Source organism: Erwinia sp. BNK-24-b (assembly GCF_047456155.1).
In the GTDB taxonomy this organism is placed as follows: Bacteria; Pseudomonadota; Gammaproteobacteria; order Enterobacterales; family Enterobacteriaceae; genus Erwinia; species Erwinia phyllosphaerae.
Map to the genome: position 1 here is coordinate 1895964 of NZ_CP179901.1, position 115066 is coordinate 2011029.

107 protein-coding genes, 2 tRNA genes and 1 pseudogene (1 of these 110 running past the window's edge) are annotated in these 115066 nt (G+C 52.5%); 56 read left to right on the forward strand and 54 right to left on the reverse strand.

The window, feature by feature from the left end; genetic code table 11:
• Both fadD and rnd read left to right on the forward strand, forming a co-directional pair.
• Window positions 1–180, forward strand: partial view of a long-chain-fatty-acid--CoA ligase FadD gene (fadD, locus tag ACMGGR_RS08435; RefSeq protein WP_414148645.1) — the final stretch only. It extends 1488 nt beyond the left edge of the window; 180 of the gene's 1668 nt are visible here — the last part of the coding sequence; its start codon lies beyond the left edge, outside the window; its stop codon occupies window positions 178–180.
• A gap of 104 nt (window positions 181–284) precedes the next feature.
• A complete protein-coding gene (gene rnd, locus ACMGGR_RS08440) occupies window positions 285–1406 on the forward strand; it encodes a ribonuclease D (protein WP_414148932.1) in 1122 nt (373 codons plus the stop codon).
• Window positions 1407–1478: 72 nt separating this feature from the next.
• Here rnd and minE read toward each other — a convergent pair whose 3' ends face one another.
• From minE to minC, 3 genes are read right to left on the reverse strand one after another with little or no spacing between them, the layout of a single operon-like run.
• A complete protein-coding gene (gene minE / locus ACMGGR_RS08445; protein ID WP_246757490.1) occupies window positions 1479–1748 on the reverse strand; it encodes a cell division topological specificity factor MinE in 270 nt (89 codons plus the stop codon).
• A gap of 3 nt (window positions 1749–1751) precedes the next feature.
• Window positions 1752–2564, reverse strand: a complete 813-nt coding sequence (gene minD, locus ACMGGR_RS08450; RefSeq protein WP_246757489.1) for a septum site-determining protein MinD — start codon at window positions 2562–2564, stop codon at window positions 1752–1754.
• A gap of 42 nt (window positions 2565–2606) precedes the next feature.
• Window positions 2607–3299, reverse strand: a complete 693-nt coding sequence (gene minC, locus ACMGGR_RS08455) for a septum site-determining protein MinC (RefSeq protein WP_246757488.1) — start codon at window positions 3297–3299, stop codon at window positions 2607–2609.
• Window positions 3300–3457: 158 nt separating this feature from the next.
• On the opposite strand from minC, the gene ACMGGR_RS08460 reads away from it, so the two are divergent.
• The 5 genes from ACMGGR_RS08460 to ACMGGR_RS08480 all read left to right on the forward strand — a co-directional run bounded on the left by ACMGGR_RS08460 (window position 3458) and on the right by ACMGGR_RS08480 (window position 6377).
• The gene (locus tag ACMGGR_RS08460) at window positions 3458–3733 is read left to right on the forward strand and encodes a YcgL domain-containing protein (RefSeq protein WP_246757487.1); all 276 of its coding nucleotides are present in this window, start codon (window positions 3458–3460) and stop codon (window positions 3731–3733) included.
• Between the two features lie 90 nt (window positions 3734–3823).
• Complete coding sequence (locus ACMGGR_RS08465) at window positions 3824–4882, forward strand: lytic murein transglycosylase (RefSeq protein WP_414148646.1); 1059 nt, start codon at window positions 3824–3826, stop codon at window positions 4880–4882.
• Window positions 4883–4909: 27 nt separating this feature from the next.
• Window positions 4910–5569, forward strand: a complete 660-nt coding sequence (locus ACMGGR_RS08470; protein ID WP_246757485.1) for a fumarylacetoacetate hydrolase family protein — start codon at window positions 4910–4912, stop codon at window positions 5567–5569.
• 63 nt (window positions 5570–5632) lie between these two features.
• Window positions 5633–6082 (forward strand): YcgN family cysteine cluster protein, encoded by a 450-nt coding sequence (locus ACMGGR_RS08475; protein ID WP_246757484.1) that lies wholly within the window; start codon window positions 5633–5635, stop codon window positions 6080–6082.
• A 169-nt stretch (window positions 6083–6251) separates the two neighbouring features.
• Window positions 6252–6377 (forward strand): DUF2256 domain-containing protein, encoded by a 126-nt coding sequence (locus ACMGGR_RS08480; protein ID WP_246757483.1) that lies wholly within the window; start codon window positions 6252–6254, stop codon window positions 6375–6377.
• Between the two features lie 170 nt (window positions 6378–6547).
• Here the strand turns inward: ACMGGR_RS08480 and ACMGGR_RS08485 are convergent, their stop codons facing one another.
• Both ACMGGR_RS08485 and ACMGGR_RS08490 read right to left on the reverse strand, forming a co-directional pair.
• On the reverse strand, window positions 6548–6907 hold the full coding sequence (locus ACMGGR_RS08485; RefSeq protein WP_414148647.1) for a hypothetical protein: 360 nt from the start codon (window positions 6905–6907) through the stop codon (window positions 6548–6550).
• The gene (locus tag ACMGGR_RS08490; protein WP_246757481.1) at window positions 6852–7280 is read right to left on the reverse strand and encodes a hypothetical protein; all 429 of its coding nucleotides are present in this window, start codon (window positions 7278–7280) and stop codon (window positions 6852–6854) included. The genes ACMGGR_RS08485 and ACMGGR_RS08490 overlap by 56 nt, the downstream gene beginning before the upstream one ends.
• A 504-nt stretch (window positions 7281–7784) precedes the next feature.
• Here ACMGGR_RS08490 and ACMGGR_RS08495 point away from each other — a divergent pair.
• Window positions 7785–8135 (forward strand): hypothetical protein, encoded by a 351-nt coding sequence (locus ACMGGR_RS08495; RefSeq protein ID WP_246757480.1) that lies wholly within the window; start codon window positions 7785–7787, stop codon window positions 8133–8135.
• Window positions 8136–8247: 112 nt separating this feature from the next.
• A complete protein-coding gene (aroD, locus tag ACMGGR_RS08500) occupies window positions 8248–9138 on the forward strand; it encodes a type I 3-dehydroquinate dehydratase (RefSeq protein ID WP_246757479.1) in 891 nt (296 codons plus the stop codon).
• Between the two features lie 104 nt (window positions 9139–9242).
• Here the strand turns inward: aroD and ACMGGR_RS08505 are convergent, their stop codons facing one another.
• Both ACMGGR_RS08505 and dsbB read right to left on the reverse strand, forming a co-directional pair.
• Complete coding sequence (locus ACMGGR_RS08505) at window positions 9243–9413, reverse strand: hypothetical protein (protein WP_246757478.1); 171 nt, start codon at window positions 9411–9413, stop codon at window positions 9243–9245.
• A 63-nt stretch (window positions 9414–9476) separates the two neighbouring features.
• Window positions 9477–10007: a disulfide bond formation protein DsbB gene (dsbB, locus tag ACMGGR_RS08510; RefSeq protein ID WP_246757477.1), complete on the reverse strand. Its 531-nt coding sequence runs from the start codon at window positions 10005–10007 to the stop codon at window positions 9477–9479.
• A gap of 311 nt (window positions 10008–10318) precedes the next feature.
• Here dsbB and fadR point away from each other — a divergent pair, with 311 nt between their 5' ends.
• Window positions 10319–11035, forward strand: coding sequence for a fatty acid metabolism transcriptional regulator FadR (gene fadR, locus ACMGGR_RS08515; protein ID WP_246757476.1), 717 nt, complete (start codon window positions 10319–10321; stop codon window positions 11033–11035).
• Window positions 11036–11086: 51 nt separating this feature from the next.
• On the opposite strand, the gene ACMGGR_RS08520 is transcribed toward fadR, so the two are convergent.
• On the reverse strand, window positions 11087–12622 hold the full coding sequence (locus ACMGGR_RS08520) for a SpoVR family protein (RefSeq protein ID WP_246757475.1): 1536 nt from the start codon (window positions 12620–12622) through the stop codon (window positions 11087–11089).
• Window positions 12623–13124: 502 nt separating this feature from the next.
• Between ACMGGR_RS08520 and ACMGGR_RS08525 the strand changes: the two genes are divergently transcribed.
• Together ACMGGR_RS08525 and dadX are read left to right on the forward strand one after the other, a co-directional pair.
• The gene (locus tag ACMGGR_RS08525; RefSeq protein ID WP_246757474.1) at window positions 13125–14420 is read left to right on the forward strand and encodes a D-amino acid dehydrogenase; all 1296 of its coding nucleotides are present in this window, start codon (window positions 13125–13127) and stop codon (window positions 14418–14420) included.
• Between the two features lie 23 nt (window positions 14421–14443).
• Window positions 14444–15514, forward strand: a complete 1071-nt coding sequence (gene dadX, locus ACMGGR_RS08530; RefSeq protein ID WP_246757473.1) for a catabolic alanine racemase DadX — start codon at window positions 14444–14446, stop codon at window positions 15512–15514.
• Window positions 15515–15516: 2 nt separating this feature from the next.
• Here the strand turns inward: dadX and ACMGGR_RS08535 are convergent, their stop codons facing one another.
• From ACMGGR_RS08535 to yeaG, 7 genes are all read right to left on the reverse strand, one after another.
• The gene (locus tag ACMGGR_RS08535; RefSeq protein WP_414148648.1) at window positions 15517–16707 is read right to left on the reverse strand and encodes a multidrug effflux MFS transporter; all 1191 of its coding nucleotides are present in this window, start codon (window positions 16705–16707) and stop codon (window positions 15517–15519) included.
• Between the two features lie 108 nt (window positions 16708–16815).
• Window positions 16816–18282 (reverse strand): undecaprenyl-phosphate galactose phosphotransferase WbaP, encoded by a 1467-nt coding sequence (wbaP, locus tag ACMGGR_RS08540; protein WP_246757471.1) that lies wholly within the window; start codon window positions 18280–18282, stop codon window positions 16816–16818.
• A gap of 382 nt (window positions 18283–18664) precedes the next feature.
• A complete protein-coding gene (locus ACMGGR_RS08545; RefSeq protein WP_246757470.1) occupies window positions 18665–18898 on the reverse strand; it encodes a DUF1480 family protein in 234 nt (77 codons plus the stop codon).
• A 78-nt stretch (window positions 18899–18976) separates the two neighbouring features.
• Window positions 18977–20704 (reverse strand): potassium/proton antiporter, encoded by a 1728-nt coding sequence (locus ACMGGR_RS08550; RefSeq protein ID WP_414148649.1) that lies wholly within the window; start codon window positions 20702–20704, stop codon window positions 18977–18979.
• Between the two features lie 292 nt (window positions 20705–20996).
• Complete coding sequence (locus ACMGGR_RS08555; protein WP_414148650.1) at window positions 20997–21890, reverse strand: hypothetical protein; 894 nt, start codon at window positions 21888–21890, stop codon at window positions 20997–20999.
• 211 nt (window positions 21891–22101) lie between these two features.
• Window positions 22102–23379, reverse strand: coding sequence for a YeaH/YhbH family protein (locus tag ACMGGR_RS08560; RefSeq protein WP_246757467.1), 1278 nt, complete (start codon window positions 23377–23379; stop codon window positions 22102–22104).
• Window positions 23380–23447: 68 nt separating this feature from the next.
• Window positions 23448–25382: a protein kinase YeaG gene (gene yeaG, locus ACMGGR_RS08565; protein WP_246757466.1), complete on the reverse strand. Its 1935-nt coding sequence runs from the start codon at window positions 25380–25382 to the stop codon at window positions 23448–23450.
• Between the two features lie 426 nt (window positions 25383–25808).
• Between yeaG and ACMGGR_RS08570 the strand changes: the two genes are divergently transcribed.
• Together ACMGGR_RS08570 and ACMGGR_RS08575 are read left to right on the forward strand one after the other, a co-directional pair.
• Window positions 25809–26558: a MipA/OmpV family protein gene (locus tag ACMGGR_RS08570; protein WP_414148651.1), complete on the forward strand. Its 750-nt coding sequence runs from the start codon at window positions 25809–25811 to the stop codon at window positions 26556–26558.
• Between the two features lie 81 nt (window positions 26559–26639).
• Window positions 26640–27491, forward strand: coding sequence for an aldo/keto reductase (locus tag ACMGGR_RS08575; protein WP_281434421.1), 852 nt, complete (start codon window positions 26640–26642; stop codon window positions 27489–27491).
• Between the two features lie 37 nt (window positions 27492–27528).
• Here the strand turns inward: ACMGGR_RS08575 and ACMGGR_RS08580 are convergent, their stop codons facing one another.
• Both ACMGGR_RS08580 and gapA read right to left on the reverse strand, forming a co-directional pair.
• Window positions 27529–28404 (reverse strand): D-hexose-6-phosphate mutarotase, encoded by an 876-nt coding sequence (locus ACMGGR_RS08580; protein WP_414148652.1) that lies wholly within the window; start codon window positions 28402–28404, stop codon window positions 27529–27531.
• 67 nt (window positions 28405–28471) lie between these two features.
• Window positions 28472–29467: a glyceraldehyde-3-phosphate dehydrogenase gene (gapA, locus tag ACMGGR_RS08585; RefSeq protein WP_246757462.1), complete on the reverse strand. Its 996-nt coding sequence runs from the start codon at window positions 29465–29467 to the stop codon at window positions 28472–28474.
• 340 nt (window positions 29468–29807) lie between these two features.
• Between gapA and msrB the strand changes: the two genes are divergently transcribed.
• On the forward strand, window positions 29808–30212 hold the full coding sequence (msrB, locus tag ACMGGR_RS08590) for a peptide-methionine (R)-S-oxide reductase MsrB (RefSeq protein WP_246757461.1): 405 nt from the start codon (window positions 29808–29810) through the stop codon (window positions 30210–30212).
• Between the two features lie 5 nt (window positions 30213–30217).
• On the forward strand, window positions 30218–30493 hold the full coding sequence (locus ACMGGR_RS08595) for a YeaC family protein (RefSeq protein ID WP_246757460.1): 276 nt from the start codon (window positions 30218–30220) through the stop codon (window positions 30491–30493).
• Between the two features lie 67 nt (window positions 30494–30560).
• Here the strand turns inward: ACMGGR_RS08595 and pncA are convergent, their stop codons facing one another.
• From pncA to sppA, 3 genes are all read right to left on the reverse strand, one after another.
• Entirely contained in the window at window positions 30561–31172 is a 612-nt protein-coding gene (pncA, locus tag ACMGGR_RS08600; RefSeq protein WP_414148653.1) for a bifunctional nicotinamidase/pyrazinamidase, read from the reverse strand.
• Window positions 31173–31180: 8 nt separating this feature from the next.
• Window positions 31181–32200: an asparaginase gene (gene ansA, locus ACMGGR_RS08605; RefSeq protein ID WP_414148654.1), complete on the reverse strand. Its 1020-nt coding sequence runs from the start codon at window positions 32198–32200 to the stop codon at window positions 31181–31183.
• Between the two features lie 79 nt (window positions 32201–32279).
• A complete protein-coding gene (gene sppA, locus ACMGGR_RS08610; protein ID WP_414148655.1) occupies window positions 32280–34136 on the reverse strand; it encodes a signal peptide peptidase SppA in 1857 nt (618 codons plus the stop codon).
• A gap of 169 nt (window positions 34137–34305) precedes the next feature.
• Here sppA and ACMGGR_RS08615 point away from each other — a divergent pair, with 169 nt between their 5' ends.
• The 3 genes from ACMGGR_RS08615 (at window position 34306) to ACMGGR_RS08625 (ending at window position 37251) form a co-directional block, all read left to right on the forward strand.
• Window positions 34306–34857, forward strand: coding sequence for an NAD(P)H nitroreductase (locus ACMGGR_RS08615; RefSeq protein ID WP_414148656.1), 552 nt, complete (start codon window positions 34306–34308; stop codon window positions 34855–34857).
• Between the two features lie 147 nt (window positions 34858–35004).
• Window positions 35005–36921 carry a DNA topoisomerase III gene (locus tag ACMGGR_RS08620; RefSeq protein WP_246757455.1) on the forward strand — a complete coding sequence of 639 codons (1917 nt, stop codon included), beginning with the start codon at window positions 35005–35007 and terminating at the stop codon, window positions 36919–36921.
• 66 nt (window positions 36922–36987) lie between these two features.
• Window positions 36988–37251 (forward strand): DUF1496 domain-containing protein, encoded by a 264-nt coding sequence (locus tag ACMGGR_RS08625; RefSeq protein ID WP_414148933.1) that lies wholly within the window; start codon window positions 36988–36990, stop codon window positions 37249–37251.
• Here ACMGGR_RS08625 and ACMGGR_RS08630 read toward each other — a convergent pair.
• The 6 genes from ACMGGR_RS08630 to ACMGGR_RS08655 form a co-directional block, all read right to left on the reverse strand.
• The gene (locus ACMGGR_RS08630) at window positions 37244–37639 is read right to left on the reverse strand and encodes a pyrimidine (deoxy)nucleoside triphosphate diphosphatase (protein ID WP_414148657.1); all 396 of its coding nucleotides are present in this window, start codon (window positions 37637–37639) and stop codon (window positions 37244–37246) included. The genes ACMGGR_RS08625 and ACMGGR_RS08630 overlap by 8 nt on opposite strands.
• Complete coding sequence (gene xthA, locus ACMGGR_RS08635) at window positions 37639–38445, reverse strand: exodeoxyribonuclease III (protein WP_414148934.1); 807 nt, start codon at window positions 38443–38445, stop codon at window positions 37639–37641. Before xthA ends, ACMGGR_RS08630 begins: the two co-directional genes overlap by 1 nt.
• A gap of 645 nt (window positions 38446–39090) precedes the next feature.
• Window positions 39091–39175: transfer RNA gene (locus ACMGGR_RS08640), tRNA-Tyr, on the reverse strand.
• A gap of 356 nt (window positions 39176–39531) precedes the next feature.
• Window positions 39532–39616, reverse strand: a tRNA-Tyr gene (locus ACMGGR_RS08645).
• Between the two features lie 145 nt (window positions 39617–39761).
• Window positions 39762–40610, reverse strand: coding sequence for a formyltetrahydrofolate deformylase (gene purU / locus ACMGGR_RS08650; protein WP_246759732.1), 849 nt, complete (start codon window positions 40608–40610; stop codon window positions 39762–39764).
• A gap of 48 nt (window positions 40611–40658) precedes the next feature.
• Entirely contained in the window at window positions 40659–41117 is a 459-nt protein-coding gene (locus ACMGGR_RS08655; protein WP_414148658.1) for a YchJ family protein, read from the reverse strand.
• Window positions 41118–41220: 103 nt separating this feature from the next.
• On the opposite strand from ACMGGR_RS08655, the gene rssA reads away from it, so the two are divergent.
• The 5 genes from rssA to ACMGGR_RS08680 all read left to right on the forward strand — a co-directional run bounded on the left by rssA (window position 41221) and on the right by ACMGGR_RS08680 (window position 46727).
• Complete coding sequence (rssA, locus tag ACMGGR_RS08660) at window positions 41221–42120, forward strand: patatin-like phospholipase RssA (RefSeq protein WP_246759729.1); 900 nt, start codon at window positions 41221–41223, stop codon at window positions 42118–42120.
• Between the two features lie 99 nt (window positions 42121–42219).
• Window positions 42220–43233, forward strand: coding sequence for a two-component system response regulator RssB (rssB, locus tag ACMGGR_RS08665; protein WP_246759728.1), 1014 nt, complete (start codon window positions 42220–42222; stop codon window positions 43231–43233).
• Window positions 43234–43428: 195 nt separating this feature from the next.
• Entirely contained in the window at window positions 43429–44337 is a 909-nt protein-coding gene (galU, locus tag ACMGGR_RS08670) for a UTP--glucose-1-phosphate uridylyltransferase GalU (RefSeq protein ID WP_246759727.1), read from the forward strand.
• 27 nt (window positions 44338–44364) lie between these two features.
• Complete coding sequence (locus ACMGGR_RS08675; RefSeq protein ID WP_246759726.1) at window positions 44365–45705, forward strand: UDP-glucose dehydrogenase family protein; 1341 nt, start codon at window positions 44365–44367, stop codon at window positions 45703–45705.
• 14 nt (window positions 45706–45719) lie between these two features.
• Window positions 45720–46727 (forward strand): NAD-dependent epimerase, encoded by a 1008-nt coding sequence (locus tag ACMGGR_RS08680; RefSeq protein ID WP_246759725.1) that lies wholly within the window; start codon window positions 45720–45722, stop codon window positions 46725–46727.
• Window positions 46728–46815: 88 nt separating this feature from the next.
• Here ACMGGR_RS08680 and hns read toward each other — a convergent pair whose 3' ends face one another.
• Window positions 46816–47223 carry a histone-like nucleoid-structuring protein H-NS gene (gene hns, locus ACMGGR_RS08685; protein WP_246759724.1) on the reverse strand — a complete coding sequence of 136 codons (408 nt, stop codon included), beginning with the start codon at window positions 47221–47223 and terminating at the stop codon, window positions 46816–46818.
• Between the two features lie 520 nt (window positions 47224–47743).
• On the opposite strand from hns, the gene tdk reads away from it, so the two are divergent.
• Window positions 47744–48367 (forward strand): thymidine kinase, encoded by a 624-nt coding sequence (gene tdk, locus ACMGGR_RS08690; protein WP_246759723.1) that lies wholly within the window; start codon window positions 47744–47746, stop codon window positions 48365–48367.
• A 150-nt stretch (window positions 48368–48517) separates the two neighbouring features.
• On the opposite strand, the gene adhE is transcribed toward tdk, so the two are convergent.
• Complete coding sequence (gene adhE, locus ACMGGR_RS08695) at window positions 48518–51193, reverse strand: bifunctional acetaldehyde-CoA/alcohol dehydrogenase (protein ID WP_414148659.1); 2676 nt, start codon at window positions 51191–51193, stop codon at window positions 48518–48520.
• A 459-nt stretch (window positions 51194–51652) separates the two neighbouring features.
• On the opposite strand from adhE, the gene ACMGGR_RS08700 reads away from it, so the two are divergent.
• The 7 genes from ACMGGR_RS08700 (at window position 51653) to oppF (ending at window position 60229) form a co-directional block, all read left to right on the forward strand.
• A complete protein-coding gene (locus tag ACMGGR_RS08700; protein ID WP_246759720.1) occupies window positions 51653–52300 on the forward strand; it encodes a YchE family NAAT transporter in 648 nt (215 codons plus the stop codon).
• A gap of 606 nt (window positions 52301–52906) precedes the next feature.
• Window positions 52907–54517, forward strand: coding sequence for an ABC transporter substrate-binding protein (locus ACMGGR_RS08705; protein ID WP_414148660.1), 1611 nt, complete (start codon window positions 52907–52909; stop codon window positions 54515–54517).
• A gap of 150 nt (window positions 54518–54667) precedes the next feature.
• A complete protein-coding gene (oppA, locus tag ACMGGR_RS08710) occupies window positions 54668–56296 on the forward strand; it encodes an oligopeptide ABC transporter substrate-binding protein OppA (RefSeq protein ID WP_414148661.1) in 1629 nt (542 codons plus the stop codon).
• Window positions 56297–56373: 77 nt separating this feature from the next.
• The gene (gene oppB / locus ACMGGR_RS08715) at window positions 56374–57294 is read left to right on the forward strand and encodes an oligopeptide ABC transporter permease OppB (protein WP_246759716.1); all 921 of its coding nucleotides are present in this window, start codon (window positions 56374–56376) and stop codon (window positions 57292–57294) included.
• A gap of 6 nt (window positions 57295–57300) precedes the next feature.
• Window positions 57301–58209: an oligopeptide ABC transporter permease OppC gene (oppC, locus tag ACMGGR_RS08720; protein WP_246759715.1), complete on the forward strand. Its 909-nt coding sequence runs from the start codon at window positions 57301–57303 to the stop codon at window positions 58207–58209.
• An 11-nt stretch (window positions 58210–58220) separates the two neighbouring features.
• Window positions 58221–59231 (forward strand): ABC transporter ATP-binding protein, encoded by a 1011-nt coding sequence (locus tag ACMGGR_RS08725; RefSeq protein ID WP_246759713.1) that lies wholly within the window; start codon window positions 58221–58223, stop codon window positions 59229–59231.
• Entirely contained in the window at window positions 59228–60229 is a 1002-nt protein-coding gene (gene oppF, locus ACMGGR_RS08730) for a murein tripeptide/oligopeptide ABC transporter ATP binding protein OppF (RefSeq protein WP_246759712.1), read from the forward strand. Before ACMGGR_RS08725 ends, oppF begins: the two co-directional genes overlap by 4 nt.
• Before the next feature lie 36 nt (window positions 60230–60265).
• Here the strand turns inward: oppF and ACMGGR_RS08735 are convergent, their stop codons facing one another.
• Both ACMGGR_RS08735 and cls read right to left on the reverse strand, forming a co-directional pair.
• Window positions 60266–60589: an HI1450 family dsDNA-mimic protein gene (locus ACMGGR_RS08735; protein ID WP_246759711.1), complete on the reverse strand. Its 324-nt coding sequence runs from the start codon at window positions 60587–60589 to the stop codon at window positions 60266–60268.
• A 46-nt stretch (window positions 60590–60635) separates the two neighbouring features.
• Window positions 60636–62096, reverse strand: a complete 1461-nt coding sequence (gene cls, locus ACMGGR_RS08740; protein WP_246759710.1) for a cardiolipin synthase — start codon at window positions 62094–62096, stop codon at window positions 60636–60638.
• Between the two features lie 146 nt (window positions 62097–62242).
• Between cls and ACMGGR_RS08745 the strand changes: the two genes are divergently transcribed.
• Window positions 62243–62416, forward strand: coding sequence for a YciY family protein (locus tag ACMGGR_RS08745; RefSeq protein ID WP_125287735.1), 174 nt, complete (start codon window positions 62243–62245; stop codon window positions 62414–62416).
• Between the two features lie 125 nt (window positions 62417–62541).
• Here the strand turns inward: ACMGGR_RS08745 and ACMGGR_RS08750 are convergent, their stop codons facing one another.
• A complete protein-coding gene (locus ACMGGR_RS08750) occupies window positions 62542–62640 on the reverse strand; it encodes a YoaK family small membrane protein (protein WP_246759709.1) in 99 nt (32 codons plus the stop codon).
• A 21-nt stretch (window positions 62641–62661) separates the two neighbouring features.
• Window positions 62662–62958, reverse strand: coding sequence for a YciI family protein (locus ACMGGR_RS08755; protein WP_246759708.1), 297 nt, complete (start codon window positions 62956–62958; stop codon window positions 62662–62664).
• A gap of 202 nt (window positions 62959–63160) precedes the next feature.
• Between ACMGGR_RS08755 and tonB the strand changes: the two genes are divergently transcribed.
• Window positions 63161–63916, forward strand: a complete 756-nt coding sequence (tonB, locus tag ACMGGR_RS08760) for a TonB system transport protein TonB (RefSeq protein ID WP_414148662.1) — start codon at window positions 63161–63163, stop codon at window positions 63914–63916.
• Between the two features lie 49 nt (window positions 63917–63965).
• Here tonB and yciA read toward each other — a convergent pair whose 3' ends face one another.
• Together yciA and ACMGGR_RS08770 are read right to left on the reverse strand one after the other, a co-directional pair.
• Window positions 63966–64385, reverse strand: coding sequence for an acyl-CoA thioester hydrolase YciA (gene yciA, locus ACMGGR_RS08765; protein WP_246759705.1), 420 nt, complete (start codon window positions 64383–64385; stop codon window positions 63966–63968).
• A 445-nt stretch (window positions 64386–64830) separates the two neighbouring features.
• A complete protein-coding gene (locus tag ACMGGR_RS08770; protein ID WP_246759704.1) occupies window positions 64831–65091 on the reverse strand; it encodes a hypothetical protein in 261 nt (86 codons plus the stop codon).
• A 261-nt stretch (window positions 65092–65352) separates the two neighbouring features.
• Here ACMGGR_RS08770 and ACMGGR_RS08775 point away from each other — a divergent pair, with 261 nt between their 5' ends.
• Window positions 65353–65556 (forward strand): hypothetical protein, encoded by a 204-nt coding sequence (locus ACMGGR_RS08775; protein WP_246759703.1) that lies wholly within the window; start codon window positions 65353–65355, stop codon window positions 65554–65556.
• A gap of 41 nt (window positions 65557–65597) precedes the next feature.
• On the opposite strand, the gene ACMGGR_RS08780 is transcribed toward ACMGGR_RS08775, so the two are convergent.
• From ACMGGR_RS08780 to ACMGGR_RS08800, 5 genes are all read right to left on the reverse strand, one after another.
• Entirely contained in the window at window positions 65598–65855 is a 258-nt protein-coding gene (locus tag ACMGGR_RS08780; RefSeq protein ID WP_246759702.1) for a biofilm development regulator YmgB/AriR family protein, read from the reverse strand.
• A 74-nt stretch (window positions 65856–65929) separates the two neighbouring features.
• Complete coding sequence (locus ACMGGR_RS08785; protein ID WP_246759700.1) at window positions 65930–66199, reverse strand: hypothetical protein; 270 nt, start codon at window positions 66197–66199, stop codon at window positions 65930–65932.
• Between the two features lie 76 nt (window positions 66200–66275).
• Window positions 66276–66515 carry a regulatory protein YcgZ gene (ycgZ, locus tag ACMGGR_RS08790; protein ID WP_246759699.1) on the reverse strand — a complete coding sequence of 80 codons (240 nt, stop codon included), beginning with the start codon at window positions 66513–66515 and terminating at the stop codon, window positions 66276–66278.
• Between the two features lie 379 nt (window positions 66516–66894).
• A complete protein-coding gene (locus tag ACMGGR_RS08795) occupies window positions 66895–67431 on the reverse strand; it encodes a septation protein A (protein ID WP_246759698.1) in 537 nt (178 codons plus the stop codon).
• A gap of 59 nt (window positions 67432–67490) precedes the next feature.
• Window positions 67491–68216 (reverse strand): YciC family protein, encoded by a 726-nt coding sequence (locus tag ACMGGR_RS08800; protein WP_246759697.1) that lies wholly within the window; start codon window positions 68214–68216, stop codon window positions 67491–67493.
• A 400-nt stretch (window positions 68217–68616) separates the two neighbouring features.
• Here ACMGGR_RS08800 and ompW point away from each other — a divergent pair, with 400 nt between their 5' ends.
• The 5 genes from ompW (at window position 68617) to ACMGGR_RS08825 (ending at window position 80414) form a co-directional block, all read left to right on the forward strand.
• On the forward strand, window positions 68617–69252 hold the full coding sequence (ompW, locus tag ACMGGR_RS08805) for an outer membrane protein OmpW (protein WP_414148663.1): 636 nt from the start codon (window positions 68617–68619) through the stop codon (window positions 69250–69252).
• Window positions 69253–69682: 430 nt separating this feature from the next.
• Window positions 69683–71833 (forward strand): type I secretion system permease/ATPase, encoded by a 2151-nt coding sequence (locus ACMGGR_RS08810; RefSeq protein ID WP_414148664.1) that lies wholly within the window; start codon window positions 69683–69685, stop codon window positions 71831–71833.
• Window positions 71834–71920: 87 nt separating this feature from the next.
• Entirely contained in the window at window positions 71921–73336 is a 1416-nt protein-coding gene (locus tag ACMGGR_RS08815) for an HlyD family type I secretion periplasmic adaptor subunit (protein ID WP_414148665.1), read from the forward strand.
• Window positions 73337–73364: 28 nt separating this feature from the next.
• Complete coding sequence (locus ACMGGR_RS08820; protein ID WP_414148666.1) at window positions 73365–74465, forward strand: DUF5625 family protein; 1101 nt, start codon at window positions 73365–73367, stop codon at window positions 74463–74465.
• Window positions 74466–74480: 15 nt separating this feature from the next.
• Complete coding sequence (locus tag ACMGGR_RS08825; protein WP_414148667.1) at window positions 74481–80414, forward strand: S8 family serine peptidase; 5934 nt, start codon at window positions 74481–74483, stop codon at window positions 80412–80414.
• A 64-nt stretch (window positions 80415–80478) separates the two neighbouring features.
• On the opposite strand, the gene ACMGGR_RS08830 is transcribed toward ACMGGR_RS08825, so the two are convergent.
• The 6 genes and pseudogenes from ACMGGR_RS08830 to ACMGGR_RS08855 all read right to left on the reverse strand — a co-directional run bounded on the left by ACMGGR_RS08830 (window position 80479) and on the right by ACMGGR_RS08855 (window position 87653).
• Entirely contained in the window at window positions 80479–80793 is a 315-nt protein-coding gene (locus ACMGGR_RS08830; RefSeq protein ID WP_246759691.1) for a BON domain-containing protein, read from the reverse strand.
• Window positions 80794–81100: 307 nt separating this feature from the next.
• Complete coding sequence (gene trpA, locus ACMGGR_RS08835; RefSeq protein WP_246759690.1) at window positions 81101–81907, reverse strand: tryptophan synthase subunit alpha; 807 nt, start codon at window positions 81905–81907, stop codon at window positions 81101–81103.
• A complete protein-coding gene (gene trpB / locus ACMGGR_RS08840; protein ID WP_414148668.1) occupies window positions 81907–83097 on the reverse strand; it encodes a tryptophan synthase subunit beta in 1191 nt (396 codons plus the stop codon). The genes trpA and trpB overlap by 1 nt, the downstream gene beginning before the upstream one ends.
• A gap of 43 nt (window positions 83098–83140) precedes the next feature.
• Window positions 83141–84499 (reverse strand): bifunctional indole-3-glycerol-phosphate synthase TrpC/phosphoribosylanthranilate isomerase TrpF, encoded by a 1359-nt coding sequence (trpCF, locus tag ACMGGR_RS08845; protein WP_414148669.1) that lies wholly within the window; start codon window positions 84497–84499, stop codon window positions 83141–83143.
• Window position 84500: 1 nt separating this feature from the next.
• A pseudogene (gene trpD, locus ACMGGR_RS08850) lies at window positions 84501–86091 on the reverse strand (bifunctional anthranilate synthase glutamate amidotransferase component TrpG/anthranilate phosphoribosyltransferase TrpD).
• A complete protein-coding gene (locus ACMGGR_RS08855) occupies window positions 86091–87653 on the reverse strand; it encodes an anthranilate synthase component 1 (protein ID WP_414148670.1) in 1563 nt (520 codons plus the stop codon). The pseudogene trpD and the gene ACMGGR_RS08855 overlap by 1 nt, the downstream one beginning before the upstream one ends.
• A 270-nt stretch (window positions 87654–87923) precedes the next feature.
• Here ACMGGR_RS08855 and rnm point away from each other — a divergent pair, with 270 nt between their 5' ends.
• Together rnm and ACMGGR_RS08865 are read left to right on the forward strand one after the other, a co-directional pair.
• Window positions 87924–88787: an RNase RNM gene (rnm, locus tag ACMGGR_RS08860; protein ID WP_246759685.1), complete on the forward strand. Its 864-nt coding sequence runs from the start codon at window positions 87924–87926 to the stop codon at window positions 88785–88787.
• Between the two features lie 38 nt (window positions 88788–88825).
• Window positions 88826–89446, forward strand: a complete 621-nt coding sequence (locus ACMGGR_RS08865) for an L-threonylcarbamoyladenylate synthase (protein WP_246759684.1) — start codon at window positions 88826–88828, stop codon at window positions 89444–89446.
• 164 nt (window positions 89447–89610) lie between these two features.
• On the opposite strand, the gene ACMGGR_RS08870 is transcribed toward ACMGGR_RS08865, so the two are convergent.
• A complete protein-coding gene (locus tag ACMGGR_RS08870) occupies window positions 89611–90237 on the reverse strand; it encodes a serine protease (protein ID WP_246759758.1) in 627 nt (208 codons plus the stop codon).
• 855 nt (window positions 90238–91092) lie between these two features.
• Between ACMGGR_RS08870 and rluB the strand changes: the two genes are divergently transcribed.
• The gene (gene rluB / locus ACMGGR_RS08875; RefSeq protein ID WP_246759683.1) at window positions 91093–91959 is read left to right on the forward strand and encodes a 23S rRNA pseudouridine(2605) synthase RluB; all 867 of its coding nucleotides are present in this window, start codon (window positions 91093–91095) and stop codon (window positions 91957–91959) included.
• A gap of 152 nt (window positions 91960–92111) precedes the next feature.
• On the opposite strand, the gene cobO is transcribed toward rluB, so the two are convergent.
• Together cobO and ACMGGR_RS08885 are read right to left on the reverse strand one after the other, a co-directional pair.
• On the reverse strand, window positions 92112–92699 hold the full coding sequence (cobO, locus tag ACMGGR_RS08880; protein ID WP_246759682.1) for a cob(I)yrinic acid a,c-diamide adenosyltransferase: 588 nt from the start codon (window positions 92697–92699) through the stop codon (window positions 92112–92114).
• On the reverse strand, window positions 92699–93454 hold the full coding sequence (locus tag ACMGGR_RS08885) for a YciK family oxidoreductase (RefSeq protein ID WP_414148671.1): 756 nt from the start codon (window positions 93452–93454) through the stop codon (window positions 92699–92701). The genes cobO and ACMGGR_RS08885 overlap by 1 nt, the downstream gene beginning before the upstream one ends.
• 208 nt (window positions 93455–93662) lie before the next feature.
• Between ACMGGR_RS08885 and sohB the strand changes: the two genes are divergently transcribed.
• Entirely contained in the window at window positions 93663–94712 is a 1050-nt protein-coding gene (gene sohB / locus ACMGGR_RS08890) for a protease SohB (RefSeq protein ID WP_414148672.1), read from the forward strand.
• 26 nt (window positions 94713–94738) lie between these two features.
• Here sohB and ACMGGR_RS08895 read toward each other — a convergent pair whose 3' ends face one another.
• The gene (locus tag ACMGGR_RS08895) at window positions 94739–94984 is read right to left on the reverse strand and encodes a DUF2498 family protein (protein WP_343215883.1); all 246 of its coding nucleotides are present in this window, start codon (window positions 94982–94984) and stop codon (window positions 94739–94741) included.
• A gap of 398 nt (window positions 94985–95382) precedes the next feature.
• Between ACMGGR_RS08895 and topA the strand changes: the two genes are divergently transcribed.
• The 5 genes from topA to ACMGGR_RS08920 all read left to right on the forward strand — a co-directional run bounded on the left by topA (window position 95383) and on the right by ACMGGR_RS08920 (window position 103577).
• A complete protein-coding gene (gene topA, locus ACMGGR_RS08900) occupies window positions 95383–98001 on the forward strand; it encodes a type I DNA topoisomerase (RefSeq protein ID WP_246759680.1) in 2619 nt (872 codons plus the stop codon).
• A 177-nt stretch (window positions 98002–98178) separates the two neighbouring features.
• Window positions 98179–99153: an HTH-type transcriptional regulator CysB gene (gene cysB, locus ACMGGR_RS08905; protein WP_246759678.1), complete on the forward strand. Its 975-nt coding sequence runs from the start codon at window positions 98179–98181 to the stop codon at window positions 99151–99153.
• A 499-nt stretch (window positions 99154–99652) separates the two neighbouring features.
• Window positions 99653–99811: a YmiA family putative membrane protein gene (locus ACMGGR_RS08910; protein ID WP_246759676.1), complete on the forward strand. Its 159-nt coding sequence runs from the start codon at window positions 99653–99655 to the stop codon at window positions 99809–99811.
• A gap of 638 nt (window positions 99812–100449) precedes the next feature.
• On the forward strand, window positions 100450–103131 hold the full coding sequence (gene acnA / locus ACMGGR_RS08915; RefSeq protein WP_414148673.1) for an aconitate hydratase AcnA: 2682 nt from the start codon (window positions 100450–100452) through the stop codon (window positions 103129–103131).
• A 95-nt stretch (window positions 103132–103226) separates the two neighbouring features.
• A complete protein-coding gene (locus ACMGGR_RS08920; protein WP_246759673.1) occupies window positions 103227–103577 on the forward strand; it encodes a DUF3147 family protein in 351 nt (116 codons plus the stop codon).
• 90 nt (window positions 103578–103667) lie between these two features.
• On the opposite strand, the gene ribA is transcribed toward ACMGGR_RS08920, so the two are convergent.
• Window positions 103668–104261: a GTP cyclohydrolase II gene (gene ribA / locus ACMGGR_RS08925; protein ID WP_246759671.1), complete on the reverse strand. Its 594-nt coding sequence runs from the start codon at window positions 104259–104261 to the stop codon at window positions 103668–103670.
• Window positions 104262–104481: 220 nt separating this feature from the next.
• Here ribA and pgpB point away from each other — a divergent pair, with 220 nt between their 5' ends.
• From pgpB to yciH, 5 genes are all read left to right on the forward strand, one after another.
• Window positions 104482–105243, forward strand: a complete 762-nt coding sequence (gene pgpB, locus ACMGGR_RS08930) for a phosphatidylglycerophosphatase B (RefSeq protein ID WP_414148674.1) — start codon at window positions 104482–104484, stop codon at window positions 105241–105243.
• A 133-nt stretch (window positions 105244–105376) separates the two neighbouring features.
• Window positions 105377–105685, forward strand: a complete 309-nt coding sequence (locus ACMGGR_RS08935; RefSeq protein WP_246759668.1) for a LapA family protein — start codon at window positions 105377–105379, stop codon at window positions 105683–105685.
• Between the two features lie 6 nt (window positions 105686–105691).
• Window positions 105692–106861: a lipopolysaccharide assembly protein LapB gene (gene lapB / locus ACMGGR_RS08940; protein WP_246759667.1), complete on the forward strand. Its 1170-nt coding sequence runs from the start codon at window positions 105692–105694 to the stop codon at window positions 106859–106861.
• Window positions 106862–107041: 180 nt separating this feature from the next.
• On the forward strand, window positions 107042–107803 hold the full coding sequence (gene pyrF / locus ACMGGR_RS08945) for an orotidine-5'-phosphate decarboxylase (protein WP_414148935.1): 762 nt from the start codon (window positions 107042–107044) through the stop codon (window positions 107801–107803).
• On the forward strand, window positions 107803–108180 hold the full coding sequence (yciH, locus tag ACMGGR_RS08950) for a stress response translation initiation inhibitor YciH (RefSeq protein WP_414148675.1): 378 nt from the start codon (window positions 107803–107805) through the stop codon (window positions 108178–108180). The genes pyrF and yciH overlap by 1 nt, the downstream gene beginning before the upstream one ends.
• Here the strand turns inward: yciH and osmB are convergent.
• Complete coding sequence (gene osmB / locus ACMGGR_RS08955) at window positions 108170–108388, reverse strand: osmotically-inducible lipoprotein OsmB (RefSeq protein ID WP_246759664.1); 219 nt, start codon at window positions 108386–108388, stop codon at window positions 108170–108172. The genes yciH and osmB overlap by 11 nt on opposite strands.
• A gap of 385 nt (window positions 108389–108773) precedes the next feature.
• Here osmB and ACMGGR_RS08960 point away from each other — a divergent pair, with 385 nt between their 5' ends.
• Both ACMGGR_RS08960 and ACMGGR_RS08965 read left to right on the forward strand, forming a co-directional pair.
• Window positions 108774–109475, forward strand: coding sequence for an L-ribulose-5-phosphate 4-epimerase (locus ACMGGR_RS08960; RefSeq protein WP_246759663.1), 702 nt, complete (start codon window positions 108774–108776; stop codon window positions 109473–109475).
• A 196-nt stretch (window positions 109476–109671) separates the two neighbouring features.
• Window positions 109672–110541, forward strand: a complete 870-nt coding sequence (locus ACMGGR_RS08965) for a crotonase/enoyl-CoA hydratase family protein (protein ID WP_246759661.1) — start codon at window positions 109672–109674, stop codon at window positions 110539–110541.
• On the opposite strand, the gene pdeR is transcribed toward ACMGGR_RS08965, so the two are convergent.
• From pdeR to ACMGGR_RS08980, 3 genes are all read right to left on the reverse strand, one after another.
• Window positions 110538–112517, reverse strand: a complete 1980-nt coding sequence (pdeR, locus tag ACMGGR_RS08970) for a cyclic di-GMP phosphodiesterase (RefSeq protein WP_414148676.1) — start codon at window positions 112515–112517, stop codon at window positions 110538–110540. The two genes, ACMGGR_RS08965 and pdeR, sit on opposite strands and share 4 nt — an antisense overlap.
• A 159-nt stretch (window positions 112518–112676) precedes the next feature.
• A complete protein-coding gene (locus tag ACMGGR_RS08975) occupies window positions 112677–112967 on the reverse strand; it encodes a YbdD/YjiX family protein (RefSeq protein ID WP_414148677.1) in 291 nt (96 codons plus the stop codon).
• The gene (locus tag ACMGGR_RS08980; protein WP_414148678.1) at window positions 112960–115026 is read right to left on the reverse strand and encodes a carbon starvation CstA family protein; all 2067 of its coding nucleotides are present in this window, start codon (window positions 115024–115026) and stop codon (window positions 112960–112962) included. The genes ACMGGR_RS08975 and ACMGGR_RS08980 overlap by 8 nt, the downstream gene beginning before the upstream one ends.
• Window positions 115027–115066 lie beyond the last annotated feature (40 nt).

Below are 115066 nucleotides of genomic sequence, written 5' to 3' on the forward strand. Positions count from 1 at the left end.
AAAATCTGCGTGGTGAAGAAAGATGCTTCACTGACCAAAGAAGAGTTAATTGCCCACTGTAAGAAACATCTGACCGGATATAAAATTCCTAAGATCGTTGAATTTCGTGATGAACTACCGAAAACCAACGTCGGTAAAATTTTACGCCGGGAACTGCGTGACGAAAAAAGCACGCACTAGCCTGGCGCGTTATACGTAACCTCTAAGCCGGTTAAGCCGGCTTTTTTAATGAACTACACTGGGGCATAAAAAGCCCCAGCGAGAGGATCACTTTGAATTACACCATGATAACCACCAACGAGGCGCTGGCGGACGTTTGCCATGCAGCCCGTCAGGTTCCCGCCGTGGCGCTGGATACTGAGTTTGTCCGCACCCGCACCTATTATCCCGGTCTTGGACTGATTCAGCTGTTTGACGGTGAAAATATTGCGCTGATCGATCCCCTGCCTGTTACCGACTGGACGCCGTTTCGCGAGCTAATCCTTGACAAGGCTGTGATCAAATTCCTGCATGCCGGTAGCGAAGATCTGGAAGTTTTCCTGCACAAATATGGCGTCTTGCCGGAACCCATGATCGATACCCAGATTCTGGCCGCCTTTACCGGCCGGCCGCTGTCCTGCGGTTTTGCTACTATCGTGGAATCTTTTACCGGCATCGCGCTGGATAAAAGCGAATCACGTACCGACTGGCTGGCGCGTCCGCTGACCGAGAAGCAGTGCCAGTATGCGGCTGCGGATGTTTATTACCTGCTGCCGATTGCGCAGAAGCTGATGGCGGAAGCCGAAGCGGCCGGAAAACTGAAAGCGGCGTTGAATGAGTGCTCGCTACTGTGTCAGCGACGTCAGGCCGTGGTTGCGCCAGAAGAAGCGTACCGTGATATCACCAATGCCTGGCAGCTGCGTCCCCGTCAGCTGGCCGCGCTGCGCCTGATGGCCGCCTGGCGGCTGGAGCTGGCGCGCGAAAAAGACATGGCCGTTAACTTCGTCGTGCGCGAAGAAAACCTGTGGAAAGTGGCGCGCTTTATGCCGGGTTCGCTGGCCGAACTGGACCATCTTGGACTGGCCGGGCAGGAAATTCGTTTTCATGGCAAAACGCTGGTGGCGCTGGTGGCGCAGGCGAATGAACTGCCGGAAAGCGAGTTGCCGGAACCGCTGGCTAACCTGGTCGATAATCCTGCCTATAAAAAAGTCTTTAAGGCGCTGAAAGCGCTGATGGCGGAAGCGGCGGAAAAGCATGGCGTTAGCCAGGAGCTACTGGCTTCACGTCGGCAAATCAACCAGCTGCTGAACTGGCACTGGAAGTTAAAGCCGGTGAAAAAGCCTGAGCTGCTCGACGGCTGGCGAGGCGAACTGCTGCACGACGATATTATGTCGCTGCTGGCGGAATACGAGGCGCTGGCCGGATAAAACAGCGAGACTGCCTGGCCGTAACCCTTTTTCCCCTGCAAAACAGCAGGGGAAAATCAGGCACGGGAAAGGTCATTTCGTGGTTTCTTCTGCCTCTGGCAGCGTCACGTTGAGTTCCAGAATAGAGATGTCATCATCTTTCTGATCCAGCTTGACGCTGAGCATCTCCGGGTCAATCTTCACATATCTACAGATGACTTCCAGCAGATCCTTCTTCAACTGTGGCAGATAGTGGGGCTCGGCGTCGCCCCTCCTGCGCTCTGCCACGATGATTTGCAGCCGTTCCTTGGCTATATTGGCTGTGCTCTTTTTTCGGGATAAAAAGAAGTCAAGTAAGGCCATGGTTTATCCCCCAAACAGGCGTTTCAGGAAACCCTTCTTCTCTTCTTCAATGAAGCGGAAGGGACGTTCTTCGCCAAGAATACGGTCGACGGTGTCAGCATAGGCTTTGCCCGCGTCAGAATCGGTGTCCAGTATCACAGGCTCGCCCTGATTCGAGGCGCGCAGCACGGACTGATCTTCCGGAATAACGCCCGCCAGCGGAATGCGCAGGATTTCCAGCACGTCTTCCATACTTAGCATGTCGCCACGGCTAACGCGGCCCGGATTGTAACGGGTCAGCAGCAGATGCTCTTTGATCGGGTCCTGACCGTTTTCAGCACGGCGGGATTTGGAAGAAAGAATGCCGAGGATACGGTCAGAGTCGCGTACGGATGAGACTTCCGGATTGGTGGTGATGATGGCTTCATCAGCGAAATAGAGCGCCATCAGCGCGCCGGTTTCGATACCGGCCGGTGAATCGCAGACGATAAAGTCAAAATCCATCGCGGTTAAATCATTCAGCACTTTTTCAACGCCTTCGCGCGTTAATGCGTCTTTATCACGCGTTTGCGAAGCGGGCAGAATATAAAGATGTTCAGTACGCTTGTCTTTGATTAGCGCCTGGTTCAGCGACGCGTCGCCCTGAATAACGTTAACAAAGTCGTAGACTACCCGACGCTCACAGCCCATGATCAGATCCAGATTACGCAGACCGATATCAAAATCGATCACGACGGTTTTTTTACCTTTCTGGGCTAAACCGGTAGCGATGGCCGCGCTGGACGTGGTCTTGCCCACGCCTCCTTTACCCGATGTAACAACAATAATGCGTGCCATATAGTAATTTCCTTAAGAAAAGAAAGGGCTCGTGAGCCTGGCTCAGTTCAGTGTCTGTATAGTCAAAACGCCGTCTTTTAAGCAAAGACGTGACGCTTTTCCAAAAAATTCAGCAGGGATTTCATCCATAATCCAGTATTCACCGGCAATGGAAACCAGCTCTGCTGACAAATTCGTACAAAAAATCTGGCAGTCGCGATCGCCGCCAGCACCCGCCAGCGCACGGCCACGCATCATGCCGTAGATATGAATATTGCCGTCGGCAATGAGTTCGGCACCGGCGCTGACGCTGCTGGTGACGATCAGATCGCTGTTTTTAGCGTAAATCTGCTGGCCGGAACGAATAGGCGTGTTAACGACCCGCGTTCTGGCTGCGGGAAGTTCAACAGGCTTCGCAGGCTCGGCGACTTCCGGCGCGGGCCTTTGCCCTTTGCCTTCTGACAACAGCGGCAGGCCGGCCCGGCTGATAACGCGCTTTAGGGATTCATCTTTGCAGCCGCTAACGCCGACAATATGCAGTCCGGTAGACACGATGGCCTGCTGCATCTGCCGCCAGTTAACGTCGCTGGTCAGCGAGGAGACGTTCAGAACGACCGGGGCGTTTTGCAGGAAAGCGGGCGCCTGATTGACCTTATCCTGAAGCGCCTGGCGCACCACATCCGCATCATGGTGGTGTAAGTGGACAACAGACAGAGTAAAACTGCTGCCCTTTAACTCAATTGGCGTTTGTGACATCTGTCGCGCTCAGTCCTGTTATTTCATATCCCAGCGAAAATATGCCCTTCAGACTGACATTTAAACGCATTAGGACAATATTCCGAAGTTCTGCAAGCATGTTATAGTTACTGCTATATTCAGGCAAGCCACCATCCAGGTTAATTCGAGTAAAAAATATGTTTTGTGTGATCTACAGAAGCCCTAAACGCGACCAGACTTATCTTTATGTTGAAAAAAAAGACGATTTTTCGCGCGTTCCGGAAGAGTTGCTTAAGGGTTTCGGGAAACCGCAGCTGGCAATGCTGTTGCCGCTTGACGGCAGCAAACGCCTGGCCAATGCGGACCAGGCTAAAGTAAAAGCCGCGCTTGTTGAGCAAGGTTACTATTTACAGGTGCCACCGCCGCTGGAAAGTCTGCTTAAGATTCACCTTGAAAAAGGTAAAAAAGATTAATTAGGAATCATCTGCACAAAAATATATCCCCGCCGTTGTTCTTCCCAGCGGATTTATTTAGCGGCGGGCGAGAAAGTAAAAGGACGTCGCATGAAGCATACCTTTCTTACCACGTTTATTTTCTCCCTGCTGCTGGCTGGCTGCGCCACTCAAAGCAGCAAGGCCCTTGAAAAAAAACCGGGCGCAACTGCCCAGCCGACAAAAACGACGCTGGCCGCCTCCGGACGCGATCCGGCAGAATTTCCCGCCTATGTCGAACAGCTGAAAAATCAGGCGCGCGCAAAAGGTATCGACCAGGCCACCCTTGACGCTGCCTTCAATAATATTCACTTTGTCGATCGTGCTATCTCTTCCGATCGTAACCAGCTGGAAAAGAAAATTACGCTGGATGACTATCTTGCACGCGTGTTGCCAGAAGCGAAAAAACAGCGCGCTCGCGAAAATTTCCAGCAGTATCAGGCAAGCTTACTGCCGGTAAGCCAGCGCTACGGCGTTCAGCCGCAGTATATCGTGGCGCTCTGGGCCATGGAGAGCAACTTCGGCAAAATTCAGGGGCGGGAAGAGGTGATTTCCGCGCTGGCGACGCTGGCGTTTGAAGGCCGTCGCGAGGCTTTCTTCACTAAAGAGCTGCTCTCCGCGCTGCAAATTATTCAACAGCAACATATCGACGCCGGGGAAATGAAAGGCTCCTGGGCAGGCGCAATGGGGCAGAATCAGTTTATGCCGTCATCTTTCCTGCGCTATGGCGCGGACGGAGATGGCGATGGCCGCATCGATATCTGGAATGACACCGATGATGTGTTTGCTTCGACAGCTAACTACCTGGCGACCGAAGGCTGGAAACCGGGCCAGAGCTGGGGGCAAGAGGTGACGCTTCCCGCAGGCTTTGCGCCAGAGCTGGGCGGGCTGAAAACCAGCCAGGCTAAAACGGTAGCGGAGTGGCAAAGCATGGGCGTACAGATAAACGGAACCGCCTTACCGGACGCTACGCAGCGTGCATGGATTATCATGCCTGACGACGCGGCCGGGCGCGCATTTATGGTTTATGACAATTTCCGTGTCATTATGCACTGGAATCGCTCTTATTATTTCGCTATCAGTATCGGCATGATGGCCGACGCCATTGCTCAACAGGATGGGGTCCGCTGACCACAACGCTAAAAGCAGGAGAACAGTATGTATCAGCATCATAACTGGCAGGGCGCTTTGTTGGATTATCCGGTGAGCAAAGTGGTTTGCGTAGGCAGCAACTATGCTAAGCATATTAAAGAAATGGGCAGCGCAACGCCGTCTGACCCGGTGCTGTTTATCAAGCCGGAAACGGCGCTTTGCGATATCCGCCAGCCGCTGTCGATTCCCAAAGATCTGGGCGCGGTTCATCACGAAGTCGAGCTGGCGGTACTGATTGGCTCTACGCTCAAGCACGCTTCAGAAGAGCATGTGGCAAAAGCTATTGCCGGTTACGGTGTTGCGCTCGATTTGACCTTGCGTGACGTGCAGGCGGGCTGTAAAAAAGCCGGACAGCCATGGGAAAAAGCCAAAGGGTTTGATAACTCTTGTCCGGTTTCCGGTTTTATTCCGGCCAGCGAGCTGGGTGCAGATCCGCAAAATATCGAGCTAAAGCTGGTGGTAAACGGCGAAGTACGTCAGCAGGGCTCAACGGAAGATATGATCCATAAAATTCTGCCGCTGATCGCCTACATGAGCCAGTTTTTTACGCTGCGCGCGGGCGATATCATACTGACCGGCACGCCAGAAGGCGTGGGGCCGATGTTCTCTGGCGACACGCTTGAAGTCTCGCTCGGCGGACGCGGCGTGGCAACTCGCGTACTGTAGAGCTTGCAACCAGGGCCCGAACTGTTTATAAGGTGCGGGCTTTTACTCAAACAGGACAGCAAAATGAACGATACCCCTTTCTGGCAGCAAAAAACGCTGGAACAAATGAGCGACGAGGAATGGGAATCCCTGTGCGACGGCTGTGGCCAGTGCTGTCTTAACAAACTGCAGGATGCCGACACGGATGAGATCTATTTCACCAACGTCGCCTGTAACCAGCTGAACATTAAAACCTGCCAGTGCCGTAACTATGAGCGCCGCTTCGAACTGGAAGAGGACTGCATCAAGTTAACGCGTGACAATCTGCCCACCTTTTCCTGGCTGCCGCCCAGCTGCGCCTACCGCGTGCTGGCCGAAGGCAAGAACCTGCCGGTCTGGCATCCGCTGCGCAGCGGCGGCAAAGCCGCAATGCATGCAGCACGCATTTCCGTTCGCCATATCGCCGTACGGGAAAGCGAAGTGCAGGACTGGGAAGATCACATTATCAATAAGCCGCGCTGGTACGGTAAGTAGATTGATCTGGAAGGATTAATTGCTTAGCTGGCGTTACTCTGGGGCTTGGGTGGGGCATACCTGATAAATCTGGCGTATAAAAGCCAATCGAAGCGGTGTGCCTCTCTGTCCCGATACTAAAAGTTATCTAAAATTATATGTGTCCCGTTCTGACTGCAGGAGACTCTTGATGAAGAAAAGTGAACTCCCAACAAAAATCTGTACGGTTTGCGGTCGGCCCTTTACCTGGCGTAAGAAGTGGGAAAAGTGCTGGGATGACGTGCGGAAATGCTCAGAGCGTTGCCGGCGTAAGTGATCGGGAGCCTCAACAAAAAGCGCAACGAGGCTGCGAGCAAAATAGTAACGGATATCTATGGCATGGAGTTACAGGGCTAACGTGCTGCCCAATAAATTGATAGCAATCAAGCGGCGGAATGGGCTGTCGCGAACGCAATAACCCGGCGGGTTACCGCTTCGCAGGCAAAGTTACCTGATAAAGTACTTAGAAAGAACGGCAATCAAAACGGTAATGACCAGAGCTAAGACTATTTTCCATGTCTGAGAATTTAGCTCTTTGTGTAAAGATTCTTTTGTTGCAACTGTTTCTTTTAACACAGCAACATCAACAGCCAGGGCTGATGTTTTTTCTTCAAGTACTTTAATTCTGTCAAGCATATCATTCCCTCCACCGTTACCGCTGCCATATTCAGGATTATGATCTTCACTGTCTGTTCGTGCAACCGGTTTATGGGTGGGGGCTAAGTATTGCAATATGTTGTCTGGCATCCTTTTAAGCCCTATAAGAGACATAGAAAAAGCATTCATTTTCAGCAGCGGGAAGCTCATTTCTTATCCCGTCTTTGCTCCTGTAAGCTTTCACTGAAATCCTGTAAATTCCTTCAACAGACAGGTCTACTCCAGATGCAATCATTGAGTAAATCGTCAGTAGTCTTGATGTTTGAGTTTGCTCATAAAATTTAGTCTCGATTAAGCCAGAGCGAGAAGGACTAGCAATAACCGACTCATCATGCCTGTAAACTCCAACCTCCATGTAATACATGCCTACTTGTTGCAGTATAAAAGCAGCTGTTACTGCCAAAGTATGTGTTCCATCTTTTGTGTCAGGAGTGATAGACAGTTGAGGCGGGTACGTTTCACTGGCTGACATTCCCTCTCTCAAAAGAGTGGGGTAAACATAAGAAATAATTTCTTCCATCATGCTGTTTTCCCTCACCCAAACGTCTCTTAAGATTATTAACCTGCTGTCAGGCCAGTCACAGCATTAACGAAACCCTGGATTAACAGTGCGAATCCAGAGAGCAAAAAAATTTTTTTATGGGCCAGGTGAAAAATGGTCATTGTCACGCACAGCACAAATATTGAAATTTCAGGTAAACAGACACGATTTCTCCTTCATTAAACGTCTTTTCCAGTTGCTAAATCGCTCTCAATGATAATCTGGGGTAACATAATGTAGATCCTGGAAATTTGAACAGACTATATGGACGCATACCTGAGCATATCTTCATACGCAGTGATACTCTGTGATGTGGTTAGCATACTGATCAGGGTGATAAGTCAGTTCGCGATCGCATATTGCAAAATACAGATCCCCCTCACATCAACTAATCTTATTAAAGATGCTATCCATCTAATCAACAGGCTACGCTGTTACGCCAGGTAGCCTGGGTGAACGCCTTTTTGCTATCAAGACAGGATAAAAATGAAGCTTATTTCCCGCACCGTCGTAGCCATTACTTTTTCTCTGCCGCTGTTTGCCTTTGCCGACGTGCAGTGTGGCCCCTTTCATCTGGCTGGTCAGACGGCAGATGGCGGTTGGGCCACCGTTGACGGCATGAAAACACGTCATCAAAAGGTTGTGTTTTTGCAGCAGAAAGGAGATAGCAATAACGTAAAAATGCACTGGACGGTTGCCGCCACTAAATTTCAGGGTGATTACGGCATGGCCTATCAGAATAAAAAGGGCGAGGCGACGCTGGATGTTGAAGTAATGCGCAGCAGCCGCAGCCAGATAAAAATCTCCGGCTCGTACGATTGCCATAACATCCGTTAACTTTGTACCGTCGCGCCGCGCTGGCGACGCATCTGCCAAACCTGGCCGTGGGCTATCCGCCTGATTTGTTTTGCTATGCTTAAATCTTTTTCCTTATCAGGAGGTAGCTCTTATGCATCGCAGAGAATTTATCGGTTCCGGAGGCGCGCTTGTCGCACTGTCGCTCATGTCTTCAACCGCAACCAGCGCGACGCTGCCTGCCAGCCCCTCAACAAAGCCCTCACGGTCCAGTCAACCGGTCTTAAAGCTTAAAAATATCGCGATTGGCGAAGGGCAACCGAAGGTAATTATCCCCACCACGGCCAGTAGCGAAAAAGAAGTTTTAAAATTCGTTGATAAGGTAGCGGGGCGCGAGGATTTTCATCTGCTGGAGCTGCGTATCGATCCGCTGGATAACGCCAGCGATGCTGGTGCAATAGCAAGGTTAACGCGCGAAGTCTCGTCCCGTCTTGATAACAAGCTGCTGCTGGTAACGTTTCGCACCAAAGCAGAGGGTGGCAAAAAGGCTATCGGCGATAAAGAGTATGCTGCGCTATACCGTACTCTGTTAACTGACGGGCAGTTCGATCTGCTGGATATTGAAATGTATCGCGACAGGGCGTTAACCGACCCCCTGATCGAACTGGCGCATCAGAACGGTAAACACGTAGTTCTCTCAAATCACGAACTGCATAGTACACCTTCTGCTCAGGAAATTGTTTCGCGCCTGCGTGAACAGCAGCAGCGCGGTGCCGACGTGCTGAAGCTGGCAGCGATGCCTGAGGATGCGGCGGATGTGCTGACGCTGTTGAACGCCACGCTGGAGATGTATCAGCACCATGCGCAAAAACCACTGCTGACGATGGCAATGGGCGATTTGGGCGTGCTGTCACGGATAAGCGGAGAACTGTCTGGTTCCGCGCTGACGTTTGGCATGGTTGGCGATGCTTCGGCTTCCGGGCAGATTGAGGTCGCCGATCTGGGACACGTGCTGGAGGTAGTGCATAACGGCATGCATTCCTGAATGATGACCGCAGCGTGCTGCGAAATCAGGATGCAGCATCGCTGCCGCATCCCTGGGGCCAGTAATAATGTCTTCTGCCCCGAGCGGAGGAAATAAGGTAAGCCCTATCCCTGAGGTTGACCAACCGGACCGCTTCCGCCAGGCGCGCCTGGCGGTTGCTGGCCGCTCGGTGGGGCTGGCGGTGGACTGTGTGTGTCATTGGCGCCCCAGTGGGCGCAGCCGGAAAGCAGCGTAACGGAAAGGGTAAATGAGAGTGCCAACATAATGTTTTTCATAGGATCCCTGTTTTTAAGCCGATGGTGCTTAAAGCGTAGCCGCTACCCTGACCTGTCGCACCTTTAGCGTGAGAAAAGATCGCGTCTTTTTTGCGGGAAAAATTGCGCCACCAGCACCGCCAGCGCCACGATAAGATAAGCGGCAAAAATCACTATCAGCCACTGCGGCATGCCCAGAGAAAATAACGACCACTGCTTTTCTGCACAGTCGCCGGTAGCCACAAATACCGAAGGCAGCCATTTATCCAGCGGCAGCCACTGAGGGAAGCGGGCAGCAAAATCACAGGTTACAAACGGATTAGGGTGAAGCTGAATCATGGTGTGCTCCCATGCAAGGCGTAAACCTTCCACAGCGCTATAGATCCAAATCAGGATGGCCACCCAGCGTAGCGGCGTTTTTGGCGCAACGGCGCCGACTAAAGAAGCCCCCAGTACCCCAAATAGCGCACAGCGTTCATAGATGCACATGACACAAGGCTTAAGCAACATAACGTGCTGGAAGTAAAGGGCAACCATTTCCAGAATAAAAGCCGTCAGGGCCATTAACAGCCAGGCACCGCGACCTTGAGAACAGCTATTTAAATATCGCAACATAATCTATCCATGTGGTTAGCGTTGAATCGGCAGTGTAAACTAAAAGGCCTGCCGTGCCAGCCAGTCTGAATCAAATTTAACTGACTGAAAACCGTGGCGGGTGCGGCGTGGTGTAAAAAAATGTTTTTAACCGGAAGGGAAAAGAGCACTGACAGAACAAAAGATTAAACAGCGCTTCACAATAAACAATTATTTTGAGCAAATGGGCGATCTTAAGCCGTTTAACGTGCCGCACAGTCTAGGTGACGGCGAAACCATCTGCTATGATGGCCGAAATTTTGCCGCCCCGAACGCAACGGAAACAATACGCTATGGTCATTAAGGCGCAAAGCCCTGCGGGTTTCGCTGAAGAATATATTATTGAGAGCATCTGGAATAATCGTTTTCCGCCCGGCTCAATTCTCCCTGCCGAACGCGAGCTGTCAGAGCTGATTGGCGTCACCCGCACAACCTTGCGTGAAGTCCTCCAGCGGCTGGCGCGGGATGGCTGGTTAACTATCCAGCATGGCAAACCGACCAAAGTGAATAACTTCTGGGAAACCTCGGGTCTGAATATTCTGGAAACGCTGGCTCGCCTTGACCATGACAGCGTGCCGCAGTTGATTGACAGCCTGCTTTCTGTCCGTACCGACATCTCTTCAGTCTTTATCCGCCGCGCAATACGTATCCATCCCGAAAAGGCCACGGAAGTCCTGCTTACCGCTCTTAACGTTGCCGATAAGGCAGAAACCTATACCGAACTGGATTACAACGTATTCCGCGGCCTGGCTTTCGCCTCCGGTAATCCTGTTTATGGTCTGATTCTGAACGGCCTGAAAGGGCTTTATACTCGCGTTGGTCGCCACTATTTCTCTAATCCGGAAGCGCGCAGCCTGGCGCGAGAATTTTATCAGCAGCTGCTGACCATTTGTCAGAATCAGCAGTTAGATAAAATTGTGGAAACCGTACGTGATTACGGCCATCGCAGCGGTGAGATCTGGCATAACATGCAAAACAGTATGCCGACAGAGCTGAACAGCCACCGCTAGCCGGCTAACTAAGCTTTGAGATAAACCGGTTCCGCAGAACCGGTTAAAGGATTAAAGCGAGGAAGGGCGAGGTGGACAGCGATCGAGGATTTCCGTACTGCCATCCTCATTTTGCTGCTCCAGATATACATCAAAACCCCACAGGCGATGCACGTGCTTCAGCACCTCGCGGCGGCTTTTATCCAGCGGTGCGCGGCTGTGTGGGACGTAGCGCAGCTTCAGCGAACGGTCACCGCGCAAGTCCACATCGTAAACCTGAATGTTCGGTTCCAGGTTACTCAGGTTATACTGCGCGGAAAGCTGTTGGCGAATGGCCCGATAGCCCGCCTCGTCGTGAATAGCGGCAATTTCCAGGAAGTTATTACGGTCGTCGTCCATCACCGTAAACAACCGGAAATCGCGCATCACTTTGGGCGAAAGGAACTGGCTGATAAAGCTTTCGTCCTTAAATTCACGCATGGCAAAATGCAGCGTCTCTAGCCAGTCGGACCCGGCAATATCCGGGAACCAGTAGCGATCTTCCTCCGTTGGCTCCTGACAGATCCGCTTAATATCCTGGAACATAGCGAAACCCAGCGCATAAGGGTTAATGCCGTTATACCACTGGCTGTTGTAAGGCGGCTGGAAGACCACGTTGGTATGGCTGTGCAGAAACTCCAGCATAAAGCGTTCGCTGACCTTACCCTCATCATACAAATGGTTCAGGATGGTGTAGTGCCAGAAGGTCGCCCAGCCTTCGTTCATCACCTGCGTTTGCTTCTGCGGATAAAAATACTGGCTGACCTTACGCACGATACGCAAAATTTCGCGCTGCCACGACTCCAGCAGCGGGGCGTTTTTTTCCATAAAGTAGAGCAGGTTTTCCTGTGGCTCGCTCGGATAGCGCGCGGCCTGGGCCTGGGTAAATTCCGCCTCGCGCCTTGGCAGCGTGCGCCACAGCATATTCACCTGGCTTTGCAGATACTCTTCGCGGCTGCGCTGGCGGGCTTTCTCTTCCTGTAACGAAATTTTTTGCGGTCTTTTATAACGATCCACGCCGTAGTTCATCAGCGCATGGCAGGAGTCCAGCAGCTTTTCTACTTCTTCCACGCCGTAACGCTCTTCACATTCGCTGATATAGTTACGGGCAAAAATCAGGTAGTCGACAATAGAGCTGGCATCCGTCCAGCTACGGAACAGATAGTTATTTTTGAAAAAGGAATTGTGCCCGTAACAGGCGTGCGCCATCACCAGCGCCTGCATGGTAATGGTGTTTTCTTCCATCAGATAGGCGATACAGGGATTGGAATTAATCACGATCTCATAAGCAAGGCCCTGCTGCCCGTGCTTATAGCGCTGCTCGGTTTCGATAAACTTTTTACCGAAAGACCAGTGCGCGTAGTTAATCGGCATGCCCACGCTGGAATAAGCATCCATCATCTGCTCTGAAGTAATGACTTCAATCTGATGGGGATAGGTATCCAGCCGGTAAAGTTTGGCAACGCGGTCAATTTCTGCCAGGTAAACATCCAGCAGATCGAACGTCCAGTCTGGCCCGTCACTGAGTCGCTGGCTTTTGGTCATGGACTCATCAAAGATAGTCGTCATAGCGCACCCCTTTTTTAAAACCGGTTTCCGATATAGCAAACGGTCCGTTTTCATGCTGGCCTGCCGTGACCTCCGACAAGCCTGGAATTGAAGCCATTAACTCAATGATAGTTCACTCTCTCCGATAGCTCCGACGAATACAATCGAAATCTTCAACAGAAAATAGAGCCGAAAGCCGAAATTCCTTTTAACGTCAGGCAAAGGCGAAAAAATAATAACTGGCGCAGGATAATATCCTGTATATAAGGGAAAAATATGGCGTAATAATATTCTGCTGCCGAAAGAGAAAAATTATTCATTTGCAATTATTTGCTGCTCTTGAAGACATTAATGCAATATTTAACTCTAAATTAACCAGCGCATCTTGTTTTTATTCCCCTCCAGGGTAAAAAAGAGAAGCAAAATCTTCGCATGTCGCTAGCTGCCTCCTTATAGCTTTTTTCACCGCAGCAGCCGCATGCATCCAGTGTATTCATCTTTTGTAAACGGCGATGGGGTAGCGATGCGAATTGTCATTCTGGGAAGTGGCGTGGTGGGCGTGGCCAGCGCCTGGTATCTGGCGCAAAGCGGGCATGAAGTGACGGTTATCGATCGTCAGCCCGACGTGGCCCTGGAAACCAGCGCGGGCAATGCCGGACAGATTTCACCGGGTTACGCCGCGCCCTGGGCCGCGCCTGGCGTGCCGCTAAAGGCGGTTAAATGGATGTTTCAGCGTCATGCGCCTCTGGCCATCCGTCCCGATGGCAGCCGTTTTCAGCTGGCGTGGATGTGGCAAATGTTACGTAACTGCGATATCGACCATTACCAGCAAAATAAAAGCCGGATGGTGCGTATTGCTGAATACAGCCGCGACTGTCTTAAAGCGCTGCGCCAGGAAACCGGTATTGCTTATGAAGGACGACAGGGCGGCACGCTACAGCTTTTTCGTACCGCACAACAGTTTGAAAGCGCCACTAAAGATATTGCCGTGCTGAAAGAGGCGGGCGTGCCTTATGAACTGCTGGAAGCCAGCCAGCTGGCCGATGTCGAACCTGCCCTGGCCACGACAAAGCATTTATTGACCGGCGGGCTGCGTTTGCCAAATGACGAAACGGGCGACTGCCAGCTATTTACCCGACAGCTGGCGGAAATGGCGAAAGCAGCGGGCGTTACCTTCCGTTTTAACACGCCGGTCGATGCGCTATTGCAGGAACATAACCAAATTGCAGGTGTAAAATGCGGTGCCGAAATCATTAAGGCTGACGCTTACGTCGTAGCCTTTGGTTCTTATTCCCGGGCGCTGATGGACGGTATTGTAGATATCCCGGTTTACCCGTTAAAAGGTTATTCGCTGACTATTCCGATCGGGGATGCCGCGGCCGCACCGGTCTCCACCGTACTGGACGAGACGTACAAAGTTGCCATTACGCGTTTTGATAATCGTATACGCGTCGGCGGCATGGCGGAAATCGTGGGCTTTAACACAAAGCTGCTTCCGGCCAGGCGCGAAACGCTGGAGATGGTGGTACGGGATCTCTATCCGCAGGGCGGTGACATTGCGCAGGCAACGTTCTGGACCGGGCTGCGGCCGATGACGCCGGACGGTACGCCGATCGTTGGCCGCACGCCGTTTAAAAATCTTTATCTCAATACTGGTCACGGAACGCTCGGTTGGACGATGGCCTGCGGCTCCGGCCAGCTGCTTTCTGATATTATCTCCGGACGTACCCCCGCCATCGCGGCGGACGATCTGTCAGTTATGCGTTATCTGCCCGGGTTCTCCCCGGCGGCGGGCCACATTCTGCACGGCGCCCGTTAGTTTGCACAAAAACAGGAGAAGTTATGTCTCGTCCTATTGTCGCAACCATTGATACCGGCGCGCTGCGGCATAATCTGGCCGTTGCCCGCCAGGCTGCGCCGCATTCACGCATCTGGTCAGTGGTAAAAGCCAACGCTTACGGTCACGGCATTGCGCGCGTCTGGCAAAGTTTATCTGCTACAGACGGTTTTGCGCTGCTTAATCTTGAAGAGGCTATTTTGCTGCGCGACAGCGGCTGGAGTAAGCCCATTCTGCTGCTGGAAGGCTTTTTCCATGCCGACGAGCTGCCGCTTCTCGATCGCTATCGCCTGACCACCAGCGTGCACAGTAACTGGCAAATTCAGGCGCTGGCGAAGGCAAAGCTCTCGGCACCGCTGGATATTTATTTAAAAATGAACAGCGGCATGAACCGGCTCGGTTTTCAGCCGGAGCAGGTTCACCAGGCGTGGCAGAAGCTTAAAACCTTGCCCAACGTCGGTGAAATCACGCTGATGGCGCATTTTGCTGAGGCAGAGAGCAGCGAAGGTATCGCAGCACCGATGATGCGCATCAACCATGCGGCAGAAGGGCTGGACTGTCCGCGCTCGCTGGCGAACTCGGCGGCCACGCTGTGGCACAGCGAAACGCATTACGACTGGGTACGGCCCGGCATTATTCTGTATGGTGCCTCGCCGAGCGGCGACTGGCAGGATATTGCCAGCAGCGGGTTGCGGTCGGCCATGACGCTGAACAGCGAAATCATCGGTATCCAGTTGCTCAAGCGTGGCGACGGGGTGGGCTACGGCGCGCGCTATCGCGCCAGCGGCGAGCAGCGCATTGGCGTCATTGCCTGTGGCTATGCCGATGGCTATCCGCGCCATGCGCCAACCGGCACGCCGGTTTGGGTAGATGGCGTCCGTACCCGGGTTGTTGGCGCGGTCTCGATGGATATGATCACGGTGGATCTGACGCCTTGTCACCAGGCGGGCATTGGTAGCCAGGTTGAACTGTGGGGCAATAACATCAGGATTGACGAAGTGGCGAAAGCTGCCGGTACCGTAGGTTATGAGCTGATGTGCGCTCTGGCACCTCGTGTACCGGTAAAAGTCGTTTAAGCCTATAGCGCGGTCAGCGTACCGCGCACTTTTTTACTGTAGTACCACGCCGTTCCGGTCAGCAATGCGCCCACGACCATCATCAATGCCAGCGCGGATTTCTCCGCCATCGGCAACGCCATCACCAGCAGGCCGCCGGAAGCGCCGCCAGCCATCTGGATAAACCCAGCCAGCGCAGAAGCCACGCCCGCCTGCTGCTGATAAGGTTCCAGCGCATAGCTGGTGGCGGGGCCAACGGTAAAGGCCAGACCGGCTACGGAAATAGCGACAGGCAACATGTATAGCGCCCAGCTGGTCTGCCAGTCGGCCGGGAATAGCGTGACGCCGCCTATCAGGGTGAGCGCGCCCAGCGCCATGGCCAGGCTGCCAACCGCCAGACAAATCGGACGGCCCACTTTGCGGATCATTTTATTCACCAGCACGCTAACCAACATAATCCAGAAGCCGTTAGCACCAAAAGCAATGGAAAACTGTAGCGCCGAGAGCTTACCTTCCGTCATCAGCACCTGGGGTGCCAGCGAAACGTAGGTCAGCACCATGCCCAGCGCACCGGCGTTGGCAAAGGCGAACGCCAGAAAGCGCGGCTGCCGCAGGATCTGCCAGTACTGGCGTAGTGGAATACCTTTAACCGCAAGCGTGCCGGCGGGGCGAGTTTCCGGTAAGAAGAAGATAACCAGCAGGGCGATAACCAAGGCGTAAGCGGTTAAAAACCAGAAGGGCGCCCGCCAGCCAAATGCTTCGGCAAGAAAGCCGCCCAGCATCGGAGCCAGCGCCGGAACAATATTCAGCGCGCCGTTCAGAAAACCATAGGCGCGAGCAGCATCGTCGCCGTCCAGGCGATCGCGCACGCCGCTAAAGGCGACCACGGCCGTACAGCAAACGGCGCAGCCCTGTACAACGCGGGCGCACAGGAACTGCGGCCATTCCGCTGCCGTAGCGGCCAGAATGCTGCCCAGCAGATAAAGGCACAGGCCAGCCAGCGCAATCGGCTTTCTGCCCAGATTATCCACCAGCGGCCCGGCGACGATTTGCCCCAGTCCCATCACCAGCAGAAACAGCGGAATAGTCGTTTGCACCGTGCTGACCGGCGTATTCAGCCCCAGCGCGATATCCGGTAGCGTCGGCAGATAAAGATCGATACCCAGCGGTGCCAGCAGCACCAGGCTAAGAAGAAGTAACGTGAATTTTTGCATCGGGCAGGCGACGTCCAGTAAAAAGCAAGCCGCACAGAGTAGTGACTGGAAGGGAAAAAGAAAAGAAAAACTTAAGGGGCGACGCTTCCGCCTTCGCCCCTTACTGGCTTAGTATGCGCCGTCGCGACGCAGCACGACGCCAGCCGTTTTAAACAGAATAGCGATATCGGTCCACAGCGCCCAGTTTTTAACATACCAGGAGTCAAAGTAAACGCGGGTATCGTAGTCGATATCGTTACGGCCGCTAACCTGCCACAGGCCGGTCATGCCGGGTTTGGCCATCAGATAATAATCGACATCGCCCGCATAACGCTCCAGCTCGGCTTCGATAACCGGACGCGGCCCAACCAGGCTCATCTCACCGCGGATAACGTTCCACAGCTGCGGCAGCTCGTCCAGACTGGTTTTACGCAGGAAAGCACCGATTTTAGTGACGCGTGGATCGTTCTTCAGCTTGAAGTCTTTATCCCATTCTTCACGCGCTTCTGCGCTGGTTGCCAGCAGCTCTTCCAGCACCTCTTTCGAGTTGGTGACCATTGAGCGGAACTTCAGGCATTTAAACTTCTTGCCGTCCTGGCCTACGCGTTCATGGCCATAGATTTTATTGCCGCCGTCACGGCCAACCAGCCAACAAATAAGACCAAACGCGGGGGCAAGAAACAGCAGCAGCAGCGAGGCCACCACCACATCAAATACGCGCTTGAGGAAGCGGGAAGAGCGTTTCGCCAGGTTATTGCTCACGCGCAGGATCATCACTTCATGGCTGAAGATAAATGACATATCGGTGCCGTACAGCGGCACGCCGCGCAGTGTAGGAACAACGGAGACGGAACGGCATTTCTTTTTCGACAGCAGCTTGAGCCACTTATCGCGCATCGCCTGCTGCTCGTACTCCATCGCCACGATGAACTGGGTGTTTTCCAGATCGACCGTGTCCCAGATAATATCTTTTGCCGTAATGACCGGTACGCCGTTAAGGCTTTGCGCGCCGGTATGGCCGTTAGAAGCCACAAAAGCTTTGACCTCGTAGCCAAGGATCTCTTCGCTTTGCAGCGCGGCATAGGCCTCACGGGCGTTTTTACCGGAGCCGATAATGATAGTTTGTTTCTGCCACTGACCCGCTTTCAAAATGGCATGCTTGACGCTGGAACGCAGGAGCGGCACCAGGATTAACGCATAGGCCCAGGTAAAGCTCCATAACAGACGGGAAAAGTCCCATTTTGAAAAGGCAATGAGTGCCAGATCGAGTAAAGAAAAAATAACCAGCGTTTTGATGATTTCTTTCAGCTCGAACCAGAAAGGTTTGCGGTAGGTGTAATGGCGCAGCCGCATCCAGAACCAGGCGGTGCAAACGATCGACATAACGAACTGCGCGGTAAAGCGAATCTGCACTTCCTGCGGCGGGAGGAAAACGTCTAAATTCCCCCAAATAGCCCTTACGGTCACCGCGGATAAAAACAGGGCCAGATTAATTGAGATTAAATCGCTAAGACTTAACGTTACTTTGGCAATAATATTTTTTCGGGTGCCGCTAAATGCGCGGCGACGGTCATTGAGTACCAGAGTACTTGCCATATGCCTGCTCTCTTTTCATAAGGGATTGCTGACCTGACGAGGATCAAGCACGCGTTCAGGGGTAAACCTGCTGAAATTAAGCCTTTAATTTCAACGGGCTGTCTATTTAAATCGTTAGTGTGTTTCGTAAGAAATAAATGAAACACAACCAGGCTGTTTCATCTTGAATCAGTAAATCGAGTATGCAGGAGATAGCGCGGTTAGTTAATACGGGATATTCCGAAAAACGCAGAAGTGCTTTTTAAAAAAGAAGGGGAAATATGAAAGGCTGAATTAAATTTCAGGGCGAAATTTATGAATTTTGAATAACAGTTATATGACGAATATAATAGCTCGCCGCCGCGAGTGAACGCAGCGGCGAGGAATTGAGTAGAAACGCGATTCAGGCAGGTTTTTTTAGTACCCATTGATCCTGTTGCGTATCGTAATGGCCAATAGCCAGATCGACAGGTTCGCCATCAATCCAGGCAGGTACGCTGGTCTCATTATCCCACCCGTCGAGCTGATAGCTCAGGCCCGGGTTGGTCTTGCAGGGAATAGTGACCGTATCGACGTTCTGTGCATCCAGCTCTGCGTCGATAATTTCATAGCGACCAATCTTTACGACATGACCCATGATATTCTCCCTTGTGGACTGACACGAACTTTAAGGGTAGTCGCTATTTCGCAGAGATCGAGCGAAATAAGGCCAGGATTATTCTCGCTCTTCAGCCATGCGCACGCCGATTTTCAGAATTTCGTTATCCTGCTTCTCCGCTACGGTCCAGATCATCTCTTTCCATTCCACCTGATCGCCCACTACCGGCGCGCCACCAATCATCCCGGCAACCAGCTGGCCAAGCGTTTGCTGCATATTAACCTCTTCATCCAGCTCAATGCCGTAAATTTCAGAGATATCGTGCAGACGGGCGTCGGCCTGCAGAATAAAGTCACCAAAAAAGCGCTGATCGAGCGAAACCGGCGGCGACTGGCTAAACAGCTTGCCAAGCTCCGGCAGATCTTTCTCGCGTCCGATAACGCAAAGCACATCACCTTCACGCAGGCGCGTATTTCCTGTTGGATGCAGCAGCAGGTTGTCGCGAAAAAGTGCAGCGATACGCGTCTCTCTCGGCATTTTTAATTCACGCAGCGCGGCACCAATGCACCATTTATCTCCGCCCAGCTGGTAAACAAACTGCTCCCAGGGATTTTCAGGATGAATATCCAGGCCAACGCGTGAAATGGGCGAGGCGGTTGGCGGAACGATAACCCTGGCTTTGCGCGCGGCGTAGCCCAGCGAGGTTCCCTGCACCATCAGTGAAACCAGCACCACGAAAAAAGCGATATTAAAAAACAGCGAAGCGTGCGGCAAGCCTGCCATCATGGGGAATACGGCCAAAATAATCGGCACGGCGCCGCGCAAACCGACCCAGCTGATAAAGAAGCGTTCGCGCGTAGTGAAACCGCGAAACGGCAGCAGGCCAACAAACACCGAAAGCGGGCGAGCAAATAATATCAGCCAGAGCGACAGCAGCATGGCGGGCAGCGCGATATGCCAGAGATCGGCGGGGTTGACCAGTAGCCCCAGCACCAGGAACATGCCTATCTGGCTCAGCCAGGCCATGCCGTCAAAGGTTTGCAGAATGCCGTGCCGGTTGCGGATAGGGCGATTGCCCAACACAAAACCACACAGGTAAACCGCCAGAATGCCGCTGCCTTCTAATACGGTCGTCAGAGCAAAAACCAGAATGCCGCCGCTAACGGCGAGCAGCGGATACAGCCCGCTGGCCAGCGAAACGCGGTTTATCAGCTGTAACAAAGCCCAGCCGCCGCCCAGGCCCAGCGCTATTCCCAGACCAAACTGCTGGATCAGGTGCACCACAAACATCCAGCTCAGGCCGGTTTGCCCCTGCTGGATCATCTCAATCAGAGTAATAGTTAAAAATACCGCCATCGGATCGTTGCTGCCGGATTCAATTTCCAGCGTGGCGCTCACGCGCTCGTTCAGCCCTTTACCGCCAAGCAGTGAGAAAACGGCAGCCGCATCGGTTGAGCCTATGATGGCACCCACCAGAAAACCTTCGATCATATTGAGGTTAAACAGCCAGGCGGCGGCCATGCCGGTCAGCCCTGCGGTAATCAGTACGCCAACGGTGGCGAGCGAAAGCGCGGGGCCGAGCGCTACTTTAAAGGAGCTTGCCTGGGTACGCATGCCGCCATCCAGCAGGATAACCGCCAGCGCCAGGTTACTGATCAGATAGGCGGCAGGGTAGTTATCAAAAGCGATGCCGCCGATGCCGTCTACGCCGGCCAGCATGCCCAGCGCAAGGAAGATAACCAGAATAGGGATGCCAAGCTTAGAAGAGAACGAACTGAGCAAAATGCTTGCCGCTACCAGCACTGAACCGATGATAAACAGACTATAGATAGCACTGGCTTCCAATGGGGCAATCTCCTGTATCAGATAAAAAAGTGTCTCAACCAACCTGCTGTAAGAATACCCTGAATGTCAGAATTTGGGCAATTTTGTTTCGCCGGGGCTGTTTCGCGGTGTTTTCTATAGAAGTCGTGAACAAGTCTATGATAAAACAGAAGTTAAAAGGGCGATCGGGTAAACAATAGTAACAAATAGCCTCTGCTTTTGACATCAGAATGCAAAGAATGTAGTCGAAAGCAGAGGACAGGATGGAAAAAAGAGGAATGAAGCGACGGAAAGCAGAAAAATTACGTGTGCGTCAGCCGCCGTATAACCCGAAATGAGAGCCATCCGCGCCCCCGGGCTCGCCAAACTCGCTGACAAGATATTGATGAAGATAATTGATGCTGTCGAACCGTCGCCTGAGCCTGGCCAGACCAAAAGTAAAATGGTAAATATTGTTCAGGAGCATAAGCCTCCTGAGCATATGGGCATGGTCGCTGAACTCATTCTCAAGCCGGGTGCATCGCTGCCAGCCTGTTAAATTAGTGGGGAAATAGTGGATAGCCTTGACCTTTACCGTACTGGTCGCGGGCATCTCAGGATAAATCAGCACATGAGGTTTGGTGGCGATAAGGATGCTGGACCAGCGGTAGGCGGGCGCTTGCCTTTTAAACTTATCAAAGTGAATAAGCTCATTAAACGCTTTTCCATCTTCTGAATCGCTGCTTTTATTCAGCAAAAGGTCGGCCAGCAGATAATTTTGCTCACGGCCATCCACGAGCTGCATCTCACGGTGTAATCTGGTGTGAAATTGGCTGTCTTCAGTATGGGTGCCCAAAATATTTTGTACGGGTACGTTGAGCTCCAGATTGATATGGGAATTTTTCATCAAAATATCAAAGCCTGGATTACATCTGGCCTGATAGTTATTTACCAGGCTGGCGGAGATAATATCCGGCCCGGCAATAATTTTAGCCGAAGGCTCTTTCACAAATGACATCACCAAAGGCCGCAGCTGTCTGGCATGTCTTCCGCCGATAACCAGCGGCAAAGCCAGCGAATCTTGTCGTTCAAGTGCCATTTTCCAGGAGTGTAAAATCAATCTTTTTTGCATAGCCGCAAAGTTTTTCTCGGCGGATTCAGCAAAATAACGTGGGGCGTTCTGACGCAGTTGCCTTCTGCATGTGCGCCCTAAAGATATTTTAAACATCTGTCGTGCTCCTTTTTGACTAAAAAAAGCCTTGCGTAAAACACAGGAAGCTAGTCAGAAAAAAGAAGGGACACAATGAAATACGGCTTAAGCCAGGCGGGATTAAAAGCATGAAGCCAGAATAATTAAAACATAAAACCAGTGTAGAAGAAGGTAGGCGGATCGGGAAGAAAATCAGCCAGCGGGTATGCTGACTGATTATTGAGGTTTTTCAGGCATTTTCAGCCTGTCTGTGAAACAGCTCGCGGAATACAGGGTAAATATCTTCCGGCTCGCGAATATGCTGAATGGCAAAGTTATCAAACATGGCCTGTAAATGTTCATACTCGCGCCACAGCGTTTGATGGGCACGGCGGGTAATTTCGATATAGCTGTAGTAACGCACGACGGGTAAGATATTTTTCGCCAGAATCTCGTGGCAAAGCGGCGAATCGTCGGCCCAGTTATCGCCATCGGAAGCCTGGGCGGCGTAGATATTCCATTGGGCCGGATCGTATCGCTCTTTCACCACTTCATCCATCAGCTTCAGGGCGCTGGACACGATAGTCCCACCGGTTTCCTGCGAGTAGAAGAACTCCTGTTCATCGACCTCTTTCGCCTGCGTATGGTGACGAATATAGACGACATCAACGTTTTTATACGTTCTGCTCAGGAACAGATAAAGCAAAATATAAAAGCGCTTGGCCATATCTTTGGTGGCCTGATCCATGGAGCCTGAAACGTCCATCAGGCAGAACATCACCGCCTGGCTTGAAGGTTCCGGCCGCTTTTCAAAGTTTTTATAGCGTAAATCGAAGGTATCGATAAAAGGCACGCGCTTGATGCGCGCCCGGAGTTCGGCAATTTCTTTACGCAAACGCTCTTCTTCCAGCAGCTGCGCAGGCTCTGCCTTTTGTACCGCTTCCAGCGTCTCTTCAAGCTCGGCCAGCATTCTGCGTTTTCCAGCGGTCATTGCCGTACGACGCGCCAGAGAGTTTTGCAGGGAACGAACCACGCTGATATTTGCCGGTACGCCGTTGGACGTGAATCCGGCACGATGAACCTTATACTCATTCAGCTGGCGATGCTGATTCTTCTTCAGGTTAGGCAGGGCGAGATCTTCAAACAGCAGATCCAGATACTCATCTTTAGAGATGTTAAAGACAAACTCGTCCTGGCCTTCACCATCCTGGCTGGCGTTGCCCTGACCACTGCCACCACCGCCACCGCCACCTTGTGGACGTTCAACCCGATCGTTTTGCACGAAGTGGTCGTTACCAGGGTGGACACGATGGCGCTGGCCGCCGCGTCCCTGATGAAATACCGGCTCGTTGATATCATCAACGGGAATGGAAACAGATTCGCCGCTCTCAATGTCGGTTACCGAACGCTTATTAATGGCCTCGGAAATCGACTGTTTGATTTGCGACTTATAACGGCGCAAAAAGCGCTGGCGATTAACCGCGCTCTTATTTTTACCGTTAAGACGCCGATCGATAAAATAGGCCATAGCTCCCCCAAACAACGTTGCCGTCGGGCCAGGTTTTCCTGACCCACGGGAATGGACTTACGAGGTTATCAGGATGATTTTCTCACGCGCAGATACCACTCGCACAGCAGACGAACCTGCTTACGGGTATAGCCTTTTTCCATCATACGGTCGACAAAATCGTCATGCTTTTTCTGTTCGTCGGTGGACGTTTTGGCATTAAACGAAATAACCGGCAGCAGCTCTTCGGTATTAGAGAACATTTTCTTCTCAATGACCGTGCGCAGTTTTTCGTAACTGGTCCAGTTCGGATTACGACCGTTATTGTGGGCACGGGCGCGCAGCACAAAGTTGACGATTTCGTTACGGAAGTCCTTCGGATTACTGATCCCGGCAGGCTTCTCAATTTTTTCCAGCTCCGCGTTCAGCGATTCGCGGTCAAACAGCTGACCGGTATCGGGATCGCGGTACTCCTGATCCTGAATCCAGAAGTCAGCATAGGTCACGTAACGATCAAAGATGTTCTGACCATATTCTGAATAGGATTCCAGGTAAGCCGTCTGAATCTCTTTGCCGATAAACTCGGCGTATTTCGGAATCAGGTAGCCTTTCAGGTGTTCCAGGTATTTCTCTGCCTGATCCTGTGGGAACTGCTCGCGCTCAATCTGCTGTTCCAGCACGTAGAAAAGATGCACCGGGTTAGCCGCTACTTCGACATGGTCGAAGTTAAAGACGCGGGAAAGGATTTTAAAGGCGAAACGTGTAGAGAGACCGTTCATTCCTTCGTCCACGCCAGCGTAATCACGATACTCCTGATAGGACTTGGCTTTTGGATCGGTATCCTTCAGGCTTTCGCCGTCGTAAACGCGCATTTTTGAATACGTACTGGAGTTCTCCGGCTCTTTCAGACGAGAAAGAATCGAGAAGCGCGCCAGCGTTTCTAGTGTTCCCGGCGCGCACGGCGCGTGGGTCAGCTCACTGTGGTTCAACAGCTTGTCGTAGATTTTGATCTCTTCCGACACGCGCAAGCAATAAGGCACCTTAACGATATAAACACGGTCAAGGAACGCCTCGTTGTTTTTGTTATTACGGAAAGTCACCCACTCTGATTCGTTGGAGTGCGCCAGGATGATACCGTTAAACGGCAGCGCGGAAATACCTTCCGTACCGTTATAGTTACCTTCCTGAGTGGCAGTCAGCAGGGGATGCAGCACCTTGATAGGGGCTTTAAACATCTCTACGAACTCCATAATCCCCTGGTTAGCACGGCACAGCGCGCCGGAATAGCCGTAGGCATCCGGATCGTTTTGCGCGTGGTTTTCCAGCTTACGGATATCCACTTTACCTACCAGCGCGGAAATGTCCTGATTGTTTTCATCACCAGGCTCGGTTTTAGCGATAGCGAGCTGTTCCAGAATAGAAGGCCAGACTTTCACAACCTTAAAGCGGGAGATATCGCCGCCGAAGTCGTGCAGACGTTTTGCTGCCCACGGCGACATAATCGTGCCGAGGTAGCGCCGCGGCACGCCATACTCTTTTTCCAGAATATTGGCATCTTCCTGCGGATTAAACAGGCAAAGCGGATGGTCATTAACCGGGCTACGTTCGCCATCGGCGCTGAGTACATAGATAGGCACGCGCTGCATCAGAGATTTCAGACGTTCTGCCAGCGAAGATTTACCGCCACCTACCGGCCCCAGCAGATAGAGGATCTGTTTTTTCTCCTCTAAACCCTGAGCGGCATGCTTTAAGTAAGAAACGATTTGCTCGATCGCTTCCTCCATGCCGTAAAACTCCTCAAAGGCAGGATAGCGAGCAACAACACGGTTGGAGAACAGGCGGGAAAGACGTGGCTCCAGAGCGGTATCGACCATTACTGGCTCACCGATAGCCATTAATAGCCTTTCTGCCGCGTTAGCGTAGGCACTACGATCTTGCCGACAAACGGTAAGAAATTCCTGCAGTGTGAACTCTTCGTCCTTGGCAGCTTCATAACGCTGACGATAGTGATCGAATATATTCATAGCGATGCCCGTCCTTTCATTTTTAGCACAGGTACCAGGAGCCTAATGCGGACCCCTGAAGGAACTTATAATGAGTACAGCAACCCTTATGCCAACCTGACTTCTAATCGGGGTACACAAAATTTACGGTTACTCTGCTCTACAAACTTAGCGTCTTCATTTAAAGCTTAGTTGGCATTTAAGAAATTTCCTGAACCTCCTTGCTTTTCTAATGCAATTTCAATAACAAAGTTATAATTGATCTAAGCGCTTGCCCTTGTCTGATGCGGGCTGGCGGGATTTTGTAAATAAGCCGCCGCGGTGATATCACGCCTGAAGGCAAGACAAATTGATTCTGCGTGCTGCAAGATTTTTAAAATTTAAAGAAATGACGCAGGGCTGATAAACTCTCTGAGCTGATTGTTATATTTATGGAAATAATTAATTGTGAACTATTTCAAAATTAGCGCGCTGGCCGCGTTTTTACCTTTGTGTTTTTCCGCTGCTGTAGCACAAGCTAATCCTCTGACCCTGGGCGCCTCGGTTGTCTACAGCCAGAGCCCTTACAAAGGCGGAGACGATCGTTACTACCCGGTTCCGGTCATTAACTACGAAGGCGATAATTTCTACGTGCGCAGCCTGTCGGCAGGGTATTACCTGTGGAAAGACCAGCAGGACCAGCTGTCGCTGACGGTGCTTGGCTCACCGCAAAACTTCGATCCGGATCGGACTAACGATAAGCAGCTAAAAGCGCTGGATAAGCGTCACATGACGCTAATGGGCGGATTGGCCTATCGCCACACGGCTGCCTGGGGAACGGTCAGAACGGTGCTGGCAGGTGATATGCTGGACAACAGTGACGGCTTTATCTGGGATCTGACCTGGCTGTATCCTTTCCAGTTTGGCGACTTTAGCCTGACGCCGGGCATTGGCGCGCTCTACAGCAGCGCTAACCAGAACGATTACTACTATGGCGTTTCTAAAAGAGAATCACGCCGCAGCGGCCTGGGCAGCTATGACGCTGACGACAGCTGGAATCCCTACCTGGAGCTGACCGCCGCGTGGAAAATCAGTCAAAACTGGAATGCTACCGTTGCCGGACGCTATACGCGCCTGGGCGACGAGATCAAAGACAGCCCAATGGTGGATAAAAATTCCCAGGTTTCGCTGTGGACCGGCATTGGCTACACATTCTAAGCAGCCATAGTTGCACTAAATAAGGGCGCTCTGCGCCCTTTTGTCTGATTATGGTGACCTGAAACGGTGCAGGAGAACATGATGACAAAAACGGTAAACTTTTCTGGTAATAGCCTGCTTCCCGCCATTGGGCAGGGCAGCTGGTATATGGGCGAGGATCGCACCCGGCGCAAAGAAGAAGTGGCGGCTTTGCAGGCTGGCCTTGAATACGGCCTTAAGGTAATCGACACGGCAGAAATGTATGCCGACGGCGGCGCGGAAGAGGTAGTAGGCGAAGCGCTACAGGGGCGTCGGGACAGTGCCTGGCTGGTCTCTAAAGTTTATCCATGGAACGCGGGCAGAGTGGATGCAGTAGAAGCATGCGAGCGCAGCCTGCGCCGTTTAAAAACGGATTATCTTGACCTCTATCTGCTGCACTGGCGCGGCAATGTACCGCTTGAAGAAACCATCGCAGCGATGGAAAGTCTGGTACAGGCCGGGAAAATCCGGCGCTGGGGCGTTTCTAATTTTGACAGTAGCGATTTAAAGGAGCTGCTGGCGGAAGAGGGCGGAACAGCGTGCGCGGCTAACCAGGTGCTTTATCATCTGGCCTCACGGGGAATTGAGTACGATTTGCTGCCTGAATGCCAACAGCTGGCGATGCCGGTGATGGCTTATTGTCCGCTGGCACAGGCCGGGCGTTTGCGGCATGATTTGATGACCCATCCGACGCTGGTACAAATTGCACAAAAAAAGAGCATTACGGTAGCGCAGCTGCTGCTCGCCTGGGTTATCCGTAAGGAAGGCGTTATCGCTATTCCTAAAGCCGGTTCGCTGACGCACGTCGCGGAAAACGCTGCGGCGCTGGAGATCGTGTTAAACAGTGAAGAGCTGGCCTTAATCAATCAGGCCTTTCCACCGCCAACGGGGAAAACGCCGCTGGATGTTGTTTAGCCTCGTTACAGGCGGGCGCGATGCCCGCCTCGGCTGGTTAGCGGCTGCCCAGTCGAATAGTGGTTGCCAGGCGTGCAGGTGATTCTCCGGCACTGTGCATTGGTTTAGTAACGTGTGCAGTTTCGACACAGACCATACTCTTATAGCCCTCGTTGGCCATATCGCCCATGCTGCAGGAAAGTTCAGGCCCCGGATTCCAGGTGACAACGTCACTGTGATAATGGTGATGAACTTCAATCGTTCTGTTACCGACCTTATCCTTAACCACGCTGCAATCTTCAGGCTGCGTATAAATGCGGTCAACGCGATCCGGATAAGTTTGTTTGCCGTCTGCTGACTCGCCTGGCGCATTGTCTTTTACTTTATCGATATAGTGTCGACCCAGTCCGCTCACTTCAACGCCAGCGATATCTTCTACAGCAAAATAGCTGTGCAGTGCCGCAGTGGCGGTAAAGTCACCGTGTGCTTCCAGCTCGATCTCACAGCGGTCACTGAAGCGGAAGCGGGCAAACAGGGTGAAATCGTGCGGCCACAGTTTCTTCGTCTGCTCGCTGCTTGCCAGCTCCAGCGTAAGCATCACGCCTGACTCGTTTTCATCATGCGCGGACAGCGTCCAGGGCAGCGTGCGGGCAAAACCGTGAGCCGGTTCGCCTGCCGGGCCGAACCACGGCCAGCAGATCGGCACGCCGCCGCGAATCGCTTTGCCGGTGGTCCATGCCGTTTTTTCACTGAGCCAGATAACCGGTTTTTCACCGCTGGGCTGCCAGGCTATCAGCTGCGCGCCTTGCAGCGTTACCGCTGCGCGAACCTGCGGATGGACGATAACAACCACGGGCAGATCGCCGACCTTACGCAGGGAGATATAAGGCGTGATCTGGTCAATCACGGGCAGCGAAAAAAGTTTTTCGTTCATCGGAGCTCCTGTGTGTTCAGCAAAAAAAAGGGCGACCGCAGTCGCCCTCTGGATTAGCTTATCGCTATTACTTCGCGATATGAGCAATCAGATCCAGTACCTTGTTAGAGTAACCGGTTTCGTTGTCATACCAGGAAACCAGCTTAACAAAGGTGTCGCTCAGGGCGATACCGGCTTTCGCATCGAATACGGAAGTCAGTTTTTCGCCGTTGAAATCGGTAGAAACCACTTCGTCTTCGGTGTAGCCCAGAATACCTTTCAGTTCACCTTCTGCTGCGGCTTTGATTGCTTCACAAATTTCTTTGTAAGAAGCAGGCTTAGCCAGGCGAGCAGTCAGGTCAACCACGGAAACGTTAGGCGTAGGCACGCGGAACGCCATACCGGTCAGTTTACCGTTCAGCTCAGGAATAACTTTACCTACTGCTTTCGCTGCGCCGGTTGAAGATGGGATGATGTTCTGAGATGCGCCGCGGCCGCCGCGCCAGTCTTTGTGAGACGGGCCATCAACGGTTTTCTGCGTAGCGGTAGTCGCATGCACGGTGGTCATCAGCGCTTCAACGATACCGAATTTGTCGTTGATGACTTTAGCCAGCGGTGCCAGGCAGTTAGTGGTACAGGAAGCGTTAGAAACGATTTCCTGACCTGCGTAGGCCTTGTGGTTCACGCCCATAACGAACATTGGGGTGTCATCTTTAGAAGGACCGGTCAGAACGACTTTTTTCGCGCCAGCCTGAATGTGTTTACGAGCGGTTTCGTCAGTCAGGAAGATGCCGGTCGCTTCTGCAACCACGTCAACACCTGCTTCGTTCCACTTCAGGTTAGCTGGATCTCTTTCAGCGGTAACACGGATGGTTTTGCCGTTAACAACCAGATGGCCATCTTTTACTTCTACGGTGCCGTCGAAACGACCGTGCGTAGAGTCATATTTCAGCATGTATGCCATGTACTCGGCGTCCAGCAGATCGTTGATAGCTACGATTTCGACGTCGGAACGCTGCTGAGCAGCACGGAATACGATGCGACCGATGCGGCCAAAACCGTTGATACCTACTTTGATAGTCATATATTCCACCAGCTGTTGTTAGTGAATAAAAGGTTGGCTGTAAAATTACAAAAACCTTATCAGGCGTCAAGCGGAATCGCTTCAATAGTTGCGACAAATCAAACCCTGGAGCTGGAATAATTGCCATAAAGCGCCTTCCGCGACGGGAGCCTTATCCCTAGTTTGGGGCATCCGACCCGAATATAAAGGGGTCGAAATTTCAAAGAGTGACCTGAGTCACAATTTTGCCCGCGTAGCACTTTCAGACTACACCTCAACGGAAAAAATCCCCTGAGGTTGTTATGTATTTGTTAGAATGTTAGCTGAAAACTTCAGAATCACTTTGCCAGAGACGCTTAAAATGGCCGAACGCCCACTGAAACCCGAAACCGATCTTAACGAAATGCAGCATTACGTTACCCAGCAGCGCGGCACGGAACCGCCTTATTCCGGCAAGCTGTTGCATAACAAAAACGAGGGGCTTTATCACTGCCTCGTTTGTAACGCTCCGCTGTTTCTCTCTGAAACCAAATATGATTCCGGCTGTGGCTGGCCAAGCTTCTATCAGCCCTACAGCGACGAGGCTATTCGCTATCTGGAAGATGACTCGCACGGCATGCAGCGCATTGAAATCCGCTGCGGAACCTGTGACGCGCATCTGGGCCACGTTTTCCCTGACGGCCCACAGCCTACGGGCGAGCGCTACTGCGTTAACTCGGCTTCATTAAGCTTCACCGATGAAGATGGCACCCAGATTAAAGGATAGTCGCTATGGAGCTTGATGAGGTTATTGCTGCCATGACGCCAGATATTTACCAGCGTCTGGCTACGGCAGTCGAAACGGGGAAATGGGCCGATGGCGTCGCCCTGACGCCGGAACAGAAGGAAAACAGCCTGCAGCTGGTTTTGCTCTGGCAGGCGCGTCACAACGACGAGCCGCAGCACATGAGCGTAGGCAAGGGCGGCACAATGGTGATGAAAAGCAAAAAGCAGCTCAAGGAAGAGTTCGGCATTGATGACGACGTCACGCAAATCAGGCTGCAATAAATTATTCCTGCAGGAATAATTCGCCCGTTATGCCGTATGGCCTGCCTGATGAAGGCAGGCCATTATTTCAGCGTATTGTTGCGCCCTGCGCGGCCATTTCCGCCAGCGCCTTGTCACCATCGTCTGGCGAGAGATTCACGCTGCGACAGCCTGCGCTCACTACCTCGACCCTGTAGCCCAGGGCAAGTGCATCCAGTACGCTGTACTTTACGCAGTAATCCGTTGCCAGGCCCATGACCGTTAGCTCATTGATACCGCAGCTTTGTAGCCAGCTGTGCAGTTCCGTTTCACTGCGGCGGCCGTTATCAAAAAAGGCGCTATAGCTGTCCACGTTTGGCTGCTGGCCTTTATACACTCGCTTCGTCACGTATTGCTGCTCCAGCGCCGGGTGCAGTTCCGCCCCGTGGCTATGCTGCACGCAGTGATCCGGCCACCAGACCTGCGCCAGACCGTCCAGATCGCCGACCGTTCCCTGTGGCTGACCTGAACGGGAAGCAAAGCTGCCATGACCGGCGGGATGCCAGTCCAGCGTCGCTATCACCGCTTGTCCACGCTGATAAAACTCTGCGGCGTAGCGGTTAGCAACGGCAATCACCCGATCGCCTTCGCTAACGGCCAGCGCGCCGCCAGGACAGAAATCGTTTTGCAAATCAATCAGGAGCAGGGCGCTGGCGTTCATGGCTTACCTCACTTTTCGTCTGGCGTTAGTTCGCCGCGCAGATTAATCTGCATTTTCTGGCGAACCTCATCGCTGGAAAGATCCTGGCTGAGCAGGAAGTGCAGTTTGGTCAGGGTGGCCTCGACGGTCATATCGTAACCGCTCACTACCCCGGCCAGCGCCAGGGCATTGCCCGTCGCATAGCCGCCCATATTCACTTTACCGGACATACACTGCGTCAGGTTAACGACTACGATCCCGCGATCGGAAGCCTCCTTAAGCTCTTTAAGGAAAGCCGGGTTTTGCGGCGCATTACCGACCCCGTACGAACGCAGGATTAACGCTTTTACCGGCTGGCGCAGGAAGTTGCTCACAACATCCGCAGAAATGCCGGGATAGATAGTCACTACGCCAACCGGCTGCGGCGTTATTTTTCTGACGATCAGGTCGCCAGTACCGTTAGGCGCTGGTGGCGTATTCAAACGACGAATGTGGATACCGGCTTCCAGTAGCGGTGCCAGATTTGGCGAGGCAAAGGCATTAAAGCCGTCCGCATGGGCTTTGGTGGTACGGTTGCCGCGATAGAGCTGATTATTAAAGAATAAGGCCACTTCATTTATTGGATAGTTAGCGGCAACGAACAGCGAGTTAAGCAGGTTTTGCTGACCATCGGAGCGCAGTTCCGCCAGCGGAATTTGTGACCCTGTCACAATAACCGGCTTTGCCAGATTTTCCAGCATAAACGAGAGGGCGGAAGCGGTGAACGCCATGGTGTCAGTACCATGCAGGATCACAAAACCGTCGTAGTTATCGTAGTTAGCCCGAATATCGTCCGCAATCGATTGCCAGTCCTGCGGCGTCATGTCTGAGGAGTCCATCAGCGGCTGGTACTCATGAATAGTGAAATCCGGCATTTCGGCGCGATGAAACTCTGGCATATTGGCCAGCTGATTTTGCAGATGCCCCGATACGGGGATATAGCCATGCTCGGAACGCTGCATGCCAATGGTGCCGCCGGTATAGGCCACGTAGATGGATTTTTTTTGCATGTGATTACTCAGGCTGGAAAAAAGAGGCAGTATAAGGTGAAAACAGGGGAAAAGCAGCCCGACCAGCGGGCTGCCTGCGTTATTTTACCTGGCTACAGGTGAGACAGAATGCGTAGCGATTTTGCGGATCGTTCATATTATCGAACAGCCCCGGCTGATTTTTCATCGCGGACATCACGTCAAACATGGGCGCAGGAAGATAAGCTTTGATTGCCGAAGGCAGTACCGCCTGGGCAGAAGCGCTCACCTGACTGAACAGTAAATCCATAAAGCCCGGATCCTGTTGATACCAGTTCAGCTGCCATGTCTTGATATGGGCCAGCTCGGCTGCTTTGGCTACCGCATCGTCGAAGTCGCCAATGGCATCAACCAGGCCGTTGTTTTTGGCATCGCTGCCTGTCCAGACGTGACCTTGTGCTATTTGGTCAATCTGTTCCGGCGTTTTACCGCGCGAGCTGGCGACCAGGCCCAGGAAGTTTTTATAGCCATTTTCGATGCTCATTTGCATCATCTGCTGCACTTCCGGCGGCAGCGCTTTGGTGGTAGCCACATCGGCCAGCGGCGACGTCGACACACCATCCGTGTGCACGCCAACGGCATCCAGCGAGTTTTCCACCGTATTAATCACGCCAAAAATACCGATAGAGCCGGTGAGCGTGCTTGAGCTGGCAATAATGTAATTGGCTGGCGTCGAAATCCAGTAGCCTCCGGAAGCGGCCATGCCGCCCATCGAAACGACCACCGGCTTGCCGGCTTCTTTTGCTGCAGCCAGCTCTTCACGAATGGTTTCGGAAGCGGTAACGCTGCCGCCAGGGCTGTTCACGCGCAGAATGATGGCTTTGACCTTATCATCAAGGCGCGCCTGGCGAATTGCCATGGCGGTGGTATCGCCGCCGACGTTGCCCGGCGTTTCATCGCCATCCATGATGGCGCCGTTAGCCATGATCACCGCAATATTGCCGTTGCCGGTCGGCTTATCTTTCAGATGGTAGTCATAGATACTGGTGCCGTTGAAATCCTGCGCCTGTTTGTCCCAGCCGAAGATTTTGCCAAACTGCTGATCCACTACCGAGCGGGATGCCAGTTCATCCACCAGCTTGTTGTCTTTTGCATAGCGAGCGGTGTCGCCCCCCACTTTTTGCAGTCCGTCGAGCACGCCCTGTGCGCCAGGGAACAGCTGCTGTGGCGTAATCTGGCGATTGGCGGCGATTGTACCGAGATAGTTCTGCCACAGTTCGCCAATCCAGCGGCTGTCGGCATCACGCGCGGCCGGGGACATATCATCACGCAGGAAAGGCTCTACGGCTGATTTGTAAGTCCCCACGCGGAACACGTGTGAGTTAACCTTCAGCTTATCGAGCAGCGTTTTATAATAAAGTCCGTTGGTGGCAAAACCGTGCAGATCTACCGTACCCTGCGGCGACAGGTAAATCTTATTGGCGAAGCTGGCAAGATAGTATTGTGCCTGGCTGTAGCTGTCGCCGGTGGCGTAAATTTTCTTGCCGCTGTCGCGGAATTCATGCAGCGCTTTACCAATATACTGAAGCGAAGGCTGATCGGCTCCGGCAAAATCGCGTAAATCCAGCACCATGCCGGTAATATTAGCGTCGTCTTTTGCCTGGCGAATGGCGTCAACCACGTCAAACAGGGAGTTTTCTTTCAGGCGGTCGCTGTTGCTGCCCAGCAGCTGGCGGCCAATTTTACTGAGTTTGTTGCTGACGGATGGCTTGTCCACAATCACGCCGGTTAAATCAACCACCAGCGCACCTTTCTGTGTTTCTACCGGCGTGGAGGATTTAGAAAACTGGAAGTAAACGCCGACACAGATCAGGATCAGCAGCACCAGGAACAGGTTAAGAATAAATTCCCGAATAAAATTGAGCAGGCGCCAGGCCCATTTAAAAACGCCAGCGATCGCTCGCCATAAAGTGCGCATAGTCTCTCCATAATCGCGAAAAAAAAGCCCGTGCAAACGGCAGGCGGGTCAGTATGGTGACATCCTAAAGAGCAGGGGCAAACTTGTCAGCAGGAAAAAGCGGAATGCTGTAACAAATCATCATCCTGTGCTAGCTTCAGCCACTCAGCTTTTTTATCAGGAGTAAGTTATGGACGCACTGGATCTGGTAGTTAATCGTCGTTCCGCCTCACGCTTAAGCGAACCTGCGCCAAAAGGTGAAGCGCTGGAAAATATTATTCGCGCCGGAATGCGTGCGCCCGATCACGGTACTTTGCAACCGTGGCGCTTCATCGTGATTGAAAATGAAGGGCACGAGCGCTTCAGCCAGCTGCTGGAAAACGCCGCGCGTAACGACAATATGGAAGAGAAAGCGATTGAGAAAGCAAAGCAGTCGCCGTTTCGCGCGCCGATGATTATTACCGTCGTGGCGCACTGCGAAGCGCATCATAAGGTTCCTCGTTGGGAGCAGGTGGTTTCAGCAGGCTGTGCGGTAATGGCTATGCAGATGGCGGCGCAGGCGCAAGGATTTAACGGCATCTGGCGCAGCGGTGCCTGGACCGAACACGAAGCCGTGCGACAGGCATTTAACTGCCGCGAGCAGGATGCTATCGTCGGTTTTCTTTATCTGGGTACGCCGCAGTTAAAATCCTCCACCACGCTGGTTCCGCCCGATACGGCACCTTTTGTCAGCTATTTCTGACAGACAAAACGCATCAGGAACGGCAGCATAGTCGCTAATTGCGAATTTTGCCGGGATAACAGGCAAACGGACGAGGAAACACTTATCACCGTCTGACGAAAACGCTACCATCTTTATCCTCTATTTCCTGAAGGAAGCCATCGCCGGATGCGTTTGTTTATTGCCGAAAAACCCAGCCTTGCCCGCGCGATTGCGGATGTATTACCTAAGCCGCATCGCCGGGGCGACGGCTATATTGCCTGCGGCAGCGATGACGTGGTGACCTGGTGCGTCGGCCACCTGCTGGAGCAGGCGCAGCCAGACAGCTACGATAACCGTTACGCGCGCTGGTCGCTGGCCGACCTGCCTATTGTGCCGGAAAAATGGCGGCTTCAGCCGCGTCCTTCCGTGGCGAAGCAGCTTAACGTCATCAAAACACTGCTGGAAAAAGCCAGCGACGTTATCCACGCGGGCGACCCGGATCGTGAAGGTCAGCTGCTGGTGGATGAGGTACTGGATTATCTGGCCTTGCCGCCGCAAAAGCGCGCCAGGGTACAGCGCTGCCTGATTAACGATCTCAATCCGCAGGCCGTAGAAAGGGCCGTCGGACGCCTGCGCGAAAACCGTGAGTTTATTCCGCTTTGCGTTTCCGCCCTCGCGCGTGCGCGTGCGGACTGGCTCTACGGCATTAATATGACGCGGGCCTATACGCTGTTAGGCCGTAACGCCGGCTATGATGGCCTGCTTTCGGTTGGGCGCGTACAGACCCCCGTGCTTGGACTAGTGGTGCGGCGCGACGAAGAGATCGAAAATTTCATTCCTAAAGATTTCTTTGAAGTCAAAGCGCATATCGTTACGCCAAAAGATGAGCATTTTGTGGCGCTCTGGCAGCCGAGCGAAGCCTGTGAACCCCATCAGGATGAAGAAGGCCGCCTGCTTAACCGTCAGCTGGCCGAACACGTGGTGGCGCGCATTGGCGGCAAGCCCGCGCTGGTCACCAGCTATAACGACAAGCGGGAAAACGACACCGCGCCGCTGCCTTTCTCGCTTTCGGCTTTACAAATCGAAGCCGCCAGACGCTTTGGCCTGAGTGCGCAAACGGTCCTGGACACCTGCCAGAAGCTGTACGAAACCCACAAGCTGATTACCTATCCGCGTTCTGACAGCCGTTATCTTCCCGATGAACATTTTGCGGGTCGGCATTCGGTGTTGAAAGCGATTGGCGTCCATCAGCCAGACCTCACGCCGCCGGCCGACTTTGACAGCAGTCGCCGCAACCGCTGCTGGGACGATAAAAAGGTTGATGCGCACCACGCGATTATCCCAACGGCGCGTAGCACCCAGACCAGGCTGACCGAGAATGAAAACAATATTTATGGCCTGATCGCCAGACAGTATCTGATGCAGTTCTGCCCGGACGCGGTCTACCGCAAATGCGTGATCGAGCTGGATATCGCTGGCGGCAAGTTTGTGGCCAAAGCGCGTTTCCTTGCCGAAGCGGGATGGCGCGCGCTGTTAGGCAGCAAAGAGCGCGATGAGGAGAACGACGGGACGCCGCTGCCGGTCGTGGCGAAAGATGATGAGCTGCTGTGCGAAAGCGGTGAGGTTGTCAGCAAGCAAACGCAGCCGCCGCGATCCTTTACCGATGCGACCTTGCTTTCAGCAATGACGGGCATCGCCCGCTTTGTGCAGGATAAAGATCTAAAGAAAGTGCTGCGAGCGACCGATGGTTTAGGCACAGAGGCAACGCGCGCCGGGATTATTGAGCTGTTATTCAAACGCGCCTTTTTAGTTAAAAAAGGGCGTTACATTAACGCCACGCCCGCTGGCCGCGCCCTGATCCACTCGCTCCCCGAAATGGCGGCGCGCCCGGATATGACCGCGCACTGGGAATCCACGCTGACTAAAATCAGTGAAAAGCAGTGTCGCTACCAGGACTTTATGCAGCCGCTGGTGGAGACGCTCTATACTCTGATCGATCAGGCTCGTCAGCAGCCCGCTGCGCACGCATTCCGTGGCCTGCCTTCGGAGGCGAGTAATCGTAAAAAGCCGCGACGCAAGGCGGCAAAAGCGAAGGAAGCTTAGATGAAAACTGCATTAATACTGACTGGCGTACTTTTATTAAGTACATCGCTTTTTGCAGCAGCCGATATGCACATCAGTACGGGGCAGGGCAGCTATCAGCAGCCGCAGCCCAGCAACGGCGCTAACGCAGAGGTGATGGTAGATATGCCGCCGGAAGCCTGGACGCAGGGGCAGAACAATAACCAGCCTCCGTGTCTGCGCTGCTGTACTTATGAAAACCGCAGCTACACGGAAGGCTCGGTAGTGAAAATGGAAGGCGTGCTGTTGCAGTGTGGCCGTGACGAGAAGTCTTACGGCACCAACAATCTTATCTGGAAAACCATCAGGTAGCTTTGTTGAGCCAGGCCGCCAGTAAGGGAATATCCGCTGGCGCCAGGTCATAGCTCTGCGCTTCTTCCGGCAAACACCAGACAAAGGCCTGGTGGCAGTTAAGCTGAAGATCGCCGGTAAAGTCGGTAACCAGCCAGGCGTGCAGATGGATCTGTCGCCCGCTTACCGTCCGGCTTTCGCTGGCAATATAGCTGCCGATGACGGCATTGATGCCCAGCTCTTCTTTTAGCTCTCTGTGCAGCGCCTGCGGCTGGCTTTCTTCCGCTTCAACTTTACCGCCGGGAAACTCCCACAGCCCAGCCTGATCGCCAGACTCTCCGCGCTGCGCCAGCAGCAGTTTGCCCTGACGGAAGATGAGCGCGGCGACTACCTCAATTTCTTTCTGCATCAGAAGCTGAATTCAGCCCAGACGGGCGCATGATCGGAAGGCTTTTCCATACTGCGAATAGCATAATCGATACCGGTCGCTACACAGCGTTCGGCCAGCGGCTGGCTGGCGAGCAGCAGATCGATACGCAGGCCGCGGTTGTCATCAAAGCCTTTCGAACGATAGTCGAACCAGGAGAAGCGGTCGTTAATATCGGCATTTTGCGCGCGCCACGTATCAACCAGACCCCATTTCATCAGGCGATCCATCCATTCACGCTCTTCCGGCAGGAAAGAGCATTTACCGGTGCGCAGCCAGCGCTTGCGGCTGTCTTCACCAATACCGATGTCCAGATCGGTCGAGCTGATATTCATATCGCCCATAATTAACACCGGGTTGGTCGGCTGCTGTTCCTGCTCCAGATAGTTTTGCAGATCGCGATAAAACTTCTCTTTCGCCGGAAATTTTGTCGCGTGATCGCGGCTTTCACCCTGCGGAAAATAGCCGTTGATCACGGTAATGTTGCCAATCGGGCTGGCGATATCCGCCATGATCAGACGACGCTGGGCATCCTCGTCATCACCGGGAAAACCCCTGCGTACCATCACGGGTGGGGTTTTGGTCAGCAACGCCACGCCGTAATGGCCTTTTTGACCGTGATAAAACACGTTATAGCCAAGGCTGGCTACGTCATCGAGAGGAAACATGTCGTCGTGCACTTTGGTTTCCTGCAGGCCGATAACGTCAGGCTGGTGCTGCTCAACGATGGCGGCAAGCTGGTGAGGACGGGCGCGTAGCCCATTGATATTAAAAGAGAGAAATTTCATCATAAGGCCCGGTGGCGGGAAAAAGAGGGCCGAATGGTAGCAGAACCTGGGACGGGCTGTCATCTTTGAGTGGCAGGGGAAACATGAACAAGAGTATGGGTCAAACCTTCGAGGTCGAAGCTTCTCATCCTTCCCCATGGGGAACATGAATGAAAGTGCGCTAACGCTGAGTTTGAACAGGTCTGAAATGGTGAGCTGGACTGTAGAACCGTGCGGGAAGGATTCACGTCGCTTTGCTCCGTGCCCTTCGGGTCAAACCTTCGAGGTCGAAGCTTCTCATCCTTCCCCGTGGGGAACATGAATGAAAGTGCGCTAACGCAGGATTTAAATAGGTCTGAAATGGTGAGCTGGACTATAGAACCGTGCGGGAAGGATTCACGTCGCTTTGCTCCGTGCCCTTCGGGTCAAACCTTCGAGGTCGAAGCTTCTCATCCTTCCCCATGGGGAACATGAATGAAAGTGCGCTAACGCAGGGTTTGAATAGGTCTGAAATGGTAATGCTTACTTCTGATATTGTGCGGGAAGGATTCACGTCGCTTTGCTCCGTGCCCTTCGGGTCAAACCTTCGAGGTCGAAGTTTCTCATCCTTCCCCATGGGGAACATGAATAAGAGTGCGCTAACACGGGATTTAAATAGGTCTGAAATGGTGGTGGGGGAAGGATTCGAACCTTCGAAGTCGATGACGGCAGATTTACAGTCTGCTCCCTTTGGCCGCTCGGGAACCCCACCAGGGTAAGCGTACTACGTTTGATTTGTGACAGACCTGCATAAGTCTGAAATGGTAATGCTTACTTCTGACATCGTGCAGCAAGGATTCACGTCGCTTTGCTCCGTGCCCTTCGGGTCAAACCTTCGAGGTCGAAGCTTCTCATCCTTCCCCGTGGGGAACATGAATAAGAGTGCCATAACGCCAGACCTGCACAAGTCTGAAATGGTAATGCTTACTTCTGACATCGTGCAGGCAGGATTCACGTCGCTTTGCTCCGTGCCCTTCGGGTCAAACCTTCGAGGTCGAAGCTTCTCATCCTTCCCCGTGGGGAATATGAATAAGAGTGCCATAACGCCAGACCTGCATAAGTCTGAAATGGTGGTGGGGGAAGGATTCGAACCTTCGAAGTCGATGACGGCAGATTTACAGTCTGCTCCCTTTGGCCGCTCGGGAACCCCACCACTGGCCTTGCTTGCGCTTGTTAAAGCGGGGCGCATCATAACAAATGCTCTGCCGCTGTAAAGCCCGGATTCGGCGTTTTTAGCGCGTTTGCCGGTTTTTTGATCGGGCTGCTGCTTTGTGCGGCAAAACAACAGCCCAAAAGGCTTACAAAATGATCGTGCGGTTACCGTAAACAAATACGCGCTGCGCCAGCGCATGGTAAAGCGCACGGCTCAGCACGTTTTTCTCAACGTCACGGCCGGCGCGCATCATGTCTTCAGCGGTATAGTTATGATCGACGTGAATAACGTCCTGCATGATGATTGGGCCTTCGTCCAGATTATCATTCACGTAATGCGCCGTGGCGCCAATGATCTTCACGCCGCGCTCATAGGCCTGATGATAAGGACGCGCGCCAATAAAGGCAGGCAGGAACGAGTGGTGAATATTGATAATCTGGTTAGGATAGCGCTGCACAAAAGCAGGCGTGAGCACGCGCATATATTTGGCCAGCACGACGTAGTCCGGCTGGTAGCGGTCGATTTCCGCAGCCATATTATTGTCATGCTCTTCGCGCGTCAGGCCTTCGTGGCTGACCAGCGTAAACGGAATGTCAAAGCGTTCTACCAGCGTGCGCAGCGTATCGTGATTGCCAATAACGGCGGCAATTTCCACATCCAGCCCGCCATAGGTGCTTTTCATCAGCAGATCGCCCAGGCAGTGCGCTTCTTTTGTCACCAGAATAACAACGCGGCGGCGACCTGCTGGATTCAATTCACGAAACGAACCGGCTGGCAGCGCGCTGTCCAGATCGGCCAGCAGCGTCGTATCGTTAAAAATGCCTTCCAGTTCGGTGCGCATAAAGAAGCGGCCGGTACGGTGATCGACAAACTCATTATTCTGTACGATGTTCAGCTCATGCTTGTAGCAGATGTTAGTGATCTTGGCGATCAGGCCCTTGGCGTCCGGGCAAATGGTACGTAAAACTTTACGTTGCAGTGTTTGCGCTTGCATTACGATGGTAGTCCTGTCCAGGCAATTCTCAGAGTCAGGCTGCGGCCGTTACTGGCCACAACATTTTTTAAATTTTTTGTCGGAGCCGCAAGGGCACCGCTCGTTTCGCCCCGTTTCAGGGTAGGTTCCGTCGATATAATACCAGCGTTGCGCCAGTCGAAGAAAGCGCGAACGCTCATGGATAAAGTTGACCCGCTCATTTTCCGTATAGTGGGCAAAGAAAGTCACAAAGCCTTCTTCGCTATCCCCTGGCGCTTCGGCGGCAAGAATATGTAAACTTAACCAGTTCGTGGAGGCAAAGCTCTGCTGCAGGCTGTCGCGAAAACGGTCGGCATGGCAATCAGGATGCCAGGTCGCAACAAGATAATCTGCGTTGCCAAGGGCATAGGCCGTATAGCGAGAACGCATCAGGGCTTGCGGCGTCGGAGGAATACCGTCACCATTGAGCCAGGGCTGACAACATAAGCTATACTCCAGTCCGCTACAGCAAGGGCAAAGTTCCGACACGTTATCTCCAGAAGATACTATAAGGCTGAAAAAGTTTGGGCGTCATGGTAACCGAGCTACGTGAATGGCGCCATTGGTTCGTTAAGCAAATACCAGAGGTGGAATGAGACAGGTTAAGATTGGGCTGGCACTGGGATCGGGTGCAGCCAAGGGGTGGGCTCATATCGGCGTGATCGAAGCGCTGGAACGAGCCGGCATCAGGATTGATGTGGTGGCAGGTTGCTCCGTGGGAGCGCTTGTCGGCGCCGCTTATGCCAGTCGTCGTCTTCCTCTGTTGTCCGGTTGGGTCCAGGGTTTTAGCTACTGGGAAGTGCTGCGGTTGATGGATCTGTCATGGCGTCGCGGCGGCCTGCTGCGCGGTGAGCGAGTTTTCAGCCATGTTCGCCGTCTGCTGCCGCACAATCATATTGAACAGTGTGGCCTGCCGTTTGGTGCCGTAGCGACTAACCTCAGTACAGGACGTGAGCTCTGGCTGACAGAGGGCGATCTTCACCAGGCAATCCGTGCATCCTGCAGCATGCCGGGTTTACTGGCCCCCGTTGAGTGGCATGGTTACTGGCTGGTGGATGGTGCCGTAGTGAACCCCGTTCCCATTTCTTTAACTCGTGCGCTTGGGGCCGATATCGTCATCGCCGTGGATCTGCAACACGATGCCCACCTTATGCAGCAAAACCTCCTGTCCGTTACGCCGCAGTCCGTTGTGCTACCAGAGTCGGCCCAGGGCTGGCGAGGCAAGCTCCGGCAGCGCCTGAGCAGAGCAGGTGATAAAAAAACCAAACAACCCCCGGGAGCGATGGAAATTATGACCACCTCTATCCAGGTACTGGAAAACCGGGTCAAGCTTAACCGGATGGCAGGCGATCCGCCTGACGTGCTGATACAGCCTTTTTGTCCACAAATTTCTACGCTGGATTTTCACCGGGCAGGAGAGGCGATAACGGCAGGCAGGCTGGCCGTTGAGAAAAAAATGGATGAATTGCTTCCGTTGGTTCGTCAGTTATGAATTGCCGGAGAGAGAAATGACACCACTTCAGGCAAATCTGAGATGCGCAATTGTGGTTTTTGAGCCACTATTGACTTATCCGGCGAACAAGGGGGGATAATGGAGAAGCCATTAAACGGGAAACAGGTATTAATAGTTGAAGACGAAGTCGTTTTCCGTTCTCTGCTGGATAACTTTCTGGGAGCATTGGGAGCCACAACCGCGCTCGCTGATGACGGTATTCAGGCTCTGGAAAAAATGCAGCAGGGTAACTTCGATCTGCTCATTTGCGATCTGGCGATGCCGCGCATGAACGGCATCAAACTGGTTGAACATCTGCGCACTCGAGGCAGCACCATTCCTGTGCTGGTGATTTCCGCGACGGAAAATATGTCGGACATTGCGCATGTCCTGCGTCTGGGCGTTCAGGACGTGCTGTTAAAACCGCTGAAAGATTTGGAAAGGCTGCGCGAGGCAGTCTATGAGTGCCTCTATCCTTCTATGTTCACTTCTAAAGTGGAAGAAGATGAGCAGCTCTTCCAGGACTGGGATGCGCTGGTGCGCGATCCGCAGGCTGCCGCAAAACTGTTAAAACAGTTACAGCCGCCGGTACAGCAAGAAATAGCCAACTGCCGCATCAACTACCGCCAGTTAACCATGGCGGAACAGCCGGGACTGGTGTTAGACGTGGCCGCCTTGTCCGATAAAGATCTGGCGTTTTATTGTCTGGACGTGACTCGTGCAGGCGATAATGGCGTACTGGCTGCGTTATTGTTAAGAGCATTATTTAACGGCCTGCTGCAGGATCAGCTTTCCGGTCAGGCACAACGTTTGCCGGAATTAAATAGCTTGCTTAAACAGGTTAACCTGCTGCTACGCCAGGCAAACTTGCAGGGGCAGTTTCCTTTGCTCGTTGGTTATTACCACCAGGGTTTAAAAAATCTTATTCTGGTTTCTGCGGGATTAAACGCCACGCTCAATATTCATTCGCATCAAATTCAGCTCAGCAATGGCGTTCCTCTTGGTACGTTAGGCAGCACGCATCTTAATCAAATTAGCCATCGCTGCGACGAGTGGCAGTGTCAGGTCTGGGGCGCTGGCGGCAGGCTGCGCCTGATGTTGTCCACCGATTAACCTGTCCGCTTTATTTATATCGCTGCGCCCCAACGACAGGGCCAGCGATAAGCTTTACACTTAGGTAATTGTCTTAAATTCAATGGAAATGGTTTAACCAGGATAAATCCAGCCCACTTCAGCTGGTATACTCACCTCGTTTTTTAACTCGACATATCAAGTAATAACTTGAACGGCCTAAAGAGAGGTACTTAGATGTCTGCCTATAAGTCTAAAGTAAAAAAAGCGGTTATCCCTGTTGCAGGTTTGGGAACCCGTATGTTACCTGCCACCAAAGCTATTCCTAAGGAAATGCTGCCGCTGGTTGATAAGCCGTTAATTCAGTATGTCGTTAACGAATGTATCGCTGCCGGAATCAACGAGATTGTGCTGGTAACGCACTCATCTAAAAACTCTATCGAAAACCATTTTGATACCAGCTTCGAACTGGAAGCCATGCTGGAAAAACGTGTTAAGCGTCAGCTGCTGGAAGAAATCCAGTCAATCTGCCCGCCACACGTGACCATCATGCAGGTTCGTCAGGGTCTGGCTAAAGGTCTGGGTCATGCGGTTATGTGCGCATACCCGGTAGTAGGCAATGAACCTGTCGCGGTAATCCTGCCGGACGTTATCATCGACGAGTACGAATCTAACCTGGCGCAGGATAACCTGGCCGATATGATGCGTCGCTTCGATGAAACCGGTTACAGCCAGATCATGGTTGAGCCTGTTGCAGACGTTACCGCATACGGCGTGGTTGACTGCCAGGGCGCAGAGCTGAAAGCGGGCGACAGCGCACCAATGGTTGGCGTGGTTGAAAAGCCTAAAGCTGACAAAGCACCTTCTAACCTGGCGGTTGTTGGTCGTTACGTGCTGTCTGCCGACATCTGGCCACTGCTGGCGAAAACGCCTCCGGGCGCAGGTGACGAAATTCAGCTGACCGACTCTATTGCCATGCTGATGGACAAAGAGACGGTAGAAGCTTATCACCTGAAAGGCGTGAGCCACGACTGTGGTAACAAACTGGGCTATATGCAGGCTTTCGTAGAGTACGGCGTACGTCACAACACGCTGGGTGCTGACTTTAAAGCATGGCTTGAAAGCACCGTTGGCAACGAAAAATAAGATTAATTTTTTAACCGGGACAATTCAATGAAAGTCACCGTATTTGGTATCGGCTATGTTGGTCTGGTTCAGGCTGCTGTTCTGGCCGAAGTCGGACATGACGTTCTTTGTATCGATGTCGACGCGAACAAAGTCGAGAATCTGAAGAAAGGGATCATTCCAATTTTTGAGCCGGGCCTGACGCCGCTGGTGATGCAGAACTATGAGGCGGGCCGCCTTAAGTTCTCCACTAACGCGGAAGACGGGGTAAAACACGGAACCATGCAGTTCATCGCCGTAGGTACGCCTCCGGATGAAGATGGCTCTGCGGATCTGAAATATGTTACCGCCGTAGCTCGTACTATTGCACAGCACATGACCGATCATAAGGTCGTGATTGATAAATCAACCGTACCTGTAGGCACGGCAGACCGTGTTCGCAGCGTCATGAACGAAACGCTGAAGGGCCGCGGCGTCGACGTCAATTTTGATGTCGTCTCCAACCCGGAATTCCTGAAGGAAGGCGCGGCGGTTAACGACTGCATGCGTCCGGAGCGTATCGTTGTAGGCACGGATAACGACGACGTTGTGGAACTGCTGCGTGAGCTTTACGAGCCGTTTAACCGCAATCACGATCGCATGATCCTGATGGATATCCGTAGTGCTGAGCTGACCAAGTATGCGGCTAACTGCATGCTGGCAACCAAGATCAGCTTTATGAACGAGATCTCTAACCTGGCTGAACGCCTGGGCGCAGACGTTGAGAAAGTTCGTCAGGGTATTGGTTCCGATTCTCGTATCGGTTACTCCTTTATCTACCCGGGCTGCGGCTACGGCGGTTCCTGCTTCCCGAAAGACGTGCAGGCGCTGATCCGTACTGCCGAGCAGATTGGCTACAAGCCACGTCTGCTGCAGGCCGTAGAGGACGTTAACGACTCGCAGAAACACAAGCTGCCGGGCTTTATCAAGCGTCACTTTGGCGACAATCTGCAGGGCAAAACCTTTGCGCTGTGGGGCCTGTCATTCAAGCCAAATACGGACGATATGCGTGAAGCATCCAGCCGCGTGCTGATGGAAGCACTGTGGCAGGCTGGCGCCTCCGTACAGGCTTTCGATCCGGAAGCCATGGACGAAGCGCAGCGCATCTACGGTCACCGCAGCGATCTGAAGCTGATGGGCACCAAAGAGGCAGCGTTGCAGGGTGCAGATGGCCTGGTTATCTGTACCGAATGGCAGAACTTCCGCGCGCCGGATTTTGACGTCATTAAAAATGCTCTGAAAGAACCCGTGATTTTTGATGGTCGTAACCTGTATGATCCAGAAAGAGTCAGCAAACGCGGTTTCGTTTATTATGCAATCGGCCGCGGAGCTTCAATCGAAATTGCATAGTTAACGAGGGCAGTATGAAATATCTGGTTACCGGCGCGGCAGGATTTATTGGTTTTTATGTTACACAACGCCTGCTCAGTGCCGGTCACCAGGTTGTCGGTCTCGACAACCTGAATGACTATTACGATGTAAAACTCAAACTCGCCCGTCTGGATTTACTCAAGCCTTCTCCCGCCTTTTCTTTTATTAAGCTTGACCTGGCTGACAGGGCAGGAATGGCGCAGCTTTTTGCCGACGAACGCTTTGACCGGGTCATCCATTTAGCGGCTCAGGCCGGCGTGCGTTACTCGCTGGATAATCCTCTGGCTTACGCTGACAGCAATCTGATTGGCCACCTGAATATTCTGGAAGGATGCCGCCATAATAAGGTGGGACATCTGCTTTACGCTTCTTCCAGCTCGGTATATGGTCTGAATCGCAAAATGCCTTTCTCGACCGATGATTCTGTTGACCATCCTGTTTCCCTTTATGCCGCGACGAAAAAAGCCAACGAGCTGATGTCGCATACCTATTCTCATCTCTATGGTATTCCAACCACGGGCCTGCGCTTCTTTACCGTATACGGTCCCTGGGGACGTCCTGATATGGCGCTGTTTAAGTTTACCCGCGCTATGATTGCGGGTGAAAAAATAGACGTCTATAACAATGGACAGATGCGTCGCGACTTTACTTATATTGATGATATTGCCGAGGCCATTGTCAGACTGCAGGATGTTATTCCTCAGGCGGATGCAGAATGGACGGTAGAGACCGGCAGTCCGGCGACCAGTTCGGCACCTTATCGCGTCTATAACATTGGTAACAGCAATCCGGTAACGCTGATGGCCTATATTGAGGCGCTTGAAAAAGCTCTTGGCATGACCGCCGATAAAAATATGCTGCCAATGCAGCCTGGCGATGTACTGGAGACCAGCGCAGATACGGCAGCGCTGTATAAGGCGATTGGCTTTAAGCCTCAGACTGGCGTGGAAGAGGGCGTCAGCCGTTTTGTCAGCTGGTACCGATCCTTCTACCCGTCATAATAACCCGCATAAAAAAAGGAAGCCTGAGCTTCCTTTTTTTTACCGCATCGGTGACCACTGCGGCGGCTGTATGTTCTGCCAGAGGCTATTACAGCATGAAGTCTTCGAGTTTCTTACCCTGTTCTTCAATGGCTTTCTTAATAACTGCTGGAGTACGGCCCTGGCCGGTCCAGGTTTTGGTTTCGCCGTTTTCGTCGACGTATTTATATTTGGCCGGACGAGCTGCGCGCTTTGCTTTACCTGCGCTTTTTGGCGTGCCCACTGCGGACAGCAGATCGCTTGGATCGATACCGTCAGCAATCAGCATTTCGCGATACTGCTGCAGTTTGCGCGTGCGTTCTTCGATTTCGGCCTGAGCGTGGCTCTCTTCATCACGGCGCTCGTGGACAACAACTTCCAGCTTCTCCAGCATCTCTTCCAGCGTTTCCAGCGAGCATTCTCTGGCTTGCGCACGCAGAGTACGGATGTTGTTCAAAATTTTAAGTGCTTCGCTCATTGTTCTGTTCTCAAAAATTTATAATGGGGGAATGTTCTGCCTGATAATAATAGAGTGCGCCCTAATGAACTGCAATAGTTAATTGTGTAAGAAAAGCAGAATAAGTTAATGCGCTGATACTGCCACACCGTTATTAATGGAAAAGCTAATTAAATTGTCGTGAATAACCGCCGGGCTGCTCCTTAAACTGTAACGGATTACGAGTTTAAGTTACGCTATTACCTGGCTTAATCGCTCAGCATCATTTTTTTTAATCTGCACAAACAGTTAACGCGCGGGAAATTTGAAAGAGAACGGCAGCATTTAAAGCGTTTTTTTAATCGTCAGCTGCAAAATAATAGATATGCCAGGATCTTTAAGGCATAAAATTTTAGTTCGTCAACCCTGGACAATAGTACAGGGTGCGGTAGCCAGATTTTAGCACCCAGAGATAAAGTAGCGGCCACCCTAACGCTTCGGGCGCCGGCCGATGTGGTACAATAATGCAAAACCGTTAATTTTTTATTCGGAGTGAAGCCCAATGGCTCAGCTTTATTTTTATTATTCCGTGATGAATGCAGGTAAATCAACTGCGCTACTGCAATCATCTTATAACTATCACGAGCGCGGAATGCGTACGCTGATCTATACCGCCGAGATCGATAACCGTTTTGGCGTTGGTAAAGTGAGTTCACGCATTGGCCTTTCTTCTCCAGCAAAATTGTATAATAACGACACGGCACTTTTTGATGAGATAAAAGCAGAACAGCAAATGGAATCGGTTCACTGTGTTCTGATTGATGAGTCGCAATTTCTTACCCGTGCCCAGGTAAAAGCGTTGTCAGACGTGGTAGATAATTTAGATATTCCCGTACTTTGTTATGGATTAAGAACCGATTTTCGCGGCGAATTATTTAGCGGTAGCCAGTATTTGTTAGCCTGGGCCGACAAGCTGGTAGAATTGAAAACCGTTTGCCACTGCGGAAGAAAAGCGGGCATGGTACTACGCGTGGATGAAAATGGCGCGCCCTATAACGAAGGTGAGCAGGTGGTGATAGGCGGTAATGAGCGCTATGTTTCTGTCTGCCGTAAGCACTATAAGGCGGCGATTGAACAGCACTGCATGGCGGCCGTTTATGGTGAAAAAGGGCGCAGGCCAGCCTGATCCACAGACAAATATCTTTAGCGTTTTTTAACAACCTGGCGATGCCCGGCTGCCGTGCCGAGATTAATTTTTCTTAATAAAAAACGCCCTGTCCGCATAGTGCTCACAGGGCGTTATCATTTATTTACTTTTAGTGTTCAGACGAAAAGCTTATGCCTTTTTCATTTTTTTACGGTCAATCGGCTGTGCGGCTACCGCTTCGGCAACAGACGTAAATGGCTCAACGTATTCACGACCGTAGAAGGTATCCAGCATAATCTGTTTCAGCTCAGCAATTAGCGGATAACGTGGGTTGGCTCCGGTACACTGGTCGTCAAAGGCATCTTCCGCCAGTTTATCAACCTTCGCCAGGAAATCGGCTTCCTGTACGCCCGCTTCGCGGATTGATTTTGGAATACCCAGTTCGGTCTTCATTCCTTCCAGCCACAGCAGCAGTTTTTCAATTTTCTGTGCGGTACGGTCGCCCGGCGCGCTTAAAGCCAGATGGTCGGCAATTTCAGCATAGCGGCGACGGGCCTGCGGACGGTCATACTGGCTGAACGCCGTTTGCTTGGTCGGATTATCGTTGGCGTTGTAGCGAATAACGTTGCTAATCAGCAGCGCGTTCGCCAGGCCGTGCGGAATATGGAATTCAGAACCGAGTTTGTGCGCCATAGAGTGACATACACCCAGGAAGGCGTTGGCAAAAGCGATACCGGCGATGGTAGCGGCATTATGCACACGCTCGCGCGCAACCGGATTTTTTGCCCCTTCGCGATAGCTGGTCGGCAGGTTTTCCTGCAGCAGTTTTAACGCCTGTAGCGCCTGGCCGTCAGAATATTCGTTAGCTAACACGGAAACGTAAGCTTCCAGCGCGTGCGTTACGGCATCCAGCCCACCGAAAGCACATAGCGACCTTGGCATATTCATTACCAGGTTGGCGTCAACAATCGCCATATCCGGCGTGAGTGCATAGTCCGCCAGCGGATATTTCTGACCGGTGGCGTCATCGGTCACCACGGCAAACGGCGTGACTTCAGAACCTGTACCGGACGTGGTAGTGATGGCAATCATTTTCGCCTTCACGCCCATTTTCGGGAATTTATAGATACGTTTGCGAATATCCATAAAGCGCAGCGCCAGCTCTTCAAAATGGGTTTCTGGATGTTCATACATCACCCACATGATTTTCGCTGCGTCCATAGGGGAACCGCCGCCCAGTGCAATAATGACGTCCGGCTTAAAGGAGTTCATCTGCTCTGCGCCCTTGCGGACAATGCTCAGCGTCGGATCCGCTTCGACCTCAAAGAAAATCTCGGTTTCAAGGCCATGGGACTTCAGCACTGACACGACCTGATCCGCATAGCCGTTATTAAACAGATAGCGGTCGGTAACGATAAAGGCGCGTTTGGCACCATCGGTGGCCACTTCTTCCAGCGCGATGGGCAGAGAGCCGCGACGGAAGTAGATAGACCTGGGAAGTTTATGCCACAACATATTTTCTGCTCGCTTAGCCACGGTTTTCTTATTGATCAGGTGTTTAGGTCCGACGTTTTCAGAAATGGAGTTACCGCCCCACGAGCCGCAGCCCAGCGTCAGTGAAGGAGCCAGCTTAAAGTTATACAGATCGCCAATGCCGCCTTGCGAAGCCGGAGTATTAATCAGAATACGCGCCGTTTTCATTCTGTCGCCGAAGAAATTGATGCGTTCACGCTCGTTATCCTGATCGGTATACAGGCACGAGGTATGGCCAATACCGCCCATCGCCACCAGTTTTTCCGCTTTGCTGACCGCCTCTTCGAAATCTTTCGCGCGATACATCGCCAGAGTAGGAGAGAGCTTTTCATGGGCGAAAGGCTCAGTTTCATCCACCAGTTTTACTTCGCCAATCAGAATCTTGGTGTTGTCCGGAACGTTAATACCGGCCATTTCGGCAATTTTAACCGCCGGTTGGCCGACGATAGCGGCGTTCAGCCCGCCGTTTTTCAGAATGATATCCTGCACGGCTTTCAGATCTTTGCCCTGCAGCAGATAGCCGCCGTGGCTGGCAAAGCGTTCGCGTACCGCATCGTAAACGGAATCCACCACAATGACGGACTGTTCAGAAGCGCAAATAACGCCGTTATCAAAGGTTTTTGACATCAGGATGGACGCGACCGCGCGCTTGATATCAGCCGTTTCATCGATAACAACAGGGGTATTACCCGCGCCCACGCCAATTGCCGGTTTACCGGAGCTGTAGGCGGCTTTCACCATGCCAGGGCCGCCGGTTGCCAGAATGAGATTGATATCAGGATGGTGCATCAGCTGATTGGACAATTCGACAGAAGGCATATCGATCCAGCCGATAATATCTTTTGGCGCACCGGCGGCAATAGCGGCCTGCAGTACGATATCGGCTGCTTTATTGGTGGCGTCTTTAGCGCGTGGGTGAGGAGAGAAGATAATGCCGTTACGCGTTTTCAGGCTAATGAGCGCTTTGAAAATTGCTGTAGAAGTGGGGTTAGTGGTCGGGACAATCCCGCAAATCAGGCCGGTAGGCTCTGCGATAGTTATGGTACCAAACGTATCGTCGGTAGCCAGTATGCCGCAGGTTTTTTCATCTTTATAAGCGTTGTAAATATACTCTGAGGCAAAATGATTTTTAATCACTTTATCTTCCACAATACCCATGCCGGATTCGGCAACGGCCATTTTCGCCAGCGGGATACGGGCGTCGGCGGCGGCTAATGCGGCCGCACGGAAGATTTTATCGACCTGCTCCTGGGTAAAGTTTGCATATTCTCGTTGGGCTTTTTTTACGCGTTCAACCAGTGCGTTAAGCTCGGCAACATTGGTAACGGCCATAATGCTCTCCTGATGAAAGTTAAACTCTGTTAGTAAACGAGCCAGAACAAACAATTATAGACAAGGTGTGCTTATTATTTGCTCAATGCGCTTGCTTTATGGCCTGCAAGTTCTGAAAGTTTACTAATAGAGTCTGTTATTCATGGCGGTGACAGAAGGAAACCGTCGCCGCGTGAGATCCCTCTATTGCCCCCAATATACGCACGGTACGCGCCAGAGATTTTGATGCAGGTCAATATTTATCCATGCTGACACCTTTCAGCTAACGCGGTACGGCAATCTTGCTATTCTGTTTATGGTAGAACGACATGGAATACAGTAGATTAGTAGTTTAATACTCTGATTATTCTGGTTTTATTAGCCTGAATATCCGGGGGACAGGGTTGATTCTGCAAAGTCTGCGTGCGCTGATGCTAAATTAACTGTAGTGAATATTGTATTGCTGTTCAGGAGAAAAGCGTGAATCCAGCCATCCTCGATCTGTCAGGCTATATTAAATTTTTCGTCGGGCTTTTTGCGCTGGTCAATCCGGTGGGCATTATCCCGGTATTTATCAGTATGACCAGCTATCAGCTCCCGGTTGCCCGCAACAAAACCAATCTGACGGCCAATCTTTCCGTGGCCATTATTCTCTGGACCGCGCTGTTTTTAGGCGATGCCATCCTGCATATCTTTGGGATCTCTATCGATTCATTTCGCATCGCCGGCGGCATTCTGGTTGTGACCATTGCCATGTCGATGATCAGCGGCAAGCTGGGAGAGGATAAGCAAAACAAGCAGGAGAAATCAGAAACGGCGATACGCGAAAGCGTGGGCGTCGTGCCGCTGGCGCTGCCGCTTATGGCGGGGCCGGGCGCAATCAGTTCTACCATCGTCTGGAGCACTCGCTATCACAGCTGGCAAAATTTGTTAGGCTTTAGCGTAGCGATCGCGCTGTTTTCTTTATGCTGCTGGCTGTTGTTCCGGGCTGCACCATTAATGGTCAGGGCATTAGGACAAACGGGTATCAACGTGATAACCCGTATCATGGGGCTGCTGTTAATGGCCTTAGGGATTGAGTTTGTGGTGACGGGCCTCAGAGCCTTATTTCCCGGACTGGTCACCTGAAAGCTTGCTGAAAAATGAGGTTTAAAGCAGATAATCTGCGGTTGTTTCGCGGCTGAAACAAAATTGCGCACCAAAATGATCCTTCTCAAACGTTAATTGCACCAGTGAGGTGCAATTATTCGTTTGGCTTAACAGAAGCCGCCCCATATTAATGTAATTACTGCAAAAGCGTGTTTTATCAAAAGGTAAGCAGTAAATGTTATTTAAATAACATGCCAATGTGCTGCCATACTGGTTTCTTATCAGCAGTTAAAACTAATTACTGAAGCGATAATAGCGTATATGACCGGAAAATCGCCGTCACGACGAGATTTGCGGTTTTATCTTCATTTAACTTTGTTAAAACATTTCTGCAACCATGGTTTTCTTATTTTTGGAACTAAATCAATAACTTAATTTTATTTTCTGCCGAAAAAGAAGTGCGCTGCGGGAAATTTTTAACGCCATAAAAGAGAAATGGTTAACATTTCCATCATTTTGCTGTGGAGCATGAAGTCGCCTTCTGTTAGGTTTTTCTGCACTGAGCAAACCTGGCATCGGATGTGCAATGCATTTTAAACGCGCTTCGACAATCGGCCAGAGCTCCACAGAGGTAATCACTGATTAATGAAAAAACTGCATAACCTGGCACTGGCCTGTATAACCTCTGTGTCGCTGGCCAACGCTGCAACTCCGCCTGAAGGGATTGCGCTGGCCGCACAACAAAAAATCACCATTAATAACGGTAGCGAAGTCTCTACGCTGGATCCGCAAAAGATTGAAGGCGTACCGGAAAGCAACATTGTCAGTAATCTGCTGGAAGGGTTGGTAAACACAGATAATCAAGGCCATAGCGTACCGGGCATGGCGGAGAGCTGGAGCAATCAGCAGTATAAAACCTGGACGTTTACCCTGCGTAAGGCGACCTGGAGTAACGGTGAGCCGGTCACGGCAGAAGATTTTGTTTACAGCTGGCGGCGGCTGGCCGACCCGGCAACCGCGTCCCCTTATGCCAGCTATTTACAGTATGCCCACATCGAAAACGTCGATGAGATTCTGGCAGGTAAAAGACCCGTCGAAAGTTTAGGCGTTAAGGCTCTTGATGATACCCATTTTCAGGTTACGCTCAGCGAACCTGTTCCCTGGTTCATTGCGCTGGCTACCAATGCCGCGTTAAAGCCGGTTAACCGGCAAGCCGTGGAAAAGTGGGGCGACAAATGGACGCAGCCGGAACACTACGTCGGCAACGGCGCCTATACGCTCAGCGACTGGGTTATCAATGAAAAGATCGTGCTGAAGCGTAACCCTCGCTATTGGGATAACGCGCATACCGCGATTGAAACGGCCATTTTCTTGCCCATCACCTCCGAATCTACGGACGTAGCCCGTTATCGTAGCGGCGAAATCGATATCACCAACAGCGCGCTGCCGCCCGACCTTTTTCCCATGTTAAAGAAAACGCTGGAGACGCAGGTTCGCGTCAGTCCACTTTTGTGCACGTTTTATTATGAGCTGAATAACAGGCGTCCGCCTTTTGACGATGCGCGCGTGCGCACGGCGGTGAAACTCACGCTGGACCGCGACATTATCGCCAACAAAATTATGGGGCAGGGGCAGATCCCCGCTGGTGGCTTTACGCCACCCTTTATTGATGGTGCCCGGTTGCAGCAGCCTGCGTGGATGCAGCTAACGCAGCAGCAGCGTAACGAACAGGCCAGAAAGCTGCTGGCTGAAGCGGGCTATAGCCAAGAAAAACCCTTGCGTTTCTCGCTGCTTTATAACACTTCTGACCTGAATAAACGCCAGGCGATTGCCGCCGCGTCCATGTGGCAAAAAAACCTGGGCGCAAAGGTCACGCTGGATAACCAGGAATGGAAAACCATGCTTGATACGCGCCATCAGGGCAACTTTGACGTAGCCCGCGCCACCTGGTGTGCCGACTACAACGAGCCTTCCAGCTTTTTAAACACAATGCAAAGCCGCTCATCTAACAACACCGCTTTCTACAAGAGCGAAGCCTTTGACCGTCTGCTGGCCAAAACTCTTTTTGCAGCGGATGCCGCAGAGCGCGCTGCACTTTACCAGCAGGCCGAGCAACAGCTCGATCGTGATTCCGCCATCGTGCCGGTTTATTACCGCGTCAGCGCCAGGCTGGTAAAGCCCTGGGTTGGCGGCTTTAGCGGTAAAGACCCGCAGGATCAGCCAAACGTGAAGGACTATTACATTATAAAGCATTGATTAGAAAGGAAGGTAATAAGTAAAAGGATGATAGCAGCCAGGGGAAATAAAAACACGCCGTGACGTCTTCGTTCCGCGCCACGAGCAGCAAACCCGGCAAACCGAAACGCCCAAAGCGTTTCAGTAATAATAAAAAACTGGAGTAGCAAAATGACCAACATCACCAAGAAGAGCCTGCTGGCGCTGGCCGTCATCGGCGCGCTGGCGGCCAATCTGGCTACGGCAGCAACGGTCCCGGCTGGCGTGCAGCTGGCGGCGAAGCAGGAGCTGACTAAAGGCAACGGCGACGAAGTCCAGTCGCTGGATCCGCATAAAATTGAAGGCGTGCCGGAATCCGCCGTCAGCTACGATTTGCTGGAAGGATTGCTGATTAACGATCCGAACGGTCACCCTATCCCTGGCGTAGCGGAGAGCTGGGAAAACAAAGACGGCAAGGTCTGGACTTTCCATCTGCGTGCTAACGCCAAATGGTCCAACGGCGAGTCTGTAACGGCTCAGGACTTTGTGTATAGCTGGGAGCGTCTGGCCGATCCGAAAACCGCTTCGCCTTACGCCAGCTATTTGCAGTACGGCCATCTGGAAAATATCGACGACATTATCGCCGGTAAGAAAAAGCCTGACCAGCTGGGCGTGAAAGCGCTGGATGCGCATACGTTGCAGGTTACGCTAAGCGAATCCGTTCCTTATTTCTATAAGCTGTTAATTCACCCTTCAATGTCGCCAGTTTATAAACCTGCCATTGATAAGTTTGGTGAAAAATGGACGCAGCCGGGTAACTGGGTAGGCAACGGCGCTTTCAAACTGCAGGAACATATTATTAACGAACGCATCGTGCTGGTTCGTAACCCGCAGTACTGGGATAACGCCAATACCAAACTGGAGAAAGTAACCTTCCTGCCTATCCCTTCAGAAGTTAACGACGTTAACCGCTATTTCAGCGGCGGCAGCGACATGACCTATACCAATCTGCCGATTGAGCTATTTAAAAAGCTGCAAAAAGATAACCCTAAAGAGCTGCACGTCGATCCTTACCTCTGCACCTATTATTATGAAATCAATAACCAGAAAGCGCCTTTCAACGATCCTCGCGTGCGCACCGCGCTGAAGCTGGGTCTGGATCGCGACATCATGGTCAATAAAGTGCTGGCGCAGGGCCAACAGCCCGCGTGGAGCTATACGCCACCCGCCATCGACGGCGCAGAGCTGGTCAAGCCGGACTGGGTGAACTGGTCGCAGGAAAAACGTAACGAAGAGGCGAAAAAGCTGCTGGCCGAAGCGGGCTATACGGCGGACAAGCCGCTAACTTTTGAGCTGCTATACAACACTTCCGATCTGCATAAAAAGCTGGCCATTGCCGCTACGTCAATCTGGAAGAAAAATCTCGGCGTGAATATCAAGCTGAATAACCAGGAGTGGAAAACGTTCCTGGATACTCGTCATCAGGGCAACTTTGACGTCGCGCGCGCGGCATGGTGTGCGGACTACAACGAACCGACCTCGTTTTTGAACACCATGCTCTCTAACAGCAGCAATAACACCTCGCACTATAAATCAGCCGCATTTGACAAATTTATGGCGACGGCGGCAACAGCCAGCGACGAGAAAGCGCGCAGCGCCGCCTACACCCAGGCTGAACAGCAGCTGGACAAAGATTCGGTTATTGCGCCGGTCTTCTACTATGCCAACACGCGCCTGGTGAAACCTTATGTAGGCGGTTACACCGGCAAAGATCCGTTGAACTACCTCTACGATAAAGACATTTATATCATCAAGCATTAATTGGTTGGGGAAAGGGTTGCCTTTCCCCACGCGATTCTTTTAAGCAGTGCTGAAGCACAGGCCAGCAGGTACGGGCAATGTTAAAATTTATTTTTCGTCGTTTTCTGGAAGCGATTCCGACGCTACTTATCCTTATTACTATCTCCTTTTTTATGATGCGTCTGGCTCCGGGCAGTCCTTTCACCGGTGAGCGCACGTTATCGCCGGAAGTGATGGCGAATATTGAGGCCAAATACCATCTGAACGATCCTATCTGGAAACAGTACCTGAGCTATCTGAGCCAGCTGGCGCACGGGGATTTTGGGCCTTCGTTTAAATATAAAGATTATTCGGTTAACTATCTGGTCGGCCATGCCTTTCCGGTCTCGGCAAAACTGGGCCTGGCGGCGTTTATTCTGGCGATTGTGCTGGGCGTGACGGCGGGAGTGATTGCCGCACTGAAGCAGAACAGCAAATGGGATTTCCTGGTAATGGGTGTCGCGATGACGGGCGTGGTGATACCCAGCTTTGTGGTGGCACCACTGCTGGTGCTTATCTTCGCCATCGTGCTGAAATGGCTACCGGGCGGCGGCTGGAACGGCGGGGCGATTCAGTACATGATCCTGCCGATGGTCGCGCTGTCGCTGGCCTATATCGCCAGCATTGCGCGCATTACCCGCGGCTCGATGATCGAAATACTGCATACCAACTTTATCCGGACGGCCCGGGCAAAAGGCCTGCCAATGCGTCGCATTATTTTGCGCCACGCGCTGAAGCCAGCGATGCTGCCGGTGCTCTCCTATCTGGGGCCAGCTTTTGTGGGCATCATTACCGGCTCTATGGTTATCGAAACCATCTATGGTCTGCCGGGTATTGGACAGCTGTTTGTTAACGGTGCCCTGAACCGCGACTATTCGCTGGTGCTCAGCCTGACCATTCTGGTGGGCGTGCTGACCATTCTTTTTAACGCGATTGTTGACGTACTTTATGCGGTCATCGATCCGAAAATTCGCTACTAGGAGCTTGTGATGTTAACTAAGAAAAACAGCGCCGCTCTTGATGCCTTTAGCGAACAGCTTGAGGTGGAAGGGCGTAGCCTGTGGCAGGATGCGCGCCGCCGTTTTATCCATAACCGCGCGGCGCTGGCCAGCCTGACCGTGCTGGTGTTGATTGCGCTATTTGTGGTTTTTGCACCCATGCTCTCTTCGTTTACCTATGACGATACCGACTGGGGAATGATGTCGAGCGCGCCCGATATCGCCTCGAAACACTATTTTGGTACGGACTCGTCCGGCCGTGATTTGCTGGTTCGCGTCGCGATTGGCGGTCGCATCTCGCTGATGGTCGGCATCGCCTCCGCGCTGGTAGCGGTGCTGGTAGGCACGCTCTATGGCTCGCTGGCGGGCTATCTTGGCGGCAAAACCGATTCGGTGATGATGCGCCTGCTGGAGATCCTTAACTCCTTCCCGTTTATGTTCTTTGTCATTCTGCTGGTGACCTTTTTTGGCCGTAATATTCTGCTGATCTTTGTTGCTATCGGCCTGGTTTCCTGGCTGGATATGGCGCGTATCGTGCGCGGCCAGACGCTAAGCCTCAAGCGCAAAGAGTTTATCGAAGCGGCCCACGTTGGCGGCGTTTCTACTGCCAGCATCGTGCTGCGCCATATCGTGCCGAACGTGCTCGGCGTGGTGGTGGTTTACGCCTCGCTGCTGGTGCCGAGCATGATCCTGTTTGAATCTTTCCTGAGCTTTTTAGGTTTGGGTACGCAAGAGCCACTCAGTAGCTGGGGCGCATTGCTCAGCGATGGCGCAAACTCAATGGAAGTGTCGCCGTGGCTGCTGCTGTTTCCGGCCGGTTTTTTAGTGGTTACGCTGTTTTGTTTCAACTTTATCGGCGATGGCCTGCGTGATGCCCTCGATCCGAAAGACCGCTAAGGAGTTTCCCGATGAACGTGACCCAACTCAGGCCAGCAATGGCGCAACAAACGGGCGAGCTGCTGCTGTCGGTAAAAGATTTACGCGTTACCTTTGCCACGCCTGATGGCGACGTTACCGCCGTCAACGATCTGAATTTTGACCTGCGGGCAGGTGAAACCTTAGGCATCGTTGGCGAGTCCGGTTCCGGTAAATCGCAAACGGCCTTTGCGCTGATGGGCCTGTTGGCCAGCAACGGCCGTATCGGCGGCTCGGCCAGCTTCAATGGTTCAGAGATCCTCAACCTGCCGGAAAAAAAGCTAAACCGGCTGCGTGCTGAACAGATTGCCATGATTTTTCAGGATCCGATGACCTCGCTCAATCCCTATATGCGCGTTGGCGAACAGCTGATGGAAGTGCTGCAGCTGCATAAAGGCATGAGCAGCGCGCAGGCGTTTGAAGAGTCGGTACGCATGCTGGATGCGGTAAAAATGCCGGAGGCCCGCAAGCGCATGAAAATGTATCCGCACGAGTTCTCTGGCGGTATGCGGCAGCGCGTAATGATTGCGATGGCGCTGCTCTGCCGGCCTAAGCTGCTGATTGCCGATGAACCCACTACCGCGCTGGACGTTACCGTGCAGGCGCAAATTATGACGCTGCTTAACGACCTGAAAAGAGAATTCAACACCGCAATCATAATGATCACGCACGATCTTGGCGTGGTAGCGGGGATCTGCGATCGGGTGCTGGTGATGTATGCAGGCAGAACGATGGAGTATGGCAAAGCGCGCGATATCTTTTATCAGCCTACGCATCCTTATTCGATTGGCCTGCTGAATGCCGTTCCGCGTCTGGATGCGCAGGGCGAAACCTTGACGACTATCCCCGGTAATCCGCCTAACCTGTTGCGGCTGCCAAAAGGCTGTCCGTTCCAGCCTCGCTGTCCTCATGCGATGGAAGTTTGCGCCACCATGCCGCCACTGACGCCTTTTGGCGAAAGCCGCCTGCGCGCCTGTTTTAAACCTGCGGAGGAGCTGGTATGAACGCTGTAGCTGAAAAAAGAGTGCTGCTGGAAATAGCCGATCTTAAAGTCCACTTTTCGATTAAAGACGGCAAGCAGTGGTTCTGGCAGCCGCCTAAGACGCTGAAGGCCGTGGATGGCGTCAGCCTGCGCCTTTATGAAGGTGAAACGCTGGGCGTGGTAGGCGAATCCGGCTGCGGAAAGTCGACGCTGGCGCGCGCTATCATTGGCCTGGTTAACGCCACGGCGGGCCGCGTCGCCTGGCTTGGCCGCGATCTGTTGGGGCAGAGCGAGGAGGAGTGGCGCAAGGCGCGCAGCGATATCCAGATGATTTTTCAGGATCCGCTGGCCTCGCTGAATCCCCGGATGACCATCGGCGATATTATTGCCGAGCCGCTGCGTACCTATCATCCCCGAATGGCGCGGCAGGAGGTCAAAGAGCGGGTCAGGACGATGATGATGAAGGTGGGGCTGTTGCCGAATCTGATCAACCGCTATCCGCACGAGTTTTCTGGCGGCCAGTGCCAGCGTATCGGCATCGCCCGCGCGCTGATCCTGGAGCCAAAGCTGATTATCTGTGACGAGCCGGTTTCCGCGCTGGACGTTTCCATTCAGGCGCAGGTCGTCAACCTTTTGCAGCAGCTACAGCGGGAAATGGGGCTTTCCCTTATTTTTATCGCGCACGACCTGGCGGTAGTTAAGCATATTTCGGATCGCGTTCTGGTGATGTATCTGGGCCATGCGGTGGAGCTGGGCACCTATGACGAGGTGTATCAGAATCCACAGCATCCCTACACGCGCGCGCTGATGTCCGCCGTGCCGATCCCCGATCCCGATCTGGAAAAAAACAAGGTCATTCAGCTGCTGGAAGGAGAGCTACCGTCGCCAATCAATCCGCCGTCAGGCTGCGTTTTCCGCACGCGCTGTCCGATAGCGGGGCCGGAGTGTGCCGTGACAAGGCCGCTGCTGGAAGGCAGTTTCCGTCATGCGGTTTCTTGTCTGAAGGTAGATCCGTTATAAGAGGGTTAAACCGCAGCGTCTGGCTGCGGTTTACGGTTACTCACGCCACAGGATATGGCAAAGCTTGTGGTCTTTTTCGCGGCACAGCAGCACGCGAGCAAAAATGTCGGTGACCGGATCTTCTTCGCTCTCGCCCAGGCCAATAACCACTTCGGCAAAAAAGTCCGGGTTGAGATCGAAATCCACGTGCTCGGCCCAGTCTTCAGCCGGATCGTGTAGCTCTGCGCCGCCACGCTCTTCAAACTGAAGATTGAACAGGATGATATCGGCCGGATCGAGGTTATCGCCCGCCAGCTCAAGGAAAATATCATAAGCCTGTTCCAGCGTTTCATCTTCGGTAAGGCGGTTATTCAAATCCATAAAGTTTCCCATAATGCCCTCAGGGCGCTGTGCAATTCCGCCCGTTTTACAACAACGGACTAAAGAAGTAAAACAGTCGTTCAACAATTCGCTGCCAGTAAGCGCGCTGCAGCCAGCGTTTGGCGTCAAGCAGCTGCGAACGGGCGATATAGTCGTCCTGGACCCTGGCCAGATCGCTACCGAAACCATCGTCATCAATCACCAGGGTAATCTCAAAATTTAGCCACAGGCTGCGCATATCCAGGTTGACCGTGCCGACCAGGCTAAGCTGCCCGTCGACCAGCACGCTTTTAGTATGCAGCAAACCATCTTCGAACTGATAAATTCTGACGCCTGCTTCCAGTAACTCTGCGAAAAAGGAGCGGCTCGCCCAGTCCACCAGCAGCGAATCGTTATGTTTGGGCACGATAATACTGACCTCTACGCCACGCTGGGCGGCGGTGCAGATAGCGTGCAGCAGATCGTCGCTCGGTACAAAGTAGGGCGTGGTCATAATCAGCTGTTCGCGGGCTGAATAGACCGCCGTCAGCAACGCCTGGTGGATCAAATCCTCCGGGAAGCCTGGCCCGGAAGCAATAACCTGAATCGTATGGCCGCTTTCTTGTTCAAAAGGCATAATCGTACCGTCGGGCGGCGGCGGTAAAATGCGTTTCCCGGTCTCAATTTCCCAGTCGCAGGAGTAAATAATGCCCATCGTGGTGGCGACCGGGCCTTCCATACGCGCCATCAGATCGATCCACTGGCCCACGCCCGCATCCTGCTTAAAGTAGCGCGGATCGACCAGATTCATGCTGCCGGTATAGGCAATATAGTTATCAATCAGTACCACTTTACGATGCTGACGCAAATCCATGCGGCGCAGAAAAACGCGCAGCAGGCTAACCTTCAGCGATTCAACCACGTCGATACCGGCATTGCGCATCATCGCGGGCCAGGGACTACGGAAGAACTGCACGCTGCCCGCAGAATCGAGCATCAGGCGACAGTGAACGCCGCGCCGCGCCGCCGCCATCAGCGTTTCCGCCACTTCATCCGCCATGCCACCGGGCTGCCAGATATAAAAAACCATCTCAATATTGTGGCGGGCGAGCTGGATATCGCGGATCAGCGCCTGCATGGTATCGTCCGTCGAGGTCAGCAGCTGTAGCTGATTGCCCTTAACGCCCGCGATGCCCTGACGGTTTTCACAAAGTTGAAACAGAGAGCGGGCCACGTCGCTGTTGTCCCGGGCAAAAATAGAGTGGCACGACTTCAAATCGTTAAGCCATTTGGCGGTGGAAGGCCACATGGTACGTGCGCGCTCGGCACGTCGCTTTCCCAGATGCAGTTCGCCGAAAGAGAGATAGGCCACAATGCCCACCAGCGGCAGAATATAGATGACCAGCAGCCAGGCCATCGCAGAAGGCACCGTCCGCCGCTTCATCAGAACGCGTAGCGTCACGCCGGCAATCAGCAGCCAGTAACCAAAAACCAGCAGCCAGCTGACAAAAGTATAAAAAGTCGTCATAAAAGTGGAAGTCCCGTTCACCTCTGATTACAGGAGTTTACGTGCAGATGGCGGCGGACGAAACCTTTTCCTTAAGCAATCGGACTTGGCCTGACGGCAAAAATCTTTATAATGCGGCGCGAGTTTTTGTTAGCACAGAGGGTGAAATGAGACGGAGTAGAAATGAAGTCGCACGCTGGCGGATGTCGCGCCAGATTCAGCGCCGCCGGGCACGCTGGCTGGAAGGCCAGTCCAGACGCTATGGCCGCATGCATGCTATTCGCCATCAGCTGAGCCAGCAGCAGCGGCGTTCTATTCTGTTTATCACCCAGCTGGTCTGAAACAACAAACCCGCCGGTTAGCGGGTTTTTGTTGTTAACAACGTGCAGGCTCCCGTCGCTTCAGGGGGGCAGCAGCCTGAACCCGCCGGTCGGCGGGTTTTCCATTTCTGGCCCGTTGCCGGTATTTATGCGCCCGGCATCCATGCGCCGCTGGCGATAAACCAGACCAGCAGCACCGCGCCAGCTATCCCGACCGCAGCGGGAAAAAGATAGCCAATTTTCATTTAGTCATCTGGTAGTAAGGGTTAAAACGTTTTCTTGAAAGGCTTAACGGCAACCTGCTTGTAAACGCCTGCGGCAACGTAGGGATCGTCCTGCGCCCAAGACTGCGCCTCTTCCAGGGAGGTAAACTCAGCAATAATGGTCGATCCGGAAAAACCCGCCGCGCCAGGTTCATTGCTGTCAACGGCCGGCATCGGCCCGGCAATAATCAGGCGTCCTTCATCCTGCAGCAGCTGCAGGCGCGCCAGGTGAGCAGGGCGTACGGCTTGACGCTTTTCCAGTGAATCTGCATTATCTTCCGCATAAATTACGTAGAGCACGTTAACTCCTGTCGGTGTCGGTAAAAGTGGACTTCACGTTAAGTCATCGTTCGCTATTCTGCAAATGAAAGATGACGAAGCGAACCAGGCGACGGCAGCCAACACCTTTTCTGACAAAATCGCGCCGGAAATGAGGTGGGTTGTTGAAACTGATTGCTATTTGCATTTACACTTACGCTTCAACTTTTATCGCAGAAAGATTATGACGACGCTGACCGAAACTTCTTTTCCACGCCGTATTTCACTGCCGACGCTTTTTTCCCTGGGGCTGCACGCCGTGGTGATAGGCGGGATACTCTATGCTTCATTTCATCAGGTGGTGCCCGTACCGAAAGCGTCTCAGCCCATCAGCGTCTCTCTGGTCGCGCCTGAAGTGCAGCCTGAACCCCAGCCAGCGCCTCAGCCTGCTCCCCAGCCGGTAGCGGAACCCGAGCCGGAACCGGAACCTGTGCCAGAGCCAGAGCCAGAGCCGCCAAAAGCGGAGCCGGTGCCGATCCCCAAACCTGTTCCCAAGCCTAAGCCCAGACCAAAGCCAAAGAAAGAGGTGGTGAAGCATAAAAAAGAGGTGAAACCGCGTGAAGAGCCGCGCCAGGCCGCGCCGTTAAATAACGACAAAACGGCAACGGCAACCAAACCCTCTACCGCGCCAAAGACCTCTAATGCGCCTTCTGCTTCTACTGCCGTTGCAAGCGGGCCAAAAGCGTTAAGAGTAGATAAGCCGATCTACCCACCGCGAGCTTCTGCTTTACGGATTGAGGGCCATGTGCGTATTAAGTTTGATGTCGATGCTTCCGGTCAGATTGATAATCTGCGTATTATCGAAGCTCAGCCGCGCAATATGTTTGAACGTACAATAAAAGAAGCCGTGAGGAAATGGCGATATGAGCCAGGCAAACCTGGCAAAGATCAAACCATGAACATCGTTTTTAAAATTAATGGTGGTTCAAGCATTGAGTAAAGCTCACGCCAGCGCGCTGAAGACCGATCTTTCAGCGCGCCGGTGAAGGTTACGCTTCGCTAAAATGGCTTTTATCAGCCGGAAGCGGGCGGGCTTTACCTTCGCCGTCCACGGCCACATAGATAAAGACCGCTTCGGTCGTGCAGTAGCGCTGACCAATCGGCTCGGAAGAGACTTTCTTAATCCATACTTCAACATTAATGGTAATAGAGCTGCTGCCGGTTCGGATACAGCGGGCATGACAGCTCACCACGTCGCCAACCGCCACCGGTTTCAAAAAGGTCATGCCGTCCACTCTGACCGTCACCACACGGCCATTGGCAATCTCTTTCGCCAGAATCGCGCCGCCCATATCCATTTGCGACATTAGCCAGCCGCCAAAGATATCGCCGTTGGCGTTGGTATCCGCAGGCATCGCCAGCGTTCGCAGCACCATTTCGCCCTGCGGGAGTCGTTGTTCTTCGCTCATTATTTGCTTCCGATAAAATTAAAGGCCCGATTTACCACGGGTACTGAATTGTTTTTCTGAAAAACTGCCTGGCCGTTAGCTAAAAAGTGCCGGGTTTTTGTTGTGCTGTTAACTGATTATATGCGGTTAGCGCATTGTTGTGCCGCATCTTATTTTAACCCGAAAGGCTTCTGTACACACTTTTTATACATTAACAGGCGCGCAAACGAGCCAATCAAAAGGCCGGGCACGAAGCAGGGATAGCAGGAGGCACGCTTCTGTATAACAATAAAAGCGCATCTTCAGGGTTCTGGTGAGAGAGTACTGAGGATATATCCGTATGAAACTGAGTACCGGGATGGTGTCCTCCCTGACAATATCTCCGGCCGGTACACGCTTTCGCGCGACCTGTGAGGTCATCTTTCGCTATCGTTTTCCGGCCAGAGCCGGACTACGTCCACTGGCGTTAGTTCTTGTCTTCGTTCAGGCTTACAAAATTCTGCAGGTACGGCACAGGCTGCCTGGTGATACCCGGCGTGATGAACGTTCTTAGCCAGTTCCGGGCTTCAGAAAGCTCAAGCAAACGCGCGTCACCGCTGTGATCTACAGCCATGCGTCCAAGCTCGGCGATAAGAGACATAACGGTAATCTCTTTTTGAGCCAGTGCCAGGTGCAGTGCCGCTTCGCCAATAATGACGTGGCCTTTCTCGTCGTCTTGAAAAAACACGGTAATTCCTCCATTTGAACGATTGATGAAAACCTCACCCCTGACTGTAGTCGCTCAGAGGGAAAATGCCCGGATAATCCTCTGAAACATTAGAAACAGATGATTATTGGCTACATTCTGGTCAGCAGGAGGTCGCTATGCGCAAGAAACAACGGTTAAAGGTTTTTGATTATAAATGCGGATTGAAGCGTGACTGGCCGCATTTGCAGACAGCGGGAAGGAGATGCTGTACTGTGTATATATCCACTAAAAGGGGGCGTATTGAAAAAACATGAATCCGGTACTTCAGAAGAGATATTTAATTTCGTCGGTAAGGCTGTAAAACAGCTGCTGACGCCTGATAAAATTTTGCAACCGCACGAGCTTGCTGAAGCTCTTTATCACCTCAGTGAGGAGACAGACAATCCTGAAACGCGCGGTAGCTGTCAGGAAGTTATCAAAATGCTTATGCGGAAAATGCACTGAAAGGACAGGGCGTGGTGCAGAGGACACCTGCAACAGAGTTGTCACTCGACAGTTTTACTCAGGCCTAAAAGCAACTCCAGACAGTTACGCAGAACGTCTATTCTTACAACATCAGTCGTGTTCTCTAATTCGCTAACAAAATAGAAAAGAATCGATTTGCGAGACACGTTGCCTGACGCGGCCAGTATAGCCCTTGTGGCTTCACTGAAGGCTAACTTTTCATCCTCATATCTTTCATCGATATTTTGCAGCTGGTGGGCCAGGACCGGGATCGCTTCTACACTGTTTTGCTGCATCATTGCATTACCTGTCTGATAGTGTTGTTTATGCCAGCTGCTGTACCCACTCAGGCTGTCGCTTTCGGCAATCGTAGTTAATGTTGGGTCGTGTCGTCGCTATCATTTGCCGCAGGGATATTGACCAAATGTCCAGCATGACCGGGCTCGCGGCGGCGCATCTCTTCTTTAACTTCTTTTATAGCCAGCATAGCCGCGTGCGTTTTTTCACTGTCCAGCCCGGAATTTAGCGTGGCTTCAAGTTTTTCAAGCACGGCATGCCACGAGACGGGCAATTTTTCACTCAGGAGACCGAGGACTGTTTTACCGATAAGGATATCCCGCAATCTTTCATAATTCTCTTTCATGTTTTTCTCTGAATAAGATTTTCAGGCCGGCAGTCTTGTCTGTATCCGGCTACAAAATCTGCTCAGAAACAGAGCGTTACTCGCAAAAAAGAAGCTTAATCAATTCCTGGAGATGCTGTTCTTCTTCAGGCGAAGATGCTTTATCGATACGTGTTAACAGGCGCATACAGATAGCTTTACGGTTCAGAGTGCGCCCTGAACGCAGGACTTCTACGACCACCGAGCCCAGCGTTTCCTGTTGCGAAGGCAGAGCTGCGCGAGCAAAATATGCAGAGATTGTGCTGTTGATACCAGCCTTTTGTGCCGTCTGTTGCATTCGAAGACTCCGTTATTGTCAGGTGAGCGATGATTTGTTTGCTAAGTTATACAAAAAATCGAAAGCTGTACAGGTTTATTTGGCGAAAACCTGAGCCGCTTTCCGCGCTTTACGAAGCAGGTATGAGAGATAGCTCTGTTTGCTGTGATCTTTCTTGAGGGAGACAGGGGCTAATCTACACCGTGCCGTGGCTCATTATGTCATACATAATTATTTGATATTAAAGCTGTACCACTGGCTGGATGCTGTGCGGACTGCGTATAGCGGAGTGACGAGGTGTATTGAATCAGTTTTAGCGAAAACACACTTTTATTAAAGAGCCTATAAAAGTGTGTTTTGCATGATAAAAGCGCTTTTCCGATTTAACGTGCTGCGGTGATTACTTTTCGTCCTGCGGCATCAGGCGATAGATATATACGCCGCTAAGCAAGGTAAAGAGCAGCGTCAGGACGGTTAAGCCAAATACCTTAAAGTTAACCCAGACTTCCTGAGGCAGCCAAAAAGCCACGTAAATATTGGCGAGGCCGCAGGCAAAGAAGAACAGTGCCCAGGCGACGTTCAGACGACGCCAGGCGGCATCCGGCAGCGTCAGCTCTTTACCCAGCATGCTTTGAATCAGCGTCTGCTTCATCCAGAACTGGCTGAACAGCAGCGCGCCAGCAAACAGCGTATAGATTACCGTGACCTTCCACTTAATAAATTCGTCGTTATGGAAAACCAGCGTTAGCGTGCCGAAAACGGCGACCAGTACAAAGGTCACAATGGTCATTTTTTCCAGCTTGCGATACAGGAACCAGCTGGCCACCAGTGCCAGCGCAGTAGCCGCGATCAGCGCGCCCGAAGCGACATAAATATCGTAAAGCTTATAAAAGACAAAAAAGACCACGAGGGGAAGAAAATCAAGTAACTGCTTCATAGAGGTTTCCGGTTATCAGGCCAGTAGGGGCTGCACGCCAGCAGGCGTGCAGCGACTGATTAACGTAACAGCATATAAAGGCGATAGAGATAGATAATCAGTATCGCCGAAAACAGGTTGCTCAGCGCGTTCATCAGCACGGAGGCGACGTTAGCGGGCAGCACGGTCAGCGACGAAGCCAGCAGCAGCACCGCCATTTTTGCCAGCAGCCACACGGCAATAGCCGGGGCCACGACCTTAACCTGACTCCAGACCAGGCGCGTACTGGCGCGCATGGCGGCAAAAGCGCCCACGTTTTCTTTCGCCTGAATAATTGGCGACATTGCCAGCACGGTGGCGAGAATAAAGCCCGGAGCGACCAGCGCCATAAAGCCCAGCTGCACAATCAGCGTCATAAAAAATACCAGTATCAGCAGACGGGGCAGAGAGGGTGCAGCAACGCCGATAGCGCGTAGCGCGCTAACGCGTTCGCCAGCGGAAACCATCGGGATCAGGCTAAGCATCGCACCTGCCAGTAGCGTATTGCCTACCAGCGAGGCAAAGGTGCCAGCGGCAGAAGCGTGTAGCAGAACACGCTGCTGTTCCGGCGTTAGCGTTCGCACCCATTCCAGCAGGCTCATCGAGGCGTCGTCTTTACCCGCGAGCGTGGCCATATCGGGTGTTAAAGCATGGCCGATTAAAACAGTAATAAATGAGGTCAGCAAAGCGATCAGCACAATAGTAATCAGCTGATGGCGAAAAAAATTTCCCGTGTCACGGTATAACGAAGCCGCCGTGAATGACATGTACACTCCTTGAGAGCCGAATTTAGCGATCCGGCGATTGTACATGGTCTTAAGCCAACCTGGCACCCCGACTTACACAACTTTCCGTTTGGCTAAGATGCAATCCGTTATCGCTGGTCATCGCCGTCTTCCTTCTTTGTACCGCTAGCTTAGTGCAGGTAACCCATCATGCTTTTGTTGGGCCGCTCTCGCGTTGACCGCGGCCTGCCAGACAGTACCCGCTTTAAATTACATCACTTTTGTTAATGTAATTAACATATTTTGATCCAGATCAATTTTTGCTGAATTTACTGCCGCTTTCGCTTTTATTAGGGTGATCTTTATGAAAATAAAGCTAAAATCTTCGCGTTAAAAAAAAGAAGACAACATTGCGCATCTTTCACCTGACAAAGGAGTGGTTATGAAAATTTCAGTATTAGCGTTATTGGTGGCGGCCTGTGCGCCGGTAGTGGCATCTGCACATCAGGCCGACGATTTCTTTATGCGTGCCGGTTCTGCAACGGTGCGTCCTACCGGCGGTTCCGATAACGTACTGGGGTTAGGCGAGTTTGATATCGATAACAATACCCAGCTGGGACTGACTTTTACCTATATGCTGACCGATAACGTCGGCGTCGAGCTGCTGGGCGCAACGCCGTTTCGCCATAAGGTCGGGTTAGCTTCTACCGGGACGCTGGCGACCGTTCATCAGCTACCGCCAACGCTGATGGCACAATGGTACTTTATGGGAAATAACAGCAAGCTCCAGCCTTATGCAGGCATCGGCGTCAACTACACGATGTTTTACGACACGGATTTCAACCAGACCGGGCGTGATGCGGGTCTGAGCAATCTCAGCGTAAAAAACAGCTGGGGCGTGGCGGGTCAGGTGGGGCTGGACTATCAGCTGTCGCCACAGTGGATGCTGAACGCCTCCCTGTGGTACATGGATATTGACACCAAAGTCCGCTTTGATGCCGCAGGCGCGGGACGACAGAGTATCGATACCCACATTAATCCCTTTGTCTTCTTCTTCGGGGCTGGTTACCGCTTCTGATCTGTAATACACAGCAAAAAGGCGCATCCGCGCCCTGACAACGGTAAAGTCGCGATCTCTGAAATGCCGACCAGCTGGCAACTGAAGCCAGCAGCTGGACTTTAAAAAACGGGAGAAGTTTCTCCACCCGCATTTTCCCGTTTTTCAGTAATAACTCACGCAGTTTTAATCTATTTCAGCGCATCCTCAGCTCATGCCCCATGAGGTCAACTCATTTCAAAAATTAATAAAAATTGTTTTCTTTTTGTTCACCTGAGCGGATAATACGCAAAACTTACACAGTCTTTACATTATTTGAACTATTTATTCAGTGAGATGGCGCCTTTAACAGGGTTTGAGTTTACTGAGCCTGGGAGGCTCAGTTGTATTAATGGTAAACCGCGCTTTTCATTTCCCGCTGCCATCTGTTTAAAACAGGCAAGGACGCCAGATGCTAAAAGATCAAAACTGCACTCGTTCCCCTTCGTCCACTCAGCAACCGGATACGGGATTGCTTTGCCTGGCAATGATTGCCAGATTTCACAATATAGCCCTGTCAGTCGAACAGCTCGCGCATGAGTTCTCTGCCGCAGAGCAAGGTGTCACCCTGCAAGAGCTGCTGCTGGCTGCCCGTAAATCGGGGCTGAAGGCCCGGGCAGTTCATACCAGCATTGCCAGGCTTCAGCACTCGCCATTGCCTGCCATTGCTATTGATCGTGATGGAACGTTTTTCATCCTCGCCAGGGTGGATAAGGAGCGGGCCCTGATCCAGGATCCTCGTTCAGCGCGTCCCGAAGTTATCGGATTTGATGAACTTGAGCGACGCTGGGCCGGACAACTGGTTCTTGTGCGTTCCAGTAACGCAATTTCCGGTGAGTCCTCACGTTTTGACTTCACCTGGTTTGTCCCGGCGATCGTCAAATACCGCAAGCTGTTAGGGGAGGTTTTACTGGGATCTTTTGTCCTGCAGCTGTTTGCCCTGGTCACACCCTTGTTCTTTCAGGTGGTTATGGACAAAGTCCTGGTACACCACGGTCTCACCACGCTGGATGTTATCGCCGCCGGACTGCTGGGCATCATGCTGTTTGAATCCCTCCTGAGCGGCTTACGCAGTTATGTATTTATCCATACGACCAGCCGAATTGATGTGGAGTTGGGCTCTGGCCTGTTCCGGCATCTGATCAATCTGCCGCTGGCTTATTTTCAGGTAAGGCGAGTTGGTGATTCTGTTGCCCGCGTACGCGAGCTGGAAAATATCCGCAGTTTCCTTACTGGTAACGCCATCACCTTACTGCTTGATGTGCTTTTTTCGCTGGTCTTTATCCTTGTGATGCTCTGTTACAGCGGCTGGCTGACTTTAGTTGTGTTGGTGTCATTGCCGCTCTATGTATTGATCTCAGTGCTGATCACGCCTCTGTTGCGCAGGCGATTACAGGAAAGTTTTACACGTGGTGCCGAGAATCAGGCATTTCTTGTCGAAACGATCAATGGTATCGACACCCTGAAATCAATGGCTGTGGAACCGCAGGTCGTTCGCCAGTGGGATAATCAAATGGCGGCTTATGTTGCCGCAGGATTTAAAACCCAGACCTTGTCCACTGTTGCCAATGAAAGCGTCTCTTTGATTGGCAAACTGGTGACGGTCGCTACTTTGTGGATTGGCGCCCGTCTGGTGATCGAGGGGGAGTTGTCGGTCGGGGAATTAATTGCATTTAATATGCTGGCTGGCCGTGTCAGCGGCCCAATCATGCGGCTGGCGCAACTGTGGACCAGCTTTCAGCAAACCGGTGTTTCTATACAGCGTCTGGGTGACATTCTTAATTCTCATACTGAACTGGCGCAGGCCACACGCAGCACGATGCCATCCCTGAAAGGGCAAATAACGTTCGAACAAGTGTATTTTCGCTACCGGCCTGATGGCAGTGAGGTGCTGCGCAGCGTCAATCTCGTCATTGGTGCCGGTGAGATCATCGGTGTGGTGGGCCGCTCAGGTTCGGGAAAAAGCACGCTGACTCGTTTGCTGCAACGACTCTATGTGCCTGAACGTGGACGAGTAATGGTTGATGGCATGGATCTGGCGCTGACTGATGTTTCTTCGCTTCGTCGGCAAATTGGCGTGGTACTGCAGGAAAACATGCTGTTCAACCGTAGCATTCGCGAAAATATCGCCTTAATCGATCCGGGTGCACCGCTTGAGGTGGTGATGCATGCTGCCAGCATGGCCGGTGCTCATGAATTTATCCTGGAATTGCCAGAGGGTTACGACACAGTGGTTGGAGAACATGGCACATCACTTTCCGGTGGGCAGCGGCAACGGGTAGCTATTGCGCGTGCTTTGATCGGCAATCCCCGCATTTTGATTTTTGACGAGGCAACCAGTGCGCTGGATTATGAATCTGAACGTGTGGTACAGCAAAACATGAAAAGCATTTGTCAGGGCCGCACGGTCATTATCATCGCCCATCGATTGTCAGCGGTGCGCGACGCCCATCGTATTCTGGTTATGGATCGGGGCGAAATAGTTGAACAAGGTGCTCATGCAGAGCTACTGGCAAAACAGAATGGCCACTATTCACGACTGTATCGTATGCAGCAGGGCTGAGAGGCGGCCTTTATTCAGATGTTAGAGGCTGAGTGCTGGCTGACCTGACAGGAAAAATTGACCCTGATTCAAGGATGAGAATCACTTATGAGCGACATGCTTTCTTTATTGCAGCGCTATCGGAACGTCTGGAGTCAGTCCTGGCGTCAACGCAAAAACATGGACGTCCCGGCGCGGCTTGCCCATGAACTGCAATTTTTACCTTCGGCACTGGAATTACAGGAAACACCGGTGCATCCGTCACCCAGAATTTTCTGCTGGGCCATTATAGGTTTCGCTACGCTGGCATTGATCTGGGCCTGCACTGGCAAAATCGAGGTGGTGGCGGTTGCGCCAGGGAAAATTGTTCCCAGTGGGAAAACCAAACTGATTCAATCCAGTGAAACAGCGGTGGTCAAAGCCATTCACGTCAGTGATGGTCAGATAGTAAAGGTTGGTGAACTGCTGGTTGAGCTTGACCCGACGGCGGCAAACGCCGATGTCAGCCGGATCGAGAGTGAGTTACTGGCTGCCCGTATTGACAGCGCGCGGGGAGCAGCGATGCTGGATGCGATTAACCAACAGCGGCCGCCGCAGCTGGTGGAAAGGACGATGACTCATGCCAGCCCTGAACAGATTATAAGCGCCAGGCGCTGGCTTCAGGGACAATATCAGGAGTACCAGAGCAGCCTGGCGCTGGTCGATGCCGAAATCCACCAGCGCAGTGCCGAAATCCAGTCAGCTCAGGCCCAGGTGGTCAGCCTGCAACAAGCGGTACCGATTGCTAAGCGACTGACCGCAGATTACCAAAGATTAGTTAAGAAAAATTATGTCTCGCAACATGAGTATCTGGAGAAAGAACAATCCCGGCTGGATCTTGAACGGCAGTTGAGCATACAGCAGGCCAGTGTTTTGCAGCATACCGCAGCTTTGGAAGAAGCCCGACGCCGTCGCGAGAACGTTATTGCACAAAACAGACGAGCGATGCTTGACCTGTTACAGGAAGCCAGGCAAAAGGTGGCTGTCCAGGTACAAGAGTTGGCTAAGGCCCGTTATCAGGAAAACCTGGCCAGCCTCACGGCTCCGGTTGCCGGCACGGTGCAGCAACTGGCGGTCCATACCGTGGGTGGCGTGGTCACACCTGCACAAGCGCTGATGGTTATCGTTCCTGCAAATCAACCTGTAGAAGTGGAGGCCATGCTGGAAAATAAGGACGTGGGCTTCGTTCATGTCGGACAAGCGGTCACGGTCAAAGTCGAGACTTTCACCTTCACCCGTTATGGTACCCTGGCCGGCGAAGTGCTTAACGTGTCTGAAGATGCCATTGAGGATGAAAAGCGTGGGCTCGTCTATAGCAGCAGAATTCGGCTTAAATCAGATCAAATAAAAATCAATGGCCGCCAAGTTGCGTTATCGCCTGGAATGTCAGTTACCGCAGAGATAAAAACCGACAGGCGTAGGGTGATTGATTACGTCCTGAGTCCATTGCAACAGCATATTGATGAGAGCATGAGAGAGCGTTAAAGATCAGATTAAATAATGGAGATAAAAGATGGAAAAAACAAAAGGTATAGACAGGCTATACAAGGTTTTGATATTTTTTGTTTTTATTACTTTTTTATGGTCTGTATTTCGCGCCAGGCCAGTAAATATTATTGAGCCTATAATACAGGCACGGGCTGGGCGTTCGGCACAGTTAGATTTTGAAATCAATAAATCCGGACCTTATCAATTTTCTCTTTTGTTTTCTAAAGGCTATAACAGTAAGGATGAAGTTGAATTAAGAAAGAAACTGACACTATTTGGCAGTATCAATAGTGCAGGTAAGATGATACCTGTCTCACTGCGTCTGATCAAAGACGGCAAAATGGTTTTCGATGAAAAAATAGAAACGGTGGGGACCGTTCGGGAGCATTCCTTTTATCGCAATGAGTCAAATATACGTGCAATGGTGCGAAATATTAAGATCGCCTACTTACCCCCAGGGCGTTATTCTTTAAAGATTACCCTCCTTAAGGATATGGCTGATTTTGATAGAATCCCGATTTATGCCCACGCCATCTATTTTACGCCAGAAAACTTAGCCCGTGTCGAAAATGAGAGCCGGGAGATGGACCGAAAAATGAATTCTTATTGGTACAATGGCTGGTTATTTACCCGGTTTCTGGTCAAAAGTCTCTGGTGTGTGAAATTTTGTGATGATCCTCTCCATCGGTATAAATTATTAGATGTCACGCATGCTGGCCAGTCCGTAACTATTGATTTTGAGATCAAAAAGGATGAATACTATAAATTTACTTTACTGTTTGATCAAGGAGGTACTTCTGAGGAAATACACAAAAGGACAGCATTATTTGGAGATGTATATAAGGGGGGCGTTACTGTTCCCATTTCACTGAGCCTGATTAAAGACGGAAAGGTTTATTATGAAAACACCTTAGAGACTAATGGATATTTTAGCAGTAAAAACATCCGTGATGAAGAAAGGAAAAAAACTGTATATGTTGCTGAGCGACTGGTAAAAATACTTGAATTACAATCTGGTTATTACTCTGCCACCTTCACTATATTGACAGATAACCCCGCTTTAAACGGAATTTCTGGTTTTGCCGGAGTTTCTTACTATATGTCTCATGATAAGTTCATTTTCTGATAAGGAAATTTAAAAATGGAAGGAAAATACACGGTAACATATAAAGTCGCCACAATAGGGTCAGGTTATATTCCTTATGACGATAAGGGTAATAGGCTAACTGATGAAGAGATTGGTAAATCCAGTAGTGGTCATATGTGGTATTCTTTAAGTGATGGTAGCGGGAAAGAGTTTAGTTATGGTTTTGCGTCAGAAAACTACAAACCCTTTGATCAAGGACGCGTGGTTAACTCTGATAATTTGGCCTATCAGCGAACCTCTACTGAAATTACTGTATCATTGACTAAAAATCAGTATGATCAATTGTTGGATTTTTCTAAAAATTCTCAAAAATATGGTTTTAATGAAGATAAATATAATGTTCTCACTAATAGCTGCGTGGATTTTGTTTATAAATCACTGAATGTTATTGGATATAATGATAAAGATTTCCAGGGTAACCTAATCCCGACAAACAATATTTTTGCTTTGAAAAACATGTTGTATAACGAAGGCGCTCAAATCATTCGCGATAATCTTATGCGTAATGATGATTGCTATCTTGATAAAAATACGGGCGTTTGTAAATGGCTTTCCCCGGAAGAAAGGGTTTCCAGTCAGGATGGAACCAGCCTGATTAACATCAATATCAACTCCTCGCCTGTACCTCAAACATCCATTCAGGGAGAAAGTCAGGCGCAGCAGGATGCCGCCAATGGCTATATCGTCAATGCCGCTACGCATAAAATTTACACCTTCGACGATTTGCTGAATAAAACCGATTTTACCTCCTCTCAGATGGCCAGTCTGGCCTCTGGTGGGATTCGTCCCGGCGAACTGCAGCTCGATCCTAATGCCCGTCCTAACAGCTGGCTGTCGGAGTTTTACAAAACCCCAGAAGGGACTGACTCTTACTTCAACCTGCTTAACGCCGCAACGCTTAACGGATTGTCGGCAATGACCACCTTCAATACCTATGTCGATCCGCTGTTGCTGGATTTAAGCGGCGACGGGGTGCATATGACTGACATCCGTGATGGCGTACTTTTCGATATGGACAACAGTGGCACGCTGAAACGCAGTGGTTGGGCAGATCGTACTACTGGGATGCTGGTCATAGACGATGGTAGCGGTCAGATAAAAGACGTCAGCCAGATGTTCTCCGAATATTACGGTGGCAAAGCAGGTACTGACGGGGACGCGGGCGAAACAAAATTCAGCGATGGTTTTTCCGCTCTTGCCAGTGAAGATAGCAATAAGGATGGAGTAATCGATCGGCGTGATGCCATCTGGAGCAAGCTGCGGGTCTGGGTTGATGGTTCACATGATGCACAGGTAAATGCCGGTGAACTGAAAACGCTGGATGAGCTGGGCATTACCCAAATTAATGTCCGCGCGACGAACAAAGAAGAAGTTCGTGATGGTAACAGAGTGGTTGCCAGCGGATCTTTCACCATCAACGGCAAAATTCAGGAGGTACTGGCCGTCGATTTTCTTGGCGATCCCATCAGCAATACCCTCAGCGCTCAGGGAAGCGGGACACGAGTCACTTCTACTGCTAACGGAATGACCACCACGGCCTGGGCCAGCCAGAGTCAACACAACGAAACCCTGGATGCGGATAAGCTGGGCGTAAGCAATGTGTACGGCGGAAGCGGTAACGATACGTTGATTGCCGCAAAAACCGGCAGCTGGCTGGTTGGCGGCGCGGGGAGCAACACTTATGTTGGCGGCGCAGGCGATGACGTTTTTGTTATCAGCGCCTCTGATGATGCTAAAAACATTCATGGCAATGGAGGCCGCGATACGGCGATCGTTGTAGGCAGTAAAGGTGTGGAGCTGAACATGGCGCAGGCAGGTTTAACCCTGGCTGAAGGCGGAGACGGCAATGACATCATCAGGAGCGGCGGGGCCAATGGCGTCTTTATTAAGGGCGGCTCTGGTGATTCAACGCTGGTCGGAGGAATGGGAGACGACGTGCTGGTTGGAGGTAGCGGCCACAACGTCATCATTGGCGGCAGCGGCAAGGCAGTTATTTATGCTGGTACTCAGGGCGATACGATTTATGCTTCCGGCGGGGGCAGCATCATTTATGCTGGCGGCGGCGATGATAAAATTTTCGGCGGCGCCAGTGATGACGTGATTGAGGCCGGTCACGGCAATGCCACGATTGACGGAGACGGCGGCATCAATTTGGTCACGCTGCACGGTAATCACGGCGACTATAGCATCACCCGTACCGACAGCGGTTATAGCGTTGCCGATAAGGTCGTCGGGCGTGACGGCACGTTAACACTAAAAAATATCCAGAAACTGAATTTTGCGGATATTTCGGCGGTTGATTTACAGCTGCCGAACGCCATGCCGGTTGAAGATGTTCTTACGCGTGATAAAGAGGGAAAAGCCTTCGATCATATTCAGGCTCACCTTATTTCTGCCGATAGTCTGTTGGCCAACGATTGGCGCCTTAACAGCCAGGGAGCACTACGTATTGCGAATGTAGGGGATGCGACCGGCGGTACGGTGAGCCTCACCGCTCAGGGCGACGTTCTGTTCACGCCGGATACCAGTTATACAGGCATGCTTAGCTTTAAGTACGGCGTTATTGATGCAGCCGGTAATCTTTCCGCTTCGGTAGTGGATCTTAATAGCGGACAGACAGCGCCGATGCGGGCTGCCGTCACCCTGTTAACGCCGGATATGCCGCTCGATCCTTTAGCCGCGCAGCAATGGTATCTGAGCGAGACTAATATTCTGCAGGTCTGGCAGGACTATACCGGGAAAGGCGTTCGTATTGGACAGTTTGAGCCGGGCGGCCAGTTTGCTACCGCGCCTGAAATCTTTGATATCGATCATCCTGACCTTGCAGTAAATGTCGATCGGGCCTGGCTGGAATCTCAACGGGCCAGTGGTACCTTGCCTGGTTTGGTTTCTAACCATGCCACAATGGTGGCAGGAGTGATGGTCGCAGCCCGCAATGACAAAGGTGGTGTTGGTGTAGCCTATGACGCTACGTTAGGCGGCTATAGCCTGGCTAATGACGGTGCCGACCTCGCCGGGCTTGGACACATGGTCAGTTTTGACATTGCCAATAATAGCTGGGGCTTCACCCATGACTTCGCACAAGGTAATTTGCAGGGCAGTGCTGTTAACACTGCCAGTTCTCTGGGTATGAATACGCAGTATGCAGCAGCTAATGGCCGGGGTGGATTAGGGACGATTATTGTTACGGCTGGCGGCAATGCCCGTGCGGCTGGCGGTAATGCGCAGGGATCGCTGACCAGTAATAATCGCTTCTCGGTTGAAGTAGGGGCAATCAATGCTCAGGGTGACTTATCGACGCTGCAGATTGCTTCTTCACCGTTCTCAAGCCCGGGTGCCAGCCTGCTGGTTTCAGCGCCGGGCAGCAACATTGTCTCAACCAGCCATATGCTGGAAACGGATCGTGGCTCGACCTTTGGCAATGACTACAGCAGCATGCAGGGAACCAGCTTTGCCACGCCAATCGTCTCCGGTATTGTTGCGTTAATGCTTGAAGCCAATCCGAATCTTGGCTATCGCGATGTCCAACAGATCCTTGCGCTCTCTGCCCGCAAGATTAACGACCCTTCTACCGACTGGAGTGACAATAGCAGCCGCAGCTGGAACGGTGGCGGGATGCATACCAGCAATGATTACGGGTTTGGTGAAGTTGATGCACGGGCCGCTGTTCGACTATCCGAAGCCTGGATGACTCAACATACGGCTGCCAATGAGTATGTCTACAGCGCGTCCAGCGGCCCACTTGGTCAAAATGTGGTGGCAGGAGCAACGCTGACGTCGTCCATTGTGATGAAGGCTGGTCTGAATGTTGAGCATGTTGAAATTGACTTTGATGCAGACGTGGGGCGTCTGGGTGATTTGACGCTCAGGTTGATCTCCCCTGATGGCACGCAAAGCATACTGCTTAACCGTCAGGGCAAGATCCCGGAAGGTATGCCGGGTGCGAGTGAGGCTGACCAGGGCAGCAGCCGGTCAGGCTCATTTAAATATACTTTCATGACCACCCACGATTTTGGTGAATGTTCGGCAGGTAACTGGACTTTGCAGGTCAGCGATGCGAACTCAGGTTTGCCAGTCACATTAAATACCTGGTCCTTACGACTTTATGGCAGCAAAAGTAGTCCAGACGATACTTATTTTTATACCGATGAATATATCGACGCCGTAGTCCGTCAAACCACCCGAGCGGTGTTGGATGACTCGGTCAATGGCGTTGCCGGAGGGCGTAATACACTCAACGCAGCGGCCGTTTCGCGCAACACTACGGTTAACCTGCTGAGCGGTGTTGCCAGTATTGGCGGTGCTGCACTGACGATTAAAAATCCGTCTGCTATTCAGAATATTGTCACAGGCGATGGAAACGATACGCTGGTTGCAGGGAAGGCTGATGCATTACTGGATGGCGGACGCGGAAACAACACGCTGACCGGCGGTGCGGGTAAAGAGTTCTATGTCGTCCATCGCCGTGATGCGGGCAACGATGTTATCAATAACTTTGAGGCTGCACGAGGCGAAACTATCGATTTGGTAGGGTTCTCCGGAAAAACATTTTCCGATCTGAAGCTGACACAGCAAGCGGCGGATGTCCGGGTTGAGCTGGGTAAGGGCCAGAACATCGTTCTGAAGAATCAGCAACTCGCCGGGATCGGTGCGGGGAACTTCCTTTTCCAGGATACGTTTATCGCGCCTCAGAGCTACACCAGTAGCGACACCTCTACACATCAGCCACAGCAAGGCCTCGGAACCGTGATCCTTAACGGCGGTGGCAGAGGCGTTATCATGAGTAGTGATATTCAGGGCAATTTCACTTTCACGCTCAATGGGACTGTCTACAGTCATGATAGCGCCTCGTCAGACACATTTGTGGTGGCCGCCCAATCCGGAGTGACGAACTACCAAAATGCGTTACGTGGCTTCCGTCACGGCACGGATAAAATTGATTTGCGACAAACCGGCATTACTGATTTCAGCCAGCTTTGCATTACCCAGAGCAATCGCGGCACCATCAATGGATTATCTCAAATTCATGGCGTTAACGTTATCTACAATGGTGCTGAGGGTACCAACGTCAATCTGCTCTATCTGGACACACTGGAAACCTCTCAGGTTAGTGCGAGCGATTTCATTTTTGCGGAGTACTCGCCGGATCTGGTTCCTGCGGTCGATATCGGAATGCCACCATCGCATGAACAACCTGCAGTAATTGTTCCGGATATATCAATTCCACCAGTGCCGCCCTCATTACCTTCTGCATCTGAGGAGGCTAAGCCAGGTATTCCTGACCTCAACACCATAACGATCGATAAAACTTTCGCTAAAGTCACACTGGATGACGAAAGCAGAACCATCAATGTGGCAGGTGTTTTTAACACGGTGGTGGCTGGGAACGGTGACAACAGATTTAATGTGACGGGGAAAAAAGCCAATATTACGGCAGGCAATGGTAATAATGTCATCGTTGGTGAGATTGATCATCTGACAGTTGGAGATGGCGAGAACACTATTGAGGGAAATATCTCAACGGTGAAACTGGGTGAGGGTAATAATCATGTGGTGGTCAGCGGTATCATGTCGACCGTAAAAGTGGGACACGGCGTTAACGAGCTGGAATTTAGCGGCTCAATGGGGAGGCTGGTATTTGGCAGTGACATCAGTCCAGACTTCTTATGGTTCCAGCATAAAGAGCAGGATCTGCAAATTTCAGTGACAGGCAGTAATCAGCTGGTCACCCTGCATAACTGGTATGCCAACATTGCCGAACAGCCCTGGAATATTACGGCGGGTAACGGGTCCAGACTGTTTTACAAAAATGTTGAAAACCTTGTCCAGGCGATGGCTGCCTTTGCACCGCCAGCGTCTGCAACCGCTATGTTTGCCGATGCAGAGCTTCAGCGGCTGCAACCTGTACTGGCTGCCAACTGGCGCTGAAAGTAAAAGGGCGGAATAAATACCGCCCTCAAACTGCTGATAAAGTTCTGACCGTAAGGCCAGCTTACTTAATCTGCATATTATTTACTACCGACTTCACACCTTTCACGCTGCGGGTGACCTGCACGGCGCGGCTGGCCATCTGTGCTGAGCTAACGAAACCGCTCAGCTGCACGCGTCCTTTAAAGGTTTCTACGTTGATTTCACGCGACTTCAGCGCTTCGTCATTCAGCAGTTCCGTTTTAACTTTAGTCGTAATGACCGTGTCATCAAGATAACCACCGGTGCCTTCCTGCTTTGCCGTTGGCGCGCAGGCGCTGACTGAAACAGCCACAACGGCTGCGATAACCATACCCGTCAACATTTTGAACAGCTTCATGGTAAATCTCCCTGTTATTTACGAATGGCCTTGGCCGTTATTACAGATTCGCTCTGTAAAAGAAGCGTAGACCTGGCCGGCGATTTTTCCATGCTCGGACAGCAAAAAGGGCGAAAAAATAGCGCCTTATCAGAACAGAATGAAGGCAGCGCAGCAAAAAAGTTGGTGTAGGTAAAAACGGTCGGGAAAGCGTCATGAAATTCAGCTAACCGTTACTACCTTTGGCATACAGTGAAAACGAATGTCCAGAGCAACTGAGCATGAAGTCGGGATGCCTTACCGGGGGGATAAGGCATCCATAAAGCGGTTAACGCGTTGCGGCTTTCAGCGTGGCGACAAAATTCTGCAATTCAGCCAGCATCTTCGCTGGTTCATTGTGATGGCGCTCAATAATTTTTACGATTGCCGAACCGGAAATCGCGCCCGCCGCGCCCGCAGCCAGAGCCTCTTTAACCTGAGAAGGTTCAGAAATACCAAAGCCCTGTAACGGCGGCGCGGCGTGATATTCGGTCAGCTTGTTAACCAGATGCTGCAAAGACTGGCTGACTCCGCGGCTCTCTGTTCCCGTCACGCCCGCACGTGAAAGCAGGTAGGTATAACCACGACCGTGCGAGGCAATTTCACGCAGCAGATCGTCGCTGGCGTTTGGCGGACAGATAAAAATTGGCGCAACGTTATGGCGCATCGCCGACTGGCGGAACGGTGCAGACTCTTCAACCGGCACGTCTGCCACCAGCACCGAATCCACACCTACTTCCTGACAGCGTGCGTAAAAATTGTCGATACCGTTTGAGAAGACCAGGTTAGCGTACATCAGCAGGCCAATCGGTATTTCAGGATACTTCTGGCGAACGGCTGCCAGCAGCTCAAAGCACTGCGCAGGCGTTACGCCAGCCGCAAAGGCGCGCAGCGTCGCGTTCTGAATAACCGGGCCATCCGCCAGCGGATCGGAGAAGGGGATCCCCAGCTCCAGCGCATCGGCACCGCCAGCAATCAGCGCATCGATAACCTGTAGAGAGTGCTCGGGTGTTGGGTCGCCCAGCGTCACAAAAGGGACAAAAGCGCCTTCTTTGCGTGCCTGCAAACGCTGAAAAAGCTGTTCATAGCGTTCCATCAGATCTCTCCCTTAGCAGTCAGAATATCGTGAACGGTAAAGATGTCTTTGTCGCCGCGGCCGGAAAGATTAACGACCAGCAGCTGCTCTTTTTCCGGCGCTTCACGCATCATCTTCAGCGCATGAGCTAACGCGTGGGAGGACTCGAGGGCAGGAATAATACCTTCGCTGCGGCAGAGAATTTTAAAGGCATCCATCGCTTCGTCATCGGTGATGGAGACGTATTCCGCCCGGCCAATGCTGTTCAGGTGGGCATGCTGTGGGCCAACGGAAGGGAAATCGAGACCGGCGGAAATAGAGTAAGACTCTTCAATCTGGCCATCTTCCGTCTGCATCATCGGCGCTTTCATACCGAAGTAGATCCCCACGCGGCCGTGCTTTAACGGCGCGCCGTGCTCGCCGGTTTCGATACCGTGGCCGGCGGGTTCAACACCAATCAACCCTACGGAAGCGTCATCAATAAAGTCTGCAAACATGCCGATAGCGTTAGAGCCGCCGCCCACGCAGGCGATGACCGCATCCGGCAAACGACCTTCCTGTTCCTGCAGCTGAACTTTGGTCTCTTCACCAATCATCCGCTGGAATTCACGCACGATAGTCGGGAAGGGATGCGGGCCAGCCGCCGTGCCGAGCATATAGTGGGCGTTTTCATAGCTGCCGGACCAGTCGCGCAGCGCTTCATTACAGGCATCTTTCAGCGTGGCCGAGCCGCTGTGTACCGGGATCACTTCCGCACCCATCAGCTTCATGCGAAAAACATTCGGTGACTGGCGCTCAATATCTTTTGCACCCATATAGATGCGGCATTTCAAGCCAAGCAGCGCGCTGGCAAGGGCCGAAGCAACGCCGTGCTGGCCCGCGCCGGTTTCGGCAATAATCTCTGTCTTGCCCATGCGCTTTGCCAGTAGCGCCTGGCCGAGAACCTGGTTGGTCTTGTGCGCGCCGCCGTGCAGCAGATCTTCGCGCTTCAAATACAGACGGGTTTTGGTGCCTTTGGTCAGATTTCGACACAGCGTCAGGGCTGTAGGGCGACCGGCGTAGTTTTTCAGCAGGCCAATAAATTCTGCCTGGAATTCAGGATCGCGCTGGGCGCTGACAAAAGCCTCTTCCAGCTGCTCTAAAGCAGGCATCAGGATTTGCGGCACGTACATACCGCCAAACTCGCCAAAATAGGGATTTAATAAAGTCATATCGCTTCTCTTCTCGCAAAGGCGCCGCATGAGCGTCGCCCGATCAGTAGGCTCTCAGCGTACGAAACACCGAGGCAATTTTTGACGCGTCTTTCAGGCCGGGTGCGCTTTCAACGCCAGAGTTAAAGTCCAGACCCGCACAGCCTAGCTGCGCGGCAGCCACGCAGTTGTCCGCGCCCAGTCCGCCGGCCAGCAGCACGTTATCCAGTTTTTGCCCGGTCAGCAGCGTCCAGTCGAACCGCGTGCCGCTGCCGCCTTTGCCGCTATCAAACACGTAGCGATCGATATGCGGCCAGTCGCGAGCGGGAAGCGCCTCTTTAATACTGAATGCTTTCCAGATTTTTACCGCTGCAGGCAGTTGGCTACGTAATTCAGCCACGTAATCGCGATCTTCATCACCGTGAAGCTGCACCGCAGCCAGCTTTAACGCGCGGCTGGTAGTGACAACGTCACCTATAGCGTTATTGCGGAAAACGCCGACGTAGTTAAGCGCCGCGCCAGCCATCACCGTTTTCGCCTGTTCAACGTCAATGTTACGCGGTGAACCTTCGGCAAAAATCAGGCCGCCGTAAACGGCACCTGCTTCCAGCGCGGCATGCGCATCTTCTGCACGCGTCAGGCCACACACTTTGTTCTCGCCAATCACTACCCGGCGTACGGCTGAGGAAAGGTCATCTTCCGACATCAATGCCGAGCCGATTAAAAAACCGTTGGCAAAATGGCTCAGCTCGCGCACCTGCGCATAGCTGTTAATGCCGGATTCGCTGATGACCGTCACGCCATGGGCAACTTTTGGGGCCAGGCGGCGGGTGCGATCCAGATCGATAGAGAGGTCGCGTAAATCACGATTATTAATGCCTACCACCTTCGCGCCCAGTGCGGTAGCACGCTCCAGCTCCTCGTCACTGATCACTTCCGTCAGCACACCCATATTTAAACTGTGCGCTACCGCAGCGAGCTGGCGGTACTGTTCATCATCCAGCACGGAAAGCATCAGCAGAATAGCGTCGGCCTGATAATGGCGCGCCAGATAGATCTGGTAAGGATCGATAATAAAATCTTTGCACAGTACCGGCTGGGTAATAGCGGCGCTGACGATGGGCAGAAAGTCGAAGCTGCCCTGAAAATATTTCTCGTCGGTCAGCACCGAAACGGCCGAAGCATGATGCTTATAGATGCCAGCGATAGTGGCCGGATCGAAATCCTCGCGGATTAAGCCTTTTGAGGGTGAAGCTTTTTTACACTCCAGAATAAACACGGTCCTGGCGCCGGCCAGCGCGTGGTAAAAACTGCGCGTGGAAGGCTCAATCTCGTTTTGAAAAGAAGCCAGCGGCTGCTGTTGCTGGCGCTGCGCCAGCCATACCGCTTTATCCTGCACGATTTTGCTCAGTACGGTTTCCATATTATCCTCTTGCTGCCAGCGCGACGACGCGCTCAAAAGCCTGGCCACTGCGGATGGCGCGCAGCGCCTGTTGCGCGTTTTCCCGTAAATCTTCCTGGCCGAATATTTTCAACAGCAGCGCGACGTTAACGGCCACGGCCTCTTCATGCGCCTGCTCGCCTTTACCCTGGAGCAATCGCGTCAGAATGTCACGGTTTTCTTCCGGCGTACCGCCTGCCAGCGCTTCCTGCGGATGAAAGCTCAGGCCAAAATCTTCCGGCGTCAGCTGATAGCTGGTGATTTCGCCGTCACGCAGTTCCGCCACGTGCGTAGCGCTGTGTAACGCTACCTCATCCATACCGCCACCGTGCACAACAGCCGCGCGCTGATAGCCCAGCACCTTCAGCGTGTGGGCAATGGGCAGCACCAGCTCCGGGCTGTAAACGCCAATCACTGCCAGCGGCGGACGTGCAGGGTTAATCAGCGGGCCAAGCACGTTAAACAGGGTACGGGTTTTAAGCTGCTGGCGTACCGGCATTGCATGGCGAAAACCAGTGTGGTACTGCGGCGCAAACAGGAAACAGACGTTCAGCTCGTCCAGCGCCTGGCGCGCCTGCTGTGCAGGCATATCCAGATTAATACCAAAAGCCGCCAGCAGATCGGAAGAGCCGGACTTGCTGGAGACGCTGCGGTTACCGTGTTTGGCTACTTTCAACCCGCAGGCGGCCGCAACAAAGGCGCTGGCGGTAGAAATATTAATGCTGTTGCTGCCGTCCCCGCCGGTGCCGACGATATCGGCAAAGGCGTAGTCCGGACGCGGAAAAGGTTTGGCGTCTTCCAGCAGCGCCGTAGCGGCTCCGGCAATCTCTTCCGGATGTTCACCACGGATCTTCATCGCAATCAGCGCGGCCGCGAGCTGGGTCGGCTCAAGCTTGCCGGTGACGATAGCGGAAAAGAGCTGGTGGCTTTCCGCACGGGTCAGGATTTGCGCCTGGTACAGTTTTTCCAGAATAGCGTTCATCTTTTTCTCCTTATTTTGCCAGCGCCCAGGCAAGCGTCTGTTCCAGCAGACGTGCGCCCTGAGTAGTCAGAATCGATTCCGGGTGAAACTGGAAGCCGCAAACGCGGTCGGCGTCGTGGCGAACGGCCATCACCATGCCGTTAAAAGTAGCGTTAACCGTCAGCCCGTCCGGCACGTTACTGCCAACCAGAGAGTGATAGCGCGCGACCGGCAGCGGATTGCTCAGTCCGGCAAACATCCCCTGGTCATCATGGGTAACGGCAGAAGCCTTACCGTGCAGGATTTCGCCAGCCTGGCCGACATGACCCCCGTAGGCTTCCACAATCGCCTGATGACCCAGGCAAATGCCGACAATGGGCAGCTCACCGCGCAGGCGTGCTAACAGTTCAGGCATGCAGCCTGCGTCAGCCGGTGCGCCAGGGCCGGGAGACAGCAGCAAAACCGGATTTTCCATCTGTTGCAGACGCGCAATCAGCGTATCGGCGGGCACGTTATTACGATAAATAACCACGTTATGGCCGAAAGCGCGCAGCTGGTCGACGAGGTTATAGGTAAAGGAATCAATATTGTCGAGCAGCAGAATGTCAGCCATCAGAAAATCTCCTTGCAGTGGTGCGCGGTGGCAATGGCGCGCAGAACCGCGCGGGCTTTGTTACGGCTTTCATCGGCTTCCGCCTGCGGATTTGAGTCCAGCACCACGCCTGCGCCAGCCTGAACGGTAGCGACGCCGTCTTCAACATAGGCTGAACGAATCACGATGCAGGTATCCAGATCGCCGCTGGCGGTAAAGTAGCCTACCGCGCCGCCGTAGCTGCCGCGCCGCGTGCCTTCGGCTTCAGCAATCAGGCGCATAGCGCGAACCTTCGGCGCGCCGCTCAACGTGCCCATATTCATGCAGGCGCGATAGGCGTGCAGCACATCGAGATCCGCCCGCAGCTTGCCCACCACGCGGGAAACCAGGTGCATCACAAAAGAGTAACGGTCAACTTTGGTTAAGTCGGCAACATAGCGGCTGCCCGGCTCGCAGATGCGTGCCAGATCGTTGCGCGCAAGGTCGACCAGCATCAGATGCTCGGCCAGCTCTTTGTGATCGGTACGCATCTCCAGCTCAATGCGGCTGTCGAGGTCGCGATCCAGCGAGCCATCGGCGTGACGACCGCGCGGGCGAGTTCCGGCAATCGGATAAATTTCAATCTGGCGGTCAAGGGCAGAGTATTTCAGCGAGCTTTCCGGTGAAGCGCCGAACAGGCTGAAATCTTGATCCTGCATAAAGAACATATAAGGGCTTGGGTTGCTGTTTTTCAGCGTCTCATAAGCGGCCAGCGGCGACGGACACGGCAGTGAAAAACGGCGTGAAGGCACTACCTGGAAAATTTCGCCAATGCGGATCGCTTCCTGCATTTTACGCACGACCGCGCAATATTCTTCATCGCTCTGGCTGACATTCAGGGCCATCTTTTCTACCGACTGCACCGGCAGTGCAGGGGCAGGTTGCAGCATCTGCGCGTGTAGTTGTTCTATCCGACGCTGCAGGCGCAAAAACTCGCCGGGCGCGGAGGTAAACAGGCTGGCCTGAAGACGCGCGCTCTGGCTCTGATGATCGATAACCAGCAGCGTTTCTGCCAGGTAGAAGCAGTAGTCGGGACAGCGCTGTTGGTTATCCAGCTGCGGCAAATCTTCAAAGCCTGCCACCAGGTCATAGGCGAATAAGCCGCCAAGCAGCATGGCTTCGCGCTCTTCTGCCGGGCTTTTTAACAGGTGCGGGATCAGGCGCAGCGCGTCAAAAACCGACAGCGATTTCAGGCGAGAATCCTCATCCTGAACCTCGCTGTTTGAGATGAAGCGCAGCTCGCGGCCGTCGGGGCGAACCGTATTAATGACCGAAGGAGGCAGAGCGGCATCGAGTAATGGCAGCAGCGCACGACCGTTTTCCGACAGCGCCTGTAAGGTGACGGTATCGCCGAGTGCGGTAATCCGCAGCGCGCTGTCAATAATCAGCAGGCTTTTCAGATTGCGCTTGCTGTCGATATCGGCAGATTCAAGCAGCAGCGTAGCGGGACGCGCGCCGCAAAGCTGATGAAAAACCGCGGCCGGATCTTCACGGTAGGGCGCGCTGCCGGTAATTAACTTCACTGTAGAATTGGCATGATGCATAAGGTTAATCTCTGAAATTGGCTAAAAAAAAGGCCCGCTTGCGGCGGGCCTGGGTAGCTGTACAACGACGTGCACGACTCCTTCGCCCGATCAGGGAGAAGTATGCCACCAGCCGTTCGTTGCTTTTGTCATTTTCATTATGTCGCTACCTTTGCCTGTGAACTTGCGTACTAGTTAACTGGTTCAGCAGGAAAAAGTCAATACTCTTTTTCTCTCCGTCGGGATTACGGGTATCATTGCAGAAAATTTTCCGCGCTTTACGGAGTCGTTTTGTCCTTAACCCCGCTTAATCCCTGGCCCATCTACGATTTACACAGCCACACGCGTGCCTCTGATGGCCTGCTCACACCTGAAGAGCTGGTGTTACGTGCGGTCGAGCAGCGCGTTGGCGTGCTGGCTATTACCGATCACGATTCGGTCGACGGCGTTCAGCCCGCGCGTGACGCCATTGTCAGGCATCAGCTACCTTTACGGCTTATCGCTGGCGTGGAGGTCTCTTCCCTGTGGGAAAACCATGAAATTCATATTGTCGGGCTTGGCGTCGACTGCCAGCATCCTGTTTTGACGCAGTTTCTTCAGGGGCAGAGCGATCGCCGGCTGGCGCGTGCGCAACTGATAGCGGAACGTCTGGAAAAAGCGCACATTCCCGGCGCGCTGGAAGGCGCACTGGCGTTAGCGGACGGTGGCGCAATCACCCGTGGCCATTTCGCTCGCTATCTGATAGCGCAGGGAAAAGCCGATAATATGGCGCAGGTGTTTAAAAATTACCTGGCGCGCGGTAAAACCGGCTACGCGCCGCCACAGTGGTGTACAATCAAACAAGCCATTGATGCTATTCATCATTCTGGTGGACGTGCCGTACTGGCCCATCCGGGCCGCTACGGGCTTTCTGCCAAGTGGCTAAAGCGCCTTATCGCTCATTTTAAAGAAGAGGGCGGTGATGCGATGGAAGTGGCGCAGTGCCAGCAGCCGCCCAATGAGCGTACGCAGCTGGCGCGTTATGCGCAGGATTACCAGCTGGCCGCGTCGCAAGGATCGGATTTTCATCAACCTTGTCCGTGGATCGAGCTGGGAAAAAAATTGTGGCTTCCGGCTGGCGTAGAAGCAGTCTGGCTACGCTTCCCTGAAATTTAAATCCGTTCGCCCGTTGCGCGACGGAGATGAGGTTAACAATGAGTCAGTTTTTTTATATACACCCGGAAAATCCGCAGCCGCGCCTGATCAAGCAGGCCGTTGAGCTTTTAAATAAAGGCGCGGTGATCGTTTATCCTACCGATTCCGGCTATGCGCTGGGCTGTAAGCTGGAAGATAAAAGCGCGATGGAGCGTATCTGCCGCATTCGCCAGCTGGACGGTAATCACAATTTCACGCTGGTTTGTCGCGATCTGTCTGAGCTTTCCACTTACGCTCACGTCGATAATACGGCTTTTCGGCTGATGAAAAATAATACGCCGGGCAACTACACGTTTATTCTGAAGGCGACCAAAGAAGTGCCGCGTCGTCTGATGAACGACAAGCGTAAAACTATCGGGTTGCGCGTGCCGTCTAATCCTGTCGCGCTGGCGCTGCTGGAGGCGTTAAACGAGCCTTTAATGTCGACGTCGCTGATGCTGCCGGGCAACGATTTCACCGAATCCGATCCGGAAGCGATTCAGGATGAAATTGGCAAACAGGTGGATTTAATTATTCATGGTGGCTATCTGGGGCAGCAGCCGACAACGGTTATTGATCTTACCGAAAATACTCCGGAAGTGGTACGCGAAGGCGTAGGCGATATTAAACCTTTCCTTTAACGGGCTGGTGGCTCGCCGTGGTGACAGGCGAGCCTTTCCCAAAACAGGCATTCCTTTTCTCCTTCCCTGATTTAAAACTAAGACAATATTAAGTTTACCTTAAGGTAATACCCCTGATGCTGTCTTTATTTACTTTCAAAAGTTCACTAACAGGAAAATTTGCTTTAAGAAGTGGTTTTTTGTAGCCAGTCCTTAAAATCTTCGTAAGGAATATAAAGCGAAACGTCTTTTAAAGGCACGTTGCTGGCTTTATGACGCTTAATTTCATTAGTGAAGCCGACAATAACGCCGCCGATAGTGTCGTCGCTGTTATAAACCGCGCCGCCCGACATACCTTTTACTACGCCCGCATTGGAAGCCATTGCCACGCAGGGACGTTTATTCCACTCGTTACGAATGCCGGTCAGGGCCAGATTGACACCGGAAGATTCCACCGGCATTGCGGTAATAAAGCTATAGCCATACATTTTTACCGACTCGCCAATATCGCCCTCGCGGAATTTCGGCAGGGTCTTCATGTCGTTTTTGTGGTAAATGATCGCCAGATCGCAGTAAGGATGATAGGCCTTAACGCGCTGGACGGAGAGCTTCGCCACGTGGGCAGCGGTCAGGCTGTACTCAGGCGTAATCGGAATGCTGGTGCCGAGCGAACCTACACCCAGAATGGTAGGAATGCCGGTAAAATTCATGTCCACACGCTTCAGCGCTTCTTTGCTGTACTCATATTTACCGACAGAGCAGCCGGTGAGCGTCAGCAATGCCAACGCCGCTAAGGGAATTATTTTTTTCATCATCGTTACACTTTGTCGGACACGTCGGAAAATCCCTGGTGAAGATTAATGACGTGTAAGGCCGATGCTGACCGAAATCAGCGGTATAAAGGGAGCTGCGCCCCCCGTTTTTTAAAACCAATTTCTATTTAAAATTTATTTGTGACTTAACTAAAATTTATTATGACTGGTAACCAGTTCATTAATGTGGCTCTTTATGGCCTGAGTGAATTCTACACAAACTTATTAGCCGAGCAAACAAATTAAGCAGCGAAAATAATAATAACCCGAATAGTCAGGAATTAACTCAATCTGCAATATATATCGCCTGCTTATTTTGGGGGTGATGTACCGACGCTTTTATTAATTTGCATTAAGTCAGCCTGATTGACTGCCTTGCAGGAAAAAGCTGGTTTTAACATCTATAAAACATTTTGCTTAACTGATTCAGCCTCTGTTTTCGTATTAATTTGCGTTTGTTTTCAGCTAAAACCAGTAATGGCGCAGTATCGGCAATTAAAAGGCTAACTTTAATTTATAAAATATTAGCGTGATAATGATTAACAATTAAATAACACTGAGCTTTTGTTGCGCGGTTGCGGACGTCGTTAAATTGGCTTAGGGCAGGCGCTTTGTTAAGAATAAGGAATGAGTAAACGATAAGATTATCTGTCGGGTTAGCCGCTAACCTGTGTCGCGGACAGCGCGTGACGCTTTTCCCATGCAAACGACCCGGTAGCGTTATCAATAGCAGATAACTTAGTGTAGAATGCGCTTCCCCTGAAACAGGGGCGAGCAAGCCACCGCGCATTCGCCTCTCAAGTCACGGGCCAATTCACTTAATGACGCCTGGGAAGGCGACACAGAGGCAGCGCCATGAGCGAAAAATTACAGAAAGTCTTAGCGCGCGCCGGGCACGGTTCCCGCCGCGAGATTGAAACCATGATTTCTGCCGGACGCGTCAGCGTGGACGGCAAAATAGCCACGCTGGGCGACCGCGTAGAGCCGAGTAAAGCACTAAAAATCCGTATCGACGGCCATCTGGTCTCCGTCGCAGAATCCACCAGTGAAATCTGTCGCGTACTGGCTTATTACAAGCCGGAAGGCGAGCTGTGCACCCGTAACGATCCGGAAGGCCGTCCTACCGTATTTGACCGTTTGCCAAAGCTGCGCGGCGCGCGCTGGATTGCCGTAGGCCGTCTGGACGTGAATACCTGCGGCCTGCTGCTGTTTACTACCGATGGCGAGCTGGCTAACCGTCTGATGCACCCAAGCCGTGAAGTAGAAAGGGAATATGCCGTTCGCGTCTTCGGTCAGGTGGATGATGACAAGCTTAAACAGCTAAGCCGAGGCGTACAGCTGGAAGATGGCCCTGCATCGTTTAAAACGCTGAAGTTTACCGGCGGTGAAGGCATTAACCAGTGGTACAGCGTAACGCTGACCGAAGGGCGCAATCGTGAAGTCCGTCGTCTGTGGGAATCCGTAGGCGTGCAGGTCAGCCGTCTGATCCGTACACGCTACGGCGACATTACCTTACCAAAAGGTTTACCGCGCGGGGGCTGGACTGAACTGGAGCTGCCGCCAACCAACTATTTACGTGAGCTGGTCGGCCTGCCGCCAGAAACCACCAGTAAAGTTGCGGTAGAAAAAGATCGTCGTCGTACCAAGGCTAACCAGATCCGCCGCGCGGTTAAACGCCATACGCAGGTCAGCGGTAATCGCCGCCCGGCCAGCAAGCGTTAACCGACGCAGTCGGGTGCCAAAACGGCCCACTTATCCGGTTGGCCTCCGCTGCCAGCAGGCCAGGGTGGTGCTGTATAAAATGCCGGAACGTACGGGCTGTAGGTCTGGCAACCATCTGAAGGCGAAGTGATTCGCCTTTTTTTTATCTCTTGTTACCAGTCAATTCCCTGTTGCGCCTGTATACCTGCATCAAACGCATGCTTTACCGGCCGCATTTCAGTCACGGTATCCGCCAGCGCCAGCAGATCGCGGTGACAGCCGCGCCCGGTAATAATGACGCTTTGCTGCGCCGGGCGATTACGTAGCGCTGCGATCGCTTCTTCCAGCGGCAGATAATCAAAACTCACCATATAGGTCAGCTCGTCCAGCACCACGAGATCCAGCGAAGCATCCTGCAACATCCGCTTAGCATGCTCCCAGACCGCCAGGCAGGCTGCCGTATCCGTTTCCCTGTTTTGCGTGTCCCAGGTAAACCCTGTCGCCATCACCTGAAATTCCACGCCGTGCGGCTCCAGTAAATTGCGCTCGCCGTTAGGCCAGTCGCCTTTAATAAACTGGATAACGCCTGCGCGTTTCTGGTGACCGACCGCGCGTGCAGCGGTACCGAAGGCAGCGGTGGTTTTTCCTTTGCCGTTGCCGGTAAAAACCATCAGGATGCCGCGCGTTTCGGTAGCCGCCGCAATACGCGCATCAACTTTTTCTTTCAGCTTTTGCTGGCGCTGCTGGTGGCGGTCATCCATTACTCTGCCGCTCCCGGTTTACGCCCCGGCTGCGCGTCAAAGCTTTGCCCTGACTGCTGGCAATCTGCGCCCATCACATAAAGATAGGTTGGCATAATATCCGCTGGCGTTTTCAGCTTGTCGGCGTTTTCCTCTGGAAAAGCGCTGGCGCGCATTTTCGTGCGAGTGCCGCCAGGATTGATACAGTTAACGCGTAACTGACCGCGATACTCTTCGGCCAGCACCTGCATCATACCTTCGGTAGCAAATTTAGAGACGGAATAAGCGCCCCAGCCTGCGCGCCCCTGGCGGCCCACGCTGGAAGAGGTAAAGACCAGTGCGCCATGAGCAGACTTCAGCAGCAGCGGCAGCAGAGCCTGGGTCAGGAAAAAGGTGGCGTCGACGTTTACACGCATAACCTGCTGCCAGACCACAGGATCCTGCTGCGTCATTGGTACTACATCACCTAACAGGCCTGCGTTATGTAACACGCCGTCCAGCCGGGGAACATGACGGGCAATCTCTTGCGCCAGCTGCTGGCACTCCTGCGGCGTTGCGCTGTCTAAATCCAGCAAAAATGAGAGAGGAGCAGGTTTACCCGTTGCAGCAATCTCGTCGGCAACGGCGCTGATTTTCTGCTGGTTACGCCCCAACAGGATAACCTGCGCGCCAAAACGGGCATAGGTCAACGCGGCTTCGCGGCCAATACCGTCGCTGGCACCGGTAATAAGAATAATATGGTCGGTCAGCAGATTGTTGTCAGGTTGATAATCCATAATTGCGCCTTTGAAAAGAGAGGTAACGACAAGGGCGACAGGGTAACGCTGCTCATCCGCCGACCGCAACAGATAACGGCCTTTCTCTGGACGGTTATGCGTAATGTTACGCAAAATCTACCTGAGGCGGCGGGAATCTGAGGACGCGACCTGATGACTCGGCTACACTAGCAGCTTTCCTAATTGGATGTTAAATAAGGTGGAATGAGTGGAACTACTCTCTTACTACGGGCTTTTTCTGGCTAAAACAGTCACGGTAGTTATCGCTATCGCGGCCATTGCGATTCTGATAACCCACCTGACCATGCGCAAACGCACCCAAAGCGGGCAGCTCAAGCTGACCCGCCTGGATAAAGAGTATCAGCATATAAAGGATGAAATGCAGCTGGCCAGTATGCCACCACAGGAGCAGAAACGCTGGCATAAAGAGCAGAAGAAGAAAGAAAAACTAGAGGCAAAAACGGCAAAAAACCAGGCCAAACAGGGGATTAAACCGGCTGAAGGCAAGCCCGTGCTCTACGTGCTGGACTTCAAAGGCAGCATGGACGCACACGAAGTCTCCTCACTGCGTGAAGAAGTGTCTGCGGTTATGGCGGTAGCAAAACCTCAGGATGAAGTGCTGCTGCGTCTGGAAAGCCCCGGCGGCGTAGTGCACGGCTACGGCCTGGCTTCATCACAGCTGCAGCGCCTGCGCGATAAAAACATTCGCCTGACCGTGGCCGTTGATAAAGTAGCGGCCAGCGGTGGCTATATGATGGCCTGCGTGGCGGACCATATTGTAGCCGCGCCGTTTTCTATTATTGGATCCATCGGCGTTGTCGCGCAGATCCCTAACTTCAACCGCCTGCTAAAGCGCAACGAAATTGACGTTGAGCTGCATACGGCCGGGGAATATAAGCGCACGCTGACGCTGTTTGGTGAAAATACGGAGCAGGGACGTGAAAAGTTTCGTGAAGATCTTAACGAAACGCATCAGCTGTTTAAAGAGTTCGTGCACCAGATGCGTCCGACCCTGGATATCGACAGCGTGGCGACAGGCGAGCACTGGTTCGGCACACAGGCCCTGGAAAAAGGGCTGGTGGATGCTATCGGCACCAGCGACGATTTAATCATCGATCAGATGAACCAGCGTGAGGTTGTTGCCGTTCACTACGTGAAGCGCAAAAAAATGATGGATCGCTTTACGCAGAGCGCCAGCACCAGCGTCGAACGCCTGCTGCTGCGTCTCTGGCAGCGCGGTAAAAAACCGCTGCTGTAAGGTTGAGCACGCCCGCCTGGCGGGCGTTATTCCAGATGGTAAAGCGGCGACAGCTCGGTGGCCAAAAATTTAAAAACGTTAAACACCACCGTGCTTTTTTTGCCCGGTAATCCCTGATCATCAAGAAAATAGTCGCCGCGAAACACCAGCACGTCGCCTTTTTGCTCAACATCGGTGGCGACAAGTCCCGGGAAAAAATCCTCGTGACTGCCGATCATCTCGTTCGCTTTCTGTAACAGACTGGTTTTATCAATAGCCTGAGTAGATTTCACAGAATTCTCTCCTTTATAGATGCGATTACCGGGCAGTATATTACGCTGCGTCGTAACAAAATCTCAATGCTCCGGGCAGCTACCTTCACCAGCTCTTTTTAACGTCCGGCTGGCGTAAAACGGTTGCGGGTGCTAATTAAGTTGCGTATCAGATTTTATCAGGTAGAGTGTGGGCGTTTCGGGTTCCGGGCGTAAAACAGACTTTACGCTCTGTTAGAGATTCGCTTAACAGGTTGTAAAAGGTGTCTTTAATCAGTGGGTTGATGCCCTGGTAAGGACGCGTTAACAGGGAAAGTGCCGGGGTGCTGCCGTCGGCCGTAATCGTTTTAACGCGCTGGATGGCCCACAGGCTTTCGGCACAATTTACTCTCGGATGTTTCAATCAGGTAAAGGTAAATATGGGTAAAGCTCTCGTAATAGTTGAGTCCCCGGCAAAAGCCAAAACAATCAATAAATATCTTGGAAATGACTACGTGGTGAAGTCCAGCGTCGGTCATATTCGGGATTTGCCGACCAGTGGATCAACGGTTAAAAAGAGCGCTGACTCTACAACCAGTAAAGCTAAAAAAGTGAAAAAGGACGAAAAGGCGGCGTTGGTTAGCCGTATGGGCGTCGATCCTTTTCACGGTTGGGAAGCGAACTATCAGATCCTTCCTGGCAAAGAGAAAGTGGTTTCCGAGCTAAAAGCGCTGGCGCAGAACGCCGACCATATCTATCTCGCAACCGACCTTGACCGCGAAGGGGAAGCCATTGCCTGGCACCTGCGGGAAGTGATCGGCGGCGATGATTCGCGCTTCAGCCGCGTGGTGTTTAACGAAATCACCAAAAATGCGATTCGTCAGGCTTTTGACAAGCCGGGCGAACTGAATATCGACAGGGTAAACGCCCAGCAGGCCCGCCGGTTTATGGACCGCGTAGTGGGCTATATGGTTTCGCCGCTGCTGTGGAAGAAAATTGCGCGCGGCTTATCCGCCGGGCGCGTTCAGTCGGTCGCCGTGCGCCTTGTCGTTGAGCGTGAGCGCGAGATCAAGGCTTTCGTTCCGGAAGAGTACTGGGAGCTGCATGCCGATCTGAACACGCCAGAAGGAACGCTGCTGCCGATGGAAGTTACCCATCAGCACGATAAGCCTTTCCGCCCCGTTAACGGCGAGCAAACTCAGGCTGCTGTAAGCCTGCTGGAAAAGGCGCGCTATCAGGTTACCGATCGCGAAGACAAGCCAACCAGCAGCAAGCCTGGCGCACCTTTTATCACCTCCACGCTGCAGCAGGCGGCCAGTACCCGTCTGGGCTACGGCGTGAAAAAAACCATGATGATGGCGCAGCGCCTGTACGAAGCTGGCCACATTACCTATATGCGTACCGACTCCACTAACCTGAGTCAGGACGCGGTCAGTATGGTGCGCGGCTTTATTGAAAATGAGTTCGGCGAAAAGTATCTGCCAAAAGCGGCCAATACCTACGCCAGCAAAGATAATTCGCAGGAAGCGCACGAGGCAATCCGTCCTTCTGACGTGGCCGTGCAGGCGGAACAGCTGAAGGATATGGAAGCCGACGCGCAAAAACTTTATCAGCTGATCTGGCGTCAGTTTGTGGCCTGTCAGATGGTACCGGCGCAGTACGACTCCACAACGCTGACCGTGACCGCCGGTGAGTTTAAACTTAAAGCGAAAGGCCGTACGCTGCGCTTTGACGGCTGGACTCGCGTGATGCCTGCGCTGCGTAAAGGTGATGAAGACCGCACGCTGCCGCCGGTAGAAGTAGGTAAAGACCTGGCGCTGCAACAGCTGAAACCAAGCCAGCACTTTACCAAGCCACCTGCGCGCTTCAGTGAAGCTTCGCTGGTTCGCGAGCTGGAAAAACGCGGTATCGGGCGTCCTTCTACCTATGCTTCGATTATCTCCACCATTCAGGATCGTGGCTACGTGCGTGTCGAAAGCCGCCGTTTCTACGCGGAAAAAATGGGTGAGATCGTTACCGACAGGCTGGAAGAAAACTTCCGTGAGCTGATGAACTATGACTTCACTGCGCACATGGAAAACAGCCTCGATCAGGTCGCTAACAACGAAGCGCAGTGGAAAGGCGTGCTGGATAAATTCTTTGCCGACTTCAGCCAGCAGCTGGAGAAAGCAGATAAGGATCCGGAAGAGGGCGGCATGCTGCCAAACCAGATGGTGCTGACCTCAATCGACTGTCCAACCTGCGGTCGAAAAATGGGGATCCGCACGGCCAGCACCGGCGTTTTCCTGGGCTGTTCCGGCTATGCACTACCGCCAAAAGAGCGCTGCAAGCAGACCATCAACCTGATCCCTGAGAATGAAGTTTTAAACATTCTTGAGGGTGAAGATGCAGAAACCAACGCGCTGCGCGCGCGCCGCCGCTGTGCCAAATGCGGTACGGCAATGGATAGCTATCTGATCGATAACCAGCGCAAGCTGCACGTCTGCGGCAATAATCCAGGCTGCGACGGTTATGAAATCGAGCAGGGCGAATTCCGCATCAAAGGCTATGATGGCCCGATTGTGGAGTGCGAAAAGTGCGGTTCTGAAATGCACCTGAAGATGGGGCGTTTCGGCAAATATATGGCCTGTACCAACGACGAGTGTAAAAACACCCGTAAGATCTTGCGCAACGGCGACGTCGCGCCGCCGAAAGAAGATCCGGTGCCGTTGCCCGAGCTGACTTGCGAAAAATCAGACGCTTACTTTGTTCTGCGCGACGGCGCGGCTGGCGTTTTCCTGGCGGCCAACACCTTCCCGAAATCAAGGGAAACGCGTGCGCCGCTGGTAGAAGAGCTACAGCGTTTCCGCGATCGTCTGCCAGAGAAACTGCGTTATCTGGCCGATGCGCCTGTAGCGGATGAAGAAGGCAATAAGTCGGTCGTCCGCTTTAGCCGCAAAACAAAGCAGCAGTACGTCAGTACAGAAAAAGAAGGTAAAGCCACGGGCTGGTCGGCGTTTTACGTTGACGGCAAATGGGAAGTTACCGAAAAAGCCGCTGCTAAAGCCGCGAAAAAATAAGCTCCCGGGCCAGCGTTCTGCTGGCCCATTTTTTTCCTTCCGCATATACATTCCGCCCAGCTTTGGTATGATTGTTATAGATATACCTTTTCTTATTATAAAATCGCATTAGGCCGGGGTGCTGCGTTTTTGCGCGCGCAGATCGTCGGCGCGTGGCGCCAAACGGACGGAACAAAAATGAAATTGCAGCAGCTGCGTTATATCGTTGAAGTGGTGAACCACAATCTGAACGTTTCATCCACGGCGGAGGGGCTTTACACTTCCCAGCCCGGCATCAGTAAGCAGGTTCGCATGCTGGAGGATGAGCTGGGCATCCAGATTTTCGCACGCAGCGGCAAGCATCTTACGCAGGTTACGCCAGCGGGCCAGGAAATCATTCGCATTGCCCGTGAAGTCCTGTCAAAAGTTGAAGCGATTAAATCGGTGGCTGGCGAGCATACCTGGCCGGATAAAGGCTCGCTTTATGTCGCCACTACCCACACCCAGGCCCGCTATGCTTTGCCAAACGTGATCAAAGGCTTTATCGAGCGCTATCCGCGCGTCTCGCTGCACATGCACCAGGGATCGCCTACGCAAATCGCAGAAGCGGTGTCTAAAGGGAACGCCGATTTTGCCATCGCAACTGAGGCGCTGCACCTTTACGATGATCTGATTATGCTGCCTTGTTACCACTGGAACCGCGCTATCGTCGTGACGCCAGACCATCCGCTGGCGGGCAAAGAGAAAGTCTCTATTGAAGAGCTGGCAGAGTATCCTCTGGTTACCTACACCTTTGGCTTTACCGGGCGTTCAGAACTGGATACCGCTTTTAATCGCGCAGGCCTTTCACCGCGCATTGTCTTTACGGCTACTGACGCTGACGTCATTAAAACCTACGTTCGCTTAGGGCTGGGTGTAGGCGTGATTGCCAGCATGGCGGTCGACCCGGTTTCCGACCCTGATCTGGTCAGAATCGAAGCTACCGACGTCTTTACCTACAGCACCACTAAAATCGGCTTTCGCCGCAGCACCTTTTTGCGCAGCTATATGTATGACTTTATCCAGCGTTTTGCGCCGCACCTTACTCGCGATGTGGTTGATACGGCAGTAGGCCTGCGCTCGAACGAAGATATAGAAGCAATGTTTAAAGATATTAAGTTACCAGCCAAATAATTCCCCGCCTTACCATCGTCAGTTCAGGGCTGCAAGCCGGCCCTGCTAAAAAGATTGGTCCTGCCTGTTGTTGCGATTGATAAAATCTTTTTATTCTTTTTCGTAAATGAAGCATTCATCACATGTTTTTCCATTGTTATTCATTAAATGCGAAACAGTACACATTTTTTAGTGGGCAACTTTGCACGCGCCTAAGAAGATTCCCATACTCTGATTTAACAAAGCGCGATACGGCGCGGTTTAACGGGGGGGATCGAATAAATGCTGATTTATCAATGGTGCGGAAAAGGTGTTATTAACGGCCAGTTTGGCTTAAGTAATCATTTGTCATCCAGATTTTAGTTAAGGGCGATTACCTGGTTTCTTAAACTTTAATGAATACTATTAATCGTTCTGCGTAATAAAAATGTCTGGATTTCGCGCCATAAAATGTTTAGGATTCCTCCTAATTTCTGATTGCTCAAAACAATCGTTTCAATGAGAGTGATTATCAAAAACTATGGCTAGCAGAATAACGGTAGAAACTGACTTCGGTCACAAAGCTCTGAAGGTTCGGCGGAACAGCAATCTGAGACGCAAGGCCTGGTTAGCGGTATTCGCGGTATCAGTACTGTTTTGGGGAGCGGCTGCATCACTGATTTGGCATATATGGGGGTAACGATGTACCTGCAGTATTTGAATCAAAAGACACAGCAAGTAAGCAAAATCAAGAAAGTGAGTTGCAAAAGTCAAAAGCCAGAAGTGGTTATCCCGGAAAGCTGGGGACTGAGCGAAGTACAGCGCAACTTTATCGATTTCATGACGGACAAAAGTAACAAATCTTAAGTATTAAAGTTATATCTGCAACATTAATTGATTACTACAAATATATAAGTAAATAGATTTTAACAGGCCAGCTATTTCTGGTCAGGGCACACTGTTGCTCACCAACGGGAAAGTATTGATAAAACGGTAAAACTTTTCGCAAGCGCGACGGGTTTTGAAGTAATACTGTTTGGTCGCCAAGACCTGAGAGAGGTTATAAATGAATTTAACTCAAACGACCTGGTTTAGTATCTGGATGTTTTCAGGCTTATTCTGGTCCAGTCTCCTCTGGTTAAGCATGGTCATGCGTTAATAATGCATGCATAAACAAAGATTAATAGCGCCTCGCTGAGCAATCAGCGGGGCGTTTTTTTTTGCCTCAGGTCTGGTGCGCTTCTGGTTATGTTATCAAAACGTTACGCTCAGTTTGTACTATCTTTAAATCAGACCCTGCAATTACTCAGGTTATGACCAGATAAATAAGGAGGAGTAATGTCGTCTACCCTACGTGAATTAACGAAAGACGCGCTGGATGTAAAAGGTCAACACTATCATTTTTACAGCCTGGCCAAAGCCGCCGAGCATCTTGGCGATCTGTCTCGTCTGCCTAAATCCCTGAAAGTCCTGTTAGAAAATTTACTGCGCTGGCAGGATGAGGATTCCGTTACCGCCGAGGATATTCAGGCGCTGGCAGGCTGGCTTAAGCAAGCGCATGCCGATCGTGAAATCGCTTACCGTCCTGCACGCGTACTGATGCAGGACTTTACAGGCGTGCCTGCCGTGGTCGATCTTGCCGCCATGCGCGAGGCCGTAAAAAGGCTGGGCGGCGACGTGGCAAAAGTAAATCCGCTTTCTCCTGTCGATTTGGTTATTGACCACTCGGTAACGGTAGACGAGTTTGGCGACGACGATGCCTTCGAAGAAAACGTTCGGCTGGAAATGGAGCGCAACCACGAACGCTACGTTTTCCTGCGCTGGGGACAAAAAGCCTTTAATAAATTTAGCGTAGTGCCGCCGGGCACCGGCATCTGCCATCAGGTGAATCTGGAATATTTAGGTAAAGCTATCTGGCATGAAACGCTGGCAGGCGAAGAAGTTGCCTATCCGGATACGCTGGTCGGTACGGATTCCCATACCACCATGATTAACGCGCTGGGCGTGCTGGGGTGGGGCGTCGGCGGTATTGAGGCGGAAGCGGCCATGCTGGGCCAGCCTGTTTCCATGCTGATCCCGGACGTGGTCGGCTTTAAGCTTACCGGCAAACTCAAGCCGGGCATTACCGCTACTGACCTGGTACTGACCGTTACGCAGATGCTGCGTAAGCATGGCGTGGTAGGGAAGTTTGTTGAATTTTATGGCGACGGTCTTGATGACTTGCCGCTGGCCGATCGTGCCACCATCGCCAATATGGCACCGGAATATGGTGCGACGTGCGGCTTCTTCCCGCTGGACGACGTAACGCTTGGCTATATGGCGCTGACGGGACGCAGCAGTGAACAGGTCGCGCTGGTTGAAGCCTATGCGAAAGCGCAGGGGCTGTGGCGTAATACGGGCGATGAGCCGGTATTTACCAGCTCGCTGGCGCTGGATATGGCTACCGTTGAGGCAAGCGTTGCCGGGCCGAAAAGACCGCAGGATCGCGTATTGTTAGGCGAGGTGCCGCAGGCTTTTCAGGCCAGTAACGAGCTGGAAGTAAATCACGCGCAAAAACAGCATAAGCCGATCGGCTATCGCGACAGTAAAAAAGGTCAGGAACATCAGCTGGAAGATGGCGCCGTCGTTATCTCGGCTATCACTTCCTGTACCAATACATCAAATCCAAGCGTTCTTATGGCAGCGGGCCTGCTGGCTAAAAACGCGGTGACGCTTGGACTTGACCGTAAGCCCTGGGTTAAAGCTTCTCTGGCACCGGGATCGAAAGTCGTTTCCGATTACCTGGCAGCGGCAAAATTGACGCCTTATCTGGATAAGCTGGGATTCAACCTTGTTGGCTATGGTTGTACAACCTGTATCGGTAACTCCGGGCCACTGCCCGATGAAATTGAAAGCGCAATTAAAGAAGGCGATTTAACGGTGGGCGCGGTGCTTTCCGGAAACCGCAACTTTGAGGGCCGTATTCATCCATATGTAAAAACTAACTGGCTGGCCTCGCCGCCGCTGGTGGTCGCCTATGCGCTGGCCGGCAACATGAATATCAATTTGCAAACGGAGCCGCTGGGAACCGACAAAACGGGTAAACCCGTTTATTTGAAAGATATCTGGCCATCGCCAGAAGCCATTGCTGAAGCTGTGCAGCTGGTTTCTACCGACATGTTCCATAAAGAATATGCCGAAGTATTTGAAGGCACGCCCGAATGGCAGGAGATCAAGGTTAGCGAAGCCGCCACCTATGACTGGGATGAAGGTTCTACCTATATTCGGCTTTCGCCGTTCTTCGACGATATGGAAAAAGAGCCGAAACCGGTTGAGGATATCAAGGGTGCCCGTATTCTCGCTATCCTTGGCGACTCGGTGACCACCGACCACATTTCTCCAGCGGGCAGCATTAAGGCGGAAAGTCCGGCCGGGCGCTACTTGCTGGCTAACGGAGTAGAGCGGGGCGACTTTAACTCCTACGGTTCTCGTCGTGGTAATCATGAAGTTATGATGCGCGGTACCTTCGCCAATATCCGTATCCGCAATGAGATGGTACCCGGCGTGGAGGGAGGCATAACCCGCTTTGTGCCAGGCGACGAGCAGCTGGCTATCTACGACGCCGCCATGAAATATCAGCAGCAGGGAACGCCGCTGGCGGTCATTGCCGGAAAAGAGTATGGCTCCGGTTCCAGCCGCGACTGGGCGGCAAAAGGCCCACGCTTATTGGGCATTCGCGTGGTGATTGCCGAATCGTTCGAGCGTATTCACCGTTCTAACCTGATCGGAATGGGCATTCTGCCGCTGGAGTTCCCGCAAGGCGTGACGCGTAAAACGCTGGGCTTAACGGGCGATGAGCAGATTGATGTAGCCGATTTAACCCAGCTGAAGCCCGGCGGCACGGTTAAGGTTGTCCTGACGCGCGCGGACGGCAGTCAGGAAGAGTTACAAACCCGTTGCCGTATCGATACCGGTAACGAACTGACCTACTACCGCAACGATGGTATCCTGCACTACGTAATCCGCAATATGTTGGGTTAATCACTCAAGCTGGCAGATAAAAAGCGCCCCTGAAAAGGGGCGCTTTGCTGTGCTGGCGATAAAATAATGCTTCCGATAACCGACCTGAGGGTGTGATGTACTGGGTAATCATTAAATATGCTATTACGGCCGGTATGGTAGTGCTGATATCCGAAGTAGCAAAACGCAGCGACAGGCTTGGCGGGCTGGTCGCGGCGCTGCCGCTGGTCACGGTACTGGTGCTTATCTGGATGAAGCTGGAAGGGCAGAGCCAGGCAAAAATCGCCAGCCATGCCTGGTATACCTTCTGGTATGTAGTGCCTACACTGCCAATGTTTGTGCTGTTTCCCTTTCTTTATCAGCGCTGGGGATTCTGGCCAACGCTTGCCGCCAGTTGCGCGCTAACCGTGGTTATCTTTTTACTGTGGGCAGGGGTGCTGCGCCGTTTTGGCATTGTATTAATGTAGGAAAATTGCGACTGACGGGTGCAGCCGGAGCCAAAGCGCATCACTTTCAGACGCGCTTTGGCTCCGGTAGCACCCGGCAAAAAGGGAGATTTACTCTTTTGACAGCAGGTGGCCCATTTTCGCGGCCTTGGTATCCAGATAGTGCGCGTTTTCAGGATTACGCCCGACAATCAGCGGCACGCGCTCCACGATATTGATGCCCGCTTCGCTAAGGATTTCGACCTTACGCGGATTATTGGTCAGCAAACGCACTTCATTTACGCCGAGCAGTTTGAACATATCCGCGCACAGGGTAAAGTCGCGCTCGTCGGCAGCAAAGCCGAGCTGGTGGTTAGCCTCTACCGTATCAAAGCCTTTGTCCTGCAATGCATAGGCGCGGATCTTATTCAGCAAGCCAATATTGCGTCCTTCCTGGCGGTGATAGAGCAGCACGCCGCGGCCTTCTTCCGCAATATGATTCAGCGCCGCTTCCAGCTGAAAGCCGCAGTCGCAGCGCAGGCTGAACAGCGCATCGCCCGTCAGGCATTCTGAATGCACGCGGGATAAAACCGCTTCGCTGTCCGTAATATCGCCATAAACCAGCGCTACGTGATCGTGACCCGTCGCCAGTTCTTCAAAACCAACCATAAGGAAATCTCCCCACGGCGTGGGCAGTTTGGCTTCTGCTACCCTTTTAAGCTGCATGTGACTCTCCAGAAACATCAGGGTTTGCGCTAATTTTGCGCCGTCAATAAGCTGACATCATTCATAATAGTTATATTGCCATAATCGGCACCGGGACAGGTAATCTCTTCGAGCGATTGTTTTCATCGCGTGCGATTAACCGCATTCCAGTCAGTATGTTATTATTTTTTATCATAATGTCGTATGAAAGGCATTTCATCGTAAAAACTCAGGGAGCGCTATGTTCGACATCGCTAAACGTACTACGCTGGCGGCCTTGCTGCTGCTGATCATGCCCGTAGGCATTCTGCTCTCAGGCTGGAAGTGGCAACCAGGTGAAATCGGCTTTGGCCACAAGATGCTGTTCTGGCTAACCGAAACGGTAACCAGTCCCTGGGGAGCGCTAACCAGCGCCGTGCTTTGCGCCTGGTTTTTATGGTGCATTCGCTATCGGCTTAAGCCTGCCATTGTGCTGCTGCTGATTATGGTTGCGGCCATTCTGGCCGGGCAGTACACCAAAACCTTTATCAAAGATCAGGTGCGGGAACCACGCCCCTACGTGCTGTGGCTTGAGCAACATCACGGGCTGAATGAACAGGCTTTTTATGAGAAAAACCGTCGGCAGCGTAGCGTGGAGGTGCGTGAAGCTATTGCCAGCGATGCTCGTCTTCCTGACTGGCTTAAAAAACACTGGGAATTTGAGACCGGCTACGCTTTTCCTTCCGGGCATACCATGTTTGCCGCCAGCTGGGCGCTGCTGGCCGTCGGATTGCTCTGGCCACGCCGCCGCATCGTAACCATGTTTGTGCTGGTGGCCTGGGCCATTGGCGTCATGGGGAGCCGGCTGGCGCTGGGGATGCACTGGCCACGCGATCTTATCACCTCAACCCTAATCAGCTGGGTTCTGGTCACGCTGGCAACATGGCTGGTGCAGCGCTATTGCGGGCCTCTGACCGTGCCGCCGCAGGAAGAGCACGAAATAAGCGAACGCGACGAAGCATGATTGTGTTGCGAATATTTGCCCCCATAAACTTAGCCTGCGCGGTTATTTCATGCGCCCCTGACGTAACAGGCAAGCAACAGGGCTAATTTTTTGGCATAATTCATCTGGTTATCACCAGACTATGGGACGGACTGTGAAATACTTGCTGATTTTTTTACTGGTTTTAGTGATCTTTATTATCTCCATCACGCTGGGAGCGCATAACGATCAGGTTGTCACCTTCAACTATCTGCTGGCGCAGGGGCAATATCGGGTGTCGACGCTTCTGGCAACGCTGTTTGCTGCGGGTTTCCTGATCGGCTGGGCAATTTGCGGTCTGTTCTGGCTGCGGCTTCGCGTCGCGCTGGCCAATTCGCAACGTAAACTGAAACGTCTTCAGCAAAAGCTGGGTCAGGCAGAAGAGTCGGCGACGCCGCCTTCCGTGCCTGCCGTTAAGGAATAACACCCTATGTTGGAACTGCTGTTTCTGTTACTGCCCGTTGCCGCAGCCTATGGTTGGTATATGGGACGCAGAAGCGCACAGCAGGAGAAACAGCAGGAGGCGAGCCGCCTGTCACGCGATTACGTGGCCGGGGTTAACTTTCTGCTCTCCAATCAGCAGGATAAAGCGGTCGATCTCTTTCTGGATATGCTGAAAGAAGACAGCGGCACGGTTGAGGCGCATCTGACGCTGGGCAACCTGTTTCGCTCGCGCGGGGAAGTTGACCGCGCCATCCGTATTCATCAGGCGTTGATGGAAAGTGCCTCGCTGACCTATGACCAGCGCCTGCTCGCTATTCAACAGCTGGGGCGCGATTACATGGCCGCCGGCTTCTACGATCGTGCTGAAGAGATGTTTAGTCAGCTTACTGACGAAACGGATTTCCGCATTAGCGCGTTGCAACAGCTGCTGCTGATCCACCAGGCGACCAGCGACTGGCCAAAGGCAATTGAAGTCGCTGAAAGGCTGGTGAAGCTGGGCAAAGAGAAGCAGCGAATGGAGATTGCCCACTTTTATTGCGAGCTGGCGCTACAGGCCATGGGCAGCGACGATCTCGATCGGGCGATGGGGCTGCTGAAAAAAGGGGAGGCTGCCGACAGGCAGAGCGCGCGCGTCTCCATTATGATGGGGCGCATCCATATGGCGAAGGGCGAGTATGCCAAAGCCGTAGAATTCTTGCAGCGCGTGATTGAGCAGGATAAAGAGCTGGTCAGCGAAACGCTGGAGATGCTGGAAACCTGCTATCAGCAGCTGCAACAGCCGCAGGCGTGGGCGGAATACCTGCAGCGCTGCGTGGAAGAAAACACCGGTGCCGTAGCTGAGCTTTACCTCTCCGATATTATTGAACACGACGAGGGTGGAGAAGTCGCCCAGCTTTATATTAACCGCCAGCTACAGCGTCATCCGACCATGCGCGTGTTCCACCGCCTGATGGATTATCACCTTCACGAAGCGGAAGACGGCAGGGCAAAAGAGAGCCTGATGGTGCTGCGCGACATGGTTGGCGAACAGATCCGCACCAAGCCGCGCTACCGCTGCCATAAGTGCGGTTTTACGGCCCATGCGCTTTACTGGCACTGTCCATCCTGTCGCGCATGGTCATCGGTCAAGCCTATCCGCGGGCTTGATGGCCAGTAGTAACCTAAGGCCAGCGCCAGCGCTGGTCTTTTTAATCGCCGCCAAATAGTTACAACATACTAAATAACCTTTGCCACAATCTCTTCGCCTGACGCATCTGTGTGGTCTAAAGCCAGCCAGGGCCAGAAAGGAAAAAGCGCGGGCTAAACTGTGAATTTAATGACGCCGCAGGTAGAATGCTTGCCGTTTGTCTTTCGCACCTGGCGGTGCTCTATTTCAGAGGGTTTTACTATGCAATCACCTCACGGCTCCCGGATCCTGGTGGCACTGGACTATGCTAATCACGCCAGCGCCATGGCATTTGTTGACCGCATTGACCCAGGCAGCTGTCGCCTGAAGGTAGGCAAAGAGATGTTTACGCTGTTTGGTCCGCAGCTGGTACGGGATCTCCAGCAGCGCGGCTTTGAGGTGTTTCTCGATCTGAAATTCCATGATATTCCCAATACCACCGCGCACGCCGTGGCGGCCGCAGCCGATCTTGGCGTGTGGATGGTTAATGTACACGCCAGCGGCGGCGCGCGTATGATGACGGCCGCGCGTGAGGCGCTGCTGCCGTTTGGCAAAGATGCCCCCTTGCTGATTGCCGTCACCGTACTGACCAGTATGGAAGCAGAGGATTTACGCGGCATTGGTATCGAACTTTCGCCAGCCGATCATGCAGAACGTCTGGCGCGTCTGACCCAACAATGCGGCCTGGATGGCGTAGTCTGTTCAGCGCAGGAAGCCGCTCGCTTTAAGCAGGCGCTGGGCAGTGATTTCAGGCTGGTTACGCCCGGAATTCGTCCGGCCGGCAGCGAAGCGGGCGATCAGCGGCGCATTATGACGCCGCAGCAGGCTCTGCAGGCTGGCGTGGATTATATGGTGATTGGTCGTCCGGTGACCCAGGCTGCAAACCCTGCCGCCGCGCTGAATGCCATTCTGGCATCTCTTCAGGAGGCATAATGGCCGATAACAATAGCCGTCTGGTTTATTCCACCGAAACCGGACGTATAGATGAACCAAAAGAAGCCGCACCGCGCCCGAAAGGTGACGGTATCGTGCGTATTCAGCGCCAGACCAGCGGACGTAAAGGCAAAGGTGTCTGCCTGGTTACCGGACTGGATTTAGCAGATGCAGAGCTGGAAAAACTGGCGGCGGAGCTGAAGAAAAAATGCGGCTGCGGTGGGGCAGTGAAAGAAGGCGTCATTGAAATTCAGGGCGACAAACGAGATTTGTTAAAGACGCTGCTGGAAGCAAAAGGCATGAAGGTAAAACTGGCCGGGGCTAGCTTACAGGGCCGCAGTGAAGTACTGCGGCCCACTCTACGCGTTAGCGGCTGATCTGATGGCCGATAATCCCACCTACCGCCGCGCCACCAACCGTGCCCAGTCCGCTGCCGTTAGACAGAATTGAACCGCCAATTGCACCGGCGCCTGCGCCGATAGCCGTGTTGCGATCGCGCTTTGACCAGTGCGAACATCCGCTCAAAGAAAGCGCCAGCGTGGCGGCCAACAGGCCAGCGGTAATACGTTTCATTGTTACTGTCATAGTCACTTCTCCATTCATTGCTGCTGCAGGAATAGCATTATAAGTATAGTGGCGAACCCGCTCTTTCGACCCGCGAACGGACGTATCATTAGTGCTTTATCTCACGAAAACGTAACAACGCCGTAAAATATCGCGGGCAGGGAGCGCCGCTTTTCATCTTATACGTACGGCAATACCGTCACATTTGTTAAGTTTAAGACTTATTTCTGTAAAGATATTGCTGGCACGTATTCTAAGCATAGCCGATTGTCTTCACAGGTAAAAAATCTTAATTTCCAGCGGTAAATAAAGTACCCAGCCAGTTTCTGCCACACATCCAGCGATCGCCTCCATACCGCGAATAAGCGCCTGCGGGGACAATGGTGAAAAAAGTGGAGGAAACAATATGCTGGAAGATCTGAAAAAACAGGTGCTGGAAGCCAACCTGGCGCTGCCTCGCCATGGGCTGGTGGTCTTTACGTGGGGCAACGTCAGCGCTATCGATCGCGAAAGCGGCCTGATGGTGATCAAACCTTCCGGCGTCAGCTACGAGGCAATGAAAGCTGAAGATATGGTGGTCGTTGACCTGGAAAGCGGCGAGGTCAAAGAAGGGCAGCTGCGTCCTTCTTCCGATACCGCTACGCACCGCGCACTCTATCTCGCCTGGCCTGAAGTAGGCAGCATCGTCCATACGCATTCGCGCCACGCCACTATCTGGGCACAGGCAGGCAAAGAGATCCCTGCATGGGGCACCACGCATGCCGATGACTTTTATGGCGCGGTTCCCTGTACACGCCAGATGACGCCCGCAGAAATTGGCGGGAAATATGAATGGGAAACTGGCCAGGTAATTATCGAAACTTTTCGGCAGAAAGAGCTGGATCCGCTGGCAATTCCCGCCGTGCTGGTCAACTCTCACGGGCCATTCTGCTGGGGAAAAACGCCGGAGCAGGCTGTGCACTCCGCCGTGGTACTGGAAGAAGTTGCCTATATGGGGATTTATAGCCAGCTCTTAACGCCTGCGCTACCCGCCATCCAGCAGCCGCTGCTGGACTGTCACTATTTGCGCAAGCACGGCAGTCAGGCATGGTATGGTCAGGCAAAGTAAATAAATGAAGAAAAATAATATAATCTTTATCCGGGTTTAACGGTGGCGATATTCTTAATTTTCCTGGCGAATTAGCCGTTGTACCGCCGGTAAGGGAAATAATTAACCTTAAAAATCAATAGAAAGTTTAGCCTTCTCAGACTCTGCATTACGCTTGTGGCGCGCTTAAGCGCACCCATAAACAGAGGATGAGAATATGACCGTAATTAATCAAACTACCTGCAGGCTGTTTAGCGAAGCTGGACAAACAACTCAACTTTCAGCCTACTACGAGGAAGGAAGACGCACATTATGGATGATGCTGCGCGCACAGCCGCGGCCCAGCTTCAATCACGAGCTAATCGAAGAGATCATGAATCTGAGCTATGCGGCCCAGCGTTCCGGTTTACCGATAGACTTTTGGGTAACCGGCTCGCTGGTGCCGACCATGTTTAACGCGGGCGGCGATCTGCGTTTCTTCGTGGAATCGATTAAAAATGGACGGCGTGAAGCGCTGCGTGCCTACGCACGCGCGTGCGTTGACTGCATACACGCAGCGGCTAAAGGTTTTGATACCGGGGCCGTGACCATCGCTATGATTGAAGGTAGCGCGCTTGGCGGCGGTTTTGAGGCTGCCCTGGCGCACCATTTCATTCTGGCACAGGACACGGCGCGGATGGGCTTTCCTGAAATCGCCTTTAACCTGTTTCCGGGCATGGGCGGCTATTCACTGGTCGCCCGTCGTGCGGGTATGAAGCTGGCGGAAGAGCTGATTTGTGAAGGCGAGTCGCATTCGGCGGAATGGTTTGAAACGCGCGGTCTGGTCGATCGGCTGTTCCAGCCGGGCGAGGGCTATCAAACCACCCGTACTTTTATCGATACCATGAAGCCTAAACTCAACGGCGTCAGGGCGATGTTAAAAGCGCGTCAGCGCGTACTTCAGCTGACGCGGGCGGAACTGATGGATATTACAGAAGACTGGGTAGATTTTGCCTTTTCTATCGAACCCAAGGATATCGCCTATATGGAGCGGCTGGTTCAGCTGCAGGATCGCCACAGCGCGCAGGTCATGCGTAAAGCAGGCTAACCGTCACGTTTTGCCAGCCACTGCTCCAGCTCGGCTGCGGGCATAGGCCTGGCGTATAAAAAACCCTGGCGAGCATCAACACCGCTCGCCAGGATAAAGGCTTCTTCCTCCAGCGTTTCAATTCCTTCAGCGATAACCTCTAAATTCAGCGCTTTGGCCACCGCCACGATAGCCCGTACCAGCGACTGGGAAACGGGTTGCTCATTCACATCGCGAATAAAGCTTTGATCGAGCTTAATGGCGTTAATCGGCACGCGCGCCAGCTGGGAAAGTGACGAATAGCCTGTGCCAAAATCATCAAGGTGAACCTGCGCGCCCAGCTGTTGAAACTGCTTCATTAACGTCAGCGCCTGCTTTTCGTTTTCAATCAGACAGCTTTCGGTTAGCTCAATATCGACAGGGCAGTCTGTCAGTCTGGCTTTATTGAGCGCCTGTTGCAGATCGGTATAAATAGATTCATCGATAAGCTGACGCGGCGAGACGTTAACGGCCACGCGCAGATCGATGCCTTTTTTGCGCCACGCCAGAATCTGCGCCAGCGCCGTCAGCATTACCCAGCGACCAAGCGGCACAATCAGGCCGGACTCTTCGGCGTACGAGATAAAGTCGGCTGGCGAGACCAAGCCCCGTTCCGGCGAAATCCAGCGAACCAGCGCCTCGACGCTGTGCACTTCACCCGCCTTATTCAGCTTGGGCTGATAATGGATAATCAGCTGATCCTGCTCCAGCGCCTTACGTAAATTGGTATCCAGCCACAGATACTCGAACACGCGCTTATTCATTTCCGCCGCAAAAATACAGAACTTGCCGCGGCCGCTCTCCTTCGCGGTATACATGGCGGTATCCGCGTTGCGGATCAGGCTTTCGCGATCTTCGCCATGCTGCGGGCTCAGCGCGATACCGATTGAACAGCCGGAATAGACCTCAATCAAACCGATGCGGAAAGGCTGCTTCAGCCGGTCCAGGATGCGGGTAGACATCGCCTCCAGCTCGGCCTGCGTGGTGCCAATAGCCAGCACCAGAAACTCATCGCCGCCCAGCCGCGCCAGCGTTTGGTCTCCGCCAAGACAGCTGAGGATAGCCAGCGAAACGGCTTTAAGCAGCTGGTCGCCGAACATGTGGCCGTAGGCGTCGTTGACCTTTTTAAAATTATCCAGGTCGAGATAAACAATGCCGATCTGCTGCGGCGTTTCCTTCTCCAGCGCCTCGGCGATGGCGTTATTGATGGCGTTACGGTTAGGCAGGCCGGTAATGCTGTCGGTATTCGCCAGCACGCGCAAACGCTCCTGCGCGCGGCGCTCTTCCGTAATATCCGTGCCGGAGCAGATGAGATAAATTTCATTCTTGCCGCTGCCGCTGTGCACAAACTTGTTTCTGAACAAAAATAAACGCTGACCCTGACGAGTTTTTACCCAGCGTTCGACCTCATAGGAGTTGCCGTCGCGGTAAAAACCACTGATGTTGCGGCGCGACGACGCCGCTTCCTGACGAGTCATAAACAGCTGAAACACGTTACGACCAATCACTTCCTGCTCTTTCAGGCCGGTATACTCTTCACTCTTACGGTTAAAGCGCTGGATATTGCCGCGCTGATCGAGGATCACAATCACCGAATTGGCTTCTGATACTACCTGTTCAGCAAAAGAGAGGCCCAGCGCCAGATCGCGCGCCACGCTCTCGGTATCGCCCCAGGCAGAAGCGCTACCGGCCCATTCCGTCTGGTTGACGCGTCGCCCGACCAGATGCATGGACTGAGGCTCACCATACAGGTAAACCGTAAGATTCACGCTGGAGGTAATAACCGTCATCGCACGCAGCTGATTAGCCTGTGACGACGTTAAGGGGATAACTACGTGTGTGTCAGCCGATTCATCCTCAGCAAATAAAAGAGCGTCACTGTCGGACTTTAAACGCCAATGAGGGCTGTTAGTACCAAACCAGGTATAAAGTAATGATTGCCCTTGCTCATCGGTCATCAGATTTCTCCCTGGAGAATGCAATACAGGCTGTATCTTCTTATTTTAGCAACAGTATTCGGCAAACAGCAGAATCTCAAGCGCAATGTTGAAGATATTTTTTATGCCGTGAATTAACCGGGACAAAAACGCCCCCGATAGCGGCATCGGGGGCAATAGTTAACAGGGACATTTACCTAACTTTCCTGCCTTGCCAGGAAAGCGCGCCTCCAGGCAGTAACGGTGAAACTCTTTCTCCGTCATAGGCTTAAGATGGCTCTGGCGCTGCTGCATATGGCGTAAATAATTTTGATAGTCCTGAACGCCAACCATCAGACGAAAACATTGCGCCACGCGTGTTAACAGCAAACGTAATGTTAATGTTTCTTTTGTTACAGCCGCTGACAGAGGACGACAGCGCTGGATACGCAGCGGACGTTTTATTCGACAGGCAAAAACGTATTCAGACACGATGCACCTCATTTCTCAAAGAGATTTTCGCTTCATGCACGCCAGGCAAAGGATTTTTCAGCGCGCGCCGAATCACAAAGAAAGCCGCGACGAGCATGGTTACCGCAACCAGCATAAAAAAGGCGCAAAGCGCTGCGTTAATTTGATTGCTGAGCACAATGGTCTGCATATCCGCAATGGATTTAGCTGGCGCGATAATCTGCCCATTTTCAATGCCCAGGGAAAATTTCCGCGCCTGAGCCAGAAAACCGATAGCGGGTTTTTCATGAAAAATTTTCTGCCAGCCCGCATACATTGAAGTAATAAAGAGCCAGGCCGTAGGCAGAATCGTTACCCACGCGTAGCGCTGCTTTTTCATCTTAAACAGCACCACGGTGCCGAGGATCAGCGCCATTGAAGCCAGCATCTGGTTACCAATGCCAAACAGCGGCCACAGCGTATTGATTCCGCCAAGCGGATCGACCACGCCCTGATAAACAAAAAAACCCCAGCCGGCGACGGCGACGGCAGTGCCCGCCAGATTGCCGAGCCAGGAACGATTATTCGCCAGCGATGGCACGACGGTACCTGCCAGATCCTGCACCATAAAACGGCAGGCGCGCGTTCCGGCATCGACGGCGGTCAAAATAAACAGCGCTTCAAAAAGAATGGCAAAGTGATACCAGAACGCCATCATCGCGCGGCTGTTAAACACATCGGTAATGATATGCGCCATACCCACGGCGAAGGTTGGCGCGCCGCCAGCACGAGAAAGAATAGTCGCTTCGCCCACGTCTCTGGCAATGCCGCTCAGCATCTCTGGCGTAACCACAAAGCCCCAGCCGTTGATGGCCTGCGACGCGGATTCAACGGTCGAGCCAATCAGCGCCGCAGGCGAGTTCATGGCAAAATAGACGCCGGGCTCAATCACCGAGGCGCAGATCAGCGCCATAATGGCGACAAAGGACTCCATCAGCATCGCGCCGTAGCCAATCATGCGAATATGGCTTTCTCGTTCAATCAGTTTAGGCGTGGTACCGCTGGACACCAGTGCATGAAAGCCGGAGATAGCGCCGCAGGCGATAGTAATAAACAGAAAAGGGAACAGGCTGCCGGAAAAGACCGGGCCGCTACCGTCGATAAAACGCGTGACGGCGGGCATTTTCATTTCAGGCATGGCAAACAGGATGCCTATTGCCAGCCCGACGATAACGCCAATTTTCAGAAAGGTAGACAAATAGTCGCGCGGTGCCAGCAGCAGCCAGACCGGCAGAACGGAAGCGACGAAGCCATAAACCACCAGCACCCACGTTAGCGTGGTACCTTTCAGCGTAAAAAAAGGCCCCCAGAACGGATGCAGCGCGATATTGCCGCCGTACAGAATAGCGGCCATCATCAGCACAAAGCCAATCAGCGAAACCTCAGCGATTTTACCGGGCCGTAAAAAGCGCATATAGACGCCCATAAACAGCGCAATGGGAATAGTCGCGGCAATAGTAAATAATCCCCATGGACTGTTGGCCAGGGCCTTAACGACCACTAACGCCAGCGCAGAGAGAATAATAATCATCACGCCCAGCGCGCCGAGCATGGTGACAACGCCCGCAAAAGCGCCCAGCTCCTGTTTTGCCATTTCGCCCAGCGAACGTCCGTCGCGCCGGGTAGAAATAAACAAAATCAGGAAATCCTGCACCGCGCCTGCCAGCATGACGCCGATCAGGATCCACAAGGTTCCGGGCAGAAACCCCATCTGCGCGACCAGAATTGGCCCGACCAGCGGCCCCGCCCCGGCAATGGCGGCAAAATGATGGCCGAACAGCACCCATTTATTGGTAGGCACGTAATCCAGACCGTCATTTAACCGCTCGGCAGGCGTCAGGCGACGGTCATCCAGCTCAAACACCTTATCGGCAATAAAACGGCTGTAGAAGCGCCAGGCGATGCTGTAGCAGGCAACGGCTGCCACCACCAGCCATAGCGCGTTAACGTGTTCGCCGCGGCTCAGCGCCAGCATGGCAAATGCCCCCGCGCCGATAATGGCCACGCCGGTCCAGACGATGGCCGATTTAACTTTGCTCATGACAAAATTCCTTGTTATCTCCCAGAGAGGTAACGTAGAA

What these genes read in the sequence shown, in the direction of transcription:
- rnd (WP_414148932.1), top strand. Translation starts at nt 285, where the DNA reads ATGATAACCACCAACGAGGCGCTGGCGGACGTTTGCCATGCAGCCCGT.
- minE (WP_246757490.1), bottom strand. Translation starts at nt 1,748, where the DNA reads ATGGCCTTACTTGACTTCTTTTTATCCCGAAAAAAGAGCACAGCCAAT.
- minD (WP_246757489.1), bottom strand. Translation starts at nt 2,564, where the DNA reads ATGGCACGCATTATTGTTGTTACATCGGGTAAAGGAGGCGTGGGCAAG.
- minC (WP_246757488.1), bottom strand. Translation starts at nt 3,299, where the DNA reads ATGTCACAAACGCCAATTGAGTTAAAGGGCAGCAGTTTTACTCTGTCT.
- ACMGGR_RS08460 (WP_246757487.1), top strand. Translation starts at nt 3,458, where the DNA reads ATGTTTTGTGTGATCTACAGAAGCCCTAAACGCGACCAGACTTATCTT.
- ACMGGR_RS08465 (WP_414148646.1), top strand. Translation starts at nt 3,824, where the DNA reads ATGAAGCATACCTTTCTTACCACGTTTATTTTCTCCCTGCTGCTGGCT.
- ACMGGR_RS08470 (WP_246757485.1), top strand. Translation starts at nt 4,910, where the DNA reads ATGTATCAGCATCATAACTGGCAGGGCGCTTTGTTGGATTATCCGGTG.
- ACMGGR_RS08475 (WP_246757484.1), top strand. Translation starts at nt 5,633, where the DNA reads ATGAACGATACCCCTTTCTGGCAGCAAAAAACGCTGGAACAAATGAGC.
- ACMGGR_RS08480 (WP_246757483.1), top strand. Translation starts at nt 6,252, where the DNA reads ATGAAGAAAAGTGAACTCCCAACAAAAATCTGTACGGTTTGCGGTCGG.
- ACMGGR_RS08485 (WP_414148647.1), bottom strand. Translation starts at nt 6,907, where the DNA reads ATGAGCTTCCCGCTGCTGAAAATGAATGCTTTTTCTATGTCTCTTATA.
- ACMGGR_RS08490 (WP_246757481.1), bottom strand. Translation starts at nt 7,280, where the DNA reads ATGATGGAAGAAATTATTTCTTATGTTTACCCCACTCTTTTGAGAGAG.
- ACMGGR_RS08495 (WP_246757480.1), top strand. Translation starts at nt 7,785, where the DNA reads ATGAAGCTTATTTCCCGCACCGTCGTAGCCATTACTTTTTCTCTGCCG.
- aroD (WP_246757479.1), top strand. Translation starts at nt 8,248, where the DNA reads ATGCATCGCAGAGAATTTATCGGTTCCGGAGGCGCGCTTGTCGCACTG.
- ACMGGR_RS08505 (WP_246757478.1), bottom strand. Translation starts at nt 9,413, where the DNA reads ATGAAAAACATTATGTTGGCACTCTCATTTACCCTTTCCGTTACGCTG.
- dsbB (WP_246757477.1), bottom strand. Translation starts at nt 10,007, where the DNA reads ATGTTGCGATATTTAAATAGCTGTTCTCAAGGTCGCGGTGCCTGGCTG.
- fadR (WP_246757476.1), top strand. Translation starts at nt 10,319, where the DNA reads ATGGTCATTAAGGCGCAAAGCCCTGCGGGTTTCGCTGAAGAATATATT.
- ACMGGR_RS08520 (WP_246757475.1), bottom strand. Translation starts at nt 12,622, where the DNA reads ATGACGACTATCTTTGATGAGTCCATGACCAAAAGCCAGCGACTCAGT.
- ACMGGR_RS08525 (WP_246757474.1), top strand. Translation starts at nt 13,125, where the DNA reads ATGCGAATTGTCATTCTGGGAAGTGGCGTGGTGGGCGTGGCCAGCGCC.
- dadX (WP_246757473.1), top strand. Translation starts at nt 14,444, where the DNA reads ATGTCTCGTCCTATTGTCGCAACCATTGATACCGGCGCGCTGCGGCAT.
- ACMGGR_RS08535 (WP_414148648.1), bottom strand. Translation starts at nt 16,707, where the DNA reads ATGCAAAAATTCACGTTACTTCTTCTTAGCCTGGTGCTGCTGGCACCG.
- wbaP (WP_246757471.1), bottom strand. Translation starts at nt 18,282, where the DNA reads ATGGCAAGTACTCTGGTACTCAATGACCGTCGCCGCGCATTTAGCGGC.
- ACMGGR_RS08545 (WP_246757470.1), bottom strand. Translation starts at nt 18,898, where the DNA reads ATGGGTCATGTCGTAAAGATTGGTCGCTATGAAATTATCGACGCAGAG.
- ACMGGR_RS08555 (WP_414148650.1), bottom strand. Translation starts at nt 21,890, where the DNA reads ATGTTTAAAATATCTTTAGGGCGCACATGCAGAAGGCAACTGCGTCAG.
- ACMGGR_RS08560 (WP_246757467.1), bottom strand. Translation starts at nt 23,379, where the DNA reads ATGGCCTATTTTATCGATCGGCGTCTTAACGGTAAAAATAAGAGCGCG.
- yeaG (WP_246757466.1), bottom strand. Translation starts at nt 25,382, where the DNA reads ATGAATATATTCGATCACTATCGTCAGCGTTATGAAGCTGCCAAGGAC.
- ACMGGR_RS08575 (WP_281434421.1), top strand. Translation starts at nt 26,640, where the DNA reads ATGACAAAAACGGTAAACTTTTCTGGTAATAGCCTGCTTCCCGCCATT.
- ACMGGR_RS08580 (WP_414148652.1), bottom strand. Translation starts at nt 28,404, where the DNA reads ATGAACGAAAAACTTTTTTCGCTGCCCGTGATTGACCAGATCACGCCT.
- gapA (WP_246757462.1), bottom strand. Translation starts at nt 29,467, where the DNA reads ATGACTATCAAAGTAGGTATCAACGGTTTTGGCCGCATCGGTCGCATC.
- msrB (WP_246757461.1), top strand. Translation starts at nt 29,808, where the DNA reads ATGGCCGAACGCCCACTGAAACCCGAAACCGATCTTAACGAAATGCAG.
- ACMGGR_RS08595 (WP_246757460.1), top strand. Translation starts at nt 30,218, where the DNA reads ATGGAGCTTGATGAGGTTATTGCTGCCATGACGCCAGATATTTACCAG.
- pncA (WP_414148653.1), bottom strand. Translation starts at nt 31,172, where the DNA reads ATGAACGCCAGCGCCCTGCTCCTGATTGATTTGCAAAACGATTTCTGT.
- ansA (WP_414148654.1), bottom strand. Translation starts at nt 32,200, where the DNA reads ATGCAAAAAAAATCCATCTACGTGGCCTATACCGGCGGCACCATTGGC.
- sppA (WP_414148655.1), bottom strand. Translation starts at nt 34,136, where the DNA reads ATGCGCACTTTATGGCGAGCGATCGCTGGCGTTTTTAAATGGGCCTGG.
- ACMGGR_RS08615 (WP_414148656.1), top strand. Translation starts at nt 34,306, where the DNA reads ATGGACGCACTGGATCTGGTAGTTAATCGTCGTTCCGCCTCACGCTTA.
- ACMGGR_RS08620 (WP_246757455.1), top strand. Translation starts at nt 35,005, where the DNA reads ATGCGTTTGTTTATTGCCGAAAAACCCAGCCTTGCCCGCGCGATTGCG.
- ACMGGR_RS08625 (WP_414148933.1), top strand. Translation starts at nt 36,988, where the DNA reads ATGCACATCAGTACGGGGCAGGGCAGCTATCAGCAGCCGCAGCCCAGC.
- ACMGGR_RS08630 (WP_414148657.1), bottom strand. Translation starts at nt 37,639, where the DNA reads ATGCAGAAAGAAATTGAGGTAGTCGCCGCGCTCATCTTCCGTCAGGGC.
- xthA (WP_414148934.1), bottom strand. Translation starts at nt 38,445, where the DNA reads ATGAAATTTCTCTCTTTTAATATCAATGGGCTACGCGCCCGTCCTCAC.
- purU (WP_246759732.1), bottom strand. Translation starts at nt 40,610, where the DNA reads ATGCAAGCGCAAACACTGCAACGTAAAGTTTTACGTACCATTTGCCCG.
- rssA (WP_246759729.1), top strand. Translation starts at nt 41,221, where the DNA reads ATGAGACAGGTTAAGATTGGGCTGGCACTGGGATCGGGTGCAGCCAAG.
- rssB (WP_246759728.1), top strand. Translation starts at nt 42,220, where the DNA reads ATGGAGAAGCCATTAAACGGGAAACAGGTATTAATAGTTGAAGACGAA.
- galU (WP_246759727.1), top strand. Translation starts at nt 43,429, where the DNA reads ATGTCTGCCTATAAGTCTAAAGTAAAAAAAGCGGTTATCCCTGTTGCA.
- ACMGGR_RS08675 (WP_246759726.1), top strand. Translation starts at nt 44,365, where the DNA reads ATGAAAGTCACCGTATTTGGTATCGGCTATGTTGGTCTGGTTCAGGCT.
- ACMGGR_RS08680 (WP_246759725.1), top strand. Translation starts at nt 45,720, where the DNA reads ATGAAATATCTGGTTACCGGCGCGGCAGGATTTATTGGTTTTTATGTT.
- hns (WP_246759724.1), bottom strand. Translation starts at nt 47,223, where the DNA reads ATGAGCGAAGCACTTAAAATTTTGAACAACATCCGTACTCTGCGTGCG.
- tdk (WP_246759723.1), top strand. Translation starts at nt 47,744, where the DNA reads ATGGCTCAGCTTTATTTTTATTATTCCGTGATGAATGCAGGTAAATCA.
- adhE (WP_414148659.1), bottom strand. Translation starts at nt 51,193, where the DNA reads ATGGCCGTTACCAATGTTGCCGAGCTTAACGCACTGGTTGAACGCGTA.
- ACMGGR_RS08705 (WP_414148660.1), top strand. Translation starts at nt 52,907, where the DNA reads ATGAAAAAACTGCATAACCTGGCACTGGCCTGTATAACCTCTGTGTCG.
- oppA (WP_414148661.1), top strand. Translation starts at nt 54,668, where the DNA reads ATGACCAACATCACCAAGAAGAGCCTGCTGGCGCTGGCCGTCATCGGC.
- oppB (WP_246759716.1), top strand. Translation starts at nt 56,374, where the DNA reads ATGTTAAAATTTATTTTTCGTCGTTTTCTGGAAGCGATTCCGACGCTA.
- ACMGGR_RS08725 (WP_246759713.1), top strand. Translation starts at nt 58,221, where the DNA reads ATGAACGTGACCCAACTCAGGCCAGCAATGGCGCAACAAACGGGCGAG.
- oppF (WP_246759712.1), top strand. Translation starts at nt 59,228, where the DNA reads ATGAACGCTGTAGCTGAAAAAAGAGTGCTGCTGGAAATAGCCGATCTT.
- ACMGGR_RS08735 (WP_246759711.1), bottom strand. Translation starts at nt 60,589, where the DNA reads ATGGATTTGAATAACCGCCTTACCGAAGATGAAACGCTGGAACAGGCT.
- cls (WP_246759710.1), bottom strand. Translation starts at nt 62,096, where the DNA reads ATGACGACTTTTTATACTTTTGTCAGCTGGCTGCTGGTTTTTGGTTAC.
- ACMGGR_RS08745 (WP_125287735.1), top strand. Translation starts at nt 62,243, where the DNA reads ATGAGACGGAGTAGAAATGAAGTCGCACGCTGGCGGATGTCGCGCCAG.
- ACMGGR_RS08750 (WP_246759709.1), bottom strand. Translation starts at nt 62,640, where the DNA reads ATGAAAATTGGCTATCTTTTTCCCGCTGCGGTCGGGATAGCTGGCGCG.
- tonB (WP_414148662.1), top strand. Translation starts at nt 63,161, where the DNA reads ATGACGACGCTGACCGAAACTTCTTTTCCACGCCGTATTTCACTGCCG.
- yciA (WP_246759705.1), bottom strand. Translation starts at nt 64,385, where the DNA reads ATGAGCGAAGAACAACGACTCCCGCAGGGCGAAATGGTGCTGCGAACG.
- ACMGGR_RS08780 (WP_246759702.1), bottom strand. Translation starts at nt 65,855, where the DNA reads ATGATGCAGCAAAACAGTGTAGAAGCGATCCCGGTCCTGGCCCACCAG.
- ACMGGR_RS08785 (WP_246759700.1), bottom strand. Translation starts at nt 66,199, where the DNA reads ATGAAAGAGAATTATGAAAGATTGCGGGATATCCTTATCGGTAAAACA.
- ycgZ (WP_246759699.1), bottom strand. Translation starts at nt 66,515, where the DNA reads ATGCAACAGACGGCACAAAAGGCTGGTATCAACAGCACAATCTCTGCA.
- ACMGGR_RS08795 (WP_246759698.1), bottom strand. Translation starts at nt 67,431, where the DNA reads ATGAAGCAGTTACTTGATTTTCTTCCCCTCGTGGTCTTTTTTGTCTTT.
- ACMGGR_RS08800 (WP_246759697.1), bottom strand. Translation starts at nt 68,216, where the DNA reads ATGTCATTCACGGCGGCTTCGTTATACCGTGACACGGGAAATTTTTTT.
- ompW (WP_414148663.1), top strand. Translation starts at nt 68,617, where the DNA reads ATGAAAATTTCAGTATTAGCGTTATTGGTGGCGGCCTGTGCGCCGGTA.
- ACMGGR_RS08810 (WP_414148664.1), top strand. Translation starts at nt 69,683, where the DNA reads ATGCTAAAAGATCAAAACTGCACTCGTTCCCCTTCGTCCACTCAGCAA.
- ACMGGR_RS08815 (WP_414148665.1), top strand. Translation starts at nt 71,921, where the DNA reads ATGAGCGACATGCTTTCTTTATTGCAGCGCTATCGGAACGTCTGGAGT.
- ACMGGR_RS08820 (WP_414148666.1), top strand. Translation starts at nt 73,365, where the DNA reads ATGGAAAAAACAAAAGGTATAGACAGGCTATACAAGGTTTTGATATTT.
- ACMGGR_RS08825 (WP_414148667.1), top strand. Translation starts at nt 74,481, where the DNA reads ATGGAAGGAAAATACACGGTAACATATAAAGTCGCCACAATAGGGTCA.
- ACMGGR_RS08830 (WP_246759691.1), bottom strand. Translation starts at nt 80,793, where the DNA reads ATGAAGCTGTTCAAAATGTTGACGGGTATGGTTATCGCAGCCGTTGTG.
- trpA (WP_246759690.1), bottom strand. Translation starts at nt 81,907, where the DNA reads ATGGAACGCTATGAACAGCTTTTTCAGCGTTTGCAGGCACGCAAAGAA.
- trpB (WP_414148668.1), bottom strand. Translation starts at nt 83,097, where the DNA reads ATGACTTTATTAAATCCCTATTTTGGCGAGTTTGGCGGTATGTACGTG.
- trpCF (WP_414148669.1), bottom strand. Translation starts at nt 84,499, where the DNA reads ATGGAAACCGTACTGAGCAAAATCGTGCAGGATAAAGCGGTATGGCTG.
- ACMGGR_RS08855 (WP_414148670.1), bottom strand. Translation starts at nt 87,653, where the DNA reads ATGCATCATGCCAATTCTACAGTGAAGTTAATTACCGGCAGCGCGCCC.
- ACMGGR_RS08865 (WP_246759684.1), top strand. Translation starts at nt 88,826, where the DNA reads ATGAGTCAGTTTTTTTATATACACCCGGAAAATCCGCAGCCGCGCCTG.
- ACMGGR_RS08870 (WP_246759758.1), bottom strand. Translation starts at nt 90,237, where the DNA reads ATGAAAAAAATAATTCCCTTAGCGGCGTTGGCATTGCTGACGCTCACC.
- rluB (WP_246759683.1), top strand. Translation starts at nt 91,093, where the DNA reads ATGAGCGAAAAATTACAGAAAGTCTTAGCGCGCGCCGGGCACGGTTCC.
- cobO (WP_246759682.1), bottom strand. Translation starts at nt 92,699, where the DNA reads ATGGATGACCGCCACCAGCAGCGCCAGCAAAAGCTGAAAGAAAAAGTT.
- ACMGGR_RS08885 (WP_414148671.1), bottom strand. Translation starts at nt 93,454, where the DNA reads ATGGATTATCAACCTGACAACAATCTGCTGACCGACCATATTATTCTT.
- topA (WP_246759680.1), top strand. Translation starts at nt 95,383, where the DNA reads ATGGGTAAAGCTCTCGTAATAGTTGAGTCCCCGGCAAAAGCCAAAACA.
- cysB (WP_246759678.1), top strand. Translation starts at nt 98,179, where the DNA reads ATGAAATTGCAGCAGCTGCGTTATATCGTTGAAGTGGTGAACCACAAT.
- ACMGGR_RS08910 (WP_246759676.1), top strand. Translation starts at nt 99,653, where the DNA reads ATGGCTAGCAGAATAACGGTAGAAACTGACTTCGGTCACAAAGCTCTG.
- acnA (WP_414148673.1), top strand. Translation starts at nt 100,450, where the DNA reads ATGTCGTCTACCCTACGTGAATTAACGAAAGACGCGCTGGATGTAAAA.
- ACMGGR_RS08920 (WP_246759673.1), top strand. Translation starts at nt 103,227, where the DNA reads ATGTACTGGGTAATCATTAAATATGCTATTACGGCCGGTATGGTAGTG.
- ribA (WP_246759671.1), bottom strand. Translation starts at nt 104,261, where the DNA reads ATGCAGCTTAAAAGGGTAGCAGAAGCCAAACTGCCCACGCCGTGGGGA.
- pgpB (WP_414148674.1), top strand. Translation starts at nt 104,482, where the DNA reads ATGTTCGACATCGCTAAACGTACTACGCTGGCGGCCTTGCTGCTGCTG.
- lapB (WP_246759667.1), top strand. Translation starts at nt 105,692, where the DNA reads ATGTTGGAACTGCTGTTTCTGTTACTGCCCGTTGCCGCAGCCTATGGT.
- yciH (WP_414148675.1), top strand. Translation starts at nt 107,803, where the DNA reads ATGGCCGATAACAATAGCCGTCTGGTTTATTCCACCGAAACCGGACGT.
- osmB (WP_246759664.1), bottom strand. Translation starts at nt 108,388, where the DNA reads ATGACAGTAACAATGAAACGTATTACCGCTGGCCTGTTGGCCGCCACG.
- ACMGGR_RS08960 (WP_246759663.1), top strand. Translation starts at nt 108,774, where the DNA reads ATGCTGGAAGATCTGAAAAAACAGGTGCTGGAAGCCAACCTGGCGCTG.
- ACMGGR_RS08965 (WP_246759661.1), top strand. Translation starts at nt 109,672, where the DNA reads ATGACCGTAATTAATCAAACTACCTGCAGGCTGTTTAGCGAAGCTGGA.
- pdeR (WP_414148676.1), bottom strand. Translation starts at nt 112,517, where the DNA reads ATGACCGATGAGCAAGGGCAATCATTACTTTATACCTGGTTTGGTACT.
- ACMGGR_RS08980 (WP_414148678.1), bottom strand. Translation starts at nt 115,026, where the DNA reads ATGAGCAAAGTTAAATCGGCCATCGTCTGGACCGGCGTGGCCATTATC.